Annotated in this window: 91 protein-coding genes, 4 tRNA genes and 4 pseudogenes (1 of these 99 cut by a window edge); 66 read left to right on the forward strand and 33 right to left on the reverse strand. The window is 64.3% G+C overall.

Features of this window, described 5'->3' with window-relative positions:
* Positions 1-189: 189 nt before the first annotated feature.
* The 3 genes from AC1DKN_RS09480 to bcp form a co-directional block, all read right to left on the reverse strand.
* Positions 190-867, reverse strand: a complete 678-nt coding sequence (locus AC1DKN_RS09480; RefSeq protein WP_476857810.1) for a fasciclin domain-containing protein — start codon at positions 865-867, stop codon at positions 190-192.
* 237 nt (positions 868-1,104) lie between these two features.
* A tRNA-Leu gene (locus AC1DKN_RS09485) sits at positions 1,105-1,186 on the reverse strand.
* Positions 1,187-1,304: 118 nt separating this feature from the next.
* Positions 1,305-1,778: a thioredoxin-dependent thiol peroxidase gene (gene bcp / locus AC1DKN_RS09490; RefSeq protein ID WP_476857809.1), complete on the reverse strand. Its 474-nt coding sequence runs from the start codon at positions 1,776-1,778 to the stop codon at positions 1,305-1,307.
* Between the two features lie 109 nt (positions 1,779-1,887).
* On the opposite strand from bcp, the gene AC1DKN_RS09495 reads away from it, so the two are divergent.
* Positions 1,888-2,370: a MarR family winged helix-turn-helix transcriptional regulator gene (locus AC1DKN_RS09495; RefSeq protein ID WP_043433894.1), complete on the forward strand. Its 483-nt coding sequence runs from the start codon at positions 1,888-1,890 to the stop codon at positions 2,368-2,370.
* A gap of 89 nt (positions 2,371-2,459) precedes the next feature.
* On the opposite strand, the gene AC1DKN_RS09500 is transcribed toward AC1DKN_RS09495, so the two are convergent.
* Positions 2,460-2,849: a hypothetical protein gene (locus AC1DKN_RS09500; protein ID WP_476871104.1), complete on the reverse strand. Its 390-nt coding sequence runs from the start codon at positions 2,847-2,849 to the stop codon at positions 2,460-2,462.
* Between the two features lie 366 nt (positions 2,850-3,215).
* Positions 3,216-3,845 (reverse strand): DUF2510 domain-containing protein, encoded by a 630-nt coding sequence (locus tag AC1DKN_RS09505; RefSeq protein ID WP_476857808.1) that lies wholly within the window; start codon positions 3,843-3,845, stop codon positions 3,216-3,218.
* Between the two features lie 288 nt (positions 3,846-4,133).
* On the opposite strand from AC1DKN_RS09505, the gene AC1DKN_RS09510 reads away from it, so the two are divergent.
* Together AC1DKN_RS09510 and AC1DKN_RS09515 are read left to right on the forward strand one after the other, a co-directional pair.
* On the forward strand, positions 4,134-4,322 hold the full coding sequence (locus AC1DKN_RS09510) for a hypothetical protein (protein WP_476848899.1): 189 nt from the start codon (positions 4,134-4,136) through the stop codon (positions 4,320-4,322).
* An 869-nt stretch (positions 4,323-5,191) separates the two neighbouring features.
* A complete protein-coding gene (locus tag AC1DKN_RS09515; RefSeq protein ID WP_476871105.1) occupies positions 5,192-5,446 on the forward strand; it encodes a hypothetical protein in 255 nt (84 codons plus the stop codon).
* Between the two features lie 32 nt (positions 5,447-5,478).
* On the opposite strand, the gene AC1DKN_RS09520 is transcribed toward AC1DKN_RS09515, so the two are convergent.
* Together AC1DKN_RS09520 and AC1DKN_RS09525 are read right to left on the reverse strand one after the other, a co-directional pair.
* Positions 5,479-5,937 (reverse strand): hypothetical protein, encoded by a 459-nt coding sequence (locus tag AC1DKN_RS09520; RefSeq protein WP_476871106.1) that lies wholly within the window; start codon positions 5,935-5,937, stop codon positions 5,479-5,481.
* 189 nt (positions 5,938-6,126) lie between these two features.
* The gene (locus AC1DKN_RS09525; RefSeq protein WP_476871107.1) at positions 6,127-6,672 is read right to left on the reverse strand and encodes a hypothetical protein; all 546 of its coding nucleotides are present in this window, start codon (positions 6,670-6,672) and stop codon (positions 6,127-6,129) included.
* On the opposite strand from AC1DKN_RS09525, the gene AC1DKN_RS09530 reads away from it, so the two are divergent.
* The 5 genes from AC1DKN_RS09530 to AC1DKN_RS09550 all read left to right on the forward strand — a co-directional run bounded on the left by AC1DKN_RS09530 (position 6,627) and on the right by AC1DKN_RS09550 (position 11,902).
* Entirely contained in the window at positions 6,627-7,253 is a 627-nt protein-coding gene (locus tag AC1DKN_RS09530) for a thymidylate synthase (RefSeq protein ID WP_476871108.1), read from the forward strand. The genes AC1DKN_RS09525 and AC1DKN_RS09530 overlap by 46 nt on opposite strands.
* 213 nt (positions 7,254-7,466) lie before the next feature.
* The gene (locus AC1DKN_RS09535; RefSeq protein WP_476871109.1) at positions 7,467-9,122 is read left to right on the forward strand and encodes a hypothetical protein; all 1,656 of its coding nucleotides are present in this window, start codon (positions 7,467-7,469) and stop codon (positions 9,120-9,122) included.
* Complete coding sequence (locus tag AC1DKN_RS09540) at positions 9,115-9,360, forward strand: hypothetical protein (RefSeq protein ID WP_476871110.1); 246 nt, start codon at positions 9,115-9,117, stop codon at positions 9,358-9,360. The genes AC1DKN_RS09535 and AC1DKN_RS09540 overlap by 8 nt, the downstream gene beginning before the upstream one ends.
* A gap of 91 nt (positions 9,361-9,451) precedes the next feature.
* Positions 9,452-10,204 (forward strand): hypothetical protein, encoded by a 753-nt coding sequence (locus AC1DKN_RS09545; RefSeq protein ID WP_476871111.1) that lies wholly within the window; start codon positions 9,452-9,454, stop codon positions 10,202-10,204.
* Positions 10,205-10,639: 435 nt separating this feature from the next.
* Complete coding sequence (locus AC1DKN_RS09550; RefSeq protein WP_476871112.1) at positions 10,640-11,902, forward strand: Fic family protein; 1,263 nt, start codon at positions 10,640-10,642, stop codon at positions 11,900-11,902.
* Positions 11,903-12,548: 646 nt separating this feature from the next.
* Here the strand turns inward: AC1DKN_RS09550 and AC1DKN_RS09555 are convergent.
* The 3 genes from AC1DKN_RS09555 to AC1DKN_RS09565 form a co-directional block, all read right to left on the reverse strand.
* Positions 12,549-12,621, reverse strand: a tRNA-Lys gene (locus tag AC1DKN_RS09555).
* 116 nt (positions 12,622-12,737) lie between these two features.
* Positions 12,738-13,865 carry a PQQ-dependent sugar dehydrogenase gene (locus tag AC1DKN_RS09560; protein WP_476857824.1) on the reverse strand — a complete coding sequence of 376 codons (1,128 nt, stop codon included), beginning with the start codon at positions 13,863-13,865 and terminating at the stop codon, positions 12,738-12,740.
* Between the two features lie 46 nt (positions 13,866-13,911).
* Positions 13,912-14,982 carry a sunset domain-containing protein gene (locus AC1DKN_RS09565; RefSeq protein WP_476871113.1) on the reverse strand — a complete coding sequence of 357 codons (1,071 nt, stop codon included), beginning with the start codon at positions 14,980-14,982 and terminating at the stop codon, positions 13,912-13,914.
* Between the two features lie 185 nt (positions 14,983-15,167).
* Here AC1DKN_RS09565 and AC1DKN_RS09570 point away from each other — a divergent pair, with 185 nt between their 5' ends.
* The 15 genes from AC1DKN_RS09570 to AC1DKN_RS09640 all read left to right on the forward strand — a co-directional run bounded on the left by AC1DKN_RS09570 (position 15,168) and on the right by AC1DKN_RS09640 (position 35,603).
* The gene (locus AC1DKN_RS09570; RefSeq protein ID WP_476871114.1) at positions 15,168-16,100 is read left to right on the forward strand and encodes a LysR family transcriptional regulator; all 933 of its coding nucleotides are present in this window, start codon (positions 15,168-15,170) and stop codon (positions 16,098-16,100) included.
* Between the two features lie 135 nt (positions 16,101-16,235).
* Positions 16,236-17,957, forward strand: coding sequence for a dihydroxy-acid dehydratase (ilvD, locus tag AC1DKN_RS09575; protein WP_476857803.1), 1,722 nt, complete (start codon positions 16,236-16,238; stop codon positions 17,955-17,957).
* 459 nt (positions 17,958-18,416) lie between these two features.
* Positions 18,417-20,315 (forward strand): acetolactate synthase large subunit, encoded by a 1,899-nt coding sequence (locus AC1DKN_RS09580; protein ID WP_028277928.1) that lies wholly within the window; start codon positions 18,417-18,419, stop codon positions 20,313-20,315.
* Between the two features lie 2 nt (positions 20,316-20,317).
* Positions 20,318-20,830, forward strand: a complete 513-nt coding sequence (ilvN, locus tag AC1DKN_RS09585; RefSeq protein WP_018773531.1) for an acetolactate synthase small subunit — start codon at positions 20,318-20,320, stop codon at positions 20,828-20,830.
* A gap of 79 nt (positions 20,831-20,909) precedes the next feature.
* Entirely contained in the window at positions 20,910-21,935 is a 1,026-nt protein-coding gene (gene ilvC, locus AC1DKN_RS09590; protein ID WP_026266449.1) for a ketol-acid reductoisomerase, read from the forward strand.
* A gap of 127 nt (positions 21,936-22,062) precedes the next feature.
* Positions 22,063-23,658, forward strand: coding sequence for a phosphoglycerate dehydrogenase (serA, locus tag AC1DKN_RS09595; protein ID WP_028277927.1), 1,596 nt, complete (start codon positions 22,063-22,065; stop codon positions 23,656-23,658).
* Between the two features lie 205 nt (positions 23,659-23,863).
* The gene (locus AC1DKN_RS09600) at positions 23,864-26,650 is read left to right on the forward strand and encodes an ABC transporter permease (protein ID WP_476848905.1); all 2,787 of its coding nucleotides are present in this window, start codon (positions 23,864-23,866) and stop codon (positions 26,648-26,650) included.
* On the forward strand, positions 26,647-27,414 hold the full coding sequence (locus tag AC1DKN_RS09605) for an ABC transporter ATP-binding protein (protein ID WP_018773527.1): 768 nt from the start codon (positions 26,647-26,649) through the stop codon (positions 27,412-27,414). The genes AC1DKN_RS09600 and AC1DKN_RS09605 overlap by 4 nt, the downstream gene beginning before the upstream one ends.
* A gap of 9 nt (positions 27,415-27,423) precedes the next feature.
* Positions 27,424-28,983 carry a methionine--tRNA ligase gene (gene metG / locus AC1DKN_RS09610; RefSeq protein WP_476871115.1) on the forward strand — a complete coding sequence of 520 codons (1,560 nt, stop codon included), beginning with the start codon at positions 27,424-27,426 and terminating at the stop codon, positions 28,981-28,983.
* A gap of 246 nt (positions 28,984-29,229) precedes the next feature.
* Positions 29,230-30,282 carry a 3-isopropylmalate dehydrogenase gene (locus AC1DKN_RS09615; protein WP_476848907.1) on the forward strand — a complete coding sequence of 351 codons (1,053 nt, stop codon included), beginning with the start codon at positions 29,230-29,232 and terminating at the stop codon, positions 30,280-30,282.
* A gap of 151 nt (positions 30,283-30,433) precedes the next feature.
* On the forward strand, positions 30,434-31,546 hold the full coding sequence (locus AC1DKN_RS09620) for a branched-chain amino acid aminotransferase (protein ID WP_476858782.1): 1,113 nt from the start codon (positions 30,434-30,436) through the stop codon (positions 31,544-31,546).
* A 115-nt stretch (positions 31,547-31,661) separates the two neighbouring features.
* Positions 31,662-32,459 (forward strand): MBL fold metallo-hydrolase, encoded by a 798-nt coding sequence (locus AC1DKN_RS09625; protein WP_476871116.1) that lies wholly within the window; start codon positions 31,662-31,664, stop codon positions 32,457-32,459.
* Positions 32,460-32,464: 5 nt separating this feature from the next.
* Entirely contained in the window at positions 32,465-33,241 is a 777-nt protein-coding gene (locus AC1DKN_RS09630; RefSeq protein ID WP_476871117.1) for a fumarylacetoacetate hydrolase family protein, read from the forward strand.
* Between the two features lie 117 nt (positions 33,242-33,358).
* Entirely contained in the window at positions 33,359-34,876 is a 1,518-nt protein-coding gene (gltX, locus tag AC1DKN_RS09635; RefSeq protein ID WP_476871118.1) for a glutamate--tRNA ligase, read from the forward strand.
* Position 34,877: 1 nt separating this feature from the next.
* Positions 34,878-35,603: an HAD family hydrolase gene (locus AC1DKN_RS09640; RefSeq protein ID WP_476858779.1), complete on the forward strand. Its 726-nt coding sequence runs from the start codon at positions 34,878-34,880 to the stop codon at positions 35,601-35,603.
* A 37-nt stretch (positions 35,604-35,640) separates the two neighbouring features.
* Here the strand turns inward: AC1DKN_RS09640 and AC1DKN_RS09645 are convergent, their stop codons facing one another.
* Positions 35,641-37,026, reverse strand: a complete 1,386-nt coding sequence (locus AC1DKN_RS09645) for a hypothetical protein (protein WP_476871119.1) — start codon at positions 37,024-37,026, stop codon at positions 35,641-35,643.
* 345 nt (positions 37,027-37,371) lie between these two features.
* Between AC1DKN_RS09645 and AC1DKN_RS09650 the strand changes: the two genes are divergently transcribed.
* The 4 genes from AC1DKN_RS09650 to AC1DKN_RS09665 all read left to right on the forward strand — a co-directional run bounded on the left by AC1DKN_RS09650 (position 37,372) and on the right by AC1DKN_RS09665 (position 41,237).
* Positions 37,372-37,443, forward strand: a tRNA-Gln gene (locus AC1DKN_RS09650).
* A gap of 129 nt (positions 37,444-37,572) precedes the next feature.
* Positions 37,573-37,645, forward strand: a tRNA-Glu gene (locus tag AC1DKN_RS09655).
* 170 nt (positions 37,646-37,815) lie between these two features.
* Positions 37,816-39,588, forward strand: a complete 1,773-nt coding sequence (locus AC1DKN_RS09660) for a dynamin family protein (protein ID WP_476871186.1) — start codon at positions 37,816-37,818, stop codon at positions 39,586-39,588.
* Positions 39,585-41,237 carry a GTPase gene (locus tag AC1DKN_RS09665; protein ID WP_476871120.1) on the forward strand — a complete coding sequence of 551 codons (1,653 nt, stop codon included), beginning with the start codon at positions 39,585-39,587 and terminating at the stop codon, positions 41,235-41,237. Before AC1DKN_RS09660 ends, AC1DKN_RS09665 begins: the two co-directional genes overlap by 4 nt.
* Positions 41,238-41,271: 34 nt before the next feature.
* Here AC1DKN_RS09665 and AC1DKN_RS09670 read toward each other — a convergent pair whose 3' ends face one another.
* Complete coding sequence (locus AC1DKN_RS09670) at positions 41,272-41,808, reverse strand: DUF1697 domain-containing protein (protein ID WP_476871121.1); 537 nt, start codon at positions 41,806-41,808, stop codon at positions 41,272-41,274.
* A gap of 13 nt (positions 41,809-41,821) precedes the next feature.
* Entirely contained in the window at positions 41,822-42,541 is a 720-nt protein-coding gene (locus tag AC1DKN_RS09675; RefSeq protein WP_026266447.1) for an IclR family transcriptional regulator, read from the reverse strand.
* Between the two features lie 130 nt (positions 42,542-42,671).
* Between AC1DKN_RS09675 and leuC the strand changes: the two genes are divergently transcribed.
* Together leuC and leuD are read left to right on the forward strand one after the other, a co-directional pair.
* Positions 42,672-44,126 carry a 3-isopropylmalate dehydratase large subunit gene (gene leuC, locus AC1DKN_RS09680; protein ID WP_223916419.1) on the forward strand — a complete coding sequence of 485 codons (1,455 nt, stop codon included), beginning with the start codon at positions 42,672-42,674 and terminating at the stop codon, positions 44,124-44,126.
* 89 nt (positions 44,127-44,215) lie between these two features.
* Entirely contained in the window at positions 44,216-44,818 is a 603-nt protein-coding gene (gene leuD, locus AC1DKN_RS09685; protein ID WP_476871122.1) for a 3-isopropylmalate dehydratase small subunit, read from the forward strand.
* Positions 44,819-45,850: 1,032 nt separating this feature from the next.
* Here leuD and AC1DKN_RS09690 read toward each other — a convergent pair.
* The 3 genes from AC1DKN_RS09690 to AC1DKN_RS09700 form a co-directional block, all read right to left on the reverse strand.
* The gene (locus tag AC1DKN_RS09690) at positions 45,851-46,135 is read right to left on the reverse strand and encodes a transposase family protein (protein ID WP_476871123.1); all 285 of its coding nucleotides are present in this window, start codon (positions 46,133-46,135) and stop codon (positions 45,851-45,853) included.
* Positions 46,132-46,302 carry a hypothetical protein gene (locus tag AC1DKN_RS09695; protein ID WP_476871124.1) on the reverse strand — a complete coding sequence of 57 codons (171 nt, stop codon included), beginning with the start codon at positions 46,300-46,302 and terminating at the stop codon, positions 46,132-46,134. Before AC1DKN_RS09695 ends, AC1DKN_RS09690 begins: the two co-directional genes overlap by 4 nt.
* A 311-nt stretch (positions 46,303-46,613) precedes the next feature.
* Positions 46,614-48,131 carry a polysaccharide pyruvyl transferase family protein gene (locus tag AC1DKN_RS09700; protein WP_476871125.1) on the reverse strand — a complete coding sequence of 506 codons (1,518 nt, stop codon included), beginning with the start codon at positions 48,129-48,131 and terminating at the stop codon, positions 46,614-46,616.
* Between the two features lie 155 nt (positions 48,132-48,286).
* On the opposite strand from AC1DKN_RS09700, the gene AC1DKN_RS09705 reads away from it, so the two are divergent.
* The 6 genes and pseudogenes from AC1DKN_RS09705 (at position 48,287) to AC1DKN_RS09730 (ending at position 53,978) form a co-directional block, all read left to right on the forward strand.
* The gene (locus AC1DKN_RS09705) at positions 48,287-48,670 is read left to right on the forward strand and encodes a hypothetical protein (RefSeq protein WP_476871191.1); all 384 of its coding nucleotides are present in this window, start codon (positions 48,287-48,289) and stop codon (positions 48,668-48,670) included.
* Positions 48,671-48,730: 60 nt separating this feature from the next.
* A pseudogene (locus tag AC1DKN_RS09710) lies at positions 48,731-49,359 on the forward strand (transposase); the annotation flags it as partial.
* A 324-nt stretch (positions 49,360-49,683) separates the two neighbouring features.
* Positions 49,684-51,009: a UDP-N-acetylglucosamine 1-carboxyvinyltransferase gene (gene murA / locus AC1DKN_RS09715; RefSeq protein WP_476871126.1), complete on the forward strand. Its 1,326-nt coding sequence runs from the start codon at positions 49,684-49,686 to the stop codon at positions 51,007-51,009.
* A gap of 10 nt (positions 51,010-51,019) precedes the next feature.
* Positions 51,020-51,766 (forward strand): lysophospholipid acyltransferase family protein, encoded by a 747-nt coding sequence (locus tag AC1DKN_RS09720; RefSeq protein WP_476860328.1) that lies wholly within the window; start codon positions 51,020-51,022, stop codon positions 51,764-51,766.
* 14 nt (positions 51,767-51,780) lie between these two features.
* Positions 51,781-52,830 (forward strand): NAD(P)H-dependent glycerol-3-phosphate dehydrogenase, encoded by a 1,050-nt coding sequence (locus AC1DKN_RS09725; RefSeq protein ID WP_476860336.1) that lies wholly within the window; start codon positions 51,781-51,783, stop codon positions 52,828-52,830.
* Positions 52,831-52,847: 17 nt separating this feature from the next.
* Positions 52,848-53,978: a D-alanine--D-alanine ligase family protein gene (locus AC1DKN_RS09730; RefSeq protein WP_476871187.1), complete on the forward strand. Its 1,131-nt coding sequence runs from the start codon at positions 52,848-52,850 to the stop codon at positions 53,976-53,978.
* A gap of 48 nt (positions 53,979-54,026) precedes the next feature.
* Here the strand turns inward: AC1DKN_RS09730 and AC1DKN_RS09735 are convergent, their stop codons facing one another.
* The gene (locus AC1DKN_RS09735; protein WP_476871127.1) at positions 54,027-54,527 is read right to left on the reverse strand and encodes a DUF3515 family protein; all 501 of its coding nucleotides are present in this window, start codon (positions 54,525-54,527) and stop codon (positions 54,027-54,029) included.
* 356 nt (positions 54,528-54,883) lie between these two features.
* Between AC1DKN_RS09735 and AC1DKN_RS09740 the strand changes: the two genes are divergently transcribed.
* The 13 genes from AC1DKN_RS09740 to AC1DKN_RS09800 are packed head-to-tail and all read left to right on the forward strand — an operon-like array spanning position 54,884 to position 70,868.
* Positions 54,884-55,114 (forward strand): hypothetical protein, encoded by a 231-nt coding sequence (locus AC1DKN_RS09740; protein WP_476871128.1) that lies wholly within the window; start codon positions 54,884-54,886, stop codon positions 55,112-55,114.
* A gap of 35 nt (positions 55,115-55,149) precedes the next feature.
* Positions 55,150-55,440 (forward strand): hypothetical protein, encoded by a 291-nt coding sequence (locus tag AC1DKN_RS09745; RefSeq protein WP_476871129.1) that lies wholly within the window; start codon positions 55,150-55,152, stop codon positions 55,438-55,440.
* A 5-nt stretch (positions 55,441-55,445) separates the two neighbouring features.
* Positions 55,446-56,705 (forward strand): glycosyltransferase family 4 protein, encoded by a 1,260-nt coding sequence (locus AC1DKN_RS09750; protein WP_476871130.1) that lies wholly within the window; start codon positions 55,446-55,448, stop codon positions 56,703-56,705.
* Complete coding sequence (locus tag AC1DKN_RS09755; RefSeq protein WP_476871131.1) at positions 56,702-58,438, forward strand: glycosyltransferase family 4 protein; 1,737 nt, start codon at positions 56,702-56,704, stop codon at positions 58,436-58,438. The genes AC1DKN_RS09750 and AC1DKN_RS09755 overlap by 4 nt, the downstream gene beginning before the upstream one ends.
* The gene (locus AC1DKN_RS09760; RefSeq protein WP_476871132.1) at positions 58,435-59,346 is read left to right on the forward strand and encodes an ABC transporter permease; all 912 of its coding nucleotides are present in this window, start codon (positions 58,435-58,437) and stop codon (positions 59,344-59,346) included. The genes AC1DKN_RS09755 and AC1DKN_RS09760 overlap by 4 nt, the downstream gene beginning before the upstream one ends.
* Positions 59,339-60,223, forward strand: a complete 885-nt coding sequence (locus AC1DKN_RS09765) for an ABC transporter ATP-binding protein (protein WP_476871133.1) — start codon at positions 59,339-59,341, stop codon at positions 60,221-60,223. Before AC1DKN_RS09760 ends, AC1DKN_RS09765 begins: the two co-directional genes overlap by 8 nt.
* 3 nt (positions 60,224-60,226) lie before the next feature.
* The gene (locus AC1DKN_RS09770) at positions 60,227-62,149 is read left to right on the forward strand and encodes a glycosyltransferase family protein (RefSeq protein WP_476871134.1); all 1,923 of its coding nucleotides are present in this window, start codon (positions 60,227-60,229) and stop codon (positions 62,147-62,149) included.
* 7 nt (positions 62,150-62,156) lie between these two features.
* Entirely contained in the window at positions 62,157-63,467 is a 1,311-nt protein-coding gene (wecC, locus tag AC1DKN_RS09775; protein WP_476871135.1) for a UDP-N-acetyl-D-mannosamine dehydrogenase, read from the forward strand.
* A gap of 13 nt (positions 63,468-63,480) precedes the next feature.
* Positions 63,481-64,296 (forward strand): hypothetical protein, encoded by an 816-nt coding sequence (locus tag AC1DKN_RS09780; RefSeq protein ID WP_476871136.1) that lies wholly within the window; start codon positions 63,481-63,483, stop codon positions 64,294-64,296.
* Between the two features lie 4 nt (positions 64,297-64,300).
* A complete protein-coding gene (locus AC1DKN_RS09785; RefSeq protein ID WP_476871137.1) occupies positions 64,301-66,163 on the forward strand; it encodes a glycosyltransferase family 2 protein in 1,863 nt (620 codons plus the stop codon).
* On the forward strand, positions 66,114-68,435 hold the full coding sequence (locus tag AC1DKN_RS09790; protein WP_476871138.1) for a glycosyltransferase family 2 protein: 2,322 nt from the start codon (positions 66,114-66,116) through the stop codon (positions 68,433-68,435). Before AC1DKN_RS09785 ends, AC1DKN_RS09790 begins: the two co-directional genes overlap by 50 nt.
* Positions 68,436-68,448: 13 nt before the next feature.
* Positions 68,449-69,417, forward strand: a complete 969-nt coding sequence (locus tag AC1DKN_RS09795) for an alpha/beta hydrolase family protein (protein ID WP_476871139.1) — start codon at positions 68,449-68,451, stop codon at positions 69,415-69,417.
* Positions 69,414-70,868 (forward strand): hypothetical protein, encoded by a 1,455-nt coding sequence (locus AC1DKN_RS09800; protein ID WP_476871140.1) that lies wholly within the window; start codon positions 69,414-69,416, stop codon positions 70,866-70,868. Before AC1DKN_RS09795 ends, AC1DKN_RS09800 begins: the two co-directional genes overlap by 4 nt.
* 87 nt (positions 70,869-70,955) lie before the next feature.
* Here the strand turns inward: AC1DKN_RS09800 and AC1DKN_RS09805 are convergent, their stop codons facing one another.
* Complete coding sequence (locus AC1DKN_RS09805; protein WP_476871141.1) at positions 70,956-71,903, reverse strand: glycosyl hydrolase; 948 nt, start codon at positions 71,901-71,903, stop codon at positions 70,956-70,958.
* Positions 71,904-72,329: 426 nt separating this feature from the next.
* Between AC1DKN_RS09805 and AC1DKN_RS09810 the strand changes: the two genes are divergently transcribed.
* From AC1DKN_RS09810 to AC1DKN_RS09830, 5 genes are all read left to right on the forward strand, one after another.
* Positions 72,330-76,424, forward strand: a complete 4,095-nt coding sequence (locus tag AC1DKN_RS09810; RefSeq protein WP_476871142.1) for a glycosyltransferase — start codon at positions 72,330-72,332, stop codon at positions 76,422-76,424.
* A complete protein-coding gene (locus AC1DKN_RS09815) occupies positions 76,414-77,238 on the forward strand; it encodes a hypothetical protein (RefSeq protein ID WP_476871143.1) in 825 nt (274 codons plus the stop codon). The genes AC1DKN_RS09810 and AC1DKN_RS09815 overlap by 11 nt, the downstream gene beginning before the upstream one ends.
* A gap of 46 nt (positions 77,239-77,284) precedes the next feature.
* Positions 77,285-78,352 carry a hypothetical protein gene (locus AC1DKN_RS09820; RefSeq protein ID WP_476871144.1) on the forward strand — a complete coding sequence of 356 codons (1,068 nt, stop codon included), beginning with the start codon at positions 77,285-77,287 and terminating at the stop codon, positions 78,350-78,352.
* Positions 78,353-78,681: 329 nt separating this feature from the next.
* A complete protein-coding gene (locus AC1DKN_RS09825) occupies positions 78,682-82,266 on the forward strand; it encodes a glycosyltransferase (protein WP_476871145.1) in 3,585 nt (1,194 codons plus the stop codon).
* Between the two features lie 582 nt (positions 82,267-82,848).
* Positions 82,849-84,240, forward strand: a complete 1,392-nt coding sequence (locus AC1DKN_RS09830) for a hypothetical protein (RefSeq protein WP_476871146.1) — start codon at positions 82,849-82,851, stop codon at positions 84,238-84,240.
* Positions 84,241-84,621: 381 nt separating this feature from the next.
* On the opposite strand, the gene AC1DKN_RS09835 is transcribed toward AC1DKN_RS09830, so the two are convergent.
* From AC1DKN_RS09835 to AC1DKN_RS09845, 3 genes and pseudogenes are all read right to left on the reverse strand, one after another.
* The gene (locus AC1DKN_RS09835; protein ID WP_476871147.1) at positions 84,622-84,843 is read right to left on the reverse strand and encodes a transposase; all 222 of its coding nucleotides are present in this window, start codon (positions 84,841-84,843) and stop codon (positions 84,622-84,624) included.
* A gap of 88 nt (positions 84,844-84,931) precedes the next feature.
* Positions 84,932-85,180, reverse strand: a pseudogene (locus AC1DKN_RS09840) (transposase); the annotation flags it as partial.
* Between the two features lie 96 nt (positions 85,181-85,276).
* On the reverse strand, positions 85,277-85,819 hold the full coding sequence (locus tag AC1DKN_RS09845) for a hypothetical protein (protein WP_476871148.1): 543 nt from the start codon (positions 85,817-85,819) through the stop codon (positions 85,277-85,279).
* Positions 85,820-86,273: 454 nt separating this feature from the next.
* On the opposite strand from AC1DKN_RS09845, the gene AC1DKN_RS09850 reads away from it, so the two are divergent.
* From AC1DKN_RS09850 to AC1DKN_RS09860, 3 genes are all read left to right on the forward strand, one after another.
* The gene (locus AC1DKN_RS09850) at positions 86,274-89,075 is read left to right on the forward strand and encodes a glycosyltransferase family protein (RefSeq protein ID WP_476871149.1); all 2,802 of its coding nucleotides are present in this window, start codon (positions 86,274-86,276) and stop codon (positions 89,073-89,075) included.
* A 1,196-nt stretch (positions 89,076-90,271) separates the two neighbouring features.
* Positions 90,272-90,598 (forward strand): helix-turn-helix domain-containing protein, encoded by a 327-nt coding sequence (locus tag AC1DKN_RS09855; protein WP_476871150.1) that lies wholly within the window; start codon positions 90,272-90,274, stop codon positions 90,596-90,598.
* Positions 90,595-91,449, forward strand: coding sequence for an IS3 family transposase (locus tag AC1DKN_RS09860; protein WP_476871151.1), 855 nt, complete (start codon positions 90,595-90,597; stop codon positions 91,447-91,449). The genes AC1DKN_RS09855 and AC1DKN_RS09860 overlap by 4 nt, the downstream gene beginning before the upstream one ends.
* Before the next feature lie 249 nt (positions 91,450-91,698).
* Here the strand turns inward: AC1DKN_RS09860 and AC1DKN_RS09865 are convergent.
* Positions 91,699-92,091, reverse strand: a pseudogene (locus tag AC1DKN_RS09865) (IS3 family transposase); the annotation flags it as partial.
* Positions 92,092-92,553: 462 nt separating this feature from the next.
* Between AC1DKN_RS09865 and AC1DKN_RS09870 the strand changes: the two are divergent.
* The gene (locus tag AC1DKN_RS09870) at positions 92,554-93,927 is read left to right on the forward strand and encodes a BNR repeat-containing protein (RefSeq protein WP_476871152.1); all 1,374 of its coding nucleotides are present in this window, start codon (positions 92,554-92,556) and stop codon (positions 93,925-93,927) included.
* A 144-nt stretch (positions 93,928-94,071) separates the two neighbouring features.
* Here AC1DKN_RS09870 and AC1DKN_RS09875 read toward each other — a convergent pair.
* A pseudogene (locus AC1DKN_RS09875) lies at positions 94,072-94,194 on the reverse strand (IS3 family transposase); the annotation flags it as partial.
* 401 nt (positions 94,195-94,595) lie between these two features.
* Positions 94,596-95,531 (reverse strand): GT-D fold domain-containing protein, encoded by a 936-nt coding sequence (locus AC1DKN_RS09880; protein ID WP_476871153.1) that lies wholly within the window; start codon positions 95,529-95,531, stop codon positions 94,596-94,598.
* Positions 95,532-96,066: 535 nt separating this feature from the next.
* Here AC1DKN_RS09880 and AC1DKN_RS09885 point away from each other — a divergent pair.
* Positions 96,067-97,389: a BNR repeat-containing protein gene (locus AC1DKN_RS09885; RefSeq protein ID WP_476871188.1), complete on the forward strand. Its 1,323-nt coding sequence runs from the start codon at positions 96,067-96,069 to the stop codon at positions 97,387-97,389.
* A gap of 177 nt (positions 97,390-97,566) precedes the next feature.
* Positions 97,567-98,913, forward strand: coding sequence for a UDP-glucose dehydrogenase family protein (locus tag AC1DKN_RS09890; RefSeq protein ID WP_476871154.1), 1,347 nt, complete (start codon positions 97,567-97,569; stop codon positions 98,911-98,913).
* Between the two features lie 156 nt (positions 98,914-99,069).
* Here the strand turns inward: AC1DKN_RS09890 and AC1DKN_RS09895 are convergent, their stop codons facing one another.
* The 6 genes from AC1DKN_RS09895 to AC1DKN_RS09920 all read right to left on the reverse strand — a co-directional run bounded on the left by AC1DKN_RS09895 (position 99,070) and on the right by AC1DKN_RS09920 (position 103,209).
* On the reverse strand, positions 99,070-99,630 hold the full coding sequence (locus AC1DKN_RS09895) for a glycosyl hydrolase (RefSeq protein WP_476871189.1): 561 nt from the start codon (positions 99,628-99,630) through the stop codon (positions 99,070-99,072).
* A 128-nt stretch (positions 99,631-99,758) separates the two neighbouring features.
* The gene (locus AC1DKN_RS09900) at positions 99,759-99,890 is read right to left on the reverse strand and encodes a hypothetical protein (RefSeq protein WP_476871155.1); all 132 of its coding nucleotides are present in this window, start codon (positions 99,888-99,890) and stop codon (positions 99,759-99,761) included.
* A 24-nt stretch (positions 99,891-99,914) separates the two neighbouring features.
* Positions 99,915-100,637, reverse strand: coding sequence for a glycosyl hydrolase (locus tag AC1DKN_RS09905; protein WP_476871156.1), 723 nt, complete (start codon positions 100,635-100,637; stop codon positions 99,915-99,917).
* A 370-nt stretch (positions 100,638-101,007) separates the two neighbouring features.
* The gene (wecB, locus tag AC1DKN_RS09910) at positions 101,008-102,153 is read right to left on the reverse strand and encodes a non-hydrolyzing UDP-N-acetylglucosamine 2-epimerase (protein ID WP_476871190.1); all 1,146 of its coding nucleotides are present in this window, start codon (positions 102,151-102,153) and stop codon (positions 101,008-101,010) included.
* A 50-nt stretch (positions 102,154-102,203) separates the two neighbouring features.
* Positions 102,204-102,488, reverse strand: coding sequence for a hypothetical protein (locus AC1DKN_RS09915; RefSeq protein WP_476871157.1), 285 nt, complete (start codon positions 102,486-102,488; stop codon positions 102,204-102,206).
* Positions 102,489-102,633: 145 nt separating this feature from the next.
* A complete protein-coding gene (locus tag AC1DKN_RS09920) occupies positions 102,634-103,209 on the reverse strand; it encodes a YdcF family protein (protein WP_476871158.1) in 576 nt (191 codons plus the stop codon).
* A 210-nt stretch (positions 103,210-103,419) separates the two neighbouring features.
* On the opposite strand from AC1DKN_RS09920, the gene AC1DKN_RS09925 reads away from it, so the two are divergent.
* The 5 genes from AC1DKN_RS09925 to rsmD all read left to right on the forward strand — a co-directional run bounded on the left by AC1DKN_RS09925 (position 103,420) and on the right by rsmD (position 111,692).
* Entirely contained in the window at positions 103,420-106,431 is a 3,012-nt protein-coding gene (locus AC1DKN_RS09925; protein ID WP_476871159.1) for a hypothetical protein, read from the forward strand.
* A 207-nt stretch (positions 106,432-106,638) separates the two neighbouring features.
* Entirely contained in the window at positions 106,639-107,664 is a 1,026-nt protein-coding gene (thiL, locus tag AC1DKN_RS09930) for a thiamine-phosphate kinase (protein ID WP_476860334.1), read from the forward strand.
* Positions 107,665-107,686: 22 nt separating this feature from the next.
* Positions 107,687-108,763: a DAK2 domain-containing protein gene (locus tag AC1DKN_RS09935; RefSeq protein WP_476849017.1), complete on the forward strand. Its 1,077-nt coding sequence runs from the start codon at positions 107,687-107,689 to the stop codon at positions 108,761-108,763.
* A complete protein-coding gene (locus tag AC1DKN_RS09940; protein ID WP_476871160.1) occupies positions 108,753-111,005 on the forward strand; it encodes an ATP-dependent DNA helicase RecG in 2,253 nt (750 codons plus the stop codon). The genes AC1DKN_RS09935 and AC1DKN_RS09940 overlap by 11 nt, the downstream gene beginning before the upstream one ends.
* A 39-nt stretch (positions 111,006-111,044) precedes the next feature.
* Positions 111,045-111,692, forward strand: coding sequence for a 16S rRNA (guanine(966)-N(2))-methyltransferase RsmD (gene rsmD / locus AC1DKN_RS09945; protein ID WP_476871161.1), 648 nt, complete (start codon positions 111,045-111,047; stop codon positions 111,690-111,692).
* Here rsmD and AC1DKN_RS09950 read toward each other — a convergent pair.
* From AC1DKN_RS09950 to AC1DKN_RS09960, 3 genes are read right to left on the reverse strand one after another with little or no spacing between them, the layout of a single operon-like run.
* Positions 111,689-112,474 carry a spermidine synthase gene (locus AC1DKN_RS09950; protein ID WP_476848945.1) on the reverse strand — a complete coding sequence of 262 codons (786 nt, stop codon included), beginning with the start codon at positions 112,472-112,474 and terminating at the stop codon, positions 111,689-111,691. The two genes, rsmD and AC1DKN_RS09950, sit on opposite strands and share 4 nt — an antisense overlap.
* Positions 112,475-112,476: 2 nt before the next feature.
* The gene (locus tag AC1DKN_RS09955) at positions 112,477-113,673 is read right to left on the reverse strand and encodes an aminotransferase class I/II-fold pyridoxal phosphate-dependent enzyme (protein ID WP_476860333.1); all 1,197 of its coding nucleotides are present in this window, start codon (positions 113,671-113,673) and stop codon (positions 112,477-112,479) included.
* Between the two features lie 8 nt (positions 113,674-113,681).
* Positions 113,682-114,557, reverse strand: a complete 876-nt coding sequence (locus AC1DKN_RS09960) for an SDR family NAD(P)-dependent oxidoreductase (RefSeq protein WP_476871162.1) — start codon at positions 114,555-114,557, stop codon at positions 113,682-113,684.
* Positions 114,558-114,644: 87 nt separating this feature from the next.
* Between AC1DKN_RS09960 and coaD the strand changes: the two genes are divergently transcribed.
* Both coaD and AC1DKN_RS09970 read left to right on the forward strand, forming a co-directional pair.
* A complete protein-coding gene (gene coaD, locus AC1DKN_RS09965; RefSeq protein ID WP_223916485.1) occupies positions 114,645-115,145 on the forward strand; it encodes a pantetheine-phosphate adenylyltransferase in 501 nt (166 codons plus the stop codon).
* 174 nt (positions 115,146-115,319) lie between these two features.
* Positions 115,320-115,343, forward strand: the start of a protein-coding gene (locus AC1DKN_RS09970; RefSeq protein ID WP_079553424.1) for a YceD family protein. 501 nt of this gene lie beyond the right edge of the window; 24 of the gene's 525 nt are visible here — the first part of the coding sequence; the start codon lies at positions 115,320-115,322; the stop codon falls past the right edge of the window.

Genomic DNA, 115,343 nt, shown 5'->3' on the forward strand with positions numbered 1-115,343 from the left:
TGGATGGTCCGCCGGCTGCGGACCAGCCCCAGTCTAGTTGACGGCCGGGTCCGCCAGCTCTTGTGGCACACCGCCGCAAGGCGCACGGCAACGCAAAAAGCGGAGGCCCGCACCTGGTGGTGCGGGCCTCCGCTTCTCCTAGTGGTCCAGGGAGTCAGGCTGGAGCCGGGCAGGAGTGCAAAGGGCTGACTACTTGGGCATCAGGACTGAGTCGACCATGTAGACAGTGGCGTTGGCGGTCTGGACGCCGCCGCAGACAACGTTGGCGCCGTCAACCTTGAGGGCATCCTTGGTGCCGGTGACCGTCACCGAACCGCCTTCAACCGTCTTGTGGGTGCCGACGATCTGGTCCGGGGTGATCTTGCCGGGGACAACGTGGTAGGTCAGGATCTTGCTCAGCGTGGCGTCGTCCGTCTTCAGGGCCTCGATCGTGGCCGGATCGATCTTCTTGAAGGCGTCATCCGTCGGGGCGAAGACGGTGAATTCGCTGCCGTTGAGCGTGTCCACCAGGTTGACCTTGGGGTTGAGCTTGCCGGACACGGCGGCGGTCAGGGTGGTGAGGATCGGGTTGTTGGACGCCGCGGTGGCTACCGGGTCAAGCGCCATGCCGGAGACGGAGCCGGCACCGCTGGGAACCTGGGCGGCGTAGGCGGCGCAGCCGGAGCCGACGAGGTTGGCGGCCGGATCCATGGCCGCGGCGGAGGCGCTCGTGGAGGGGGAGGCCATGCTGGATTCCGCCGGTGCGGAGGACGGGGCCGAGGAGGCGGGGGCCGACGAGGCGCTGGATCCGCCACAGGCAGTGAGGCTGAGCATGGCGGCAGCTGCGATACCTGCAACGGCGAACGTGGTGCGCTTGATGTTCTGCATTTCGGTTTCTCCTTTGTTGTGCCGATGTTTGCCGGCGGCGAATTTTTGCCGCTGCGGCCCTTTCCCGACTGTTGGGCACCGACCCTTGGTTGGTGTCTCAATGGGTATTCGGCTGCTCGGAGGAAACGGATGGGTGCGGATGTGAAATTCTTTTTGGCGGGGTCAAAACTCCTGAAAAATCCCGGAACAGCGCCGGAAACCACAAGAACCCCGGTCCGAAGACCGGGGTTCTCTCTGTGCGCAAGGGGGGACTTGAACCCCCACGCCCGAAGGCACAGGAACCTAAATCCTGCGTGTCTGCCAATTTCACCACTCGCGCGCGGCGTCGTCGTCGTCCCGGGAAAGAACCCCGGCGGCGGACGCCAGGCTCCATTGTACCTATTGCCGGTTTGCTGGTTGCAACGGCTGCCGCGGGCGGACGGACCGGAGACCGGGGACTAGGCGTCGAGTTTCAGGTCCCGGCGAAGTTTGGCGACATGCCCGGTGGCCCGGACGTTGTACTGTGCGACGGCAACCCGGCCGTCGGCGTCGACGACGATGGTCGAGCGGATCAGGCCCTGGTAGGTCTTGCCGTAGTTTTTCTTTTCGCCCCAGGCCGCGTAGGCCTCGGCGACGGAGTGGTCCTCGTCGGAGAGCAGCGGGAAGTTCAGCCCTTCGGCGGCCGCGAACGCGGCAAGCTTCCCGACGGGGTCGGGGGAGATGCCCACGACGTCATAACCTGCGGCCTGAAGCGCGCCGAGGGAATCCCGGAAATCGCAGGCCTCCTTGGTGCATCCCGGCGTGGCGGCTGCCGGGTAGAAGTAGAGCACGGTCTTCCGGCCCCGGAAATCACGCAGGCTGACGTCCTGTCCTTCGGCGTTCTTGAGGGTGAAATCCGGTGCTGTGGCACCGGCGGTGAGTCGCTCGGACACGGGTGTCTCCTTGGTGAGGTTGGTCATGAAGCGGGGTGATAATCCAGCGTAGTGACGCGATCGGCGCCGGACGAATCCGCTGCTCGCTATACTCTTGGGTATGCCTGATATGGATCGCTGGCCCACGGGCCGCCTATTGTCCACGGCAGCACGTCTTGTAGAACACTCCTGGAACGAAAAATTGGGGGCCATTGGCCTGACCCATGCCGGGGTGATCGCCATGGAGGTGCTCTCGGCGAATGGGCCGATGACGCAAGCCCAATTGGCCCAGCTCGTCCGGGTCCAGGCCCAGACGATGGGCAAGACACTGAGCCGGCTGGAAGCGCACGGCCACATTTCGCGGCACCGCAGCACCTCCGACCGGCGCAGCCATGTGGTGTCGCTGACTGACCAGGGGCGCGAGGCGGTTGCCGCGGCCGCCGACATGGAACGTTCCGTGCTCGCCGCCACGCCCATTGACCCCGACGTGCTGCGGCAGGAGCTCCAGGCCGTGGTCAGGGTGCTGGCAACCAAGTCTTCCTCGCCGGAGGCCAATGCCATCGTCACGGCTGCCGAGCCGGGCGCCATTGCCGGGGCCACCCCGCTGAATTAGCCACGCTGCTGAGGGGGAACGGGAACGGGACGGCAGGGTTTCCCGCCGTCCCAATCAGTTCCGTTCTCGAGGCCTTCAGTGGTGACCGGTCACCAGGTGTTCCTGTGGTGGTTGTGTCTCTTATTGTCGTGCCGGTTTCCGTGATGGTCCCAGAACCCGTCCTTGTCATGCCGGCAGCCGTCCCGGCCCGTCCATGAGCCGCGGTGGTCGTTGTCGTCACGCCAGTTGCCATGATCGTCGCGCCAACCCCATCCGTCGTCCTTGTCATGCCACCGGTTCTCCCCGTCCCACCAGCCATTGCGCGTGTCGTGCCGGTTGTTGTCCCGCATGTGGTGCCGGTTCACAAATGAGGACTGACTCCAGGAGCTGGCGGAGGCGGTCGAAGTGGTAACGGCGGCGCTGGCAGGCACGGCGCTGGCGCCCAGGCCCAGTGCGGCGGTCACCGCGGTTGTTCCAATGATGCGAATAGCCTTGTTCATGAAACTTGGTCCTTACGGAGATCGATTTCCCTGGCCCCGGGGGCGGGCCGTGCAGGCATGCTGCCGGGGGCCCATGATTTCCGTGTCTGCTGACGCGATCCTCAGTGTGGGCACCGGGAGATCTGAATATCATTTTTGGTGGTCGCGTCGGGCCCTCTGGCCGGCGTTGTTGTCGGTCCGGGTCTGCAGGACCGGTCGCTCCAGAACTGTTGCCCGGAGCACCTTTCCAGTCAACGCCCCAGCATTGACTCTCAAAAGGGACTAAAGACCCTGTTTCTGCCGCAATCGGACGGATCGTTTCAGGAGCCAGGAAGCTGGCGGTCGGAGCAGCCCCGGCACGTTGGCCGCTGCCTGGGCTGACGCTGCCTACACCGTTACAGCCTGGTTCGCCAGGGTGGCGACGATGGCTGACATTTTGAGGCCGGTGAGCACCGCCGTGAGCAAGACGACGCTGATCGTGACCCACACCGGGGCGAGCCCACGACGCGGGGCGACCTCGTGGACGATCACGGAGCGGCCAATCACGTAGACCTCCCTGCTGAGGAACACCCACGCCCAGTGGAACGGCCGGACAACGCCGTCCTTGCGCAGCCGGTCCCAGTCCAGGTACGCCAGGAGGGCGGACACACCGTAGGCCACGAAACTGATTGCTATGAAGAGGAAGTAAGGCGCCGTGAAAATCGACGCCGGATCAATTGTCTGGATCTGCCGCGGGCCCACGGTGCGCAGCCGGAGCACAGGGTTCCAGAACATCAGCAGGATGAGCGGCACGAGCGGCAGGGCCACAATTGTCCAGATGTACGCGTTGTAGACCGGTGTCCGGTCGCTGATGCGCCTGCGCTGCGCCACCGGGTGGCGGGGCGGCGTCGCCTGGAACTGGGGTGCGTTGAACTGGCCGGTCCAGGCCGAACCGTTCCACCACTGAAGCCGGCCCGAGCCCGCCGGGTCCGGATACCAGCCAGGGCCAGGGGCGGAGGCGTTGGGTGGGACGGTCATGGCTGTTCATCCTTTGCGGGGCGTGGCGCGCGTTGGTTTCTTCTGTTCCGTGACAGAGCGTACAGGGGGATGGGCAACTCCATGATTCCCCCATTGGTCGCAGTGGTGCACTGGATGGAGTCTAACCGCGGCCCGTGCCGGCGGGAAGGCCGGCCGACGGCGCAGACCCGTCCGCTGGAACCCTTGGGCCAGCCTGCCGCCCAGGCGCAAAAGGGCAGTCCGGAAGTATCGACGCGCCAGCCGATCGGGAGGACGATTAATAGGCAATCACCACGAAGGAGGTCAGTGATGTGCTATTCGTACAACAGGGATTCCTGGCGGGAAACCAGGAAGGATGCCGCAAAGGAATCTGAGGATCGCCCGGAGACGCGGTCGCAGGCGCCGGAATTCAGGTTCTGGGCCTTCCCCCGCCGCAGCAAGGAGTTCACGGTCGAAGAACCGGAGAAGGTGCGCGACCGTTCCCGCGAGAAGGTCTGATAAATCGATGTGCATGAGGCGGCCGCTGAACCACACAGATCACTGTGACGGTTCGGCGGCCGTTTCATGGCCGGGCGGGCCGGCGGAGGCCAATGGCCGCGGAGACGCCTATGAGCAGGCCGCTGAGCGCCAGCAGGAATCCGCCGGCGAGACTGCCTTGCCCGTCCGGTCCGGGACCGACCCTGCCGGCCGCCGCTGCGGAAGGATTCGCCGTTGCGGACTCCGGGCCCTGGCCAGCGTCCGGCGACTGAGGGGCGGACGTTCCCGCCGTGGCCGGGACCGGAACGGAACCCGCCGCCGGTGGGGTGGGGGCTCCCTGGCTGACGGAGGGGGCGGGGCCCGGCGTCGGCGGAGCCGCGTCCTGTCCGGGGACCTGGCTTTGAGACGGCGACTGTGACGGTGGTTGGGGCGGCGCGGGGTCCGACGGCGGCGCTGTGCTGCCCGGGGGAGTCACACTGGGCGCCGGGGAAGCGGACGGTGGGCCCGGCGTCGGCGAGGCGGGGCAGATCTTTACGGGAAGAAGGCCGGCCGGCTTGCAGGGCCCGGCCGTGGCTGGCAGCGCAAGGACCAACGGCGAGACCGCGAGCAGCAGGGCCACGGCGGATGCGGACAAGGCCTTCCGGGTGGAGTTCATCCTCACCATCGTAGGGTTCCACCGCCGGCAGCCAGGGAATCCCGGCCTTTGCGTGTCTCCTTAGCCCGGGCAAGGTCTTCGCTCAGCAAGCCATCGTCACTGTGGACCAAGAATCGGTAGGGTGAGCCATCAGCACTGGGCAGCGACAGCGAACCCCGCTTCAGCCAAAGGCCCCAAGCATCCGGAGATCTGACTCATGCCGACCACTGAGGGCCGCAAGCGAATGGAACCCCGGATGACTCGCGGCTCCTGGAGGTTCAGCGCCTGGTCGGCCGCCGGGCTGGCCCTGTTCGGTGCTCTGCTCGCCCTCAACAAGCTCTGGCCGGAAAGAGGCTTCGACGCCGTCTCCTTCTGGATCTACACGGCCATGTTTGTGATGGGCGCGATCCAACTCCTGCATCTGCTCCGGGTCCGGAGAAACGACGCACCATTCTGGGACGCGGAAGAGGCCCGCCGAGCCGACTGGGACCAACGGGGCCGGCAGCTGTAGGACCGGCTCCGGCCGCACAGCAGACCTGGCACTCAACGCGGCAAGGATCTCCAGCTGCGGCCCTGGAAGGCCAGCACAATGGTCCAGGCGATCGGCACCAGCGGGGAGGCGGACTCACCCAGGAATGCGAGGACCGCAAAAACGATCCAGAGCCCGCCGGTGATGACGGACAGGACGACAAGCGCCTTGCGGGTCATTACGAAGGCGGGCATGTCGACACCTTCGGCTCGCAGGGCACGGGTTTCAGCGGCCGCTCCCCGGATCAGGGGGACGAAGACCGCGGCCAAGGCGGCAGCGAACACCACGGACCGCCACGGCTCGGGTATGCCCACTGCGCTCAGGACGCCCTGCAGGACACCGCTCAAGAGGAAGAGCCACAGCAACCCCCAGACGACCAGCCGGCGGCGCTTCGGCGGCATTCCCTCCAGTGAGTCGGACGGCCACGATTGCCACTCGTACGTTCTACCGCCATCACCGCTTCCCGAGGTCATGGCGACAGACTACGCGCACCCGTCCCTGCCGTAGTCGATGTCCTGGAACAGCCACGCCTCGCGACGCGAAAGGGATCGAGAGCAGCATTTACGGTCGGCATCAGTAGTCCCTCCACCGCGCGAGTCCCTCCACCACATGTTGGGCTGGGTCCGATGCGCCGAGTTGAGTCCGTACCAGGCTCGTTAGCCTCACTGGCCCGTGACTTTGATTCCGGCGACCGCCCCGGTCCAGGCGCCGGTCGGGTCCGGCCGGGTCAACTGGGCACTGACGTAGCCCTTCTGCAGTTGGACGACCTGCGATTGGGTTCGCGAGCAATCGACCTCGAACACCGTGTGCTCTGTTCCGGCCAGCGAGTTCTGGGAGAGGAAGATCTGGGCATGGGGGATGCCCACGCACGCCGCGGTGACTGTGTGCGGACCGGCGGTCGTCACCGTTGCGGCTTTGGTGAAGCCAACCCCTGGCCCGTCCGCCGGACCGGCGTCAGAGAGGAGGACGGACCCTGGCGCCCCGGCCAGACGCTTGTGCAGCTCGGCGTAGTTGCTCGCTTCCACGCCCAGCACCCCCGGATCTTTGGTCGGGGCGGCGGGCGCCGGCCGGTGGCTTTGCCCGGCCGCCGTCGGCCGGGGATCGCCCTCGTCCTCGTAGGCGCAGGAGGCCAAACTACCGGCGAGCAGCAGGCCAACAACATATGCCGCAGCGCAGCGGACTGTTTTCGTTCCCCCAGGACCAGACATGGGCCGAGTCTACGGTCACTGCCCAAAATGGCAAGCTGCGCCGCAAGGCCCCCAAATGGGTCGTCGCCTGGCTGGTCGTGTTCCTGATCGTCGCCGCCGTCGTCTCCGGATTCCCGATCTTCATGTACGCAATGATCCAGTCCGCGCCGGGACTGTACCCCAAGGAGGCCTTCACCCTCGGAAACCTGATGACCGGCGTCGCCATCAACCTGACCTGGTGGTCCTTCGTCGCGCTCCTGCCAATGATGATCGCCAAACGCAAACGACGCCCGCCGGTACCGCTGCCGGTCGCCGAAAATTACATGCCGGCAGAGCCCCTGACCGTCAAAGCTCACGGGGTCCCCGGGCGCACCCAACAGGCCGGGCTCGAGGTCGGAGAGTTCATCCACACCTTCGGCGACGCGCACATCTACGTCAACCACGTCGATCAGGTGAAGGATCAGCTTTCCCGCGAAGCCCGACCGTACCCGGCGCTGAAGATTACCAGGGAGCCTAATTCCATCTTCGACTACCGGCTCGAGGACTTCGAGATCATCGGCTGCGACCCGCACCCGAAGATCCAGGGCGAAGTGGCCGTCTAGCTCCGCACCTCGAATCGAATGACCTCATTCCTGCTTTGACCTGCGAAAACATTCCTGGCGCCCACGGTGTCCACGGGACGAATAGCCGGTACGATGACGATCGACGTCTATTGGGGGCGGCATCAAGCATTGGGGATCCATGATTAACTCAGAGGCCTTCATGGCCGTCACCGCAGACCCGCGCTTCGCCGCCGACCTGGTCGCACAGAACTGATGACCCGGTTCGACGTCTGGGTCCCTGATGAGTCCAGGGGCCAGGTGCTGTCCGCACTCGAGTCCCTGGACGCCCTTGACGAAGCCCTGCTGCAGTTGCCCGTGACGGTGAACGGCCTGGGGTCCGGACCGCTCCTTACGGGGGAGCAGCGGCCGGGCGGGCCCACCGTGATCGGCTTTTCGACCGGCTATGACGTGTTCGACAACGAGGGCTGGACCCCGGAGAAGTTCGCGGAGTTCGTGACCTCACGCAGCCACCTCCATGTCTTCATCGGAGGGAACCCGTGCCCTACCGTGGCGGCGCTTGCCGGCTATTTGCAGTCGCCGCTGCTGGTGGACGAAACCTACCCGACGGGATCCCGGGAGCTCACCCTCATCACCACCGACGGCAACGTCGCCCTCCTCAGGCTCGATGGCGGGCGGGACGACTCCGCCGACCTCATCCGGGAAACGTTCTTCACCGAAGGTCTTGATGCGGCACTGGCCGTTCCCGGATGGTTCCTCGCGAAGTCCGGCCTCGCGCCCTTCAGCGTCAGGAATGCCGCCCTCCACCGGCGGATGGACCTGGCTGTCTGGAAGTCCGGTGACGAGTACGGGAAGGTGGCGGTGCCGAAGGGCGCGGAACTGATCCCACTCAACATGGTGATCACCGATCACGACGACATCGATAGCAGGCGGCCAGTCATCGGCCATGTCCGCAGCTCGAAGCACCTGTACGAGATCGTCGTGCCGCCGCTCGATGAGCTGGGCCCGCTGGAGGTGACATGCGCCGTCGACGGGGTACTGCAACGCTTCATCGACCCGGTAACCGGCGAGGACAAAGGCCTCGGCGCCCACGCTGTCGACTGGGCCAACTGGATCCTCCGGGACTCAGTCCCCGGCTCGCAGCACAACGGGCCCTCATCCGAGGCCGAGCCGTGGCAGGGCGACGGGTTAGACGCCCGGATGTACCGCCTGGCGCACGGCATCGTGAACTATGAGGACCACGACACGGACACGACGTACTTCAGCACCGCGCGGGAGGTGGCAGCCTGGCTGCGGAGGTCGCTCGGCAACCACAGCGCGCCGATCACCGTTGGTGTGCTGGACGACGTGTCGTTCACCCTCGCCGCGGACAGCCCGACGCTGATCCAGAAGCACGTATTCGACCGGGCCGAGGGACTGCAGGCCGGATACCAAGCCAACGCGTTCCGGCCCTGGGCCGGCACCCAGAACTGGTGGCACCCGGAGTCCCGGGCCTACACCCGGAATCCGTCGCTGCAGACCGTCATGGATGGCCAGAAGCTCGAGGCCTACACAGCGGCGAACTGCCTCGACTACGCCGATCTGGAGCCGTACATGCTCCCCGCCGGCGCCCGGGCCAACGAGAACTCCTGGTTCGTCGTTCGGCTCGGCGACACACCGACGTGCATGGCGTTTCCCGCGCAGCGCACCATCCTCACGGTCAGCACAGACCACGACGGGGCTACCGCCGAGATCGCCGCGCACCAGTATTTCCGCTGGGTCAGCCGGAGCAGCCGCAAGCGGGACTTCAAGGAACAGTGGACGCGGTGGCTCGACGAGAGCCAGCCGCTGACCGCCGAAGAAATCCAGGCCGGCCTGAAAACCCTCGAGCAGATTATCGAAAGGAGCGACGATGAACCGGACGATGAATGACACAACCGACGGCATCCTGGTCGCTGGCGGGTTCGGCAACGGCCGGTGCCTGTGGGACGAATCCGTCTGCACGGACACACCGACGCACTTCGTGACGTTTGAGGAGGCCGGCGACGCGTCCGCCGACGTGTTCTGCGTCCGTCACTACGTGCTGACGCTGGCCCGCCTGTGCCAGATTCACCTACCGGACTGTGCCGGCGACTTTGCCGGGCACGTAGCCCGCCACGGCGAGCTCTAACACTCTCGAACCAGTCCGCGCAGGCCTCCCGGAGCCGAGCGGCACCATCCCCTACACACTAGACCGGGCATCAATACGAGGAGTCAGAACAATGGCATTTCCCCACGCAAGCTTCGAAACGTACACAGCACTGCGCGACATGGACATCAGTCATCCCGACATTGATGGTGCATGGCGGCTCGGCCAGATGGCGTCCTGGTCACGGTGGGGAACGACCACCGCCGACTTGGAGCCCATTACGGCCCACAGCAAGGACGGCTTCGACCAGCTCCAGCCGTTCACGACACGTGTCATCCTCTTCGCGATCAACCTGGGCGGTTCGTCAATCACCCCGGACCTGGAGGACTGGCGAAACTTTCACACTGAGGGCCATGGCGGCGACACCAAATTGAATTACAGCATTGCCATGGCAAAGGACCGGACGCCCGGAGGGGATCAGATCCCGGCCCTCTACATGACGGACGTCTTCAAGTTGATCGCCACCAAGGATGGGGAAAAGCTGAACAAACAGATCAAATTGGATCTCACGCAGGGCATCGACCACGTGGAACGTTGCGCCGCGATCCTGAGGGACGAGCTGAAGATCTGCATGGACGGCGCCGGCGGACAGGCTCCCACGCTGGTTGCCATGGGCGGCAAAGCATTCAACTGGCTGACGGGCGCGGAGGCGGATAAGCGGATCGCCGACGTCGTGGACGAGGTACTCGGTGACGGCGCCAGCAAGCGTGTCCGGAGAATGCCGCACTACACCTACGGAGGCAAACACGAGGAACGGGCTGCAGCACTCCACCCGGTGCTGGAGGAAATCCACCTGGAGCAACAGAACATGTCGCCGATGCGCTGACAATCCGTTCCCGAGTCCGCCACGGCGAGCTCTAGGCCCGGGCCTCCAGCAACCAGGAACAAGGGGAGGGTGCGTTACGCCCCTCCCTTTGTACTGCCAGGAGATGCACCTTCCCCATTGAGCGCTTGCGTCCCGCGGCATGCCGGGGGAATCAAACCCCCAGGGCCGTCTAGCCAGGATCTTGCTGGACCCGAGTCCCGGTCCGATACATCAGTTCGGTTGCCAGGCCGGTGACGGGGGAGCCGAGGCCGTCGAATTCGGCCTGGAAGTCCGCACCGCTGTAAGTGAGGCCAGGGATATTCAGGACGTCGGACAAGTGTAAGAATGCCTGCGGCGCTCTGGCACTTCGGCAGCCGAATGAGAAACCGGCCCCGCGATATTCTCATTTTGCATACGTTATGAGAAAATCAGGGCAACGCTTTCTCAGGGGGGGACATGACCGAACAGCCACGCGAGACTACCGGCCGGTATGCAGAGTTCGCCCACCGCGAGCCGTCACTGACGCTGGGCGCCGCCGCGGCCGCCGCGACGTGGCCGGGGATCACGTACGAGGAATATCCCTGGGACGCCGACCCTGACCATGGCGCGTCCCGGCGGCAGCGGCTGCTGGCCCGCGGACCCTACGAGGCTGCCGTCGTGCCCGAGATCGAAAACCTGGACCCGCAGGTGGATTCCCGCACCCAGGCGCTGGTGGAAGCCGCCACCATGGAGATGGTCCGCTTCGACGCTGAGCTGGGCCAGGACACAGCCCCGTTCGCAGCCCTGCTGCTGCGCAGCGAATCAGCGTCCAGCTCCCAGATCGAGAACCTGACCGCCGGCGCCCGGCGCATCGCCCTGGCGCAGCTGGGGGACACCTCGAGTACGAACGCCTCCCTGATCGCCTCCAACGTCAAGGCGATGCAGGCTGCCATCGACCTGTCCGAGGACCTGTCGGTGGAGAACATCGCCGTCATGCACCACGCGCTGCTGAACGCCTCCGACCAGAAGATCGCCGGTGAATACCGCCAGGCGCAGAACTGGATCCGAGGAAACTCACCGCACACCGCCGAGTTCGTCCCGCCGCACCCGGACCGGGTCCTGCCGGCGATGGAGGACCTGGTCGCCTTCATGCGCCGCGACGACATCCCGGCGCTGACCCAGGCGGCCATCGCGCACGCCCAGTTCGAAACCATCCACCCGTTCGCCGACGGCAACGGCCGCACCGGACGCGCCATCGTGTCCGCCCTGCTGCGGGCCAAGGGCGTCACCGAGAAAGTCACCATCCCCGTCTCCTCCGGCCTGCTGACCAACACCGGCCTGTACTTCGACGCGCTCGGCGCCTACCGCGAGGGCAGCATCCAGCCCATCGTGGAGCGCTTCGCAGAATCCGGTGTCGATGCAGTGGGCAACGGCAGGCTGCTGGCGGCCGAGATCCGCGGCGTGGAGGGCGACTACCTCGAACGCTTCACCCGGGCCCCGGCTTCGGTCCGCCGGATCGTAGCGATGCTCCCCGGGGAGCCGGCCGTCACCGCCGAGATGATCAGCGAACATACCCAGGTTCCGCTGGCCACCGTCTATCGTGCGATCGAGCGGATTGAGGGCGCCGGTGTCCTGACGCCGGCCGGCAAGATCCGCGGCACCCGGGTCTGGGTGGCCGGCGACATCATCGCCGCCCTGGACAACTTCGCGGCCCGCACAGGCCGCCGGACCCGGCACTGAAAAGTTTCTTGCCGGGGCGGTGAGAGGGATTCAAAGCTCCGGGCACATTGGTCCTGGCACGCGCTGCCCCGTCCAGAGCCACCTTCAGGGATGTCCGGGGATTTGACCGACATTCGGCGAGGACCTGAAGAGGATCAAACGGTATGCATGTCGCCTCGCCACCCAGCTCCCGTACTTCTGGGTCCTGAGCCCTGACCATCGAGGGCGGGCTAGAGCATCAACGTCACGAAGATGCATCGGGCGACGATTTTTTACCAGGCACGACGGCCAGTCATTCGCAACTGGGGTACGTCGCGCTCTCCATGCAACCTGACTCGCACCGGAAGGTGTCCGCGCCGACTAATCCAAGGGAACTGTCAATGCGACCGACGCGTAGACACAGCTGTCTATGTTAATCATCCAGGTCTGATCCAGATCCATTGGGATCTTTTAACTACAGTGTTCCTACTGGTCAAGTAGCGGCCCATGAGGTCCGAAGCCCACCGTGTACGGACTGCATCCAGGGCGGAATCGAGCCCGAAATGGAGCTCCTTGGGCTTCCCATGCCGGAGGTCAGGCCAGAATAAATATCCCCTCGGAGGGATTATGGCAAAAAGAAACCCCGTCTTACATGGCTGGAAGCCTGTAAGACGGGGTTTCTCGCTTGTGCACCCCCCGGGACTCGAACCCGGAACCCATTGATTAAGAGTCAATTGCTCTGCCAGTTGAGCTAGAGGTGCATCTGTTGTTTTCGTTCACCGGGGCTTTTTATTTCCCGCGTTGTTCTCCGCAACGACATGAAACTCTACACGAGATTGGCTGTCGTGTGAAATCGAGGGGCGCGGGATGGTCCAGGTCAGCCGGGGAGGTTCAAAATCAGCGCGAAATCAGGGTTTTGCCCGTTGCTGAGGAGCCACAGGCGCCCGTCAGGAGCGAGTGAAACGTTGCGCACCCGGCCGTACTTTCCTGTGAAATAGCTCACAGGATCTCCGGCGAATTCGCCGTTGAGGGGAACGACCCAGAGCCTTTGGCCGCGCAGGGCGCCCAGGTAGGCGGTGCCGCCGACAATTTCGAGTCCGCTGGGGGAAGACTCCGCCGTCGACGGCCACACCACCTTGGCGTCCAGGAAGCCGGGGCGGTGCGGGGCGCCCGTCACCTCGGGCCAGCCGTAGTTGCCGCCCGGCACGATCAGGTTGAGCTCGTCGTTGACGTCCGGGCCGAATTCGCTGGCCCAGAGCCGGCCCGCGCTGTCCCAGGCCAGTCCCTGGACGTTCCTGTGGCCAAAGCTGTAGACCGGGTTATCACCAAACGGGTTTCCTGGTGCCGGCCTGCCATCCGGAGTGAGGCGGAGGATCTTCCCGCCCAGCGCCGCGCGGTCCTGCGGCTGCTCCCGGCGCTGCGAATCGCCCGTCCCCACATACAGGAAACCGTCGGGCCCAAAGCGGATCCGGCCGCCGTTGTGCGTGCCGGCCTTGGAAATGCCGGTGAAAACCGGTTCCAAGGCGCCGAGCTCCAGCCTGCCGCCACGTTCCTCCAGCCGCATGCGGGCGATTCTGTTGTCCGCCGCCGCGGTGAAGTAGGCGTAGAGGTAACGGTCCGACGCGAAGTTGGGGGAAAGGGCAAGGCCCAGGAGGCCGCCTTCGCCGCCGGGCACGACGCCGGGCACTTTGCCGACCGTACCGAGCTGTCCGTCTTTGATGGTCCTGAGCAGTGCTGTGTCGCGCTCGGAGATGACCGCGGTGCCGCCGGGTAGATGGACCGTGGACCACGGCAGCTGCAGCCCATTAACCCGGCCCGCAACCGTGGGCTCACCCGCTGCCCCGGCCGTACCCGCTGCGCCGGTGGCAGTGCGGTCTCCCGGCTGAACCACGGGCGAGGTTGAGCCGCCGGTGCAGGCGCTCAAGAAAAACAGGACAACGGCAAGCGCCACGGCCCGGGCCGCTGCCCTGCCAGCGAAGCGCCTGCCGGTAAAACGCGGGAGTATCAAGGGACGCGTTGAGGGGGGATGGGTCGGCCGCCCGGACCGCCGGCTACTGCCGTGTCCGGCGCGGCGGCCGAAACCCGGCTGCTTCGGCGTGGGCCGGGGAGGCAAACCACACCTCAGCCCGGGTTTCTTCATACGCCGGGCTGGTCTCGTCGTGGTAGATCATTGACGAGGCATTGCCCTTGACTGTGAAACCCTCAGGGCCGCTTCCGTCAGCCGCCGGAGCCGCTGAGCCCTCGCCGTAGGGCTGCTCGGTGGCCAAGTGGCCGGTGGGCTCGGCCGTTTGGCTGGCGGAGGCCTCGGCCCCTGCCGGCGAGGCCGCCATCTGCGTCGTTTCCGTGTCAGCGGGACCTGCGGGCTGTGTCCCGGCGTCGGGCACTCCGGGCATCGCCGTGCCGATGCCGGTACCAGCGCCAGTGCTGGTTGAAGTGGCCGTGCCGGTAACGGTGTCCTCGTCGTCGGCCGGTTCCGCGGCTGCCGATTCCGCCCCGGGCAGAGTCGGCGCGTGGGGCTCAGTGTATTCGGGGTGGTGGACGGGCAGGCCTGCCGGTCCAGTCTCCGCAGCAGCGCCAAGCTCGGCGGCCGTCACGGCGTGCGCACCGCGGGCCGGCTCAGCGTGGGCGGCGGTGTGTGTCTCCGCCGGCGGGGCGGTCTCGGACCACTGGGTCTCCCACTCGGCATTGCCCGGGGCTCCCGTTGCTTCCGGGGCGGCCTCGGCGCCCGGCTCGATGGTCGGGGCCGCGGTGGCCGCTGCGGGCTCGGTCGCCTCGGGGGCAGCCGTGGCCTCCCGGGCCGCTGCGTCCGGCTCAGGCGCAGGCGCTGCCTTGGGCGCGGCCATCCCGGCACCGGCGGCACCCGCCGTCGGACCCGCGGCCCCGGCCGCTGCCGGGCCAACCGGACTGGCCGCCGCCGTCGAACTGGCCGCCGAACCGCTCTCCGCGCCAGACACCGGCGTCGAACCGGCGGGGCTGCCAGAAGAAATGCCGGCAGCAGTGCCGGTGCTGGTGCCTGCGGCGGATGAGGAATCTGCGCCCGGGCCGCTCTTGTTGCGGTTCAGCAGCCGCCAGACCACAGCGACCACCACGATGATGACAACGAGCCAGACGATCCAGTCCATAGCAGAGCCTTTCAGTCCGTATTCAGCCCATGAGGCATGGTTGCCGATGCTTGACGTTACGTCCGGGCAAAGCCGGCTGTCCACCCTCCCGGCGGCCAAATGCCGGGCATTCCTGGAGCGGATCCCCGGCCCGGTGAGCAACCCGGAACCGGAATCAAACCCGGCCCGGCGTGTAGCCTCGCCTCATGGATTTCAAGCGACTGCAGATACTGCGTGAACTCGCCGGCCGCGGGACCGTAGGCGCCACGGCCGAGGCCATGAAGGTCACGCCATCTGCAGTGTCGCAGCAACTGAAGACCCTCCAGGAGGAACTGGGCGTCGTCCTGGTGGAGAAGTCCGGCAGGGGAGTGCGCCTTACCGAGGCAGGGCTGGCCATGGCAGGCGCCGCCGCCGACGTGTCGACGGCCATGGCGCGGGCGGAAGCAACCATCGACACGTACCGGCGCGGCTGGCAGACGCGGGTGGTGGCAGCCTTCTTTCCCAGCGCCGCGGAGATGTTCCTGCCGGGCATGCTGCACCGGGTCAAGGCCGTCGAGGGGCTGCGGTTCGAGGCGCATTTCGAGGACCCGGGCGTTGCAGGGTTCGCCGGGCTGACCGCGGACTACGACATCGTCCTGGCGCACAGTGTCGACGGTCCGGAAGTCTTCGGCGGCCAGGGCCTGACAGTGGTGCCGCTGCTGGACGAACCCCTGGACGTGGCTTTGCCGGCCGGGCACGCTTTGGCCGGCAAAGCCACACTGTGCGCCGAGGACGTCGTCGGCTTTCCGTGGATGGGAGTCCCGGAGGGATTCCCCTTCGACACCGTGCTGCGCCAGATCGAGGTGCGGGCCGACTCGCAGGCGGTCCGGGCCCAGCAGTTCCCGGATTTGCGGGTCCTGGAAGCCCTGGTCAGCGCCGGGCACGGGCTGAGCCTGCTGCCGCGGTACACGGCGGTCAGCAACCAGGGCCGGGGGTTCGTCCTGCGCCCGCTCGAGGGTGTGAAGGCCAGCCGGAGCATCGTGGCGCTGGCCCGTCCGGACGTCGCGGCCCGGACCACCATCCAGCAGGTCCTGGCGATGCTCAAGGCCGAGGCCCAAGGTGTCGCCGAGGCCCCGGAACTGCGTGACACGGCTCACTAGGCCTAGGTCAAATCGGGTCCCGGTTTCATGATGTGAGACGAGAGTCCACTATTTGATCGAAATATTCCCGGTTTTCCGCTTAACGCTCCGTTCTTGGGTCGTTGGCGCCTGTAGCAGAGCCCTAGACTTTGAGCCATGAGTCAGGACACCCACACAGCAGCAGACACCAAGCCGGACATCAAGCCCCGCAGCCGGGTCGTTACCGATGGAATCCACGCCGCCCCCGCTCGCGGCATGTTCCGGGCGGTCGGCATGGGCGACGACGACTTCGCCAAGCCGCAGATCGGCGTGGCGAGCTCGTGGAACGAGATCACCCCCTGCAACCTTTCGTTGAACCGGCTCGCCCAGGGCGCCAAGGAAGGCGTCCACGCCGGCGGCGGGTTCCCCATGCAGTTCGGCACCATCTCCGTCTCGGACGGCATCTCCATGGGCCACGAGGGCATGCACTTCTCCCTGGTCTCCCGCGAAGTCATCGCCGACTCCGTCGAGACGGTCATGCAGGCCGAGCGGATCGACGGCTCTGTGCTCCTGGCCGGCTGCGACAAGTCGCTGCCCGGCATGCTGATGGCCGCGGCCCGCCTGGACCTGGCCGCCGTGTTCCTCTACGCCGGCTCCATCATGCCCGGCTGGGTCAAGCTCGAGGACGGCTCCGAAAAGGAAGTCACCCTCATCGACGCGTTCGAGGCCGTCGGCGCGTGCGCCGCCGGCAAGATGAGCCGCGAGGACCTGGACCGCATCGAAAAGGCCATCTGCCCGGGCGAGGGCGCCTGCGGCGGCATGTACACCGCCAACACCATGGCCTGCATCGGCGAGGCCCTGGGCATGTCCCTGCCAGGCTCGGCCGCACCGCCCTCCGCGGACCGCCGCCGCGACGCCTTTGCGCACAAGTCCGGCGAAGCCGTGGTCAACCTCCTGCGCCTGGGCATCACCGCCCGCGACATCATGACGCGCAAGGCGTTCGAGAACGCCATCGCCGTCACGATGGCCTTTGGCGGTTCCACCAACGCCGTGCTGCACCTGCTCGCGATCGCCCGCGAAGCCGAGGTGGAGCTGACGCTGGAGGACTTCAACCGGATTGGCGACAAGATCCCGCACCTGGGCGACCTCAAGCCGTTCGGCCGCTACGTCATGACCGACGTCGACAAGATCGGCGGCGTGCCGGTGATCATGAAGGCACTGCTCGACGCCGGCCTGCTGCACGGTGACTGCCTCACCGTCACCGGCAAGACCGTGGCCGAGAACCTCGCCGCGATCAACCCGCCGGACCTGGACGGCAAGATCCTGCGCGCACTGGACAACCCGATCCACAAGACCGGCGGCATCACCATCCTGCACGGCTCGATGGCCCCGGAAGGAGCTGTCGTCAAGAGCGCCGGCTTCGACGCCGACGTCTTCGAGGGCACGGCCCGCGTGTTCGAACGCGAACAGGGCGCGCTCGATGCCCTGGACAAGGGTGAGATCCACAAGGGCGACGTCGTCGTGATCCGCTACGAAGGCCCCAAGGGCGGCCCCGGCATGCGCGAGATGCTCGCCATCACCGGCGCCATCAAGGGCGCGGGCCTGGGCAAGGACGTCCTGCTGCTGACCGACGGACGGTTCTCCGGCGGAACCACCGGCCTGTGCATCGGCCACGTCGCGCCGGAAGCCGTCGACGGCGGCCCCATCGCGTTCGTCAAGGACGGCGACCGGATCCGCGTGGACATCGCGGCCCGCACCTTCGACCTCCTGGTCGACGGCGCCGAGCTCGAGGCCCGCAAGGTCGGCTGGGAGCCGCTCCCGGCCAAGTTCACGAAGGGTGTGCTCGCCAAGTACGCCAAGCTCGTCCACAGCGCCTCCACGGGCGCGTATTGCGGCTGATCCTCCGGGCCTGGGTGACCAGGCTTAATACGGGAAGCTCCGAGGGGCCCCGAACGCACGGCGTCCGCGCCGGGTGTTCGGGGTAGGAGATTCCCGCCTGCCGCCGATGGCTGCAGGCTCTCCAAGGGAAAACGATGGTCCCAACCAGTGGACACCGTTGTCCAAATAGTGAGACACTGGCCGGGCTCGTTGACACCCGTCTCACTCAGAGGGAAAACTGAACGCATGATCGAGATCGTTACAGCCGGAGTCACTGAATTTGAGTGCACTGCAGTCGAGAGCGCTGCAGGTGTTTCCGTCGTACTTACCAAGCGCGTGGCTCATTAGCCTTCACTGGTAACGAACCGTCACGCGCAACCCCTCGAAGAGCCCGCCGGCTGAGGGGTTTTTTTATTTCCCGCAGCACCAGAACAATCCAGTAGTTCCACGATCACCGAAGATCCACAAAGGAAGAGTCCGATGAGCAAAGGATCGCCGATCAGCCCCTCGCTGATGGCCACCAAGTCCACTGGAGCCCACAAGGCTCCGGAACGCGTCGAACGTCCGGCTGACGCCGGCGTCGACTCTGCTGCCGTCTCTCCTGTCCTCGGACCGAACAACGTCGTACCCCCGACGGTCATGACCGGTTCGCAAGCAATTGTCCGCTCGCTCGAAGAACTCGGCGTCCAGGACATTTTCGGTTTGCCCGGTGGCGCGATCCTGCCCACCTACGACCCCTTGATGGCCTCCAAAATGAACCACGTTCTGGTCCGTCACGAACAGGGAGCCGGCCACGCCGCGCAAGGCTACGCCATGGTTACCGGACGGGTTGGCGTCTGCATCGCCACCTCGGGCCCGGGTGCCACCAACCTCGTTACCGCCATCATGGACGCCCACATGGACTCCGTGCCGATAGTGGCCATTACCGGCCAGGTCTCCAGCGGGGTGATCGGCACCGACGCCTTCCAGGAAGCGGACATCGTCGGGATCACCATGCCGATCACGAAGCACTCCTTCCTGGTCACGGACCCCAACGACATCCCGCACGTGATGGCCGAGGCGTTCCACCTGGCGTCCACCGGACGCCCGGGCCCGGTCCTTGTGGACGTCGCCAAGGATGCCCAGCAGGGCCAGATGACGTTCTCTTGGCCGCCCAAGATCGATCTCCCGGGATACCGGCCGGTGGTGCGCGGCCACAGCAAGCAGGTCCGCGAGGCTGCCCGGCTCATTTCCGGTGCCAGCAAGCCCGTGCTCTACGTCGGCGGCGGAGTGGTCAAGGCCCACGCCTCGGCCGAGCTGCGCGAACTGGCCGAGCTGACCGGCGCCCCCGTGGTCACGACCCTGATGGCCCGGGGCGTGTTCCCGGACTCGCACCCGCAGCACGTTGGCATGCCGGGCATGCACGGCACGGTTTCCGCCGTGACAGCCCTGCAGCAGTCGGACCTGCTGATCACCCTGGGCGCCCGGTTCGATGACCGCGTGACCGGCATCCTGAAGTCCTTCGCCCCGAACGCCAAGGTCATCCACGCCGACATCGATCCGGCGGAAATCTCCAAGAACCGCACGGCCGACGTCCCGATTGTCGGCTCGGTCAAGGAGATCATCCCGGAGCTGACCGAGGCCCTGCGCCTGCAGTTCGAAGCCTTCGGCACCCCGGACCTGACCACCTGGTGGGCCTTCCTTAACAACCTCAAGGAAACCTACCCGCTCGGCTGGACCGAACCCGAGGACGGCCTCAGCGCCCCGCAGCGCGTCATCGAACGCATCGGCGCCCTGACCGGTCCCGAGGGCGTCTATGTCGCCGGCGTCGGACAGCACCAGATGTGGGCCTCGCAGTTCATCAAGTACGAACGCCCGCACGCCTGGCTCAACTCCGGCGGCGCCGGCACCATGGGCTACGCCGTGCCGGCGGCCATGGGCGCCAAGGTGGGCGAACCGGACCGCGTGGTGTGGGCGATCGACGGCGACGGCTGCTTCCAGATGACCAACCAGGAACTGGCCACCTGCGCGATCAACAAGATCCCCATCAAGGTCGCCATCATCAACAACTCCTCCCTGGGCATGGTCCGGCAGTGGCAGACCCTCTTCTACGAGGGCCGCTACTCCAACACCGACCTGAACACGGGACATGACACGGTCCGTATCCCGGACTTCGTCAAGCTGGCGGACGCCTACGGCTGCGCTGCCTTCCGGTGCGAACGCGACGAGGACATCGACGCCACCATCCAGAAGGCGCTGGAGATCAATGACCGCCCGGTGGTCATCGACTTCGTCGTGAGCCCCAACTCGATGGTGTGGCCGATGGTCCCCGCGGGGGTCAGCAACGACCAGATCCAGGTTGCCCGCAACATGACCCCGGAATGGGAAGAGGAGGACTGAACATGACCCGCCACACATTGTCCGTTCTGGTCGAAGACAAGCCCGGTGTGCTGACCCGCGTCGCCAGCCTCTTCGCCCGCCGGGCCTTCAACATCAATTCCCTGGCCGTCGGCCCCACCGAGGTCCCGGGCATGTCCCGGATGACCGTGGTGGTCGACGCCGATGGCGAGCTGATCGAACAGGTCACGAAGCAGCTGAACAAGCTGGTCAACGTGATCAAGATCGTCGAGCTCACCTCCGAATCTTCCGTACAGCGTGACCACATCCTGGTCAAGGTACGTGCGGATGCCGCAACACGCCTGCAGGTCACCCAGGCTGCAGACCTGTTCCGCGCTTCAGTGGTCGACGTCTCCACAGAGTCGGTGGTCATTGAGGCAACGGGCCACCCCGAGAAGCTCACGGCACTCTTGTCAGTGCTGGAGCCTTTCGGCATCCGCGAAATCGTGCAGTCCGGCACCCTGGCCGTTGGGCGGGGATCCCGCTCCATGAGTGACAGGGCCCTCCGCAGCGCGTAACACCGCCGGAGCCGCCCCCGTTGTACCGCAGCACCACAGACAATATCTACGAAGAATCCACTCAAAAGGAGACACCCCAGTGACTGAAATGTTTTACGACGACGACGCCGACCTGTCGATCATCCAGGGCCGCACCGTCGCCGTCATCGGTTACGGCTCCCAGGGCCACGCCCACGCCCTCAGCCTCCGCGATTCCGGCGTTGACGTCCGCGTCGGCCTGAAGGAAGGCTCGAAGTCCCGCGCCAAGGCCGAGGCCGAGGGCCTGCGGGTCCTGAACGTTGCCGACGCCGTCGCCGAGGCCGACCTCATCATGGTCCTGACCCCGGACCAGGTCCAGCGCCACGTGTACGCCGAGGACATCGCCCCGAACCTGCAGCCGGGCGACGCCCTGTTCTTCGGCCACGGCTTCAACATCCGCTACGGCTACATCCAGCCCCCGGCCGACGTCGACGTCGCCCTCGTCGCCCCCAAGGGCCCGGGCCACATCGTGCGCCGCGAGTTCGAAGCCGGCCGCGGCGTGCCGGACCTGATCGCCGTCGAACAGAACCCGTCCGGCAAGGCCAAGGAACTGGCCCTGTCCTACGCCAAGGCGATCGGCGGCACCCGTGCGGGCGTCATCGAGACCACCTTCACCGAAGAGACCGAAACCGACCTCTTCGGCGAGCAGGCTGTCCTCTGCGGCGGCGCCTCGCAGCTGATCCAGTACGGCTTCGAAACCCTCACCGAGGCTGGCTACAAGCCCGAGGTCGCCTACTTCGAGGTGCTGCACGAGCTCAAGCTGATCGTCGATCTCATGGTCGAGGGCGGCATCGCCAAGCAGCGCTGGAGCGTCTCGGACACCGCGGAATACGGCGACTACGTCTCCGGCCCCCGCGTCATCACCCCGCAGGTGAAGGAAAACATGAAGGCTGTCCTCGCGGACATCCAGGACGGCACCTTCGCCAAGCGCTTCATCGACGACCAGGACGCCGGCGCGCCGGAGTTCAAGGCGCTGCGCAAGAAGGGTGAGGACCACCCGATCGAGGCCACCGGCCGCGAACTGCGCAAGCTGTTCTCCTGGATCAAGAACGAAGACGACTACACCGAAGGAACAGTGGCGCGCTAGGCATTGCCCGGCAGGGGAGCCGGACACCACATCCTGGGGTCCGGCTTCCCTGCTGTCCAGCACCACCCGCACCACCCGATTCACCAAAATCCCCACCAGATACCCAAGAGAGCTAAAGAGGTCACCGGTGACAAGCACCAAACCTGTCGTACTCCTCGCTGAGGAACTTTCGCCCGCCACAGTCGAGGCCCTCGGCCCGGACTTTGAAATCCGCCAGACTGACGGCTCCGACCGTTCCCAGCTGCTCTCCGCGATCGCCGACGTCGACGCGATCCTGGTCCGCTCCGCCACCCAGCTGGACGCCGAGGCCATCGCCGCCGCCAAGAACCTCAAGGTCATCGCCCGCGCCGGCGTCGGCCTGGACAACGTGGACATCAAGGCGGCCACCCAGGCCGGGGTCATGGTGGTCAACGCGCCGACCTCCAACATCGTCTCCGCCGCCGAACTGACCGTCGGGCACATCCTGAGCCTCGCCCGCCACATCCCTCAGGCCAGCTCCGCCCTCAAGGACGGGGAGTGGAAGCGCTCCAAGTACACCGGCATCGAGCTATTCGAGAAGAAGATCGGCATCATCGGCCTGGGCCGGATCGGCGCCCTGGTCGCCGCCCGCCTGAAGGGCTTCGACACCAAGATCCTCGCATACGACCCCTACATCACCTCCGCCCGGGCCGCCCAGCTCGGCGTGCAGCTGGTGACGCTCGACGAGCTCCTGGCCCAGTCGGACTTCATCACCATCCACATGCCCAAGACCCCGGAAACCGTCGGCATGCTCGGCGCCGAGGCGTTCAAGAAGATGAAGAGCACGGCGTACGTCGTCAACGTCGCCCGCGGCGGCCTGGTGGACGAGGAAGCCCTCTACACCGCACTGCAGGCCGGTGACATCGCCGGCGCCGGCGTCGACGTCTTCTCCAAGGAACCCAGCACCGACCTGCCGTTCTTCAAACTCGACAACGTCGTGGTGACCCCGCACCTGGGCGCCTCCACCGACGAGGCCCAGGAGAAGGCCGGCGTCTCCGTCGCCAAGTCCGTCCGCCTGGCCCTGGCCGGCGAACTGGTCCCCGACGCCGTCAACGTCGCCGGCGGTGTCATCGCACCGGACGTCCGCCCCGGCATCCCGCTGATGGAAAAGCTGGGCCGCATCTTCACCGCGCTGACCCATGCCTCCCTCACCCAGTTCGACGTCGAGGTGGCCGGCGAAATCTCCTCGCTCGATGTCAAGGTCCTGGAACTCGCGGCGCTCAAGGGCATCTTCGCCGACGTCGTGACCGAGCAGGTCTCCTACGTCAACGCACCCGTCATCGCCGAGCAGCGCGGCATCAACGTCCGCCTCATCACCACGCCGGACACCGAGTCGTACCGCAACGTCCTGACCCTGCGCGGCGCCCTCAGCGACGGCAGCCAGATCTCCGTCGCCGGAACCCTGACGGGCCCGAAGCAGATCCAGAAACTGGTCGGCGTCAACGGCTACGAGGTGGAAATCCCGATCAGCGAACACCTCGTGGTGGTTGCCTACTCGGACCGCCCTGGCGTGATCGGCACGATCGGCCACATCCTGGGCATGAACAACATCAACATCGCCGGCATGCAGGTGGCACGCCAGACGGAAGGCGGCCAGGTGCTGGCCCTGCTGACCATCGACAGCTCCGTTCCCCAGCAGGTCCTTGACGCGATCAAGGCCGGGATCGGCGCTGACATGGTCCGCGAGGTTGACCTCGAGGACTGAAATCCTCCCCGCGTGGCCCCGGCGGCGGCATGACCGCCGCCGGCGGCCACGAGAGGCCGGCCGGTCTGCGTACAATGGCTAGGACCGAATTTCGGGTCTTGGCCGGCAGACCGGCCTTTACTTTTGCACGCCCGGCACGGGACGCCTTCACTTCCTCAGGAAATGAACTGCGGCGTGCGCACGCAATCCAGCTTTCAGGAGCCCAATGAACGCCGTCCAGAGGTTCATCAGAAGCAGAGTGCTTTTGCTGACCGCGTCCATTTTGATCGTGGCCATGTGCCTGTCCGTGCTCGTCCAGGGTCAGTCCCAGGCGGCGCTGAGCAGGACCGTGGACCAAAACTCCCGGGGGCTCTATGACGTCCTGGTGCAGGCCAAGGCGAAGGATAACGGCGGCCTGATGCAGCCGGACATCGCCACCGGCCAGGGCGGCATCAGCTTCGAGCAGCTGGATTCGATCCGCAAGCTCTCCGGCACCTCTGTGGCCGCCCCCATCAGCCTGGTCTCGCGTGTGACGCAGAACCTGGAGTCGCCGCGGCTGGACGCCACCGACTACCTGGGCTTCAACGCGGGCCTCGCGGGCACCTCCGGCGACCCGACCGCCACGGATCCGAGCAAGTGGCCGGCCGCGGAATCGGTACTGAGCGACACGCCAAAGAAATACCGCCTCACGGCAAGCGCCGTCAGCTCCGACGGCCACTCCGACCAGACCCTGTTCAAGACCACGGCCGAGGGCTCCCTCGGCAAGGCGAAGCTGGTCGAGGAACAGGTTGAGGGCGGCAAGAACGTCCGCATCCAGGGCCCGGAGGGCGAGACCGGCATCAAGTTCCCCACCCCGGCCGGTGGCTCCGAGCACAACCTCTTCAACCTCTCCGTTTCCCTGCCGATGGCTCCGCAGGTGACCGAGTCCGTCGTCGCCGTCGACCCCGTCTCCGAACGGGCGCTGCTTGGCACGGCCGGTGACTTCCTGTCCCCGCTGGAGAAGGCCCCGCCCGCGGACGCCCGCAACGCCGGCGCGATCGGCCGGCACTTCGAGAGCCTCTTCACCAACGGCATCAGCATGGACGAACTCAAGGAAGGCCCGGACTTCCTCGGCGTCAAGCTCAAGTACTGGGCACCGCTGATGACCCAGTACCAGCAGGCCAAGCGCGACGGCCAGCTCACCGACGATTCCCAGGCCATCCCGCTGATCGTGCGCTCGGGCACCGCCCTGGACCTGAAGTACTCGGTCAAAATCGAGGAAATCGACGACTCCGGGAACGTCACCAAGGACGTCGGCACCGTGACCCGCTCGCTGGACAAGGACTACCTGCCGTTCGTTTCCAAGTCCCCGTTCGCCCTCGCCTGGCCCGGGTCCAAGGACCTCTCCCAGCTCATGGGCGACACCGGATCCTTCAGCCAGGGCCTCTACAACCCGGCCACCTGGACCACCAACTTCGCCGCCGCCCCGACATACAAGGACGGCGAAACCGCCGCCAACGGCGCCGTTGACAAGAGCGCCACGCCCGGAGACTGGGTCACCGTGAACCGGCTGCCGGACAAGGCCGCCAACGGCGAAGCCGTCGACCAGACCCAGCGCGAACCTGTAGACGAGCGCTCGTACCGCCAGAACCTCGAAACCGGCAAGAAGCTGGCCACGCCGCTGGCCATGGTCTACGGCACCTTCGACGCCGCGAACGTCAAGGAAGCTGCCGGCGACGTCAACCGGCTGCCCCTGGGCGGCTATGACCCCGCGCCGTTCACCCTGACCAAAGACGCGTCGGGCAAGGACGTCAACACCGAACTCAAGCCGTCGCTGAGCGCCACGGGCCTGGTCAGCCAGTCCGCCGGAGCCATCACCGACTACTACGGCCTCGCCGCCGCCCGCGGCTACGATGCGAACGCCAACGTGATCGACGCCGTCCGGGTCCGCGCCAAGGTCCCGGGCAGCTGGAAGCAGGCGCAGCCCGAGGTGGAGAAGCTCGCCAACGAGATCCGCGACATGGGCCTGCAGGCCACCGTGGTGGCCGGTTCGGCCCGCGAAGACGCCAGCATCGCCGTTCCCGGCTACTCCAAGGACGACGCCGGCAAGGAATCGCCGCTGGGCACCGTGCAGCAATCGTGGGTCCGCCAGGACGCCGCGGACGCCGTGTCCGGCTCGCTGACCGCCACGAACCTGACCCTGCTGTTCCTGACCCTCTGCGGTGCTGCCCTCCTGACCGGTGCCTCCACCGTCAGCTACATCCGCAAACGGCGCAGCGAGGCCGGTACCCTGCGCGCCATGGGCTGGACCCAGCGCAAGATCCGTTCCTGGGTGCTGGCCGAATTCGGCGTCGGCGCCGCGCTGCTGGCCGTCGTCGGAATCGTCCTGAGCCTGATCAGCTGGAGCACCGCCACCGCGGTGGTCTCGGCGTCGGTCCTGGTGCTGTACGCCGGTGCCGCGTTCATCGCGGCGCAGCAGCTGCGCCACCGCGACGTCGTGGACCAGGAGCCGCAACACGATGAACGGCTCATCGCGGTCGATTCCCCGCTGACCTTCGCCAACCGGCAGCTGAGCACCAACAAGTTCAACACCATCTCGCTGGCCGTTGCCGTCGGTGTCTTCGCCGCGGCCGTCGGCGGACTCGTCGCCCTGCTGATCGACATTCCGCGGGCCGCCGGCGCCAGCGCCCTCAGCGGGCTGGCCGCGGCCAGCATCGCCCTGCCCAGCATCATCCTGGGCGTGTCCGGTGTTGCCGTCGGGCTGCTGCTGACCATGGTCACCGGCCGCTTCGAGCTGCAGGCCAAGCGCCAGTACCTGGGCACGCTGCGGGCCATGGGCTGGAACCCTGACATGCTGGGCCAGGTCCGCTTCTTTGAAAACGCCATGGTGGGAACCGTCGCGCTGCCGCTGGGTGTTGTGGGCGCCCTCGGCATCGGCCTCCTCCTGGCCCCCTACGCCGCGCTGTGGGCCGCAATTGCCGGTCTCGTAGCTGTACTTTGCTGGATTCCGATTGCAACGAAAGTGGTCCAATGACTAACGAGCTGAACCTTGACCGGGAGGCACACGACCGGATGACCGCCAGCACCCGTCGCGGTGCGCACAAGACCCGCGCCAACACGATCGTGAAGGCCACGGACCACGCCACCCCGCTGGAACTGAGCAACATCACCATCCACTACGGCGGCGGCAAGGGCGGTGCCGAGGCCGTCAACGTCGTGGACGACTTCAACATGACCCTGCACGCCGGCGAAATGCACTGCGTCGCGGGCCGCTCCGGCTCGGGCAAGACCAGCATCCTGACCGTCGGCGCGGGACTGACCCTGCCGACGTCGGGCCGGGTGTTCTGGGAAGGCGACTCGCTCGAGACCATGGGCGACGACGAGATCGCCGACCGCCGCCGGGCCCTGATCGGCTACGTCGACCAAGGCGGTGCGCTGATCGACGGGATGAGCGCGCTCGAGAACGTTCTGTTGCCGGCCGTGCCGGACGGCGAGGTCGAGAAGCGCCGCGACATGGCCAAGGACCTCCTGGACCTCGTGGGCCTGGGCCGGCGCATGCGTCACCGTCCGGCGCAGCTTTCCGGCGGTGAACGCCAGCGCGTCGCGATCGCCCGGGCGCTCATCCTCGGCACCCGCGTCCTGGTGGTCGACGAGCCCACGGCCAGCCTGGACCGGGCCGCGGCCAACCGCATCATCAGCATCCTCAAGGACACCACCTCGGACGGCATTGCCGTGCTGGTGGCTTCACATGACCACGAACTGGTCCGCCAGAGCGATACCCTCACAGAACTGATCTAGATTTAGACCGTGACTTCAACTGACAAGACCCCGTTCTACATCACCACGGCCATCACGTACCCCAACGGGGTACCGCACATCGGCCATGCGTACGAGTACATCGCCACCGATGCGATGGCCCGCTTCAAGCGTCTGGACGGGTACGACGTCTTCTTCCTCACCGGAACCGACGAGCACGGCATGAAGATCGCCCAGGCCGCCGAGAAGGAGGGCGTCACGCCCAAGGAGCTGGTGGACCGGAACGCCGAGATCTACAAGGCGGCGCACGCGGCCCTGGGGGTCTCGTACGACCGTTTCATCCGCACCACGGACGCCGACCACTACGCAGCGTCGCAGGCCATCTGGAAGAAGATGGAAGCCAACGGGGACATCTATCTGTCCAAGTACGAAGGCTGGTACTCGGTCCGCGACGAGGCGTTCTACGTCGAGGACGAGACCGTGGTCAAGGACGACGGGATCCGCTACTCACGCGAATCCGACACCGAGGTCACCTGGACGGCCGAGGAGAGCTACTTCTTCCGGCTCTCCTCCTATCAGGACAAACTGCTGGCGCTCTACGAGGCCCACCCGGAATTCGGGGCCCCGCAGTCCCGGTTCAACGAGGTCATCAGCTTCGTCCGGCGCGGTCTGGAGGATCTGTCCATCAGCCGCACCACGTTCGACTGGGGCGTTCCCGTACCCGGCAACGACAAGCACGTCATGTACGTGTGGGTCGATGCGCTGACCAACTACCTGACCGGCGTCGGCTACCCGGACGTCGACTCGGACTCCTTCAAGAAGTTCTGGCCGGCCGACGTCCACGTGATCGGCAAGGACATCTCCCGCTTCCACGCCATCTACTGGCCGGCGTTCCTCATGAGCGCCGGACTGGAGCTGCCGAAGCGCATCATGATCCACGGCTTCCTGCAGAACAACGGCGTCAAGATGTCCAAGTCGCTCGGAAACGTGGTGGCCCCCGCGGACTTCGTGGCCCAGTACGGCCTGGACCAGGTGCGCTACTTCTTCCTGCGCGAGGTCCCCTTCGGCGCGGACGGCAACTACAACCACGAGGCAATCGTGGGCCGGATGAATTCGGACCTCGCCAACAACTTCGGCAACCTGGCCCAGCGGTCGCTGTCCATGGTGGCCAAGAACTGCGAGGGCCGCGTGCCCGCGCCCGGCGCATTTTCCGCCGAGGACACCGCGATTCTGGCCCAGGCCAACGGACTGCTTGACGCCGCCCGGGCCGCGTTCGAGAAGCAGGAGTTCAGCCGCGCACTGGAGGCCATCTGGGCTGTCCTGGGGGACACCAACGCCTACTTCGCCGAGCAAGCCCCGTGGGTGCTGCGCAAGACCGACGTCGAACGCATGAACACTGTGCTCTACGTGACGCTCGAGGTGCTGCGGATCGTCGCGATCCTGGCCCAGCCGGTCATGCCGGTGGCGACGGCGGCGATCCTGCACACGCTCGGCCAGCCCGAGGGCGCGGCGCGCCAGTTCTCGGCCCTGGGCACGCCGATCGCCGCCGGCACGGAACTGCCCGCCCCGGCCCCGGTGTTCCCGAAGTACGAGGAACCCGCCGACGCCTGAGCCCCTGCGGCCCTGACGCCCCCGCAGATCCGGCGATGGTTGCGGTGACGCTCCCGCAGATCCGGCGGCGTTTCGGGTGACGCTCCCGCACTTCCGTTACGGAAGTGCGGGAGCGTTTCGCTTTTTGCCGCAGGAAGTGGGGGAGCGTTTCGTCTTTTCCTACCGAAAGTGAGGGAGCGTCCGTAGGGGTGATCGAATAGTGAGACAACTTGACCAGAATGTGGATCACTTGGCTACGCTGAAAATATGAGCGCATCCACGATTGATCTGGCAGTCATCCCGGGCGACGGCATCGGCCCGGAGGTCACCGCCGAAGCCCTGAAGGTCCTTGAAAAGGCCGCGGCCGCAGAAGGGATCGTGCTCCAGCAGACCCACTACAAGCTGGGGGCGGAGCACTGGCTCGCGACGGGGGAGACCCTCCCCGCGGCCACCCTCGCCGACCTCCGCACCCGCGACGCCATCTTGTTCGGCGCCGTCGGCGCGGCCCCCGGCGACACCCGGATCCCCTCCGGCATCATCGAGCGCGAGCTCTTGCTGAAGCTGCGCTTCAGCCTGGACCACTTCGTCAACCTGCGGCCCTCCCGCCTGTACGCCGGCGTCGGCAGCCCGCTCGCGAACCCCGGCGAGATCGACTTCATCGTGGTCCGCGAAGGCACCGAGGGCCCCTACGTGGGCAACGGCGGCACACTGCGCGCCGGCACCCCCCACGAGGTGGCCACCGAGGTGTCCCTGAACACCGCCCATGGCGTGGAGCGCGTGGTCCGCGACGCGTTCCGCCGGGCCAACGACCGCCCCCGCAAGAAGCTCACCCTCGTGCACAAGCACAACGTCCTGGTCTTCGCCGGCCAGCTGTGGAAGCGCACGGTCGAGGCCGTGGCCCAGGAGTTCCCCGACGTCACGCACGACTACCTCCACGTCGACGCCGCCACGATTTTCATGGTCACCGATCCGGCCCGCTTCGACGTGATCGTCACCGACAACCTGTTCGGCGACATCATCACCGACCTCGCGGCGGCCGTGACCGGCGGGATCGGCCTCGCCGCCTCCGGCAACCTCAACATGGACCGCACCGCGCCGTCCATGTTCGAACCGGTCCACGGGTCCGCCCCGGACATCGCCGGTCAGCAGAAGGCCGACCCCACCGCCGCCATCCTCTCCGCGGCGCTCCTGCTCGACCACCTCGGCTTCGCCGCCGCCGCCCGGAAGATCGAGGCGGCCGTCACGGCCGACGTCGAAGCCCGCGACGGCGCCGTCCGCACCACCAGCGCGATCGGCGACGCCATCGCGGCGGCGCTGTAGGCCCCGCCTGCATTTCCTGCACGGCAGGCGACTGCAGACACCGCAAAACCGTGCTGCCAACGGGCGTAAGCTTGTTTCGAATCACCAATATGCTGCCGTGGTCCGAGGGTGAACCACGTTCCCACACCAGGCAGCCGATCGTGGAGGAACCATGACTCAGACTGCCCATGGCGTCGAATTCACCCAGCACCTGTCGGAGACCCCGAAGTCTGCTGAAGAGCGTGCCGCCATCCTGGCAAACCCGGGATTCGGCGACTATTTCACCGACCACACCGCGATTGTGGACTACAGCGTCGACGCCGCCGGCAACGGCGGCTGGCACGACGCGCGCGTTGAGCCCTACGGCCCGATTTCCCTCGACCCGTCCGCCGCCGTGCTGCACTATGGCCAGGAGATCTTCGAGGGCCTCAAGGCCTACCGCCACGCCGACGGCTCGGTCTGGACGTTCCGGCCCGAGGCCAACGCCGCACGGCTGAACAAGTCCGCCCGGCGCCTGGCCCTGCCCGAACTCCCGGAAGAGTACTTCCTCGGCGCCATCCGCGAGCTCGTCGCGGCAGACAAGGACTGGGTCCCCGCCGGCGACGGCGAAGCCCTGTACCTGCGGCCCTTCATGATCGCCACCGAGGCGTTCCTGGGCGTGCGGGCAGCGCGCGAGGTCTCCTTCCGCGTGATCGCCTCCCCGGCCGGCAACTACTTCGGCGGCGAACTCAAGCCCGTCTCCATCTGGATCTCGCGCGAATACGCCCGCGCCGGCCGCGGCGGAACAGGCGCCGCCAAGTGCGGCGGCAACTACGCTGCCTCGCTGATCGCCCAGCAGGAGGCCGAGGCCAACGGCTGCAAGCAGGTCCTCTTCCTGGACCAGTTCAACGACAACGCTGTCGAGGAACTCGGCGGCATGAACGTTTTCTTCGTCATGAAGGACGGCTCGCTCGTCACCCCGGCGCTCTCCGGCACCATCCTGGAGGGGATCACCCGGATGTCCGTGATCCAGGTGGCCCGGGACATGGGCCGGGAAGTCACCGAACGCAAGATCACCCTGGATGAGTGGCGCGACGGTGTTGCCTCGGGAGACATTGCCGAGGTCTTCGCCTGCGGCACCGCCGCGGTCATCACCCCCATCGGCGTGCTCAAGGACACCACCGAGTTCATCGGTTCCGAGGACGCGACGGCGGGGGAGACCACCCTGGCCATCCGCGCCCAGCTGCTCGGGATCCAGACCGGCACCGTGGAGGACACCCACGGCTGGCTGACCCGGCTGGCCTAGCCACAGAACGTCTTAGTGCACGACGGCGGTCCCCACCTTCGGGTGAGGGCCGCCGTCGGCGTCTGTGGTCCCGGGCTGGGGCCAACGGCGCCCGATTCAATGCAAGGATGGGTCCGTGACCTCCGAGACATCCCGCGGCATTGTCCGCAGCAGTGAGCTGACCCGGTTCCGCCTCGCCCCGAATCCGGGCCCCATGAGCCTGGATGGAACCAACTCCTATCTCATTGGCGCCCCGGGGGCGGCGGCAAGGGTCGCCGTCGACCCCGGGCCCCTCGACGGGCCGCACCTTCAGGCGCTGGCCGGCGAGGGGCCGGTCGAACTCATCCTAATCACGCACCGGCACGCAGACCACACCGCGGCCGCCGAGAGGTTTTCGGCCTTGACGGGCGCACCGGTCCGGGCCGCGGACCCCGCCCACTGCCACGGTGCACCCCCGCTGCAGGACGGCGAAACCATCCGGGCGGCCGGAACTGACATCCGGGTTCTGGCGACGCCGGGCCACACTTCGGATTCGCTGTGCTTCCACCTGCCGCAGGACGGCCCGCACGGCTCGGTGCTGACCGGGGACACGATTCTGGGCTCCGGAACCACGGTGCTGGACTACCCCGACGGCACCCTCCGGGACTACCTCGACTCGCTGGACCGGCTCGAAAGCCTTGGGCCAGCCACGGTGCTGCCGGCCCACGGCCCGGTGCTGCCGGCCCTGGACGCCGTCGCCCGCGCCTACCGGGACCACCGGCGGGGCCGGCTCGAACAGGTCCGGGCAGCCCTCGCGGCACTGAGCGCCGCCGCCGATGTCCGCGCCGTCACGGACGCCGTGTACGCCGACGTCGACCCCTCCGTCCGCCGCGCCGCGGAACTCTCCGTCGCCGCGCAGCTGGACTACCTGCGCACTGAGGGGACGGTAGGGTAGGAACCATGCGTATCGCCCGGTTTGTAGTCGATTCTGATCCCCTCTACGGCATCGTGGAAGGTGAGCCCGGCAGTGAGGAAGTCACTGTCATCAAGGGCGACCCCTTCTTCCACGGCGTGGAACGAACCCCTACGAAGCACAAGCTGGAGGACGTCCGCCTGCTGGCGCCGATCATCCCGCGCAGCAAGGTGATCGGGGTTGGCCGCAACTTCGCGGAGCACGCCCGGGAACTCGGCAACGAGGTCCCGGCGCAGCCCCTGCTGTTCCTCAAGCCCAACACCTCCGTGATCGGGCCGAACGATCCCATTGTCCTGCCGGAGTTCTCAGAGGACGTCTCCTTCGAGGCCGAACTGTGCGTCGTCATCGGCCGGATCTGCAAGGATGTGCCCGAGGACCGGGTCGATGATGTGATCTTCGGCTACACCTGCGGCAATGACCTCACCGCCCGCGACGTCCAGAAGACGGACCTGCAGTGGGCCCGGGCCAAGGGCTTCGACACCTCGGCCCCGCTCGGGCCGTGGATCGAGACCGAGCTCGACACCGAGGACCTGCAGATCCAGGGCCGGCTCAATGGCGAACTGCGCCAGGACGGCAGCACCAACCAGATGATCCGCGGCGTCCGGGAGCTCGTCTCCATCGTCTCGCAGGCCTTCACCCTGCTGCCCGGCGACGTCATCATGACCGGTACCCCGGCCGGCGTCGGCTCCGTGCAGGCAGGCGACCGCTACGAGGTCGAGATCGAGGGCATCGGAAGGCTCTCCAACCCGGTGGTCCGCCGCTAACGGTTCTTCGCGCCGATTTCAGACAGCCGCCCCGTGGATCCACGGGGCGGCTGTCCGTTTCCGCAGCGGAAATCCGGACAAGTGGCGGTTGTAGAGATTGGTAATGTTGGTACCACTATGACTACTGCTCCCAGCTCCGCCCTTGCTGCCTCCACCGGTGAAGTCACCGCTGACACCCCGGTCCGTGTCCGGTTCTGCCCGTCACCCACGGGGACCCCGCACGTCGGCCTGATCCGCACCGCCCTGTTCAACTGGGCCCACGCCCGGCACACGAAGGGCACCTTTGTGTTCCGGATCGAGGACACGGACGCGGCCCGCGACTCGGAGGAGAGCTACCAGCAGCTGCTCGAGGCCCTCAAATGGCTCGGCATCACCTGGGAAGAGGGCGTGGAAGTCGGCGGCCCGCACGAGCCCTACCGCCAGTCGCAGCGCCTGGACCTCTACAAGGACGTCGTGGCCAAGCTGATCGACGCCGGTTACGCCTACGAGTGCTACTCCTCGCCGGAAGAAGTTGAAGCCCGCCACCGCGCCGCCGGCCGCGACCCGAAGCTCGGCTACGACAACTTCGACCGCGAACTCTCCGAGGACCAGCTCGCCGCGTTCAAGGCCGAGGGCCGCCAGCCTGTGCTGCGCGTGCGGATGCCCGACGAGGACGTCACGTTCACGGACATGGTCCGCGGCGAGATCACCTTCAAGGCCGGCAGCATCCCGGACTACGTCATTGTCCGCGCCGACGGCTCCCCGCTCTACACCCTGGTCAACCCGGTGGACGACGCCCTCATGGGCATCACCCACGTGCTCCGCGGCGAGGACCTGCTCTCCTCCACGCCCCGTCAGGTGGTGCTGATCCAGGCGCTGATGGACATCGGCGTCGCCAGCTACATGCCGGTCTTCGGCCACCTGCCGTACGTCATGGGCGAGGGCAACAAGAAGCTCTCCAAGCGCGACCCCCAGTCCAACCTGTTCCTGCTCCGGGACCGTGGCTTCATCCCCGAGGGCCTGCTGAACTACCTGTCCCTGCTCGGCTGGAGCCTCTCCGCCGACGAGGACATCTTCACCGTGGACCAGCTGATCGAGCACTTCGACGTCAACGACGTGCTGGCCAACCCGGCCCGCTTCGACATCAAGAAGGCCGAAGCCATCAACGGCACCCACATCCGCATGCTCGGCGCCGAGGACTTCCGCGGCCGCCTGGTGCCCTACCTGCAGGCCGCCGGCTTCGTGGGGGAGAGCCTCACGGACCGCGATGAGGAGATCCTGGCCGAGGCCGCACCGCTGATCCAGGAGCGCATCTCGCTGCTGGGCGAGGCCCCCGAAATGATCGCGTTCCTGTTCAAGGCCGACGACGCCATCGACGTCGCCGATGACGCCCGCAAGGGCCTGCCGGAGAACCTCACCGAGGTGCTCGACGCCGCCCTGGCCGCCCTGGAGCCCGTTGCCCACTGGACGGCCGAGAACATCCAGGCCGCCCTGAAGGAAGCCCTCGTGGAAGGCCTCGGCGTCAAGCCGCGCCTGGCGTTCGGCCCGGTCCGCACGGCTGTCTCGGGCCGGCGGATCTCCCCGCCGCTGTTCGAGTCCATGGTCATCCTGGGCAAGGATTCCTCCCTGGCCCGCCTGCGCGCTTTCCGCGGCTGACATGCTGGCAGCGGGCCTGGACGGCGGCGCTGTCCAGGGGGTTCTGTTCGACATCGATGACACCCTCGTGGACCTCGAATTCGCCATGACGGCGGCCCTCCGCGACGTCAGCGAGCACCTTCTGCCCGGCCTGGACGAGGCCGGGTGGGAGAGGTTCGGGCGGATCTTCACCCGCGAGACCACCCATTTCTACGACCGCTACCTGGCCGGCGAGATCACGTTCAATGAACAGCGCCTGCTCCGCGGCCGGGCGGCGCTGGGGTACTTCGGCGTCGAACTTGCCGACGGCGAACAGGCCCACCACTGGGTGAGTTCCTACGCGAGCCGCCAGCACGGCTACATCCGGGCGTTCGACGACGTCGGGCCCCTGCTGGACGCCCTGGACGCGGCCGGCATTCCCTACGGCGCCGTGAGCAACAACGTCCACGACTATCAGCGCGTGAAGCTGGATGCGGCCGGGCTGGAACGGATTACCGTTCTGGTTGGCACCGACACCGTTGGCGCCGCAAAGCCGGACCCGGCGATCTACCTCGAGGGTGTCCGGCGGATCGGTACGGGTCCCGGCCAAACGCTGTACGTCGGTGACAACCGGCTGCTCGATGCGGAAGGTTCGACGGCGGCCGGCCTCCTCGGCGTCTGGCTGAACCGCGGCGGGGAACCGGCCCCGGGCTTCCTGGGCCGCGAGGTCGGCTCCCTGCTGGACCTGCTGGCGCAACCCCCGCTGTAACGGGCGCCGCAACCGGCGCTGCAACCGGCACCGGAAGTTACCGTGGTCCGGCCTGCCTCTTCCGCAGCGCCAAAAAGGCGCCAACGGCGCCAAGGGCCAGCACCGCGACGAGTCCCAGTGCCGTGGCGGCGTCGGACTGCCGGAGCAAGCTGGTGGGCGACACCGCGGCAGCTCCGGAATACAGCGTGCCGGTGCCATCGGCAATCCGGGCGTTGCCGTCCGCGAGCTTATCCGCCCCCGTGGCCAGCTTCGAGGAGCCGGACGCCAGCTTGGTGCTGCCGGCCGAGAGTTCTGAGGCCCCGGAAGCCAGGGCCTGGGAGCCGCCCAGCAGGCCGGGGTTGGCAGGATCGGCCGGATTGCCCTTGATCCCGGCGTTCAGGGCCACGGTTCCGTCGGCCAGGCGAGAGCTGCCCTCGGTCATCCGGGCGGCGGCCTTGAGCAGGCCCGGGTGCTCGGGGTCGCCGGGGACCCCGTCCATCCCGACCCGGATCTTGGACGTGCCGTCGGCCAGAAGCCGGGTGCCAAGCACCACGCCCGGGCTGCCGGGGTCCTGGCTGTTGAGCTTCCCGGCCAGCGTCGCGAATCCGGCCCTGAGCTTGCCCGTTCCTGCGTTCAGCTGGCCCGCGCCGTCCTGCAGCCGCTGCGCCCCGGCCTGCAGCTGGCTGGCACCGACGTCGAGCTTGCGCGCGCCCGCGGTGATCTTGGCGATCTTGTCCTTCACCACCGAAAGCGGAACGAGCCCCTTGACCGGGTCATCCGCCGCCGCCTCCAGCAGTTCCAGCGCCTGAGCCAGGGCCGCGGTCCCGGTTCCGGCCTCCGGATTGCCGTTGGCGCCGCGGTAGCCCTTGAGCTGGTCCGTGCCGCCTGCCAGCGCTGCGGTGCCGCCGGCCAGCCGGGCCGCGCCGCCGTCGAGCCGGGTGGCCCCGTCGGCGAGGTTGTTCTCTGCGTTGCCCGCCGGCGTCGGCGTCAGCGCGGCCGAAAGCTGCACGGCCCCCGCCGCGAGCTTCTGCGCACCGTCGTCGACTTTGTAGACGCCGGGGGCCAGCTTGCTGGTGACATCGGCTTCGATCTTGACGGCACCTTCGGCCAACTGGCCGGCACCGGCCTGGAGCTTGTCCGCCCCGGGTGCCAGCTTGGTGCTGATGCCCGAGGAGATCTTTTCCGCCCCCGCGGAAAGTTTTCCAGCCCCGGTATCGGCCAGGCTGGCGCCGTTGGCGAGTTTCCCGGCGCCGTCGTCCAGCTTGCCGGCTCCGGCGGACGCCTGGGCGGCCCCGTCCTTGAGCTTGGCCGAACCGTCCGTGATGCGGCCCGTGACGAGGGTATAGAACCCCAGCAGGGCCATGAGCAGCAACGCCAGGGTGGCGATGGCGATTTGCTGCGCACGGGTCCGGGTCTTGCTGATAGCGGCACGACTCTGTGGCACATGATTCCTCTCGACGTTCCCGCCGGCAGCGGCTCTGCTGTCGGCCACCCCAGCAGCTGTGACGCAGCTAACACCGGAAAATGAGCGCAAAGCTGCCCGCGACGGAGTGGGGGAGGGGTGGTTACTCGTTGGTAACTTACCGAGCGTAAACGTGTTTCCGCCGGATTGGCAAGGGCTGGCGCGGGTATTGCGGCCATCGACGCCGCGCGCGGCCCGCCCCGGCGGCCCGATCCCGCCGCCGTACGCCCGATTTGTGGAAGTGAAAACTCTCAGGTAAAGTAATTACTCGTGCTGAGGCGCCGGGAGCGAGGGTTTAGGCCCAAACATCCGGAGCGAAAGTGCCTTTGGGATATGGTGTAATTGGCAACACTACGGTTTCTGGTACCGTCATTCTAGGTTCGAGTCCTGGTATCCCAGCTCTGAAGTTCCGCGGGTTTCCGCTGAAATTCGGAAGTTTTGAATCGGCTGGTCCGATTTGAAACGGCGGCCAAATGTATGAAACAATCATTTGGCTTGAATGGCAGAAATGCTGTTCAGGAAGTACGCGGCCCCATCGTATAGCGGCCTAGTACGCTGCCCTCTCACGGCGGTAACGCGGGTTCGAATCCCGCTGGGGTCACAATGAAAACGGTCCCGGGCATCAGCCCGGGGCCGTTTTTCGTTTCCCCCGATGGCTGGGCTTCCAGGCGAGACTCGTCCGCCGGCGTATTGCCGGGCGCTCCGAGTCCCGCTAGGCGCTGCGCATGGCGCTTTGGTTCCGCGCAGCGGCGCCCCCGCAGGAACCACGTTCTGAACTGGCATGATGATGCAGTGAGCTCCCATGAAACCGGCCCCGGGGCCGCAACCGGCGTGGCCCTCCTGGAGGCAGTGCGGCAGGACCTCGCGGCCCTCCGGCTGCCGCTCGCCCTCCCCGGGACGGACCAAACGCGCCTGGACCTTCGAAGGGCCGTGGCTCAACTCGATGACTACATCCTGCCCCGGTACCGCAGCCTCGACGCGCCCCTGCTGGCCGTGGTGGGCGGTTCCACCGGGGCCGGAAAATCCACCCTGGTCAACGCCCTGGTGGGCCACCCCGTCACGCGGGCCGGTGCGATCCGCCCCACCACCCGCCAGCCCATCCTGCTGCACCATCCCGCCGACGCCGCTTGGTTTGAGGGCCAGCGGGTGCTGCCGGCCCTGGGCCGCATCCGGGGTGCCCTCGTGGACGGCCGGGCGCCGGCCCCGGCTGATGCGGCGTTGGATCCCGGCCCGGTGACCTCCCTGGTCCTTGTCTCCGACTCCGCGGTCCCGCCCGGAATCGCCCTGGTCGACGCGCCCGACGTCGACTCCATTTCCGAGAACAACCGGCAGCTGGCCGGGCAGTTGCTTGCCGCCGCAGACCTCTGGGTGTTTGTCACCACAGCCAACCGGTATGCCGACGCCGTGCCCTGGCGCCTGCTCCTGGATGCGGCCTCCCGCGACATCATGGTGGCCGTGGTCCTGGACCGGGTGCCGCCAGCGGCGGAAGCGGAGGTTAGCGCGGATCTGCAGGCCATGCTCAGCCGGGAAGGGCTGGGGGCCGCCAAACTGTTTGTGGTGCCGGAGCTGCCGCTGGGTGCCGCGGGGATGCTTCCTGCAGGGGCCGTCGAGCCGCTGCGCGTTTGGCTCGGGAAGCTGGCCGGGGACGCTGCGGGACGGGCCGGAATCGCCCGGCGCACCCTCAACGGCACCCTCCTCGCGCTCGCCCACCGCGTCGACGCGGCGGAGCGGGCGCTGTCCGAACAGCAGCACGCAGCCGATGTTCTCGCAGCCGACGCCCGCAACGCTTATGACGACGCCGTAGCCAGGATCCTCGAGGCCACCCGCGACGGCGCACTGCTGCGCGGCGAAGTGCTGGCGCGCTGGCAGGACTTCGTCGGGACCGGGGAGTTCTTCCGCGCCATGGAACAGAGCATCGGACGCTTCCGTGACCGCGTGGGCGCGTTCGTCCGGGGTGAACCGGCGCCTGCGGTCAGGGTGGAAACCGCGATCGAAACGGGACTGCAGGCGGTCATTGTCGATCAAGCCGCTAAGGCCGCCGAGCACACCGACCAGCGGTGGCGTTCAGACCCCGCCGGAAGGCAGGTGCTGGGCACCGACGATCTTTCCGGTGCCTCCGAGGGCTTCGCGGATGCTGTGGCGGCCGAAATCCGCGCTTGGCAGGGGAGCCTGATGGAACTCATCCGCACCGAAGGCCAGGGCAAGCGCACCCAGGCCCGCTGGTTGTCCTTCGGAATCAACGGCCTCGGCGCTGCCTTGATGATTGTGGTGTTCTCCATGACCGCGGGCCTGACCGGGCTTGAGATCGGAGTTGCCGGCGGCACCGCCGTCGTGGGTCAGCGCCTCCTGGAGGCAGTATTCGGGGAGGACGCCGTCCGCCGGCTGGCCCGGACCGCGCGCGAAGACCTGCATCTGCGGTGCCAGGGCCTGCTGGCTGCGGAGTGTCGGCGGTTCTTGACCCGGCTGGAGGTCGACGGCGGCGTGCCGCCCTCAGCCATTGCCGGGCATGCGGCGGCACTGCGCCGGCTGGCGGCCACGTCATGAGCCGTCATGCGGCCGCCCGCGAGACGTCCCAGCTCGATCGCAGGCTGGAAGCGCTCAACAGCGCCACGGAGCTCTCATCCGGAGTCCTCCCGGAGGAGATCCTGGCCGGTGTCCTGCAGGTGCTCGACCGCGCGAGTTCGCGGCGGTCGCTGTCCGGAGACCACACGGTGGTCGGGTTTTTTGGAGCCACCGGCAGCGGCAAGTCATCGCTTTTCAATGCCGTAAGCGGCGAGGAGATCGCGACGGCGGCCGTGCGCAGGCCGACCACCACCGAGCCGCTGGCGGGCATTTGGGGCGTCCAGGGCAGCGATGCGCTGCTGGATTGGCTGGAGGTCCGAAAGCGCCACGCTGCGGCACCGATCAAAGGGTTCGCCGACGACGACACCGGGCTGATCCTTCTGGACCTGCCGGACTTTGACTCGACCAGGGCCGCCAACCGTGAGATTGTGCAGCGGATGGTGGGCATCGTGGACGTCCTCGTCTGGGTCCTCGATCCGCAGAAATATGCCGACGCCGCCGTGCACAACGATTTCCTGGCCCCGCTGTCCTCGCACGGGGCCGTGACGATCGTGGTGCTCAACCAGATCGACAGGCTCCCGGAGCACGAGGTCCGGCCGGTCCTGGAATCCCTCACAGCTATCCTGGCGCGGGACGGGCTGGGCAAAGTTCAGGTCCTCGGGGCTTCCGCTGTGCTGGGGACGGGGGTGGACAAGGTGCGGGCCGCGATCCGGCAGGTGGCGATGCAGCGGAAGGCAATGTCACAGCGACTTGCGGCAGATGTCTCGCAGGCCGCCGCCCGGCTGGCCGAGGCGTCCGGCCTGCCCACGGGTGGCACGACGGCCGCCGGTGGCGGGACGGCCGCAGGTGCGACGGCCGCGGCCAAGGCCCGGCTGGCGGGGGAGTTGGCTGTGGCCGCCAATGTGCCGTTGGTGGTCGATGCCGTCGCCCGGTCCTACCGGCTGGAGGCAACCCGGCACACGGGCTGGCCGGTGACCCGCTGGCTGGCCAGGTTCCGGCCGGATCCGCTGCGGCGTCTGAACCTGCGCCGCGAGGGCGCCAAGCCTGAGCTGAACCGGACCTCGCTGCCTCCTGCCGGGGCGCCGGAACAGGCGCGGGCCGATGCCGCCGTCCGGGAATTCGCTGAGGCGGCGTCCGCCGGTGCCCCTGGCCCGTGGCGGGCGGCCATCCGCGGCGCCGCCCGGGAAGGAAACGACCGGCTGCCGGATGCACTGGACCAGGCAATTGTCTCCACAGAGTTGTCCGCTGGCAGGAAGTCCTGGTGGTGGGGTGGGTTCAATGCGGTTCAGTGGCTCGCCTTGGTAACGGCCCTGGCCGGATTCGCGTGGCTGGGAGTCCTGGCTGCGCTCGGTTACCTGCAACTGCCGGTGCCAGAGGTCCCACGGGTCCAGGGCTGGCCGGTTCCTACGGTGATGATCGCCGGGGGAGTGCTGCTGGGCATCGTCCTGGCGATTGGGGCGCGGTTCATCTCCGGAGCGGCGGCAGCGTCACGCAGTGCCGTGGCACGAAAGCGACTGACAGCCTCCGTCGCCGCCGTCGCGGGGGAACTAGTCGTGGCGCCAGTGGAACGTGAGGTCAGCCGCCTGGCGAAGTTCACGGCCGCGCTGAAGGCCGCCGCGGGTCGGCAGTGAGCCGTCCGTGCAGGGCCGGCCGGATGCGGCCTGCCTAAATCCCGGCCGCGGCGTCGCGGACCTTGATCATGGTGCGGAGGTTGCGTGTGGTGGTGGCAGCCTTGTACTTCGCCTTCGAGGAGAGCTTGCTGAAAGGGCTGTCCAGAGTGCCGCCGGCGGGGGCGAGCCAGGCCAGGGCTTCCGGACCCAGCCGGGTGAGCTCGGCCCCGTCCAAGGCCCTGCCTGCCTCGAGCAGCTCCGAGAGGACCTCTTCGTCAGAGGCGAGCGTCAGGTACGTATGGGTGGACGCGTCGTCGGCCGGGTAGGGGCACGCGTCGACCAGGGCTGCCACACGGCCCGCGGTGAGCACCACCACCCAGGCGTCGTAGCCGAAGGTTTCCCGCAGGCACGCCTCGAATTCCTTTTTGACGCCGGCCGGATCCAGCTCGCTGGCCAGCACGACGTTGCCGCTGGCCAACAGGGTCACGACACCCGAAAATGGCCGGGACTTCAGGGCGTTCTTGAGATCGGCCATCTTGATATTGATGCCGCCCACGTTGATGCCCCGCAGGAAGACCGCATAGCTGTTCATGGGCACAGCATACTTAGTCGTTGGTCTTGCGCAGCGCTTCCGTCAGGACACGGCCGGCGTTGCAGACCACTTCGGCGTGCAGGCGCCCCGGTTGGCGGGTCAGGCGCTCGATCGGGCCGGAGATGGACACCGCGGCAATCACGCGGCCGGACGGCCCGCGGACGGGGGCCGAAACGGAGGCGACACCGGGCTCGCGTTCGCCGAGGCTCTGGCCCCAGCCCCGGCGTCGTACTCCGGCCAGGACGGTGGGGGTGAAGCGGGCGGACTGGAGGCCTTCCAGGAGGCGGTCGTGGTCCTCCCACGCCAGCAGCACCTGGGCGGCGGAGCCGGCCTTCATGGACAGCTGGGTGCCGACGGGGATGGTGTCGCGCAGCCCGATCGGGCGTTCGGCGGAGGCCACGCAGACGCGCCAGTCACCCTGGCGGCGGAAGATCTGGGCGCTTTCGCCGGTGGCGTCGCGCAGCTGCATGAGCACGGGGCCGGCGGAGGCGATGAGGCGGTCCTCGCCGGCGGCGGAGGCCAGTTCCACCAGACGGCTCCCGAGCACGAAGCGGCCCTGGATATCGCGGCTCACGAGCCTGTGGTGCACCAGCGCGAGAGCCAGCCGGTGCACGGTGGGCCGGGCCAGTCCCGTGGCCGCCACGAGCTGCGCCAGGGTGGTGGGGCCGGCCTCAAGTGCGTCAAGCACATGGGCCGCTTTATCGATGACACCGACTCCACTAGAATTGTCCATGTAATGATATTGACGTCTCATTATCTGAGATGCAAGTCAACGCGCTGGCGTATTACTTGGCTGTGCTGGTTCAGTGGAGGAGATAGTCCGTCGGAACGCACAATACTTACCGCAGTGAAGGGAGCAGGCCGTGGCAAAGACACTGGCCGAGAAGGTCTGGGACGCGCACGTTGTGCGCAAGGGGGACGGCGAAGGAGCCAACGCCCAGCCGGATCTCCTCTTCATTGACCTCCACCTGGTGCACGAGGTGACGTCGCCGCAGGCCTTTGAAGGTCTGCGGCTCGCCGGCCGCAAGCTGCGCCGCCCGGACCTCACCATCGCCACCGAGGACCACAACACTCCCACGCTGGATATCGACAAGCCAATTGCCGATCTCACCAGCCGGACCCAGATCCAGACCCTGCGCAACAACTGCCAGGAGTTTGGCGTCCGCCTGCACTCCCTCGGCGACGCCGAACAGGGAATCGTGCACGTGGTGGGCCCCCAGCTGGGCCTCACACAGCCCGGCATGACCGTGGTCTGCGGTGACTCGCACACCTCAACCCACGGCGCCTTCGGAGCGCTCGCCATGGGCATCGGCACCTCCGAGGTGGAGCACGTCATGGCCACCCAGACGCTGTCCCTGAAGCCGTTCAAGACCATGGCGATCAATGTTGAGGGCACGCTGCGCCCCGGCGTGAGCGCCAAGGACATCATCCTGGCCGTCATCGCCAAGATCGGCACCGGCGGCGGGCAGGGCTACGTGCTGGAATACCGCGGCTCCGCCATCCGTGCGCTGTCCATGGAAGCCCGGATGACCATCTGCAACATGTCCATCGAGGCCGGCGCCCGCGCCGGGCTGGTGGCTCCGGACCAGACCACGTACGACTACATGCACGGCCGCCCGCATGCGCCCGAGGGCGCCGACTGGGATGCCGCCGTCGAATACTGGAACACGCTGCACACCGACGACGACGCAGCGTTCGACGTCGAGGTGGACCTCGACGCCGACACCCTGGAACCGTTCGTGACGTGGGGAACCAACCCGGGCCAGGGCGTGTCGCTGTCCGCAAAGGTGCCCTCGCCCGATGACTTCGGCGATGAGAACGCCAAGGCCGCCGCCGAACGCGCCCTGCAGTACATGGGGCTCGAGGCCGGCACCCCGATGAAGGACATCCGGGTGGACACGGTGTTCCTGGGCTCCTGCACGAACTCCCGGATGGAGGACCTCCGGGCCGCCGCCGACATCATCCGGGGCCGGACCAAGGACCCGGCCGTGCGCATGCTGGTGGTGCCCGGCTCCGCCCGCGTCCGGCTCGAGGCTGAAGCCGAGGGCCTGGACAAGGTCTTCAAGGACTTCGGGGCCGAGTGGCGCTTCGCCGGCTGCTCCATGTGCCTGGGCATGAACCCGGACCAGCTGGAGGTGGGGGAGCGCTGCGCCTCCACGTCCAACCGCAACTTCGAGGGGCGCCAGGGCAAGGGCGGCCGCACTCACCTCGTCTCGCCCGTGGTCGCTGCGGCGACGGCAGTCCGAGGCACCCTGAGTTCGCCGTCGGATCTGGACCCTGCTCCGGAGTCCGCGGCGGTCCGAGTCGGCGCCGCGTAGTCTCCGCCTTTCCCGCCCAGATCCGAAGCCTCGATCCATACAGTTTCGATCCATACAGTTTCGATCCACACAGTCCCGAAGGATCCGCCATGGAAAAGTTCACCACTCACACCGGAATCGGTGTCCCGCTGCGCCAGAGCAACGTCGACACGGACCAGATCATCCCCGCCGTGTACCTCAAGCGCATCACGCGCACCGGCTTTGAGGACGCGCTCTTCGCCGCGTGGCGCAAGGACCCGTCCTTCATCCTGAACCAGGCGCCGTTCAATGCAGGATCCGTTCTGGTGGCCGGTCCCGACTTCGGCACCGGCTCCTCCCGCGAGCACGCCGTCTGGGCGCTGAAGGACTTCGGCTTCAAGACGGTCCTGTCCTCCCGCTTTGCCGACATCTTCCGCGGCAACTCCGGCAAGCAGGGCCTGCTTGCCGCCGAAGTCGCCCAGGATGACATCGAGCTCATTTGGAAAGAACTTGAAAACGCCCCGGGTACCGAGGTGACGGTGGACCTCGTGTCCAAGACCGTGCAGTGCGGCAACATTGTGGCGCCGTTCGAGATTGATGACTACACGCGGTGGCGCCTCCTCGAGGGCCTGGACGACATCGGGCTGACCCTGAAGCACGAACCCGACATCACCGCGTACGAGGCCACCCGGCCTTCCTTCAAGCCAAAGACGCTGCCCGCCCGTACATCCTGAGGGCAACAGTTCCAAGGGTTCCGGGCTCCCCGCAATTGCCTGGCCAGTGCCGCCGTCGAGTCGCCGAACTCGACGGCGGCACTTGTGTGTGGCGGCCCTCGTTTAGCCGCCCGCGTTCGGCTTCCCGTGCGACGCCGGAGGACCAGTCATGCGAACTTTTGGACGCCGCCGGCGGGGCTTTTGTTACGCCGTTTTCGTTTCCCTGGCTCTGCCGCGTTTCCAGTAGGGCCTGCGATTGCTGTGGCTGTAGAAGGCTCAAGCGGGGATCGACGATTCAGTGGACGGCGACTTGCGGCCGGAAACCTTGAACACGGCAAACGATTCAGCATGTCCAGAAATAGCAAAGATGACTAATTTGACGCGGGCCGCTGATTGCTTGCTGGGGCATTGAGTGTTCCGCCTGGGGGTGATCAGGATGCTGTTCTGGCGGCGCTTCTGAACGTAATGGGCTCTGTGTAATTCCCGCTATCGACGACCCCTCTGCCAGTGCGTTTCAAATGCCTGATGGTCGTATGGTTCGCTTGCACTTTCGCGGTTGTTGTACAGGTAACGATGAGGACTTCTTTTCCTTCCACCACCTGCAGACCGCGCGCCGGAGCCTCTTCGTCTCGGGCTGGGCGACTATTTCGACGTGTTCCCCTACCATCCTCTTCGCAGCGGCGGCCTGGAGTGAACCGGCGCGCAGCTGTTCCTTGACATTAAACGCCGCCTGCAGCTGACCGCTTGGGTCATTTAAGCCGCAGATCCGGCTAAACCTAGCCCGGCGCAGTCCGAGCCGGTCTCACCGGCCCGGAGCAGCAGCCGCCGGTTGGCCGAGACCGGATCGGTACCGCGTCCGCGCCTGCCCTTGGTTTCCTGGGTCCGGCGCTGGCGGACGTCGGTAAGTATGTTGTCGCTGAGCAGGACCAGGTGGAAGGCATCGGTCGAGACGGCGGTCCTGGAAGAACCGGACGGACCGGAAGCGGTGTTCGTCGATGCCCGGCATCCGTGGCCGCAGCGTGTCCACGTCCAAAAGCCTGGTTGGGGTCCGGGTCAGGGCCCGCTGGACCGGCCACCAGGAGAGCCCGTACGCAGTCGCGGTCTCTCCGTGGCGGCGCGGCGGGAATCAACGACGGCGGAGACGAGCGTACTCCGCAGCCGGCCGGTGGGGCGGGCCAGGCGCGGAACCCCGACGGTGGCTTTGCGGATGGTCCCGCGCGGACACACTGATTCATCGCAGAAGAACCGACGCATGGACCAGGTGAGTTCAAACGGGCCAGCGACAGGAATATCACGGATCCGCTGGCGGCGGCGTGAATGTCGGCGGGTTCCGATCACACCGCAGTCCGGGCAGTCGGATTCAGCGTGCTCTCGACGTGGATCGTGCGTGGACCGAAACCCAGGGTCTCTGTTTCAAGAACGCGGTAGTCTGCCAGGTTGAAGATGGCGGTGGCAGCGTCCGTGCGCGGAGACGTCGACTCGGTCAAGGCTCGTAGCACTGTCATCGACAAACGTCCATCGCCACACGGCTGCGAGCACCCTCGCGACTAAGAGACGAGCCCGTATTCACAACGGAAGGCCCTACGGAGGTATTCAGCGCCGATGAGTCACCCCAGCCTCTGGCGCCTAACCGATGTCGAACGCCGCTATCCTGGCCGTGCGTTTTTACTCGAACAGCGAGCTGAGGTCATGCATAGGCCTGATTCTCGAGATTTAAAAATGAGAATCCGGTCCGAGTTCGGCGGCGCATTCACTACGGGGTGTGACTGTAGCTCACGTTACCCTGCCTAACAACGACAACGGGAACGGACAGAGTTCAGTTCCTTAGTGATTCAATTACCCGCCGCTGGGTTTCTAGCTCCCGTAGGACCGAAAGAAGCATACGCTCGATGTCGTCAGTCGCCACAGAATTCGACAGACCAGTTCTTGTGCGGCCAACTCTTTTTGAACGCAGAACAAAAAAATCCCGTACTTTTGCGGCTAAAGCAGCCACCCCTGGATAACTCAGGTTGCGGAAAATCGCGCGCTTGTCGGCGGTATTCCTCGCATTGAGAACTTCCTTCCTTTCGCTGAAAGCTCGTCCCTGTTCGTCTCTGCCCGCGCGTGGCGCTGTAAACAGTGGGGCAGGCTCGTGCGCTGCCGGAATTGGGAAAGAATTCAACAATAAATCCAACGATATCGTCAGTCGCGGAAGCGATGCACTATGACTGAGCAATGCAAGATCAAGTGCGCGAACTGCAGATTTTTTCGCATTGACGGTGGCAATCTCCGATGCGTCCAGCGTCGTAAAGAAATCATTGAATTTAAAATCACCGCCAGCGAGCAAGTGATCGTCAAGTCGCAACCAAACCCAAGGCACGCCATACGCTTGGGCGACGATTATGCCGTGTAGGGACGTCGACACGCAGGCCCGGGCACCGGCGATCTCTTGGACTACCCTCTCGAGTCCTTGCTCGACGTCCACAAAGTGGATTTCCGATCCCGCGTCTTGATTGAAGTACCTTACGTGGCTGAAGTGAGGAACGATCGCGACTTTGCCCTTCGAAGCCGGGGTGCCATGCCGCGGCAGAAAGCGCGGTAGCAGCAAGGCAGGGTCACCGTAAACTTCTGGAACATCCCAGCCGAGTCTGTCCATCAATTCTTTTCGGGTATCTGCGCCGCGAACAGCAAGGATTGAAATGTCTCGCAGAGATCGGAGGCGCCGCGCTTCGTCTTCAGTTAGTCGATTCATGAGACCCGATCCCCAGACGGTCGTGCCGTCTTGCTCTAGCCAACTCGCGATCGAGCCTACGGTCGCTAGCGGTGGAGTTGTGAGCGAGTTGCCACGGCCATTTACGGGCGAAAGCCCCGTGAGACGCTCCACTAGCCATGGTCCGACCGCATCACCGAAATTCGGTCGCTTGTCCCACCAGAGAAGGCTGACACAATCCCGCGGAACGGCGGAACCCTGGGTTTTCACATGGACGGTCTTGTTCACAGCCTCCATTAGCCATGAAATCCAGTCGATAGTTCTACGTACGAGAGTCGTGCTCGAAGCATTCGGAGGCTGAATCTCCAAAATGTGCCTCTCGCCGTTGTCCTTGACCATCGACGCTTTGCCGATGAGCGCATTCCGGAGAATCGTCCTTCCGTCCTCCGAACGGCCGACGACAGAGAATTCGAGTCCCGTTTCCAAATCCCGGATATCCAAACCAAAGTCGAAGTTTTGCAGCGAAAATGCAAACACGAGAATGCGTTCGTTCGATCGCCACGATTTATCAGAGAGTTTGCGGAGGGTAGCCGAGCGCTCCGCTTCCTCTTGCACTTCATCGAGGGAGGTTCTATCTTGAGACACAGTGCTGGGCCCTTAATCACGTAGTAGAAGGCTCGCCGCGAGCCGACGGGTAGCCGCGGCGTTTCGGACACTAGGCTATCAGCACACTTAGCCATGTCCGCTCGCCGAGAGACGGCACCGCTCGGCCTGACCATCCAAGGAAACGCGGCCCGTGATTGGCGGATGTCGTTGAGCAGCCGGGCGAGCCGGGACAGTATGATCGTGGCCGCCTCCGTGCCCATGACGGCTACTGTTTGCTGTGCTGGGCGTGGACTATTTCGAAAGCCTTGTCAAAGATTTCCTTCCCGAACCAGTCCATGGGCGGTGGCGTGGTGCTCGCCTTTGCCGACGTCCAGACCGATGTAGACATCCATGCTTTCGTGGCTTCCGTGACTGCGGCCGTGTTGTGGTGCGAAGGAGCGCCAGTCTTGGGGGAGGGATTCGATATTTACTGCGGACTCGATTTCGGCAAGAGCGAACACCACGCCACCGTCCTGAGCCCCGCCGGCGAACGTTTTTTGGATAAAACGCTGAGGAAGGACTATGCCCGGCTGCAGTAGCTTTTCACGACGCTGTAGCAGCACGGGACCGTGCTGCTGGTCGTGGACCAGGCCAATACCGTGCTGCGCTGGGCCCGCAACCACAGCCGAATGGACCATCCAGCTCGTGACGCAGTCTTCAGGGCGCTCGGAGAGCAGACCGTGACCGTCGCCGGAACCGAAGCCGTCGAACTCGTCATCCCGCGCATGGCTGCCCAGATCAAGGAACTCAAACACCAGCGCACCATCGCCGACGAAGCCGAAGCGCTCATCAACGCCGTCCCTCTTTCCGGGGTCTTGATGTCCATGCCGGGAGTCGGCATTAAGACCGCAGCGACGATACTTCCGACCACCGGGGAAGCGAGCAGCTTCAAGACCGCCGGGCACCTCGCGGCCTACGCCGGCACCGCACCCATCACCCGCCGCTCCGGCACGTCCATCCGCGGCGAATTCCCTATCCCCTCCGGCAACCAAAAAACTTAAGAACGTGCTGTCCAAGATCCGACTGGATAGCGTCGTGCCATGATCCGATCTTCAAGGCCCGCTACGACCGGAAGCGCGTCCAAGGCGGCAGACACCACGCCGCCATAATCTGCCTCGCCCGGCGCCGCTGCGAGGTCATCTTCGCCATGTTCAAAAACGGAACGCTCTATCAGGGAAAAACCCCAGGCCGCGTGACAGAAAGCATAAGGACGCCCCCGTGTCATTGACGACTGGCGGGGCGGCATTCATGCCGGAGCCGGCAGGCCATCACACTCTCATCCTGCAGCAGGAACGGGCTATGAAGAAAGTAACAGGGCTGAACGATCAGGATCGCCGGACTTCGGCAGTCACTCGCTTCCGGACCCAGCGTGTCAGTGCAGCAAGTGCGTTTTCGCCGCCGTCTTCGCCAGTAGAACAGATTCTGCGGATCAGTGGTCCAGATCCGGGGCCCTTGGAACCGCTCCGTATTTCAGATCGGTAACGGATGCTCCTATGCTTAGCTGGAGCCTTTGTAAGGATTTGGGGGCGAGTAGTCGTGAGGAAACCGGTATATGAGTAGTGTTCTGACAATCCGCGGAGGCGTCCCGCTAACTGGCCGCGTCACCGTTCGCGGGGCCAAGAATCTTGTCCCCAAGGCCATGGTTGCCGCCCTTTTGGGCAATGAGCCATCGGTGTTGCGCAACGTGCCTGAAATTAAGGACGTCGAGGTTGTCACAAGCCTGCTCCAGCTCCACGGCGTCAGGGTCGACAAGGATCCCGTGACCGGCGATCTGACGCTTGACCCGAAGGGCGCCAAGACCGCGTCCAGTACGGCCATCGACGCCCACGCCGGCGATTCGCGCATCCCGATCCTGTTGTGCGGGCCGCTGATCCACGCCATCGGTGAGGCCTTTATCCCGGACCTGGGTGGCTGCAAGATCGGCGACCGTCCGATCGATTACCACCTCAATGTCCTGCGCCAGTTCGGCGCCGTCGTGGAAAAGCGTCCCGGCGGCATCCACATCTCCGCGCCCAACGGGCTTAAGGGCGCCAAGATTGCGCTGCCCTACCCGTCCGTGGGCGCCACCGAGCAGGTCCTGCTGAGCGCCACGCGCGCCGAAGGCATCACCGAACTCTCCGGGGCGGCCACCGAACCGGAAATCGTGGACCTGATCGCGGTGCTGCAGAAGATGGGCGCCATCATCAGCGTCCAGACTGACCGCACCATCCGCATCGAAGGCGTCCGGGACCTCGGCGGCTACAACCACCGCGCCCTCTCGGACCGCAACGAGTCCGCCTCATGGGCTTCCGCGGCCTTGGTCACCCGCGGCGACATCTTTGTCGAAGGCGCCACCCAGCGCGACATGATGACCTTCCTGAACACGTACCGCAAGGTCGGCGGCGGCATGGAAATCGGCGACGACGGCATCCGCTTCTACCACCGCGGCGGCAAGCTCAACCCCCTGGTCCTCGAAACAGACGTTCACCCCGGATTCATGACGGACTGGCAGCAGCCGCTCATCGTCGCACTGACCCAGGCCGAGGGCGTTTCGATTGTCCACGAGACCGTCTACGAGAACCGGTTCGGCTTCACCGATGCACTGATCCGCATGGGCGCCAATATCCAGGTCCACCGCGAGTGCCTCGGCAGCGTGCCGTGCCGCTTCGGCCAGCGCAACTTCCTGCACTCCGCCGTCATCTCCGGTCCGGCGCAGCTCAAGGGCACCGACATCGACGTCCCGGACCTGCGCGGCGGATTCAGCCACCTCATTGCCGCCCTGGCCGCCACCGGCACCTCCCGCGTCACGGGAATCGACATCATCAACCGCGGCTACGAGCGCTTTACCGAGAAGCTCGCGGGCCTCGGCGCCGATTTCGACATCACCTCGGCCAAGTAGCGGGGGACCCGTGAAGGAATCGGCCAAGAGCCACGTCACGTTCGTGACAGTCGCCGGGATCATCCGGCCCGTGATGAACCTCCTCATGGGAAAGAAGTGGGAAGGCCTCGAAAAGCTCCCCGCCGGGGGCTTCATCGCCGCGCCCAACCACTGCACGGAAATCGACCCGCTGGTGGTGGGGCACATGCTCTACAACCAGAAACGGATGCCGCATTTCCTCGCCAAGGCCGGCCTCTTCAAGGTGCCGGTCCTTGGCGCCGTCCTGCGCTCCACCAAGCAAATCCCGGTGGAACGTTCGACGACGGGGGCGAACCGTTCGCTGCAACTCGCCAAAGAGATCGTGAACGAAGGCGGGGCGATCATCATCTACCCGGAGGGAACCCTGACCCGGGACCCGGCACTCTGGCCGATGAAAGGGCACACCGGTGCCGCGCGGATGGCACTGGAGAGCGGTATTCCCGTGGTGCCCATCGCCCACTGGGGTGCCCAAGAGGTCTTCCCGCGGTATGCGAAACGTTTCTACATTTTCCCCCGCAAGACCTCCCGCCTGGTGGTCGGGGATCCCGTGGACCTGAGCGCGTTTGAGGGCCACCCGCTGGACAAGGCGACGCTCGACGCAGCCACGAATGCCATCATGGACGCCATCACCGGCCTCCTGGCGGGACTGCGTGGAGAACAACCGCCCGCGCAACGCTGGAACCCGGCGGCGCACAACCAGCCAACGCACGGCCGTATAGACCCGGACGTCACAGAGTGACGGCGGATTTGGCGATGTCGGCCGCCCGCGAATCCGGGTCCGCCGCCACAGTGGCCGTCCTGGGGGCAGGCTCCTGGGGCACGACCTTCGCCAAGGTCGTGGCCGACGCCGCCACAGCCTCCGGCGTCGAACGAAATATCCGCCTCTGGGGCCGGCGGCCCGAAGTCGTGGACCAGATCAATACCATGCACCGCAACGAGCAGTATCTGAAGGGCATCACGCTGCCGGCCAGCATCACGGCGTCGAAGGACGTTTCCGAGGTCCTGGCGGGCGCGGAGCTGGTCATTCTGGCCGTGCCGGCACAAACCCTGCGGCCGCAACTGAAGGCCTGGAAGGAGCATCTGGCGCCTGGGGCCGTCGTGGTGTCCCTGATGAAGGGCCTCGAGCTCCACACGGATGCCCGCATGAGCGAGGTCATCAGTGCGGAGCTGGACCTGCCTGCCGACCGGGTCGCCGTGGTTTCCGGCCCCAACCTGGCCATGGAGATCGCACGGGAGGAGCCAACAGCATCGGTGGTGGCCTGCACGGACCCGATCACGGCAGGCTGGATCGCCCGCAGCTGCACTGCCCCCTACTTCCGCCCCTACACCACAAGCGACGTGATCGGCGTCGAAATCGGCGGCATCGTCAAGAACGTGATCGCACTGGCCGTGGGAATCTGCGAAGGAAAGAAGATGGGGGACAACACCAAAGCCTCCGTCATCACGCGCGGCTTGGCCGAAACCTCACGGCTGACCCTCGCCCTTGGCGGCGAAGCCCGGACCATGGCGGGGCTCGCAGGCCTGGGCGATCTCGTGGCGACCTGCTCCTCCCCGCTGTCCCGAAACCACACGGCCGGCAGGCTGCTGGGCAAGGGGCTGACCCTCGAGCAGGTCACCGCCGAAATGAAGCAAACGGCCGAAGGCATCAAGTCCAGCCAGGCGGTCCACGAACTTGCCGGAAAGCTCGGCGTCGATATGCCGATCACGGCCGCCGTCGTCGCGGTCCTTGCCGGAAAACTGTCCGTAGACGAACTGGGGCCGCTGCTGCTGTCCCGGGACCTGAAACCCGAAGGCGATCACTGAGAGTGTCAGAGAACAATATGACCACAGAAGGCCGTACGGGCCAGCCCAAGCCCCGGGTGGCGGTGCTGTTCGGCGGCCGCTCCAGCGAGCACGCCGTCAGTTGCGTGACAGCCGCCGGCGTCCTGGGCGCCATCGACAAGGACAAGTACGACGTCATCCCGATCGGGATCGCCAAAACCGGCCAGTGGGTTTTGGCCTCCGGCGGAACCGACGAGTGGTCGCTCTCCGCCTCGTCGCTGCCCGAGGTGGCCCCCTCGGCGCAGACCGTCACCCTGGCCGAAATCGGCGGCGAGCACCAGCTGATCGTCGCAGCCCCGAACACCGTCCCGCAGGAGCTGGGCGCCGTCGACGTCGTCTTCCCGCTGCTGCACGGGCCCTTCGGCGAAGACGGCACCATCCAGGGCCTCCTGGAACTGTCCGACACCCGCTACGTGGGAGCGGGCGTGCTCGCGTCCGCCGTCGGCATGGACAAGCACTTCATGAAGGTGGTCTTTGAATCGGCCGGGCTCCACGTGGGACCCTACATTGCCGTGACTGACCGGCAGTGGCGCAACGATCCCGAGACCGTCCGCAAACGCGTGGACCAGCTCGGCTTCCCGGTATTCGTCAAGCCGGCCCGGGCAGGGTCTTCCATGGGAATCTCCAAGGTGGACTCCCTCGAGGGCCTCGACGCCGCCATAGAGATCGCCCGCGAGCACGACCCCAAGCTGGTCATCGAGGCCGGCATCACGGGCCGCGAGATCGAATGTGCCGTGCTGGAGGGCCGGGGGACCGATGCTCCCCGGACGTCGATGCCGGGTGAGATCTCCGTCGCTGGCGGCGGCCATGAATTCTATGACTTCAACGCCAAATATGTGGACGACGCCGCTGCCCTCAGCTGCCCGGCCGACCTCCCCGAAGAAGCGATCACCCGTGTCCGGGAACTGGCCGCGGTCGCCTTTGACGCCGTCGGCGGCGAGGGACTGAGCCGGGTTGACTTCTTCTACACCCCTGATGGCGAACTGATCATCAACGAGATCAACACCATGCCCGGGTTTACGCCCAAGAGCATGTACCCGCAGATGTGGAACGCCTCAGGACTGGGCTACGCCGACCTGATTGACGAGCTGATCCACCTGGCCCTGCACCGCAAGACCGGCCTGCGCTAGAACCGCGCTGCGCTGGAACCGGGCGGGCGCGGACGCGCCTGCCCGGGCCTACTTGCTGGTGGGGAGGGTCTGCAGATCCTCTTGACCCACACATTTCCGGGTTGCCGGGATCTTCAGCGCGGCGGCGGAGAGGTCCGCCAGCACGGTGGCCGAACTGATCTTGTCCGGGTCCATCAGGATCTCCGTGGCCGGTTCGCGGCCGAACGTGGTCAGCGTCCACACGGGGTCGCCTTCCTTGATGACCCAGTCGACGTCGTTGACGCTGACACAGCGGTCGGTCGTGGGTCCGGGAACGTTGACGCCGCAGCGCAGAATCACTTGGGACGGATCGCCCCAGGCCGCAGTGGCCTGTGCGTTGGTCTTCCGCAGCGTGGCATCGCCGATCGCGTCCGGCAGGGCCAGCATCATCGGCGCGCAGGCCGCGTTCGCGGCATCCTTGGCGGGCGTGACGTCGACAACCGGGGAACACGAGGTCAAGGCCAGGCCGGCTGCGGCGGCCGCCACAGTCAAGGACAGGCGCGCGGAAACCAGACGGCTGAAAGGGAGCATTGATCCAGCTTATCCCGGTCCGCGTGGCGCTATGGTCCCGGTTTGGAGAGTAAAGGTAGCATCTCTAGGAACAGCCTGACTCTTACCATCGAGTAGACTGGGACCTCGTGCATCAGTGGGGCTCTGCCGACAATGACGTTAGTGTTGGCCGCATAACGCACACCTGATTCAATCTCGCACTGTGGGGGAGGGACTGTCGATGACGTCGTGCAGCCGAAAAAAGTCTATACGAGTGGGGCTGGGAGCTTTGATCCTCGCCGGCTCAGTCATGGGCACGGCGACAGCGGCAAACGCTGCGGTAGCCGTTCCCCACCCTCTCATCCGATTCCTGACCACGACGCCGGATCCTTCGCCCGGTGGTGGCTCCGGTGATCCTCTGCAGCCAGCGGACCCCGCTCCTGAGCCTGCACCTGCTCCCGACCCTGTTCCGGTCCCTCCGGCACCTCTTCCGGAGCCAGCCCCGGCTCCTGCGCCCGCACCAGCCCCGGCTCCTGCGCCCGCACCGGCGCCTGCGCCAGCCCCCGCACCGGCGCCTGCGCCTGCCCCCGCACCGGCGCCTGCGCCCGTGCCTGCTCCGGTGCCAGTAACCGCTCCTGCGGTGGTAATTCCCGCTCCTGTTCCGGTGCCCCCGCCCGTCGTGGTCCCGGTCCCCGAGGAAACCCCCTCGGAAACCCCGACCCCAACACGTACGCCCACACCGGCGCAGTCCACGGCTCCCGCTGTCATCGCGACGCCCACTCAGCCGCCGGTCATGGTGAAGTCCGAAGTTCAGGCCGCCGTGGCCGTTGCTACCGGCAGCCCTCTGGCCGTCCAGGCCATCACTGTGCTGGTCCTGCTGGGCCTTGGCTTTGCCTACTTCCGGTTCATCGGTTCGAAGAAGGCCACCGGCGTTCCCCGCACCGGTAAGTCCTGAGCTCCATGCAGGATGAAGTCCTCGTGGAGTCAACTGGGCCGAAGTCCGTGAGAGACAACCTGCAGATCACGCTGATCACACACTCCTATTGGCCGGAGCAGAGCCCGCCGCAGCGGCGCTGGACTGCCATGATCAAGGAGTTCACGCACTCCGGCTGGGATGTCGACGTCGTGACTCCGGTGGCGCACTATCCCTTCGGCCGGCGGGCCCTCCCGCGCTGGATGGCCGGAAGGCCGTTCCGGCTGCGCAACGGCCAGTTCACCGAAAAAATCCTCCACGTTCCCTACCTGCGCCACGGCAACTCCCGCGCCGCGCGCCTGCTGGACCAGTGCTACTCAGCCCTCATGTCCGTCCCCGCCGGGATGATGGTCCGCAAGCCCGACGTCGTCATTGTCACCGCTCCGGGGCTGCCTTCGCTGGCTGCCGGCTACGCCCTGGCCAAAATGCGCCGCGTCCCGCTGATCGTGGAAATGCGCGATGCGTGGCCGGACCTGGCCCGCGACGCCCGCCTGGTCCAAGGCAGTGTCAAAAGCGTTGTGGAGCACGTGGTGGACTTTGTCCAGCACCGGGCAGACCTCGTGGTCACAGTGACCGAAGGATTCGCGGCCACGCTGCGTTCGCGCGGAGTCCGCAATGTCGCCACCGTCAGCAACGGCGTGCACCTGGACGCTATTCCGGTCGTAGGGCCGCCTGAACCGGATCGGGACGTCTTCGAGGCCCTGTACCTGGGGAACCACGGCGAGAGTCAAAAACTCGATGTCGCCATCCGTGCCAGTGCACTGGTGGGGGACTCGATGCACCTGCACATGGTGGGCCATGGAACGCAGAGGCCGGCGCTGGAGAAGCTGGCGCGTGAGCTGAAGGCTCCGGTCACCTTCCACCCACCCCTGACCGGCGACGACATGCTGGCACGCTACTCCTCGGCTGACACCTGCATCGTCTCCTTGCGGGATGACTGGAAATCCTTCGAAACCACCGTGCCGTCCAAGACATACGAGGTTCTCGCAATTGGCCGGCATGTCACGGCTGTAGTCAAGGGGGAAGCTGCCCGAATCGTCTCGGACGCCGAGGCCGGGGACATCGTGGCCAGCGATCCGGAAGAGCTGGCGGCACTGTGGCGTGAGCTGGCTGCGGACCGCGGCCGCCTGGTCCGTAATGGCGACAGCCGACAGTGGGTCAAAGCCAACGCCGAGTACGAGCAACTCGCCGGCCGCTACATGGAACTCATCAGCGAACTACTCGCGGAAACCGGCCTTCGTCGATGATGCAATTGATCAACAACGTCCGGCTGGCCCAAAGTGTCGTGCGCCAGCACTTGACGGACGATCCCGTCATCCTGTTCCTGCAGCTTTCGCGCAGACTGCCCTCGGCGGTGCTTCCGCTTGCCAAGCGACTGTGCCGGCTGGCTCCGAAGAACTCCACTTCCGCGGCCGTGGTGTTCGCGGCACTCGCCGCCGGTGACGACGCCGACGTCGAACGTCGCCTCCGTCTCGCTACCGACGGACCCGCCGAGGGTGACAGGGCGCGGCGCCTGGCCGACGTCGCCCTCGCTGCGAATCTCCCCGCGGTCTCTGATGTCTTCCTTGCCAAGGCGGGCACGGCACGACACGCGAAGCAGGCCCGGGCACGGCGCCTGTGGTACGACGGCGACGTCAGCGAAGCCGTTGCGGCTCTCGACGGTTCGGGCGCTGAGGGACTGCGGCAGCAAGCCCGTTTCGCTGCCGAGGCAGCGATCCTGACCGACGCGTCGCCGTCGCTGGAGCGCCGACCCTATACGGCGGTTCCCGGCCGGATCCTTCATCTGCTGACGAACTCCCTGCCTCACACCGCCAGCGGCTACGCCCAGCGCTCCCACTCCACGCTTCTGGCACAGCAGGCGGCCGGGTGGGATGTGCTGGCGGTCACGAGAATGGGCTACCCCGTGCAAGTCGGGAAGCTCCTCGCCAAGACCACCGACAGCGTGGACGGGATCCGGTACCAGCGGCTCCTGCCCGTCAAGATGGCGCAGACCATTGATGCCCGGCTGCAGCAGCAAGCGGAGGAACTGCTCGCCGTGGCCCTGGACTTCAAGCCCAGCGTGCTGCACACCACCACGCACTACGTCAACGGACTCGTGGTGCGGGCCGTGGCCGAGGCCCTAGGGATTCCGTGGGTCTACGAGGTCCGCGGCCAGCTGGCTGACACTTGGGCCTCCACCCGCGGACCCGAGGCGCGCAACAGCGAAAAGTACCGGCTTTTTCAGAACCGGGAAACGGAAGCCATGCAGGCCGCCGACCTGGTGCTGACCCTCGGGACGGCCATGAAGGCCAACATCGTCGCGGCCGGAATTCCAGCCAATAAAGTTCTGATTGCGCCGAATGCAGTTGGCGGAAACTTGCTCGCAGATCCCTTGGATAAGCGCACTGCCCGTCGTGAGCTCGGTCTCGTAGAAGACGCGCAATTTATCGGCACCGTGAGCAGCTTGGTACCCTATGAAGGCATCGAGGACCTCTTGGCCGCATTTACGCGGCTCGCCGCGGACCTTCCAAGGCTACATCTCCTGATCGTAGGGGACGGTTCTTCCTTGCCGTCGCTGCAGATTCAGGCGCAGCGGAGCGGGTACTCAGACCGCATAATCTTCACAGGCCGGGTGCCTCGGAGCCGAACGGCCCTGTACCATCAAGCGCTGGATGTTTTCGTTGTGCCGCGCAAGGACCTGGAGGTAACGCGTTCCGTGACACCCCTCAAGCCCGTTGAAGCCATGGCGTGCGCGCGGCCCGTAGTGGCGAGCGACTTGCCGGCTCTGGCCGAAATTGTAGAGGACCGGGTGTCCGGTCTCCTGGCGGAGGCGGGGGATCCTGACGCGGTCGCCGTCGCGGTCCGGGAGCTGCTCGAGGACCCAAAACTCGCAGCGGAGTTCGGCGCTGCAGGCAGGGAACGTGTGTTGCAGGACAGAACGTGGGCCGCCAACGCGGTTGCCCTGGCACGAGAGTTGGAAATGCTGGGAGTAACTAGATGAGCGTCCAGGAAAAAACGGAAGCGGCACAAAGCGGTTCCGCGCAGACGGAGACACCCGCCACGGTCTCGGTGCCAGTCAACCTTGCCCGCCTGACCAAGGTGGGGCAGAGGCCTGACTTCTTGGACTACTTGGTCCAACTGTGGGACCGGAGGAGTTTCATTTTCTTCGACGCCCGCGCACGAGTTCAGAGCGGCAACGACAAGAACCATCTCGGAAGCGCTTGGCTAGTCCTGAATCCTATCCTCAGCGGCCTCAGCTTCTACCTGATTTTTGGCCTTTTTCTGGGCACCAGCAAGGGCATCGAGAACTTCCTCGGTTACCTGATCATCGGAGTCTTTACCTTCTCCATGTCCACGCGCTCCATCGTGGGTGGGGCCAGGTCTCTGACCAGCAACACCTCCATGATCCGGGCTTTCCAATTTCCTAGGGCAGCCCTGCCCATCTCGCTGAATGTGCGGGAACTCTTGTCCAACGTGCCCGTGACGATCGTCATGTTGCTATTCGTGATTTTTACGGCACCCGTCGAGGAAATCACCTGGCGGTGGTTGCTGATCATTCCGGCGATCCTGCTCCAGTTCCTGTTCAATCTGGGAATCGGTATGTTGCTTGCACCGCTCGTTATGAAAATCCCCGACTTCAGCATGCTGCTTTCGTTTTTCATGCGATTCTGGATGTACACTTCGGCAGTCTTTTTTGCCGAAGATCGGTTCGGCAAGTACCCGGTCATGCGTACGATCATGGACTTCAATCCTGGGTTTCAGGTGATCAAGATCATCCGCGACGCGGTACTATACAACACCACACCGTCTTGGCGGGCGTGGGCAGTCTTGGGCTTATGGGCCTTGGGATCGGTAGGCGCCGGGCTCTTTGTCTTCTGGCGCGGAGAGGAAAGCTACGGACGTGTCTGACATATCTATAGGCCCGCTTTCGGAGCCAACAGTGGTGGTGGACGACATTTCGGTGGTCTACCGGACCAAGAACCAGACTCCCGGGCGGACCAACACCCGGACCTCTATGCTAAAGAAACTTCGTACGCCGCGCCGTGGCGACACCGTGGTGCGTACCACCGCGTTGAGCAAGATTTCCTTCGTGGCCAACCAGAGCGACTCAATTGGCGTCATTGGCCGCAACGGCTCGGGCAAGAGCACACTGATGAAGGTGCTTGCCGGTCTGATCATTCCCGACTCCGGCACTGTTTATTCCGCGAGCAATCCCATCCTCCTGGGCGTCAACGCGGCGCTGATCAGCTCCATCTCCGGTGCGCAGAACATTCGGCTCGGCTGCCTCGCCATGGGCATGAGCCACGCCGAGATCGATGCCAAGTTCGATGACATTGTGGAGATGTCCGGCCTGGAGCACGAGGTCTACCACCCGATGAAATCCTACTCCTCGGGCATGGGCGCGCGCCTCCGCTTTGCCATCGCGGCAGCAGTGGACCCCGAAATTCTGCTCATCGACGAAGCTCTCAACACAGGGGATGCACAGTTCAAGGACCGCTCCAAGGCGCGGATGGAACACGTAACCAACCAGGCTGGAACCGTGTTTGTGGTCAGCCACAGCCTCGGCACCATCACCTCCATGTGCAACCGCGCCATCTGGATCGACAAGGGCGATTTCATCATGGATGGAACGCCCGACGAGGTAGCCAAGGAATACCGGAACTTCATCTGGCGCATCAACGAGGGCAACGCAGACTACGGCCGCAAGATCCGGGCTGAGTTGATGGCGAGCCTCCCCGAAATGCGTACCACGCTGCTGCCCAACGGCTGGAAGCGGTCCAGGTAGGGAATGAGTTTTCGAGACAAGACGGCCTATTGGCGCCGCGCGCTCTGGCACGCCCGCCAGGGCGGCATGGGGCAGGTCAGAAGCTACCTTCACCGCAGCATGGCCGAGCGTGACGAGGCCAGCCTGTCCGGCGTCCGCGGCGCAGAAGGTGCCTGGCGCGGAATTGGACGAGGCCGGCACCTGATCTTTCGGGAAGCGGCTGTTGGCGTTGCGCAGCCGCGGGACCCGCAGCTGCGCGTCGGAATCATCATGGACGACTTTTCCGCGGCGGCGTTCTCCGCCGAGTGGACCAACGTGGCGCTGAGGCCTGACAGCTGGGAACAGCAGTTGCGCGACGAGGCGCTGGACTTCGTCGTCGTCGAATCCGCTTGGGCAGGCAACGCTGGCCTCTGGCGCGGCAAGATCACCGGCCCGGCGGGTCCTTCGGCCGTGTTCCGTGAATTGGTTGCGGGATGCCGGGCGGCTGGACTTCCGGCGGTCTTCTGGAACAAGGAAGACCCGCCTCACTACGAGGACTTCCTGCCCGCCGCGAAGCTCTTCGACCAAGTCTTCACCACTGACTCAAACATGCTTCCGCGGTACCGCGTGGACCTGGGCCACGACCGGATTTCCGTGCTGCCGTTCGCCGCGCAGCCCCGCATCCACAACCCGGCCAGGCCCCGGCACGGTTGGCACGCCCGCGAGATCGCCTTCGCCGGAATGTATTTCGCGCACAAGTACGAGGACCGCCGGCGCCAGATGGAGTTCCTCCTCGGAGCAGCCGTGGACGCGACTGCGGGCAAGCGCCCCGGATTCGAAATCTTTTCGCGCCAGCTCGGCCGGCAGCCGCAGTATCAGTTCCCCGGCATCCTCAAGAAGCACGTTGTGGGCTCTCTCTCCTACAAGCAGATGCTAACCGCCTACAAGGCGTACAAGGTCTTCCTCAACGTCAACTCCGTCACGGACTCGCCGTCGATGTGCGCCCGGCGGATTTTCGAGATCACCGCGGCCGGCTCCTGCGTTGTGTCCACGCCCAGTGCGGCCATTACGGAGTTCTTCCCGGGCAATGAAATTCCCACCGCCGACAACCGGAACGACGCGGCGCACCTGCTGAAGGCGCTGACCGCCAACCCGGACTATGCCCAGCGCCTCGTCCACAAGGCCCAGCGCAGAATCTGGGCCGAGCACACCTTCAGCCACCGGGCACAGACCATCGCGGCCGCGGCCCGGCCCGCGCTGGCCGTATCAGGCCCCCGGGCCCAGGTGTCGGTCCTCGTGTCCAGCTTCCGGCCGCAGCAGCTGGACCACGTCATTGCCGGCGTGGCTGCCCAGCGGGACGTGGATGTCCAGTTGGTCTACCTTGCGCACGGGTTTGAGATCGACCAGGCCGCGTTCCGCCGGAAATGCATGGAAGCCGGGATCCTCGACGTCGTCGTTCTCCAGGAGCCGCAGCAGACGCTGCTCGGTGAGTGCCTGAATTCCCTCGTGGCGCACGCCGACGGCCGGTTCGCTACCAAATGGGACGACGACGACATCTACAGCCCCCTGTACCTGGGCGACCAGGTCCACGCCATGATGTATTCCGAGGCCGAAGTTGTGGGAAAGCGGGCGCACTACATGCATCTTGCCGGGGCGGGGGCTACCATCCTGCGCAACCCGCAATTGGAACACCGCTACGTCGAAGCAGTCTCCGGACCTACCATTTTCGGCGCCACCGACACCTTCCGGCGCTTTCCGTTTGAGCGGCTGCAACGTGGCGAGGACTCTCGCTTCCTCAGCGACGTCATCGAGTCGGGCGCCCGGATCTATTCGGCGGACCGCTTCAATTATTGCCAGATGCGGGGCGCCGATGTGTCCTCGCACACCTGGCCCATCACCAATGAAGAGCTTCTGGCTTCTTCAAAGATTCAGTTCTTCGGCTCGCCCGAAGACCACATTTTAGTTTAGGGGAGACATGGACGAGACGATTTTTGATGTTGCCGTCATCGGGCTCGGCTACATCGGCCTGCCCACCGCGGCCAGCTTCGCCGCCAAAGGCAAGCTTGTAGCCGGCGTCGACGTTAAACAGTCCACCGTTGACGCCGTCAACCGTGGAGAGGTTCCCTTCGTGGAACCCGACATGGGCGTGGTGGTCTCGGGTGCGGTCAGCTTGGGCAACCTCGTGGCCATGACCAGCGTGCCTGCAGCCGACGCCTACATCATTGCCGTGCCCACACCGCTGGCCGAGGGCAACGGCGCCGACCTGTCCTACCTTCGTAGCGCGGTCGAGGCCCTCGCGCCGAAGCTCCGAGGTGGAGAATTGGTGGTCCTGGAATCGACGTCGCCTCCCGGCACCACCGAACGCCTGGGCGCTCACCTCATGGACTTGCGACCCGACCTGTCGCTGGATGCAGCTCCCGGAAAGGAGCAGGTCCACGTTGTGCACTCCCCGGAGCGCGTTCTGCCGGGCCGGATCATGATCGAAATCGTCACCAACGACCGTGTGATCGGTGGCCTCACAGAGGAAGGCGCTCAGCTGGCCAAGCGGCTGTACGAGGTCATCTGCCAGGGTGAAATCCTGCTGACGGATGCCACCACCGCCGAGATGACCAAGCTGGTTGAAAACACGTTCCGTGACGTCAACATCGCCTTCGCCAACGAGCTCTCCCTGATTTGCGACAGCCTCGGCATTGACGTCTGGAGGCTGATCGAGCTCGCGAACCACCACCCGCGCGTGAACGTCCTGCGCCCCGGCCCCGGAGTCGGCGGCCACTGCATCGCCGTCGACCCATGGTTCATTGTGGACGCCGTCCCGGAGCACTCCGGGCTGATCCGGACGGCGCGTGAAGTCAACGACTCCAAGCCGCATCACGTGGTCCGGCAGGCGGTTCAATCCCTGGCCGATCAGCCTGGCGCCACGGTGGCTGTCCTGGGTTTGGCTTTCAAGGCCAACATCGACGACGTCCGCGAGTCGCCATCGGTGACGATCGTCCAGGAGTTGGTCCGGCAGCTGCCGGGCTGCACCATCCTGGTGGTGGACCCGAACGTTGAGGAACTCCCCGCCGCCCTGGCAGCCTCCGGACTCTCACGCCTACACGGCATGGAAGAGGCCGTAGCCGAGGCAGATCTCGTGATGCTGCTGGTGGACCACGATGACTTCTTGGCTATCGACCCGCTGTCCCTCGAAGGCAAGCAGCTCATCGATACCAAGGGCATCTGGAACCAGCAACACCCTGTGGAGCCCGGCCTGCTGCATACGCCCGTAGGGGCCTCGGTCGGTGGATAAGGGAAGCCAGGCTGTGTCAGCGTCCATTAATGAAGAGCTGCGGCATGCCGGCTTTGCTCTCAAGGCCCTGCACACGCCGCGGCAAGAGACCCCCCTAGTTCGGATCCTGGTCCGGGCCGCGAAAGCCACGGATCTGGAGATTGCAGGGACCGTCGCCTCGCTTTTCGGCTCCGCCTGCCAGGACTTCGCCGTCGACATCCTCGTGGCGGACGGCGGGCGGCCAAAGCTGGAAGAATGGCTCGCCACTGACCGCCGCTTTTCGTTCCTCGGGGGCGACGGGGAACAACCGGCCGAGGCGGCCTACACGCTGGTCCTCAACGCTGGCACGGCCTTGGGCATGCACTCGCTCGAGGCGATGATGGAGACCCTGCGTCACACGCAGGCACTGGTCCTCAGGGCGCTGGTGGACGGGCAGCCCGGTGCAATAGAACTGTGGCAGACGGCCACCCTCCGGGAGCTGTCAGAATCCGGTGATCCCGAGAAGTCAGCGCGCAGCGCCGGCGGCGAACGCTGGGTCTCCGGCAACGCCCTGGGCCTGCACGACTTCCGGCGGCCCAAACCCAAGCTGCACCTACGCAAGGGGGCCGCGGCAACCCTGGACGTCAACATCGTGGTCCGGGACCTGGCTGACGCCGCCACGCGCGTGGACTACGAGCAGAAGATCCGGCACCTCGAAGCCCGGCTCAGGAAGTCCGAGATCGAGCGCCGCCGCCTGGAACAGGGCCTTGCCCCGAACCGCGGCCTCTCGCGCGTCCGTGCGATTGCCCGCAAGGGCCCGGCTTACATCCTCGGCCGGCTTAAGGCACGCGCAGGCCGGGCGGGGAGCTAGCAGCATGCAGATCAAGAGCGTTGTCGTCGGCTCGGCAGAGCACTCCATGGCGCAGCTGGCGTTGGACCTTGGACTGGACTACGCCCGCACTGACTGGGAGCACCGCGACCCAAGGGCACGGTCCGGCTGGGAGCACGCCGTCCCTGCAGACCAACTGTGGTGGCACCACTACGTTGTGCAGACGGAGTCGCTCGCCGAGGCCCGGTCGCTGCTTCCCCTGTTCCGCAGCGAGGGACGGGCGCAGCACTTTGTGCTTGTCATCCGCGGGCTCTTCCCGGCCGCCGGTCTGCCGGTCTGGACTCCACGCAGCCTTCAGGTCAAGGCTGGCACATCAGCCATGACAGTGCCGGGACTCGGGTTCGCCGTGGTGGTTGATGGCGGCAAATGGGTGAACGTGCATGCCGCAGCCCTCGCCGCATTGGGCTGCTGTTCGCCTGCCCCGCTGCGTCCGGCGCTGGGGGGACTGCGGGTCGGCATCACCGAGCCCGCCGACTGCGCGTGGCTCGCGGGGGACGCGCTGGGCAGCTTCATGACGGAACAGCTCCTCCAGCCGGAACCGGATGACATCTATTCCGTCGATGTGCTGGTTGGCCCCGTCGACGTCGCACAAATGGCAGTACAGCCGCGACGGGTAACCCCGCCGGTCTGGACTCCGCCGGCGACGGCGCTGCCTCCCGTTGACACCGCCGTCGTTTCGCCCATGGGGTTCCTCCCGTATCCGGACAAGCCGGCGCGTGCCCTCGAACCAGCGGAGCTTGGCCGCGGGGGAGACCTCAGCGAAGCGGATCTTGCCGCCCTGCGGCCGCACGGCTACCTTGACGTTGATGGCGGCCGCTTCGATGGCCTGGACCGGCAACTGGCGCGACGCCTGAGCCAGCTCGCCGTCGCCGGCGTGCCGATGTTGACGCGCGCCTTGCAGTCCCCGGTACGGTCCCTGCTCGGTGATCGGCTGGTGGACTGCATCGAGGCCTTCGACGCCGGCGATCCCGCTGTGCTGCGGGAATCGAAGTCGATCGACCTGCGCCGGACAGCGCTGGACCTCTGCAGCCCGCGCGCCGTCTGGAACACCGTGCTGGGCCAGCTCGGCAAGCCGCTGCTTCCCTTGCCTTCCGTGAGCGTGGTTTTGGCCACCCGGCGGCCCGAGAAGCTGGCGTCCGCACTGGAGCAGCTGGCGCGCCAAAGCTGGGACGCACTGGAGGTGGTCGTGGTACTGCACGGATTCGCCGCCGATCTGCCCGAAGTCCGGCGCGCCGTCGAGGCCTATCCCGGCGAGCTGCAGCTGCGCTCCGTTCCGGCCGACATGATATTTGGCGACGTGCTGAACGCCGGTGTCCGCGCCGCCAGCGGCGATCTTGTCTGCAAGATGGACGACGACGACTGGTACGGCCCGCACCACCTGCGGGACCTCGTTCATGCCAAAGACTTCAGCGGTGCCGTCGTCGTGGGAGCGCAAGTTGAATTCGTGTACTTGGAAAGCCTGGACATCACTACTCGGAGGCCTCCGCTCGGCGAGCAGTACTCGGACCACGTTGCGGGCGGCACCATGATGCTCGGCAGGGACGAGCTGCGTCAGCTGGGAGGATGGCGGCCCGTCCATCGTGCGGTGGACCGTTGCCTCCTGCAGGCGGTCCAGGCCGCGGGCGGGCTCATCTATCGCTCCCACGGCCAGAACTATATGATGCAACGCCACTCCGACGCGGATTCGCACGGCGGTCACACGTGGAATCCGGAGGACAGCATTTTCCTGCAGAGCGTGGCGGAGCAGTGGGACGGCTTCCGGCCGCCGCCACAGCTCGGCGAGGAGAAGGAGGCCAAAGGTGCCCGCGGCCAAGCCTTCCGCAGCCATTTTTCGGATGTCTCCCGCTAGAAGTCACTGCCAAGTCAATCAACAACTCGATGCCACCTGGGGAAATAATTTGAACGTCAAACAGCTCATCCGCAGAGCAGGGAAGCTCACCCTGAGGAAGAAGGCCGCTGCGGCGGGGCTGGCTGCACTGTTCTTCACGGTTCTTGCGGGCGCCTACTTCCGCTCCGGATTCATCCTCCTCCCGGCTCTGGTGCTGATGCTTGTGGCCGTGGTGGCTGGAGTGGCGAAGATGGACACTGCGTTACGGCAGGCACGTCGAGCAGCAAAAGTGTCCGCTCTGCTACCGGTCCCCGCCCCGCAGCCGGCAGCCGAGGGTGTGGGACCTGCCCATTGGTGGGGAACGAAATCAAACATCCCGCCCGCCAAACTGTCTCAGCGGCTGACGAAACTCCGCTCCTTCGACGGCCGGGACGTGCTTGCCCGAAGGGTGACATCAGGCCGCTGGGACTGGCAACAGATGGAACATGCCCTTGAGCTGTTCCGGATAGGAGGGCTGGCACAGGACTCGGTCCTCAACGTGCTCGACTCGACTGCCAAGGGCGGGCTCCTCGTTTTGGCAGACACCTGCTACCGGCAAAACCTCCGCCAAGACGACATTCTCAACGCCGCCACGATTTATCAGTATGTCTATGGCAAGCTGGGTCCGAAGCACTTCCGGGGCAAACGCCGGGCGGAGTTCTTCCTTGACGCACTGGCGCAGACGGGACGCGGCGACCAGACGCTGGAACTCGAGGACCTCTTTGACACCGACACCAAGAATCCCAACGATCTCCATCTCTACAGGGCGAACGCAAAAAATCCTTTCCGCGACTCAACCCGCGCGGTAGAGGAATGGATGGCGGAGATCAACGCCATGTATATGGCCGCTGGCCTTGCACCGATTCGGCTCAAAGACGGCACCGAACCGGCCTTCCTCCGGCTGTCCACGGATCCTGTGCCAGCTGTGACCGAAGGGCCGCTCGTAACGATCGTGATGCCGGTCTTCCGCCCTGACGCGTTTACCGATCTCGCGATCGAGTCCGCGCTTTCCCAAAGCTACCGGAATATCGAGGTCATCGTCGTAGACGACGGTTCCGGGGACGCTTTTGCGGACCGGCTTGAGAAGTGGGAACTTGCCGACCCGCGCGTAAAAGTGCTGCGCAACACGCCAAACGCGGGAGCATATACCTCCCGTAATATCGGATATTCAATGGCCACCGGTGAATTCATCACCATCTTCGATGGGGATGACTGGCAGCACCCCCAAAAAATCGAAATGCTGGTGGCGGTGGCCGTCCGGCAGGAGGACCGCAGGCTGGTTTCGGCACCGTGGTCACGCGTGGGCGAAGACTTGATGTTCCATTACCGAGGCTGGAGGGGAGCCTATGTGACTCCCGCCCACGTCTCAGCGATGTTTCCTGTCAGAGTCATCAAGGAGCGATTGGGCTACTGGGACGCCGTTCGAAAGGCGGCAGACACGGAGTTCATACTTAGGTACCAGCTCCTGGTGAACGACAAGGAAGTCCTGGAAGTCACCCAAGCACCCCTGACGCTTTCGCTGGTGGGCTCCACCAACCTGTCAATGGACGACTTTCGGATGGGCTACCGCTCACCCGATCGGGTGGCTTACCGGGCAGCATACGAACACTGGCACCGCCAAATCCGCCAAGGCCATCACAGCGGCTACCTGGACGTTCCCCCTGGTCGGCGTGCCTTTCCTGCGCCTGCCAGATTCCTCCCCGCCCGGCCAGAGCGGGTTGAACTCGATGAGCTCTTCGTCGGCGATTTTGGCGCGCCAAGGGAGAGAGCGCGGAATATGTGGCGCGACATTGATGACGCTCGATCGGCGGGACGCCGGCTCGGGATGATGCATGTTCCCAGCATCCTGAACACCGTCTCGTTTGACGCATCGTTCAGCGAAGAAATGTTGGACGAGTTCACTGCGCAACGGATCACGCGGGTGGAACTGACGGACGATCTCCATTCCCGGATAGTCAACGTCTACGACCCCACAAGCTTCCAGTTCACGCGCGAATTGCGGGGCGGCCACACAGCGGACACTATAATGGTTCGAGCTTCCGAACCTCCCTTCAACCCGCATACTGGAGTTCACACATATGCCGTCACGACCGTCGCCCGCAACCTTGGCACGATCTTTGGCGGAGCTGTTCAGTGGACCTCCGAGGACCCTGACGTGGCTGCCGTCCTGGAGCGGACCATTGGCAACCCGGCTCCGACGGAAGTTCCGGTCAGCGAGGTTCCGAAGTTCCTGGCGACTGTCAACCAAGGCTAGGACCGGGCCGCTGGTGGTTCCAGCCCCTGGCACAACGGCCGCGCGAGCCAACCCGATCGACTGGAACCATGTCGATGATTGGGATTCGGACAATCACGTCGCCAAGCTCACTGCGGCGCCCGGGGCATCCATCACTTCACTTCCGGTGCAGGATACACACATCGTCTTTGAGCCGGCACTTCGCGATGGACTGCCACTTAGGATGCTCTTCGAGCCGGCGAACAGCGAGACGCTGGTGATTTCACTGCACGGGGCCATGAACCGTGGTCGGTTCAGGATTCCCCGGTTCGAATGGCGGCGTACGCTTAACCGTCTCGACTCGGCCAGGCTTTACCTCTCCGACAGTACGCTCGAGATCAACGGCTCCCTGGAAATCGGCTGGTACATCGGCACGGAAGGCCAGGATCTCATTGCCGACTATGCGGCAGTGGTAAACCAGATTATTGCCGCCGGCGGCTACTCAAGGGTGGTTTGCGTCGGCAGCAGTGCGGGCGGATATGGCGCACTTGCCCTGTCCCGCCGGATCCCCAACTCGGTAGCCGTAGCATTCTCGCCCCAGACAACCATTGGCGGCTATCACCTGGCTCAACGAAAGGCGTTAGCATCAGCCGCCTTTCCCCGGCACAAGACCTATGAGCAGGTTGAGAACGATTTCGGAACCAGAGTCAATTTGCGCAAATTGTACCAAGAATTGCGCCCGGTTAATTTTGTGCATTTTGTTCAAAACACCGGTGACCAGTTTCATTTTGAGGCCCATTATGTGCCGTTCGCCTTGGCGAACGGCGTCATTCCGGACAAGGGCGGCTTCAACCCGCGACGGCGAGTAAATTTTGTGGCTGAGCGCTACGAAAACGAGCATGCACCTCCCGCCCGGGGGTACTTCCTCGACCATATCCAGCAGGCGTATTTGAACTTCTACGGCCGAGAGCTTCCTCTCATGCCCCCCGATCCGGTACGCGACGCAGAACTAGGACCACGATGAAATTACTGCCTGCCCCTCCCGCGCACGCGGATCTGGACCGCCTGATGTACAGGTACGGCTTCGTGGTGTCCAAGTCCCCGGCTGAAGCTCCTTCGCTGGCCGGCTGGAAGACCGTGCCCGTGGGAGATGTATACCTGACGGTGCATCCGGAGACCCGGTTTGTCACCGCCGTCGCGGATGGGCGGCATCTCGCGCTGGTGGGACAGGCTTTTGACCCGGAAAAAGGAATCTATCTGGAGGGCGATGTCCTGGCAGCTCTGTTGGACGCCGTAGCCAGCGACGAAGATTTTTACGCCGTTCTCGACCGGCTGGCGGGTAGGTTCGCGCTGATTGTCCAGACGGACGGCAGGACCGAAATCTATCAAGACGCCATGGGATCCAGATCGGTCTTTTACTCCACAGCCGGGGCGCCCATTGCGGCGTCACACGCCGAGATCGTGGCCGATTTGATCGGCGCGCGCTTCGCGGACTTCTTCGTGCCTTTTCTTACCTCGCGAAATTACCAGCAGCGGGATGTGAAGTACCTGCCCGGCGTCGCGACGCCTTACGAGCACGTGGTTCAGCTGACACCGAACACCAAGCTGATCATGCCGCACCAAACAGTCGAGCGCTTCTGGCCGCGGGAAAACATCGGAATGCAGACGACAAATGAGGAAGCAGTTGCAGCCTTAGTGGCGCACCTGCACGGTCTTCGCTGGTACTTGGCGATCAACGGACTGCGCCCTGTGCTGGGTTTGACGGCAGGCACGGACAGCAGGGGGGTCTTTGCTGCCACGAAGGACAGCAATCCGGTCATCTTCACCTACGTACGCAGCGAAGCGGCCACCATGACAGGCTCACCGGACGCCCGTATGGCGTCGGAGATCGCTGGAGCCTATGGGTTGGAAGCGCAGGTCTGGCCCATCCACAACCGCCTCACACTCAATCAGACGGACGACGCGCTATCCGAGGCGTTCCGCCGGGCCACCGCCTATTATCGAGGGCCCGGTTCGCCCTGGCTCGGGCGCTTGGCGGCGACAGGGGAAAAGGTGCGGGACGGGCTCTTTATCCGCGGCTTCGGCGGGGAGGTGATGCGTGGCTTCTACCAAAGCCAGGACAAGCGCATTACCAAAGTCAACGTCCGTCAACTTTCAAATGCCTATGATGTCAACGCCGGTTCGCGCATCACACGGGGCTTTTTTGAGGACATGATGAGCCGGGTGTCGTTCACAGCGGACTCGCTCAAAGGTTACGACCCGAACGACATTTTCTATTGGGAGCACAGGATGGGAACCTGGGGGAGTGTGTCCATGTCTGAGGCCGATCTGGCGATGCCATCGATGGTGGCGTACAACTCCCGTAATCTCTTCAAGACCTTTATGGCGCTGCCGGAGACGGTGAGGGCCAGCAGGTCGGCCTTCGAGGTGGCCACCCTCGAGTTGGCCCCAGCCTTGAAGGATATTTGTTCCTAGGCCGGAAATGTCCGTTTCGAGACGCAGCGGCGTCTCGAAACGGACATGACTAGCGGTGACTGGGATACCGTCGCAGTCCGCTTTGACTCAGAGTGAGGCGTAGAGCCGGCCGGTGCTAGTTAGGCTGCCGTCCGTGTTGTACAGGGCAGAAGACCCCATTACCGGGTCACTGATGGACCGCGTCTTCCACGCGAATCGCTCAACGAACGGCAGCTGTCGCATTCCGGCTACGGTTGCCCGCATGAAGTCGTTGGTCTGGGTCCTGCTGTAGCGGCTGGGGCGGGTTGACGTGGCGCTCCAGTCCGCTACCGCATACTCGGTCACCCACACAGGCTTGCCGTATTTTTCATGCAATGCGGTGACCTTGTTCAGGAAGTCCTGAGCGTTGGGCCACGCATAGCAATGCATGGTCACAAAATCGACGCGGAGTCCACGTTTCTTGGCCTTGGACATAAATTCCTCAAGCCACAGGCTCGAGGGCTTAGCTGTCGCTGGCGACCCCAGCCTTAGACCGGTTGCCTGAAGTTTGGGCCACAAGCTGATCGCCTGGTCTACAGTCATGTTCGCCTGGGACCGGACGTCCGGCTCATTAAACCCCAGAAGATGCTTGGACTTGGTGAGCGGCAACTGGCTGGTGGCGTACTTGATGGCTCCCTGATCCAGGGCTTTGGCGCTCCGGATCATAGGCACAAAGCCTGGCGTGGTCGTCACGGTGTATTTGGAGCCCCAGGAGTAATACCAGCTGAGATTTAGGCTCCTAATCTGCCGGAGTGCCAAAGCATCAGTACCGGCGTGGCTAACGCCCTTCAGCGCTTTGACGGCCGGGAGCACCGTTGGGGACATTGCCATGCCGGGCTGTAGAAGGGCCGCCTGCGCTGGGACGGCGTTGGCCGCGAGGAGTGCGCCGGGAGCCGCCATTGCGGCGAGGGGGATCGTGAGAAACTTACGGCGCTCCATAACGACCTTTCTGAAATAGTTGGCTGACGCTTTTAGTGCGGCGGAGGCTGCGCCGGTGGATCTCCGGATTTGCGTCACGCACAAAGGGTATGGCGAGAAAAAAATAGCACGGTTGGCTCAGCCAAAAGTGCGATTCGAACGCAGGATTGGCGCAGTTTTTGGCCTGGCCATTATGTGTCCGATCCAGCCCCGGGGGTTTTCATCGTTTTGGCTTCGCGGGGGTTTGTTCAAAAGCTCAATTTTGCTCTGGCGAGGAAGATCTGGTATTAAGTCTCAATTTGTCCCGGTCGTGATGGGCTACGACTTTTGATGCTTATCCGGATGTCAGGAGTATGTCGACACTTCCCCGTGGCCGCGAATACTCTCGGGCAGCGCCGGCTTTGGTAGCATTGCCTGTGGCTCCCTCGCCCCATGGCACCTCACGCTTGTGGTTCCCGCGCCCCCGATGGCACCTCACGCCTGTGGTTCCGCGCCCCCGATGGCACCTCACGAGATCGCAGGTTCATGAAGTTCAAGATTGTCAATTACCAGGCCCACCGGATCAGCGGTTGGGTGTACGAGCCCGACGCCGATCAGGGAACGACGGTGCTGGACCTCGTGGTCAACGGGGAGACAGTCTCCTCGTTCACTTGCAACATCTTCCGGGACGAACTCTCGGCTGAGGAGTTCAGCACCCGAAACGTTGGTTTCCTTGGCAATTTGCCTCCGCATTTCTGGACCGGTGATGAGCACGACGTCGCCCTTATCCACCGGGGGACAGGCAATATCCTCAGGCAAAAGGGGATCAGTACATCTGATTCCAGGATCGCGGGCACGGAGCTCAGCGCCGACTTCATGGTTACTCCGCAGGGCCAAGTGGCCGGATGGGCAAGCGCTGAAAATCGTCCGGCATACGCCAGAGTGACCGTGGACGGAACTGTCATTCACCAAGGGAAAACCGACCGGCGTGTCCTCCCCTGGAAGCGCGACACGGTGCAATTCGACGCCCCCTTCGGCTATATGCACGGCATCCAGATTCCTGCGGATTTCTTCGACGGGCAGGCCCATCGGGTCCAGATATACGCCGGTGGCGAGCCGCACACGCCGGTGCTGGTGTTGGACCAGACGCTGGAGCTCGCGGCAGAGCACAGTGACGCCGCAGCTCGCGAAGCACAGCGGCTGCAGCATGGTGCACCCGGAATTTCCTCCGCGTGGCTCAAGCCCGCGCGGGTTCGCTCCGAGATGCGCGTGGCTCGCGTGGCACTGACGGAATGCTATGTCTCGATTGCTTTGTCGGGGGAGTCCCGGTACCGGCGGCTGGTCCTGCGACTGGGTGAGGCGGAAGTGACCCTCACGGCACTGACTGAGCCTTACGAGAACACCCCCGAGGCCGGCGAGATCCAACGGTATGCCGGTGAAGTCCCACTTCAAGGCAGAATCGCCGACTCCATTCCGCTGTACACCCCGGGTGCCGAAGTTGGCGGCACCTATGATCTCCGTCTGGGAGATGTCACGGGCCGCAGGCCCGCGGGACTTCCCGAGGCAATCATTCAGGACGCAGGCGGCGAGTTCGTGCTCTCAGAGACTGTTCTCGACGGTGGGATGTTCACCGGGTGGGCATTTCACACGGCCGATCTCGATCTTCCCGTAGAGCTCGTCTTGCGTGAAGTAACCGAGACGGAAGAGACGGATCTCAACCGGTCCTCGGCGGTCTTGAAGAACAAGGACGCCAAGCTGCAGCATGGCATCCGCCGAGCGGGGTACGCGCTGGCGCTGCCTTCCTCGGTTCTTGGGCTCCGTGCTGCCCATCTACGCCTTGTTGCCGTTCACCCGCAGGGGGAGTGGGTGCTCTGGGAGGACCCCGCCTTCTTGGCAACCGACAGCTTCTTGCTGGCTCAGGCGCTGCAGGCGTCATCCTCAATGTACGCAACTGAGCTTCTTCGCAATGCTAGGCGGGCTGGCCGCCGGGAATTTGTTGAGACTTTTCTGGGGACGTACCAGCAAGCCCGGACGGACATCAGCCTGGAAGCGCTCGAAGCAGCGATTTTCTCCCAAAAGCAGGGCGCCGGCGCTGTGCTGGAGCCGGCGCGAGGGGCGATCTGGTATTGGGTCGAGGAGCTTCGCGTCAATCCCGGCCGGCTCCAGTGGTTCACCGCTAACGCAATCCGCAATCGCAATGGTGGAGCCCGCGATGTCCTCGCTTACGCTGCCTCCAAAGGCCGCTACGACTTTGGCCAGCTTCATGGGGTCCTGGAGTCCTGCCGCGCACAACTTTTCCGGGAGTCCGCTGCCGGGATGTTGCGCGATGATCATTGGAAATCCGGTGTGCTCGCCATGGCCCGGTTCCTTTATGCCGCTCCTCGAGATGAGACGGACCAGCTCGATGCGCTCACGCTGTACTCCATGCTCGAAGAGTGGCGGGGCCTGAAGGACATTGCCGGCGTCGACCGCGCCTTTTATGGTGACCTCCTTCGGTGGCGTGGCGATTTCGCAGAGTCGTGGAGGGTGCTCACAGCAGAAGATCCCGATGTCGAGCACGACTACTCGCAGAACCTCTTGGCGCTCAACGCGCTCAATCCTCGCGTGAATCGGGTGCCCGGTAACGCCGACGCCTGGCTGGCCGGCTTGAACGAGCTGCTCGAAGAGGGCGGGGCCGCCCCGATCTCGATGCAGGACGGCGGCGTTAGCTTTTACAACGTCACCACGGACCTGCCCCCAGCGCCTGAGGACCCGGACGCCCCGCTGGTGACCGTCATCATGCCAATCTACGAACCCAGCGCCGCGACCAACATCGCGGTGGATTCACTCTTGCGGCAGACCTGGCGCAAGCTCGAGATCATCATGATTGACGACTGCTCACCCGAGCAGGACGCCGACGGCCGGCCCACTCCTTACCGGCAGCAGCTGCAGGACCTTGCCGCCCGCGACCCCCGCATTCGTCTGGTGCCCAATGACGTGAACCGTGGCTCCTATTCCGTGCGCAATGATGCACTCGACCTGGCCACCGGCGAGCTGATCACTGTGGCGGATAAGGACGACTGGCACCACCCGCAGCAGATCGAGCTGCAGGTTCGCGACTTCTTGGCGGCCCCCGAACGCGTGGCGAATATGACCAATTGGGTGCGCGTGGACGAGCACCTTACTCTGGTGCTGCGCTCCGCCACGGGACGGGTGGTGTACCCTTCCATGGCCTCATTGATGTTCCGTCGCGACCCAGTGCTGACGGACCTCGGCTACTGGGACACCGTCCGTAAATCCGGGGACTCAGAGTTCAAGAGCCGGATCGAGAACTACTACGGCACCGCCGTGCAACCGATTACCACAGCGCCCTTGGCTTTCGCTCTCATGGACGGCGCGAACCTGACCCGTGACGACATGGGTGTGGGTTACCTTGCTCCGGAACGCCGGGCCTACCTTCGTGGCTATAAGAGCTGGCATCGCGAGATTCGGGAATCTGGCGAATCACCGTACATGCCGAAGTCGCCAGACGCGCGGCGCTTCGTCGCCCCGGCCGCTTACCTGCCAGGGACTCGCCCGGAAGGGCCGGCACAGTACGATGTGGTCTTCGCGTCGGAGTTCGGCTTCCTCGCCGGCAACTCCACTTCGCTCTTCAATGAGATCTCGGTCTGTCTCAACGCTGGCCTCCGGGTCGGTGTGATCCCGATCCAGAACGGCCTGATCCCGTCCGCTTCCAGGCGGCAGTTCAGCCGCAAGATCGATGACCTGGTCCTGACGGGCCAGGTGGACCGGCTGTCCCTGGGCACCGCAGCTGAGACTGATCTTCTTATCGTGCGGTGGCCCACCGCGCTGCAGGTGGCGCCGGACGTGCCCGCCAGGCTGAAACCCAAGAAGGCCGTCATCGTCTCCAATCACCCGCCGTTCGAACCGAGTGGGGAGCGGCGCAGCTATGACATCGGCGTTGTGACCCGCAACGTCGAAGCGCTTTTCGGCGTCCGGCCGCTCTGGGCTCCGCAGAGTGAGCAGATCGGCGCCATGATCGCGCCGCTCATGCCGGCCTCGGACCTGACAAGCTTCTCCTGGAAGGGCATTATCGAGCTTAAAGAGCAGGCGACCCACAACCGCTACCGGGCGGCCCGGCCCACCATTGGACGGCATGCGCGCGATGACGCCGCAAAGTGGCCATCTAACCGGCAGGTCTTTAAGCAGGTCTACCCGGCTGACGGCTCCGCGGATGTCTGCATACTTGGCGGCGCCAAGGTGCCTGTGCGGAAGGGCTTCCTCCCGCGGAACCCTGCCTCTTGGGAGATCTTTGTCTTCAACGAGATCAGTGTTGAAGAATATCTGTCCGAGAAGATCGACTTCTTCGTCTACTTCCACAGCGACGGCTGGCTTGAAGCCTTCGGCATGGCAATCCTTGAAGCCATGAGCTACGGGGTGGTGTGTGTCCTGCCACGCCACTTTGAACCAGTGTTCAAAGATGCAGCAGTCTATGCTGAGCCGGACCAGGTCAAGAATGTCATCAACGAGTTGTGGGATTCGCAGCGCTATGCGCAACAGCAGCAGCGCGCAGTCCGTTTTATCGAGCAGGAATGTACTCCGGAGGCCTATCTGAGGCGCTTGTCCGGTCTGGGCGTGGAAGTAGAGCAGAATGAAAGCTAAGAAGACATCAATCAAGCATCTGGACAGCGTCCCGCGCCATGACTGGGAGGGCCCGGCCGGCCTCGACGTCCAGGAGCGCGGCCTCTACACAGAGCGCTTCGAGGGTGAGCAGTTCGATTTCATCTTCGACCCCAAACCTGAGACGGGGCGCCTCATTGTGTTCTTCTCGGGAGATGCCCGACGAAGCACGTTCGAGCCGCCCGTATTCCAGCGCTGGAGCTGGGCCTCCAAGTTCCCTGCGAGCTGCCTGTACTTCTCAGACCCAGCGCTCTACCACCATAGCAATCTCGGGCTCGCCTGGTATGCCGGCAACAGCCGGGGCGATTACCTGGAGCACATAGCCGAGATCGTGTCCTCAATCGCGAACACTCTTGGCGTTGGCGAGGACCAGGTCTTCTCCTATGGGTCCAGCGGCGGAGGGTTCGCTGCGCTGCGCTTCGCCCGCCACTACCAGGGACTCCGAGTGATCGCGATCAACCCGCAGACAGATCTATGGAAGTACCCCGTCAAGTGGACCAACCGCATGTCAAAGGTTTGCTATGGCGCAGATGAACTCGGGGGAGTCCCGCAGGACCAACAGTATAAGTTCACAGCCCTGGATTCGGACGTGACGGCGGGAGCCCGCAGTATCTTCCTCGCTCAGAACGTGCAAGATACTGACCACCATGAGAACCACTTCACGCCCTTTAGAAATTTCATGGAGTCCTCGGTCCACGCAGAGAAGCTCACGATCTGCGAATTCTCCGACGATTCCGGTCACGCCGGGGCAGAGAACCAAGAGACCTTTGACAAGATCCTGACCCACCTGAAGTAGAGGCCTCTGTCTGGGTGCTTTCACTAGTGATATCGAGGGAATGACAATGTCTAACCGAATAATTGAGAGGGCGTCAGTGCGCTTGATCCTGGCCGACCTAACGGAATCGCCCGACGATGGCTGGATATCTGCGCTCAAAAAGACCTCCCATATGTGGGCCGAGCAGGACATGCCGGGTCTCGAACGTATTCAGATGGCCCTCGAAGAGGAGCCATCTAGCTACGCAGTCGTTGTATACCAAGACCCCGTAGAGCAGTTGGTTGGTGCCCTCTTGAAAGGGGAGGATCCGGACGAGGCCCTGGCCGAGTGGCAGAGCTTCGCTGGTTCGCTTCTGGAGTTGCACGAAAGGTTCCTGCACCGGATGTCACTCGGCCCTCGTCCTTTAGCACGTGTAGGCCTTGAAGACCTCCTCGATCACGTCGCCAGATCAACAGGCCTTCCGCTGAAACTTTCGGCCGACACCAAACCCAGAGTGTTGACCACGGCCGAGGACCGAGATACAGAAATCTATGGTGTGCAGCTGGCAGCAATTCACCTCTTGGATCTCCCTGGGCCGAAAGTTCTTGTTGATCAACTTGAAGTTGCAAGTGTCGGAGCTATAGAAAAGCCATCCCACCCGGATCTAATTGCAAAATTTTTGACCTCTCGCAGTAGATTGATAAAGGATCGCGCAGAATACGTAAAATTGAGGGCAAATAATCGAGATCAGAAGAAAGAGCTAGACCGCATCAAAAAAGAGAACGCCCTCCTAATCCCTCAGCTTCACCGCACGCAGGAAGAGCTTGAGAGGGCGCTTCTGGAAAAACGGTCACTGATGGCCAAGATCCATGAAATGCGCAAGGGCCGGGACTACCGCAAAACCAAAATCCAACAACTCGAACGCGAACTAGAAGAGCAAGCTGGAAAGCTCGAATGGCTTCGCGCCGTCCGGGATCAGCATCGTAGCGCGGCTAGGGAACTGCGGGTCGAACAGAAACAGTCGAAGACCCATCTACGCACTCTGGAAAAACAAGTTGAAACTCTGGGTGCAGAGCTGAAATCCATCAAGAGCTCGCGGTCTTGGCGGTACACGAGAGTACTTCGTCAGGTCAACGGCGCAGCAGACCGAGTTTGACAAGGATCTGGCGACAAGTCCTCACATTGACCGACATTGTTCGCCCGCGCGAACTCTGTGCTGCAGGGCACCCGTGATGAGTTCCTCGATAGGTTGTCTACCCGTAAGACCTGGGTTCCTCTGAGGCCCTTCGGTTTCATTCGTTGGGTGCAGGACGGAATATCGAGAGCCTTCACGTTGGCCTGGGTGTAGTCTGACGGCGGCTCGGATGTCGATTGCAAATGTAAGAGCCAGGCCAGGATTATTGACCTCGAGATCTAAACGCCCTGGCGCGCCGTGCACTGTTGGTTTGAGACTAATTTTCCTACAAGTACAGGACAAACGATTTGATGAGTGATTTCGCAGATAACGACGGACTAGAAGCTGCAAACATTGCCCACCGTCAAGGTCACTTGGATCACGCCGGAGTGCTGTACGCAGAGGCAATGCGCCGGCTCCCCGCCCTCCGCGATGCTGTGGAGTTCAATTTGAAACTTATGGCGGCTAGGGGATGGCGGGGTCCGGGCCTAGATAGGTTCGAGCAGTCAGTGCAGCAGTCTGGAGTCTACTGGCAGCGTCTCGCACTCTTGATGGACGCAGTCAACTTTCGGGCTGAGCACCGCAAGGCGGTCGATCGCAGTGAGACGACCATCGACAAGATTCTCGGGCAGTCTCAACTCAATAGAGAAGTCTCGGGGAACCAGAAAGTGTCTGTGATTATGCCGACCTATAATAGGGCCGACATAATTGCAGACAGCATTGAATCCGTCCTGAACCAAGATTACAGGCACATTGAACTGATAATTGTTGACGACGGTAGCACCGATGCTACTCGCTCGGTGGTTGAGAGTTTTAGTGACGATCGAATCCACTATGTCTATCAAGACAATTCGGGGGCCGGAGCAGCGCGCAATGTCGGACTAGCTGTCTCGACGGGTGCCATAATCGCGTATCTGGATACCGACAACCTCTGGAATCCGCGTTATCTGAGTGTTGTGGTCAAGACTTTTGCGATGAACCCAGGGCGCTCAGCAGTGTATATGGACTTCGTCGATTATCACGTCCGTGCCGATGAAACGATCAAATTGCGATCATATCGCCGCCCCGAGTTTGATCACGAGTCGCTTCTTCTAAAACCCTACATTGACCTGAATACTTTTGCTCACCGTCGTGAACTATATAAAGTTTTCGGAGGTTTTGATGAATCGCTGCGACGTCGTCAGGACTACGACTTGGTATTGAAGTACACGTGGCTGCGGGATCCATTGCATGTGCCTGTAATCGCCGCTCTTTACTTACGGGATGCCAAGCTAAATCAGATTACGAGTATGAATAGAGAGGATGCTCTTAGCCCGGCTCGGATTAAACAAACGGTCCAATCTTATTTTAAGACGGGACTTCCACTGGTTCCCCGGAAAAAGAAAATTTCTGTGATCGTCTGGGACCGCTGCAGGAACCACTTTTCCAAGCCTTATGCTGTGGCGGAGGCTCTATCCAAAACCCATGAAGTTGAGCTTATTGCTTTTGATTTCTTTGGCGAAGGCGTTTTTGGGCCGCTGAAGGGAGCCAATCCGCCCTTTGTCACGAAATACTTTATGGGGAGTGACTTTCCTAGTTTCTTCCATGCTATGGAAGCTGCAATGGAAGCAGTTACTGGCGATCTGATGTATGTGGTAAAACCAAGACTCCCTAGTTTCGGTCTTGCGATGCTAATTAACGAGAAGAAAAACATTCCGTTTATTCTCGAAATCAATGACCTCGAGACCGTGGTTGGCTCACCACGAATAGGTGACACGCATGCCGAGATGGATTTCCAAGATTTCAATCTCGCTGATAATGAATTACTCAATCCGTATTCATTAGCATGGTCCCGCCTGCTTGATCCCCTTGCCAAACGTGCGCCGGTCCTCATGACCCATAACCGTGGCCTCGATGACCACTATGGCAATTCTTCAATGTACATGCGGAACTTGAAGGACGAGGAAGTCTACGATCCTGATCGATTCGATCGCGAGGAGGTACGTCGCGAGCTTGGGTTCGCCAAGGAAGACCGGGTCATCCTATTCGGCGGCCTCATTCGTAAACATAAGGGCATATATGAGTTAGTCGAACTTATCGAGCGACTCGCGGACCCTCGGTATAAGTTGCTGTTCATAGGATCGCGGGTCACGCCTGATCAGAAGGCGCTCATCAGTAGGTTCGGCGATAGAATAGTCAGCCTACCTTCACAAGACCGTGAAGGAATGGCGAGGGTCAACCTGGCAGCAGACTTAGTCATTCTATGGCTGAACCCGGCTGTGCCCGCCAGTCACTACCAGTTCCCCTACAAGGCCACTGACGCTTTCGCAATGCGCACGCCAGTCATCGCTAATAACATCTCCGACTTGGGAGATCTTGGTCGCCAGAATTATCTTTCCCTGGTTGATTTTGGCGACTGGGACGGAATGCTCGCGGCCGTAAGGAATGTTTTCGACGATCCCACGGCCACAAGAATCATGACAGAGGCCGCACGCCGACTCTACCTGCGGCAATTCTCATACGCGGCTGCAAGGGCCAACGTGGAGATCGCGAAAGTCCGGCTGGAGGACCAAAGGGACGCTCCCTATCCCATATCAGTCGAGTTCGGTGAGGCATATAAGCGAATGCGCAATGTGGTTGAACCGCTCTCACCAGGACCAGGGAGTTCTCAGAACGAATCCAGTCAGGTTATGGCGGTTTACACGGATGCCTTGCCGACTCGTGAACAAGTGCCTCATGGAGACGTCGTCGCATTCGTACTAGCGCATTCGGCCGAAGAGGGGGCCGCAACGTCGCGTCTCATTGAGCAGCGCGCAGATTTTCCCGTGGCGACTATCCTCATTGTGGAGGAGGACGGGAGAGCGCCGGCCAAAATGGCGCTAAGCCGAATCCTTTCGCAGTCCAAGGCGAAGTACGTACTTGTCACGTCTAGCGATGCGCTTCCCAGCCGGGAATGGGTTCGGAAAGCCTACGCGTCCGTCGTGAATCAGGGGGTGACGCTTGTGCGGGCTCAAACCGGCCTCAAAGTCCAGAGCCGCGAGCGTTGGATGCATGTCTTTGGCGCACGTCTGGACTATGAACGGTATTTGAACCAAGATCCGGTGCTGAAAGAGGACTTACCGGTTGCGCGTGACCTGCTAATGGTGGAGGGCGTCCTGGCTCACTCTCCGGACGCAGATGGGCGGGACGGTGACACTGAGGATAGCGAGATACATGTGGTCGACGTTCGGGACCTAGAAGGACCCGGGGATCCGCGTTTTCATCGTCGGATTAGCGTGATAATGCCTTGCATTGACCGTGAGGCCGGAATTCGGGCCGCAAAACTGCTCCAGTCTCGAGCTGGTGTAGAGGCGGATTTTGTCGTCGCTATCGACTCCCGCCGGAAAGGATTTATTCGGACTCTAAACGTTGCGGCTCGTCGCACGGAGGCCGACTATGTTGTATATCTGGCCGAAGACGCATTCCCCGGCGAAGACTGGCTAGTAGCCGCTTCCTCCGCCTTGAGCGATAGCGGGTCCAAGCTATTGGCATTCAATTGCGGTAAGTGGCACGGGCGAGTTGCCGCCTTCGGAATGGTCGATAGGAGCTGGACGTACTCATTGTACGGTGACCAGATATTGTTCGAAGGTTACAGGTCGCACCGGGCAGATAACGAGATCACCGTCATTGCGCGAGCGAGGAAAGTTTATGTTTATTGCCCCGCCGCCGTGCTTATTGAGAATGATGCTAAAAAAGATTTCCACCGTGCTGAGAACGACGCCGCGAACTTCACGGAAGTCGACAAGAAATTGTTTAAAAAACGATTCAAAGAGGGTTTCGAAGGCCTAGTAGAACAGCATGACCTAGATCCTCTGTACGCTGAGTACTTTGAGCAGAGAAGACTTCGTGACGAAGCGCCCCCGTTGGTTATCGAGTAGGCGCGCATCACGTCCATCCAGACTTATGTTGCCGTAAGCAGAATCGGAGCCCTGGCACTAGGGCGTTCCTGCACGTGTACAGAGCTTGGCGCATAGACATACGGTCGTTCGGCCTCGCTCCAAGGGCGTCTACAGTCATTGACGTATTTTGCCATTATGGGCCAGATCGCGAGCCTGATTGTCAACTCGGGGTCGTGGGCTCCGGCGCTCGCGCCGGTTCCTTGCCCGATCGGACAGGGGGCGAAGGTGCCCTCTCTGGGTTTGTTGTCAGGGCCGGTGGCGAACCTATCGGTGGCCCATCCTGTTCAACGAACGGAAGTGGCAGATGCTGACAGCGGCACGGGGGAGCCACATGCGAGTTCCCTCGCCGAAGGCCGTAGCAGGGTCCGCAGCCACGAGTTGGACGCTGAAGTGCCAGATGCTATCTCTGCATCCATCGATGGCTGGAACTTTTAGCCTCGTTTGCACCGCCTGCCCGCGCTTCGACGCCGAGAACCATGATCTTCCGCAGTCTTGCTTGTGTCACCACGTCCGGTGGAGAAGAATACCGACGCCGGCGGCCGGTGTGAGATCATCTCCGGTATGAAAGATCCAACGTCATCGTTCGCTTTAGCTAACCTTGCCCTGCAGGAGGGACGCCGAGAGGATGCCGTTCTGCTATACGCTGCAGCCAGGGAATCTACACCTGAACTCGGGACGCACATCGATTTCAACCTGGGCTGTTTTGGTCGTCAGCTCCAGGGGGAGGAGAAATCACCAATAGTCGTTGCCTCCACCGAATCTGAGCTTCCGAGGGAACGCATTCCTGCTGAGACGGTACTCGTTATTGTTGTGGCGGAGTCGCTAGAAGAAGCTGGTCAGACCGCTCGGTTGTTATCCAGAAGAGCAAGCGTTGCCATCGGTATTGTGGTGTTGATTAAGGGTAATGAAGCGTCTTCAATGGAAACATCTATTGGCGAGATACTCGGTGCCACCAAAGCTAAATATTCACTTATTGTGAAAGCTGGAACATTTCCCGGGGCCAAGTGGCTCGAGAGTGCATATACAGGCTTGGCCGACGGGGTTGCCGAAGCGGTGTATGCAAACGCTGGTTGCCTATCTGGAGAGCGCCCTTTGGGTCGGAGCTGGCTAAATTTGTTTGCTTTGACCTCAGCCTTAAGAAAAGAAGTGCTCGGGCAAAATAGAGCTCTTGAATACAGGGTTGAAATTGACTTCCTGCTGGTTGACGTTAGCAGTACAGCCTCCAGCGCTACACAACTCGATCCGTCCAATGAGTCGCTACATATCCTTTCTACCCCCGATCTACATCGTGGTGACTCGTTTCTTTTCACTAAAGACGTATGTGTGGTTATGCCTTGTATAGATCTTGACGCCGGACGCCGGGCGGCGAGGCTGCTCATAGAAAGGTCCGGCTTGCCCGCTGATTTTGTACTGGCGGTCGACACCGGTCGACAAGGTTTTATCCCCACGCTCAACCAGGTTGCACGGCGGAGTTCTGCACAATATATTGTGTACTTAGCGCAAGATGCGTGGCCTGGAGACGGCTGGTTGCTTAGCGCTTATGACCGAATCCGTCAGGAGAAGAAGTCTTTGCTGGCTTTCAACTGTGGCAAGTGGCATGGCAGGGTTGCGGCCTTTGGGATGGTGGAAAAATCCTGGGCCTACAGCCTCTACGGTGACGAAATTCTCTACGGAGGCTACCAATCCCACCGGGCTGACAACGAGCTTACCGTAATCGCTCGTGCGCAGGATAGGTTCGTTTATGCACCTGAATGCGTTCTCGTCGAGAATGACTCCGAAAAGGTTTTCCGCCGTTCCGAGCGTGAGGCGAGCCATTTCAGACGGGAGGATGCCCGGTTATTTCGACAGCGGTTCCGTGACGGGTTCTGCGGCCTGGCGGACCGAGCTTATTTGAAGGAGCTTCACGACGAGTACCTAAACTTGTCGGCGCACTACGCTACGGGCGCAAGGTAGAGATCAGCTAGGCCGGCGCGCCGGGCATGACGTTTGCGGCCAGGACGGACATCACCGTTCGCATCCATTTGGGTGTGACGGAGGGGAGATCGGCGGCGACATCGGGCGGACCACCCCATCACCTGACGGGAGCGCCGGCGGCATTCGACGGAGACCGCGGCTGCCGTCCGGTCACCGCCGAGGCGAGTGCCAACGACAACGTCCTTAGGCCTGTAAAGTCGATGTCCATCTAATGCTGGAGGCTACGAGGCGCATGATCTCAAGGTCTGTGCCCCGGCTGAGGGTGCGTCGGCGAAGGACGGCATTCTGCTGTAATCCACGAGAACCCGCAGTAGACCGGCTCTTCAAGGTTTGTTGGGGAACGGGATTCCCGGATGAGTGTCATGCCGCCGTCCGGGCGGCAGTTCTCATGAGGATAATCGTTTTGTAGTTCCCCGCGTTTCGGTAGCCGCAGGCGGTGCGTTTGATGTGCTTGATGCCGGTGTTGTTGGCCTCGCTCTTGCTTCTGGTGGCGCCGGTGACGATGAGGACTTCGATCTCGTTCCACCATCGGCAGATCGTGCGGTAGAGATTGTTGGTTTCCGGCCGTCCTGCGGCGTCCACGAGCACCTTGAGGTCCTCTTTTCGCGGCTGCGGCGTCGGCCAGGGAGTTGGTGCGCAGTAGCGGCCTGAGCTGTTCTTTGGCTTTCCACACGGCCTGGAGCTTGCCGGTCTGGTCGTCTGCGGCGAAGACCTCCTCCAGCCGGTGCGCCGCCTTGTCGGTGAGCGTGTCGCCGACGCGCAGGAGCAGTATCCGGTGGGCCCATGCCTTGTCGACGCCGCGGCCGCGGCGGCCCTCGACCTGCTGGGACAGGTTCTGGCGGGTGTCGGTCATTGCCTCGTTGGCCAGGGAGATGAGGTGGAAGTGATCGACTGCGACAGCGGTACGTGGGAGCCGCATCCTCAACGCTTTTCGGAACGCTGCCGTCGGGTCGATCGCGACGACCTGCCCCCCCGCCCCCCCCGCCGCCAGGCCAGCGGGCAGGCGAAGAGCCAGTCACCGGCGCCCCTGTGGTCCCGGCCGTCGACTACGCCCAGGACCTGGCCGGTGTCCGGGTCCACGATGGTCGTCATCCACGTCCGGTAGCGTGAGAAGGCAGGCTTCGGTCAGCGCGGCACGGACCATCCACCAGGACACCGCGAACGCCGCGGCGGTCTCGGACACGGCCCGGCCGGAACTGATGACCGCATCGACGACGTGGTCCCGGAGCCGTCCGGTGGAACGGGCACGGCGCGGGACCTGGGCGGTGGATTCAAAGAACGAGAGCCGCGGGCAGGCCCGTTCCTCGCAATGCCAGCGGCACTTAGACCAGAGCACCTCTAAGGCGCCGGCGACAGGGATGTCCCGGATCCGCTGGAAGCGACGTTCCTTCCGCCGCGTCGCGACAACACCGCAGCTCGGGCGGCCCGGTGGCTGGTCTGTTTCAACGATGATCTGGCGCCGGCCATCAGCCACCACGGTGGCGGAGATGACGCGGTAGTCGGGCAGGTTGAAGATGCTGGTGGCAGCGTCGAACGCCACAACGGTAGGCTCAGTCAAGGCTCGTGGTCCTGTTCCTGGTCGAATGCTAGACACACTCATCCCAGCAGGGCCACGGGCCCCTTTTTTAGCTACGACACGGAATCATTTCCCCACGAACCACGAAGAGCCCGTAAACCGTGCACGGTCCCGGTGATCGCAATGCGCTTATCACGTGCCGGTCAGAATCGATAACCGGCCAGAAGAATCATCGGACCACCAGATTCCCGGTATCTGGGAAGGGAACCTGGCAATCTGCGCGGCCTGCCTGAACCCTGACGCCGGTGGGACATTATCTGGGGGGCGCCCGGTTGGCGCTGTTCCGCCGACGTGCGGGCCGGCTGGGTACGGCGCTTAACTGAAGTGACGAGACCGTTGTGTGTCAACGCACATGTCAGGAACGTGGGGCGGACCGCGCATCTTGTTATCATGGGGCGGTTCGTTAACGTCCAAAGAACAGGGAACGCCACCAAACATGTCGTCGGCAAGAAACGACCCGCGCGCGGTCAAAACATCAAAGCCACTCACGGATCTAGGCATCGCCCACGGCCGCATCAACAAGGTTGAGGGGCGACGCGTTACCGGCTGGCTCTACTCGCCGACTCGGGATGTCACGCCTGTTCTCGTGGTGGACGGCCGTCCCGCCACCCTCGTTGAATGGCCCACTCAGCGGCCGGACGTTGAAGTTGCCCTGGGGGTGACCGGGAAGACAGGATTTCAGTTCCAGATTGATGGTGCGGCGGTAGGCGCCAAGGTCGAGTTGTTTGCCCTTAGCGGCCAGAAACTTCATAAGATTCATCACGAATACGCCGAACACCCGGTCTCGGATCTCAGCGTCTTCCGCCAACTTGATCGTATTGCCAAAATTTCCCAACAAAGTGACGCAGTCGCGATCACATCCTGGGACGGCGCCCATAATCCGATCGGACGAGCTAAAGTGCTCTACGATATTGCCCATACCACTCGACCTGCGGCCGTTGTAACGTATTTGTTCGGGGAGTTCGGTGGTCGCCTTTGGAAACCTCTGGCTGAGAATGATGTCCCCCTTCTGACTATTCCCTGGGGTGACCGAGCACGCTATCACCGAATGCTTCGCGCGATGGGTGTTAGTTTTCCGACAGTGTGGATCTGCAAGCCGCGTCTCCCGAATTTTGAATTAGCATCACAGATTGCGGCCGACGACGCAAAGCTGATTCTTGACTTGGACGACAACGACGACCATTTTTCAGAATCCACTCCGTCGCGAATGAAAATTTATGGCGCATCCGGACTGGGACAAAGCAAGTACTATCAAAACCGCGTTCAGGCTCGAACCGTGGCAAGTATTACGCTCCAGGAGTCGTACGGCGGCAAAATTGTGCGCCACGCTCGGACTGAAGCCCCTGCAACGCCGCCTGCGGAAGCGCCCGAGATAGATTTGTCAGCGGAATCCTCAGATATTTCCGCAAAGCATATTGGCTTCATCGGAACAGTGAGATCTCACAAAAATATACTTGCGGCAGCCAAGTCGATTGCCGTAATTAACTGGCGCTATAAGCAGAACCTTAAGTTCCACGTTTACGGGGACGTGCAGCCTGAAACTCTGAAGAAAGAGCTACTAGCGCACGGCGTCGAACTAAAGGGAATCGTCCCGGCGGCTCAACTGTATTCCGAGCTGTCACGTATGGATCTAGTGCTCACGGGCTTCCCTTCCCTCGACGGCCAGGATGAGGAAGTGACAAGGTATCAGATTACTTCCAAGATCGGGGACGGACTGGCAGTCAAGCGCCCGGTGCTGGTACCGAACGGCCCGAGCGTGGCGGACCTAGTGGACACGCCTGGTGTCTTCGCCTTCGATGAGGTCAGTTTCCCGCAGAAGGTCGTTGATGCTCTGGCCTTTAGGGGCGAGATCGCCCTGCCCTCGCAGTTTACGCTGGCTGGTGCGTATGGAGGCTTTGCCTCGGCCGAGGTTGAGGCGTCAAAGCAGCCGCGTGCGGCCGAGGTATTCGCCAATTCCGTCCTCTGGAAAGAACGCGACGCTGACACCGCCACTCGCCCCACGATCCTTCTTCTTTGGAAACAACACGACGCCGGTATATATGGCCGGCGCATCGACCAGGTCGCGCGGTCGTATAAGAACCGCTATCCGGGCCATGATGTTCGCGTCTTAGAATTGTGGCATGAAAGGAATGGCGAGGAATACGCAAAGCGCTCCTCCAGCCACATGTCCGATGCAGGAAATGTACTGGCGGCTGCAAGTCGCAAGATTGATAATGTGTATGTTGACGCAGATGGGGTCAGCTATGACATGATCGACTTTAGTTCTAGTGCGGATTTGGAGCGCCGGGTGTTCCAGTACCTGACTAATCGATCGATGTTGCCGGTTAATACGGTGGTTATCCTTTTCCCGTTTATTAGATTCTACGAAAAGCTTCAGGATCTTTTGTCGCCGTATACTAAGATTGTTGATGTTGTTGACAATCAGCTTTCCTGGAGCAACCTCAATACTGATCGCGGCCGCCAGATTGCGCTGCAGTACAACACTATGCTGACCAATGTGGACGCTGCAGTATTCAACTCGGCCGTGAATATGGAATATTTCACGGGCGCAGATATCATTCCGAGTGATGTCACCACGCGCATTATTCCCAACTGGTACGCTCCTCCGGCTGGAATGAAGAGCATCGCTGGCGGTCAGGGAGGAATTGGCGAGTTCAACGTCGTGTACAGCGGCAATATGAACGACCGAATCGATTGGGACGCGATTCGCTCCACTGCGGAGATAAGCGAGAAAATTGTCGTACACTTGGTCGGGGCGGCAGATAGAGCGCCGGCTGGATTTTTCGAAATTTTGAAGCTCAATAATGTCTTGTATCACGGACCGCAGACAGAGCGATTCTCGCTTTCCTTGCTCGCCTCTGCACAGGTGGCGATAATGCCACATGTGCCGGACCACGTTTCCAACTTCATGAACCCCATGAAGTTGCACATGTATCGGGCCGTGGGTGTTCCCACCATTGCTACTCAGGTCGAAGGAATCGACCCGGATATGGATTCTGTGACAGTGTGCTCGTCGAAGACAGATTTTGTCGATGCGGTCAGCTTGAAGTTCGCCCAGTGGTCTGACTTCAAGGGGCAGCCGGCGCAGGTTGAACTGCGACGTCCAGTTTCCGCGCACCAGGAAGAGTATCTTAGGCTCATCCAGTCAATTGCGCCCTGGGCGGCGCGGACCGACTCACGGGGCAAGGACTCTTCTGACGACGAGATCGGTGGGGGTCTGGTCAGTGCGCCCAGATAGTGTTGACCCGACGATCTGACACTGCAGTGCAATAGCCGTTTCATGTCGGCACCCACTGGGTTTGCCGTTGGGCGTCAGCTGTGCGGTGGACGTTCAGTCTCTGCAGGCGTCCCTTCTGAGCACAGCGCGGATCGTATAGTTCCGGCTATCTACGGATCCCCGTCCTGTTCGTTCCAGGTGTTTTATGGCGGTATTGACCGCGTTTGCCTTCGCCGTTATTGTGCCGGTGCCAGAGCCTAGTTCGTTTCGCGCGGGGCGAAGAGTTCCCCAGCCTGGTATTCGCGGCCCTGGCGGCATGGAGCGAACCGGTGCGCAGGAGGGTCCGCGCCGGTCCTTGGTCTTCCACACCGGCCTGCAACTTGTGGGCCGGGTCGTCGAGTTCAAGTCGCTGGCTGAGCATAAGTGACGCGGTCGGAGAGTGTCTCACCGCCCCGGCGCAGCAGCCTTCGGTTGGCCCGGACCGGGTTGGAAGTGTGTCCGGGCCGGCTTTTGGCTTCCTGGGTCAGGCGCTGGCGGACTCCCGTGAGCACATTGTCGCCAATTTGGGCCGGGTCGTGGGCGTCGCCCTACACGGCGGTGCTGGACACCTCATTCCGCAGGGCCTCCCGGAAAGCGACCGACGGGTCGATCGCCAATACCTGCGCGCCGAGGCGCCATTCCAGCGGGCGTTTGACGAGCCACTCGCCGACGTGCCTGTGGTAGCGGCCGTCGACCCCGCCCGAGAATCTGGCCGGTGTCCAGATCGACGATGGTGGTCATCCATGGTCGGAAGCGTGTTTACGTCCGGACGTCTGATTGCAACCAGGGGCAGGACGCGCTGGACTAGCCACCACGAGACTTCTGAGCGGCGGCGGTCTCCGTTGGGGCGCGGCCGGAAGAAATGACAGCGAAGACGAGCATGTTCCGCAGCCGGCGGGTGGAGCAGGCCACGCACGGGACCTTCATGGCTTCGAAAAAAATGTCCCTCGGGGTACTGAACTGCTCCCCGGAAGTTGGACTGAGAAATTCAGTTCCGATTCCCGGGGAGCAGTTTTATGTGTGTGCGTAGTCCGTTATCCGAAGAGCAGCGCGAGGCCGCTGTAGCGTGGTTTGAGAAGGGCATCGCGGATAAAGCGGTTGCGCGGCTCCTGGGTGTGTCTCATTCGCCGGTGCAGCTTCTCTATCTGCGGTGGAGAATCCATGGTCGAGGAGCGCTGGTGGCCAAGCCGACGAAACCGGTGTACTCGTTCGAATTCAAGCTCGCCTTGGTCGAACGGTTCATCGCGGGCGAGACTGCCCAGGATCTCGCGGCGGAGGCTGGCTTGTCCTCGTCCGGCTTACTGAAAAACTGGGCAGCTGCCTATCGTCGTGAGGGCGCGGATGCCTTGCGCCCGAAGCCTAAAGGCAGACCCAGGAAGCCCGATGCCCCGCCGCCGGCGGAGCTGCCCGAGCTGGAACGGCTGCGCCGGGAGAACGAACGGTTGCGGGCGGAAGTGGCCTACCTGGGAAAATTACGGGCCTTGAGGGCACAAGAACGACGGTGAAGGTCCAGGCCCTCATCGCCCTCAAGGCTGACTTCCGCCTCCCGGTTCTGCTGCAGGTCGCCGGTCTGGCCCGGTCCACGTTCTTCTATCACCAGGCCCGCCTTCAGGCCCCCGATCCGCAGGCGGCACTCAAGGACGCAGTCACGGAGATCTTTGAGCAGAACCATGGCCGCTACGGGCACCGCCGCATCCATACCGAGCTGGCCAAGCAGGGGTGGACGATCGCGAAGAAGACCGTACTGAAACTCATGCGTGCGCTGCGGCTGGTCTGCAAGGTCCGGCGGAGGAAGCGGTACAACTCCTACCAGGGCGAGCAGGGCAGGATTGCCCCGAACCTGCTGAACCGCGAGTTCGATGCTGCTGCACCGAACCAGAAATGGGTGACGGATGTGACCGAGTTCAGCGTCGGCGACCGGAAGCTCTACCTCTCACCGGTCATGGACCTCTTCGACCGGCAGATCATCTCCCACACCATCAGTTCAACCCCGAACCTGGTACTGACCAACACGTCGCTGCGCGCGGCCCTGACCACGCTCAAGGACGGACAGCAACCGCTGGTGCATTCTGATCAGGGCTTTCAGTACCGGCACGTCTCCTGGCGCGTCCTTCTGGAGGATGCCGGTGCGGTTCAATCGATGTCCCGCAAGGGCAACTGCTACGACAACGCGGTGATGGAGAACTTCTTCGGCCACCTCAAGGAAGAGCTCTTCCACCATGTCCGGTTCATCAGCACCGACGCACTGGCAGAGCCACTGCACGAATACATCCGCTGGTACAACACCGAAAGAATCTCAACAAAGCTCAAGGGCCTGAGCCCGGCGCAATACCGTGCTCAGGCCCTCGCAGCCTAGGCTCTTACCAACCAGTCCAACTTTCGGGGACCAGTTCATACTCTCATTCATCGCAGAAACGCCGAGGGCTTCGACCAGACAAGCTTCAGCGGTCCGGCGACATGAATATCACTGTCGGGACTGCCCTGGCTCCTGTTGGGTCTTAGGCCGCTGTGAGCGCCCTCCGGTTGAATGTTTGGCAATCGATCGGCGTGAGTTTCCTAGCCGTCTTTGCCGTCGCCTGTGGTGGTAGCTCCGCTAGATCGAGGCCCCCGCTTCTTCGAAAAAACGATGGACCCTGTGCTCACCCGCCGGGATGCCCTTCTTAGGGAGCTCGTCGGCGATGAACCGGTACGCGAAGGCGCGATCGTCGGCGTGAATGTCCATGGCGGCGTTGACCAGGTGCGCATCGACCCAGTCCCATTCTGTCACTGGGCTGGCCCTCAACAGGTTGCAGCCTTACTTGCTGAACTTCAAAACCTTGCAGGTCACCGCAATGGGACATCGTCGGCGGCACGATCCGGGACCAGTGGGTAGATCATTTCGGTTTGGTGTCCCTAGCCAATTAGGCGGCAGCTCGGCTCAGAATCTCATTTTCCTGCTCCAACTACCGGTGCGCTTCTTCAGCTCCCCCATCTCCGCTGACTCTACTGCCGCTGGGACCGCGGTCAGCTGGGTCTTCGGCGGCAGCGGCGCCTAGCCCTTGCGGGCCAAATCAATAGCATCCTGCCAGAACTCCGCCCCATGTCAGCCGTGGGCATGGTCAGCATCCTGCAACGAGCACTCGCTCGCTAGGTCAAGGATTCAACGGAACCGGGGGCAGTCCCACACACAGATATATGGGTCCCGCACTGGTTCGAGCTTTAGGCGAAACGACAACTGAACCGCGCCCTGGACTTCATCGGTCTGGACCTGAAGCCTCACGGAACCGCGGCCCGCAGCGACATCGACCGCCGCAATGGCGAAGGCACGAGCCCCGGGAATCTGCCGCGGCCTCTTTATCGCGAGACTACCTTCTCGCCAACACCAGACGCTCATGATTCGACTCGCCGCCGCAGAAAGATCGCTAAGTCGACAGGGGCAGGCGTCTGTGCATCAGTCACACGCCCATGCGATACTGAGTCCATGGCAATTGGCCGCCGCTCCGTCCTGATTATCACGGCCGCTGGGATTGTTTCGCTCGGCGCCGCATGCGCCTCTAAGGAGACGGTAGCCCCCGACGCGCGGGCGGCTACGGTGGGTTCGCCAATCATGCGGTTCAACCAGTTCCCAATCCCGCTAACCGATATGGTCCCGATCAATGGGTCCCCGACGGCTCAGTACTCCATCGTCTGCGCACCCGGCGGCTGGATCTATGCCGTCTTCTGGGGTGCGGATATGAACCCCTACGTTGCCAAAATGCAAGATGGGGACGCAGTCTGGGAAGTCTTCAACTTAGGGTCTTTGCCCGGAAACCCGCTCAGGGCCCCGGCCCCGAGGGACGAGCACAACCAGCTGGCGATGGTGGTGGACGGCCAGGGGTATGTGCACATCTCGGGCAATCACCATCGGGTGCCGCTGAACTACATCCGGACCACCGTTCCCAAGGATATTGCAGCCTGGGAAGCCCCGGGCATGGTCGGGTCCGACGAAACCGAGGTCACATACCCGCGGTTTGTGAAAACCGTCGACGGCAACCTGCTTTTCTTCTACCGTGCCGGGACAAGCTCGGACGGCGACCTCATACTCAATCGGTATTCCGCGGGCACCAAAACATGGACGCGGGTGGGCGTGATCCTAAAAGGTCACGATTGGTCCGGTAGGGAAGATATGTCGGCCTATCCGTCGCGGATTGTCCATGACGAATCGACCGGTCGCATACATTTGTGGTGGACTTGGCGCAGCACTATCCACCTTGAGTCTAACCACGACCTCTGTTATCTTTACAGCGACGACAAAGGTGGGACTTGGCGAGACGGCACCGGAACCCCAGTCGCTCTCCCAGTAACGCCCGCCAATGCCGCGGTGAAAGTGCTCACGGGCGGGGTCGGGATAGGCGTCGCGGGCGCATGCGTGGATACGGCTGGCAATTCCTACGGCGCAGTACGATTCCCCGCGCCTGACAGTGAGGTCCGGCTGTACAAGAGGACCGGTTCAACGTTCAGCTACACAGTCATAGGCGCAAACTCGATCGGGCACTCAGCGGTCTTTGGGACACCTGATGGGAGGGTATACGCGATTTATGCCGAAGCGGACACCCCCTACATCCAGCAGGTAGCGCCCACGGTGGACACCAGGGTGCAGCTCCTTCCGTGGGCTATGCCGAACTGGACGCCGAGCACGGCGACTGTGCTCAACGGCTCCTACACAATGCGGCTACTTGTCGCGCCCTGCCGCAAGAGGTCGGTCAGCAACTACGGCGGCGTCCTTACGATGACCGTGAATCCGAGCACGCTGGCGGCGATCGCATCAGGGCATATGGTGCTACCAAAACCGAGGCCGGTCGATTCCACATCTTAGGTGGGCATCTAGGTCATCAGTTACCACTGCAGGTCAACATCAACGTCCCGCCGCGGAGAAAGAGGCCGCAGATCAGCTCTGTGATGAACGCCATCGAAGTTCTGAAATCACGGTGTTCTGACGAAGAAAACGAGTCAGCAGGTTCCATGTCGTGATCGCCAGCCTGAGATCGTGGCGGCTGAACCACCGGTGACGGTCCCGGTCGTTCTTCTGCAGCAGCGAGAAGAACGATCCCATCGTAGCGTTGTCCGCGCACGCGGCCATCCTCCAGCACGGTTTCGGAGATGACGTGGTAGTCGGGCGGGTTGAAGATGCTGGTGGCGGCGTCGAACGCCATAACGGTAGGCTCAGTCAAGGCGCGTGGCCCTGTTCCTGGTTGAATGCTTGGACACACTCATCCCAGCAGGATCACGGGCCCCATTTTTTTAGCTGGGACACGAAATCAATTCCCCACGAACCACGAGAAGCCATCAACCGCCAGATCCGCAGGAACCGCCGGAACCGCAAACGCTAGGTCTGCCGTTCAATCTTCCGCCAGCTCTAAACCATCACGGCTTGACAGAACCCATAGGCACCTTGTCCACCTATACACGACAATGAATGGCAAGAGCCTTCAAACTGGCTTTCCCCGCGGTGCTGAAGAGTCCGCATGTTGTAGGCTAAATGATTTAGACCAACTTCCAACGTTTAATAAAGTCCGAAGAGAGACCACGATTCGGGATGCCGAGCCAAATTTCAGGGACGGACCCCGCATCGATGGCGACGCCACCTCGTTGCTTGATGATGTGACAATAATATTTGGCGAGAAGTCCAGCCGAGACCAGATAGGGCATACCGGGCTGAGGGTCCAAACTCTGGACAATTTGGTCGAATTCTTCAGGATAATGACGAGAATTCTTTCGGTCCGCGGCGTTTACGAAAACGGCCTGACGTGGTATCTGATGCTGTACCACGTCTTGGATCCCGAAATTCTGGCGCATCAATTCGCCCAATTCAGGATAGCTTGAGATCACACCAACTCTTTGCTGACCGGAAAAAATCTTTCCATAGTGTCCAAGTAAGTGGCGATTGGTCCAAGCAGAGGCCGTGGTCTGATCATTTGTGTGCAGTGCGGCCACGCTTAATGCTGCAGCGCGGTTCCCAACGACGGCGCGGACGTCTAGGTTTTCCTCGGGGGTTTGATATCCCCGCAAAATTGCCCCGTCCTCCGGAACGCCGATGACGTCAGCCGACTGAATAGCGGTTTGCATATAGTTGAGAAATGCATCTCTATTTTCATCGACGACGGCCTCATCTCCGAAGTGCATATAAGAAATGCGGCGGAGCGCGTATTTCTGAAGTGCCGGGTATTTATCAAGGTTGAACAGGCAGTTTCCTTCGCCATCACTCATGCGAACCAGGCTAAAACTCGAGCCATTTTGAACAGCGTTCAATATCGCGGAAGCGACAGGGCCGGATTTATCAGAGGAGTCCAGCGTTCCGTTCTCGCATCGTGCCGAATAGAGGTTTAAAATATCATCGCATGACTTTTTCGCCGTGAATTCGCGATATTCATTGGCAGCCTCCTGCGAAGGCGGTGACCAAATATTTCCACCTAATACCATCGGTAATTGTCTTCTTTCATACTTCGAGGCAAGCGTAAGGAACGGATTTGCGCTGGCTTGGACGATTGTTACTGAGCCAATATGCCCCGTGACCGTGAGTCAGTAGGTCCTGGCCGGGATCTATTGTTGGGTATTGCCCTGGAACTGTGGCGTCTTTGGATGTGCAATTACCCGACGGCGTGCCGTGGCGGTCGCCATGAACGCTCAGTGTCTTGGTCTTCGACGCGTCCGAGTGACATGCACGTGCTTCTTTGCACTTAGATTCCGTTCAAGTTCATGGGGTGGTCGGCGCGGGATGCCCAAGCAGGGTCTGGCCAATGCGGAGCGTTATCCAATCCAATTTTCACGAATGACACTAACATGGACAATGCTAGTGGCTCGCTCGAGTTCTAAGATCGCCGTCGTCTCCCGCGGCGCATCACCGCCGTGGACGGGCCGGCTCGCCCCGCCGGAGGCTCAGCAAGTTCCCAAGCCACGACCCGGGCGGCCTTGCCGGGGTTCGGGGCAGCAAGCGTGTAGAACTGTATGCGTGGAGATGTATCTATACCCTGGGCGCCAAGAGCGGTTCACCATCGGAGACGAGTGGCAGGGCCAGGCCGTCGAGTCCGTCGAGGACGTCAGTCCAGCTGTGGCTGACGTAGCAATTCGTCCTACGCTCGTGCGCCACGGCGACACTCTTGTCCTTGCCTACTATGACGATTCAAGGCGCCTCGCAATCGCCCACAGAACCATTGGGGGCTCGGACTGGAGTTTCCAGTCGATCGATTCAAGCGTCGGCTGGGACAGCCACAACTATATTGACCTGGGTTTTGACAAATCCGGGCGGCTTCATGTCGCGGGCAACATGCACGCATCTCCGCTTCAATACTGGATCGTTGAACTCCACAATTCATCGCGGGAGACGCGTCGGCTCGACGTATTATCGCAAGCCGAGAAGGAACAGAGAGTCACTTACCCCAGGTTTCTTCGGGACAATGTCGGAGATTTGCTCTTCACGTACCGTGACGGAACCAGCGGCGACGGAGACTTTGTCTGCCTTCGTTGGGAGGACGAAGCCGCCAAGTACGAGTCTGTATCTGATCGCCCCCTCATCGAGGGTAAGGGAAAGCGAAATGCCTATATAGACACCAACGCACCGATTCTGGGGCCGGATGGTGGCTGGCACTTGCTTTGGGTGTGGCGTGACTCTCCGGATGCTGAGACTACGCACACGGTCAACTATGCGCGCAGCGCGGATCTTGTGAACTGGAGCGATGCTGGTGGAAAGCCGCTAGACCACCCCCTGGTCGATGATGCCCGCATCGTGGTGGACCCGGTGGGTCCCGGCTGTGGGCTTATCAACAACAACGTTCGTTTGGGATTCCTCCCCGATGGGCGGCCGATGGCCGTCTACCACAAGCGTGACGGTCGTGGCTCACAGCAGATATGGGGAGCAGTTTTCGACGGTAATGAGTGGATCAGGCGACAGGTCACTGAGTGGGACTACCGATGGGATTTTTCCGGACTTGGTTCTCTGGATTTCAAGCTCGAAATTGGTACCCCGGTCACGACAGCTTCGGGTGTCGTGGTCGACGTGCGCCGGGACGAAGAGGTGCAAACTTTGGCCCTGAGTGAGTCGTTGTCGGTAACTTCACAGGACTCGGCCTCACCGTGGAACCCGCTCCGCCGGTTCTATCGCGACGGCGGACTTTACGACAGGATGACGCCGGGGCGCGGCTGGGCGCCGGAAGACTCCGGCGCTGAATGGTTCGTGGTGCACACCTCGGTACCTGAACAGCGGGACCAACAGCCAGTTGGTCGGGCTCCCGCCGCCCAACCATTGGTTCTGGTGGAAACGTCACGGTCAGCCAGCGGTTAGCGCGCAGAAATGGGAGAGTCTGTTGCTGCTGCACGACCTTGGCGCGGCCAAGGGTGTTGTGCGTCACTCCGGGCGTTACACGGGCGGTGGTGGTGCACCTGCGTTGTATAGTGGACCCGTTTGGTTGCGCCATCTGCGCCCAAGACAACAAAATTTACTGCGGCTACTGGGGGACTAGTGACATTACGACTAACCGTGATCGGTACGGGATACCTCGGCGCGACCCATGCGGCATGCATGGCGGAACTCGGATTCGAGGTCCTGGGCGTCGACGTCGACAAGGAAAAGATCGACAGCCTCAGCCGAGGCGAACTGCCCATCCACGAGCCCGGCCTGCCGGAGCTCCTGCGCAAGCACACTGCATCCGGCCGCCTGCGCTTCACCACTTCGTTCGAAGAAGCCGGCGCCTTCGGTGATGTCCACTTCATCGCAGTCGGCACCCCGCAGCGCGCCGGTGAGCACGCTGCCGATATGACCTACGTTGACGCGTCCGTGGCCGCCATTGCCCGTGCGGCCACGAAGGACTCCCTGATCGTCGGAAAGTCAACCGTTCCGGTCGGCTCCGCACGCCGCCTCAAGGGCGTCGTCGCCGAAGAAGCGCGGGACGGCGTCACCGTCAACTTCGCATGGAACCCCGAGTTCCTGCGCGAGGGCTTCGCCGTGGAGGACACCCTGCGCCCCGACCGCCTGGTCATCGGCGTGGATTCCGCCTCAGCTGAAGCGACTTTGCGCGAGGTCTACGCCGACGCCATCAGCCGGGGAACCCCGTTCATCTCGACGGACTTCGAAACTGCGGAACTGGTCAAGGTAGCCGCGAACGCCTTCCTGGCGACCAAGATCTCCTTCATCAACGCCTTCTCCGAGGTCACCGAGACCGTCGGCGGCAACATCCGCACCCTGGCCGACGCAATCGGCCTCGACGCCAGGATCGGCCGCCGCTTCCTCAACGCCGGCATCGGCTTCGGCGGTGGCTGCCTGCCCAAGGACATCCGGGCGCTCCAGGCACGGGTATCTGAGCTCGGTCTGGACAGCACCATGCGCTTCCTGAACGAAGTCGACGAAGTGAACCTCCGCCGTCGTGACCGCGCCGTCCACGTCGCCGAGACGTTGCTGGGCGCGCTGGAAGGCAAGCGCGTCGCCGTCCTCGGCGTCGCGTTCAAGCCCAACAGCGATGACGTCCGCGACTCACCGGCACTGGACGTAGCCGCCAGGCTCTTCAACAGCGGAGCCGACGTCAGCGTCTACGACCCCGCCGCTAACGCCAACGCTGCCAAGCGCTACCCCCGCCTGAACTACGTTGACTCCCTAGCGACGGCCGTGGCGGAGGCCGACATGGTCATGCTGCTGACGGAATGGAACGAATTCGTAAACGTCGATCCCGCGGAGCTTGCTGCCGCTGTGTCTCACAAGCGCATGTTTGACGGACGCAACGTCCTTGACCACCAGAAGTGGACTGCGGCAGGCTGGGACATCGTCTCGCTTGGCCACAAGAGCGAACTGCTGGAGCTCGCCGCCGCCAACTAGCGGCGCATCGGCCTCACAGCTGATACAACAGGTTCAACAGGGAAGGATCCCGCCGGAGCAGACGCTCTGGCGGGATCCTTCCCTTGATTAAAGGACGCTTAGCGGACTGTGGCCGGACACCTGGGTGTCCGGCCAGAGTAGGAGGCGCTCAGCGGCTCACAGGGACGCGGAGAGCTTGCCTGTGGTGGTGAGGGAGCCGTTCGTGTGGAAAAGGGCCGAGCAACCCATTTTGGGATCCAGGGCCGGACGGGTTTTCCAGGCAAAGCGCTCAACGAACGGCCTGGCCCGCAGGCCGGCCACGGTGGCGCGCATGAAGCCCTCGGTCTGGGCCCGGGAGTAAACGCTTGGCTGGGTGGAAGTGGCGTTCCAGTCAGTCACCGCATACTGGGTCACCCAGATCGGCTTGCCATACCGCTCATGCAGTTCCGTGACCTTCCTCAAAAACTCGTCCGCTTGGGGCCAGGCGTAGGGGTGCGTGGTCATGAAGTCGACGCGCAGTCCCTTGTTCTTCGCCTTGGTCATGAAGTCCCCGAGCCAGGGGCTGGCGGGCCCTGTGGTAGCCGGTGACCCAAGCCGTAGCCCGGTTGTCTGCAGTCTGGGCCACAGGCTAATGGCGTGGTCCACGGACATATTGGCTTCGGCATCGTGGTCGGGTTCATTGAAGCCGAGGAGGTGCTGGGTCTTTGTCTCGGCCAGGTAGCGGGTGACGTAGCCGATGGCATCCTGCTACAGCAAGGTCCGGGCACTCTTGATAATGGGGACAAAGGGCGTGGCCGTAGCGACGTTGGGGTGTGAGTCCCACGTGTAGTGCCACTTCAGTTTGAGGCTATTGATTTGCGTTAGCGCTAGGGCGTCTTTCCCGCCCAGCCAAAGCCCTTGAGCGTGTCAGCGGGCAGGGTGACAGCCGGGACTCCGGCGGGGGCCGTGGCAGCCTGCGCCGTTCCGGCGCCGGCGGCCAGCAGGGCACCCGGCGGCACGGGCAGCCTGGTTGGAGACAGGTCCTAGAGGGACCGGTACAGCTCGCCGGTGGGGGTCAGTGACCCATTGCTCCGGAACAGGGCGGAGGCTCCCATGATGGGGTCGCCGTGGGCGCGTGTTTTCCAGGCGAAACGCTCCACGTATGGCATCTTCCGGAGTCCGGCGGCGGTGTCTTTTATGAACGCCAGGATCTCCTTCTCCGTGAATCGGGAGGGCGAGGATCCGGTGGCTTTCCAGTCGGCGACGGCGTACTCGGTGATCCAGACTGGTTTTCCGTAGCGTTCGTGCAGTTTTTGCACCGTGTTGAGGAACGAGTCCGTGCGGGGCGGCGCATACCAGTGCATGGCGACAAAATCCACGCGAAGGTTCTTCTTGTCGGCCTTGTCCATAAATTCTTCGAGCCAGTCACCCAGCGCCTGCACAGGCGCCGGAGACCCCAGCCTGAGGCCCGTCTGCTCAAGCTGGGGCCAGAGGCTGATGGCCGTGTCCACGGACAAGTCAGCCTGGCCCTCGTGATCGGGCTCGTTGAAGCCGAGAAGATTCCGGGCGCCCGTCCACGGGACCTCGGACTGCACCTGCTGAATGGCTTTCCGTTCCAGGGAGCCCCGTCCCCAGACCATGGGTACAAATTCGGCGGCCTGGGTCGAAGCCACTCGGAGGGGCGGGTAATCCGGGCCCCAGTCGTAGAACCAGTCGAGATTCAGGGAATCCAGTTCTTTGAAGCCGAACCCGTCGAACCGGGGCATGCCGATGCCCTTGCTCGCGTACGGAGGGATGGGCCGGCGCGGCAGTGGCGATTTCCGCGGGGACGGGGCAAGCTTCGGTTTCGGCGTGCCGGACGGCGGCCGCGGGCCGGGGGTCGTATCCGGAGTGCACGCCGCCAGAGCGGCGGCGCCGATGGCAAGAGGGATCGTGAGGAAGGTCCGGCGGTCCACTTGCACCCCCCTGGCGTCGCCGTCGGTTCAGGGTCGAATCCGGGGTACCAGATCCGCTGTCGAACAACGTCATGCTGGCAACCCGCGTCCTTGCCTGCTGAACATCTATTGTTTCACGAAAGGCCTCCCTGACTCACATCGAAGGCCGGACGCCGGCGGCTCGGCCGCCGACGCGCGATGCCTACGCCCCGCTGAACTCCGCCGTCCGGTAGCCGACGCCCAGCAACTCCTCGATGGCCGCCACCGTGCGGGCTGCGGCCTTGCCATCGCCGTAGGGGTTCACTGCGTTTGCCATGGCGGCAAAGTGCGCGGAATCGTGCAGGAGGCGGGTCACCTCGGCAACAATCCGCTCCTCGTCCGTGCCGATCAGCTTGACGGTCCCGGCCTCCAGGGCCTCGGGCCGCTCCGTGTTTTCCCGCATCACCAAGACGGGCTTGCCGAGGCTGGGCGCTTCCTCCTGCACTCCGCCGGAGTCGGTGAGGACGATGTGCGCCCGGGACAGGAGGCGGGTGAATTCGCCGTAGGCCAGCGGCTCCGTCACCAGGACGTTGGCCTTGCCTTCCAGCGCGGGAAGCACGGCCTCGCGCACCACCGGGTTCTTGTGGGCGGGGAGCACAATGACAAGGTCCGGCTCGGCGTCGGCGATCCGGGCCAGCGCCCGGCCCACGTTGCGCATGGATTCGCCCTGGTTTTCGCGCCGGTGCGTGGTGACCAGCAGGATCCGGCAGCCGCTCGCGTCCAGGTCTTCGAGCCGGGGGTCCGTGAAGGGGAGCTGCTTGTCCACCGTGGTGAGCAGGGCATCGATCACGGTGTTGCCAGTCACCACGATGTCCTCCGGACTGATGCCTTCCCTCTCCAGGTTTTCCCGGCTAGTGGAGGTGGGTGCCAGGTGCAGGCGGGTGATCTGGCTTGTGACCTTGCGGTTGGCCTCCTCCGGAAACGGCGAGAGCAGGTCGCCGCTGCGCAGCCCGGCCTCGACATGGATCACAGGGATGCCGTGGTAGAACGCTGCGATGGCCGCGGCGGTGGAGGTGGTGGTGTCGCCCTGGACGACGACGGCGTCCGGCCGGGTGCCGGCGAAGAGCTTCTCCAGACCGTCGATGGTCCGCGTCATGATGGCCGAGAGGGATTGCCCCTGCTGCAAGATGTTGAGGTCGTGGTCCGGAACGATGCCGAAAAGTTCATTGACCTGGTCCAGCATCTCGCGGTGCTGCCCGGTGACCGTCACGATGCAGCGGAAGAGTGGAGACTCCTGGAGCGCGCTGACGATCGGTGCCATCTTGATGGCTTCCGGCCTGGTTCCGAAGATCGGCATGATGCTGTGCATGGTCATTCCCCAAGGGTGTGCGAGTGGTTGGTAAGGTCTTTGGCCCGGGTTCAGCCGAAGAAAAGGGCAAGCGCGATGGCCGGCACCGCGATGACAACGAAGAGCATGGCCAAGAACGCCACACGCCGCTTGCGCCGATATGATGCGGCCCGGATGAGCTGCTGGGCTTCTTTTTCCCGGATAGCGGCAGCCTGGGCCGCAGCTTCAGCGGCCGGGCCTGTAGGCTCCCGCTCCGGGGCGTCTTGTGTTCTGGCATCCTGCTCGGCCGACGGTTCCTTATACGGTACTGGCTCCGCCCCGGGCACTAGGAGGGTGTCTGCGATCTCGGCGTGCATGCGCCGCCTGCGCAGGTGACGTGGCGCGGCGACCAGAGGGGGACGGCCGTCAGGAGAGTGTTCCAGCGTGTCCTCCTCGCCTGGGTCAGATGCCCGAACCGGCTGACCAGTTCAGCCGGTTGAGGTTCAATTGTTACATTTCCGCTCACTGATTGGCGCATTCCGGCCGCAAGGAAGCATCGATCAATCCTCCGGTTTCGACCACAAACCGCCGCAACCATTGGCCCAAATCCAGGTCCGGATGAGAGGCAACCATCTGTACGTCCGCCGTCGTGCACTGGCCAATCAGGCGCCCCGCACGGGTGAGGTGATAGCTGGATGTCACTACGGTGACGGACTTCCAGCCGTTGGCCTTGACCAGGTTGGAGATTGCCAGTGCTTCGCCGCGGGTGTCCAGGTCCGGGGGCCGGAAGCAAATGACGGCCGCGTTGGGGAAGGCGGCTGAATTGCACGCCTCATCCGCCTCTCGATTGCCGAACGTGTCCGTGTGTGAGATCACGAGGACCGGAACGTGGAATTCGGCCTGGAACTGGCGGGCCACCGGCAGTCGTTCGGACGCCGCGCCGCCGAGCATGATGACGGCGTCCGTCCGGTGCGTGCTGAGCGGTTCCACGTTGACGAACAGTTGAAGGGCGATGAGCAGCCACAGCAGGAGGCCCCCGACGGCGACGGCGAGCACCCTGCGGGTGGCGGTATTCACCGCGGCGACGGAAGGAAGCACGGCTAAGAGTTTGGCACGCGGTCTTCAGGTGGCGAAATGGTGCGCCGGTACTGCGCCAAAACTTGGACAAAAGAATGCGTGATGCAGTTGTGATTTTGGAGATCAAAGTTACTGGGGTGACAGATGTGGATTGCCGTTTATGCTGTAGGCAACTTACGTCGCTCCCACCAACAGGTCTCCACCTGCGGTCTCACCCTTAAGCGAGCAATCTTGCGAAAACTAAACATAGCGGCAACCGTGATTGCCGCCGTGATGCTGGCAGCAACCTTGCCGCAGGCCGCCGTGGCCGCCGTCGAGGTGCCGGCCGCCGGACAGGTGTCCGCCGGAGCGCTGGCGCCGGGCGCTGCCGTGCCGACAGGTGCCGTGCCGACAGGTGCTGTTCCGGCGGTGTCGGACCCGAGCCCGCAGCCGCAGGTGGATGACTTTGTGCGTCCGGAACCGCCCGCAGGCAGGGCCAAGTCCGAGTACACCTACGTCAGCGCGCCGCTGGCCGGTACGTTGAAAACCACATTGGTGACGGTGCAGCTGGCCGACAAGTCTGCCGCCGAAACGGACGCGGCCGTCCCCATGGCGGCGGCGAAGGCCTCGCTCAGCGCCGCCAACCGCTACTGGGCCTACGCCACCGCGGGCCGGGTGGACATTGCGCTGACTTCCTCGCGCCAGCTGCACAAGTCCGCCGCGACCTCCAAGCAGTCGCCGGCGCAGATTGTGGACATCGTCTCCCAGGAGCTGGGCTGGACGCAGAGTTCTTACACGGCACTGGTCATGTTCATCCCCGGCGCCTACCTCACAAACGGCGCCGCGGGCATGACCTACAGCAACGGCAACATCGGCGGCCGCATCCTGATGCCAAAAAACAGCCAGCTCTCCACGCCTGTCCTGGCACATGAGTTCGGGCACGCCCTTGGCATGGACCATGCCAACAGCCTGCTGTGCGGCAGCGGGGCCATGGACGTGGCCTCCGGGCCATTCGCCGGGTTTGCGGATGCCACCTGCAGCATCAAGACCTACGGCGACAACCTGGACCTGATGGGCATCTCGCACTTCGACATCATGCCGGAAATCAGCGCCAGCTTCTGGGAAATGGGCCGGTTCGGCAACGGTAACGAGATCGCCAACCTGGGCACGTTGTCCGCCCCCCGCACGGTGAACCTCAAGCCTTGGGCCGGAACGGGTGCCAACCGCGCAGCGAAGTTCACGGACCCGAAATCCGGCGAGGTCTATTTCCTGGAACTCCGCACCCCGGTCGGTTACGACTCCGTCATTGCGCAAGACGGAAACCGCGGCGTGAAGATCACTCAGCAAGGCGGAGGCAACACCTCGATCCTGCTTCCGCCCAATACCCGGGCAACTGCCTTCAACGGCTACTACAGCAACACCCAGGCCTGGCAGGCCGGCCAGACTTTCACGACGCACGCCGGCACGAAGGTCTCCATTGGCGCTGTCAGCGATACCGCGGCTACCGTGACGATCCGTCCGCCGGGTGCGCCCGCGAAGGGCTCCTTCGACAGCGCAGCCCTCGCGGTCACCTCGTCCGGCGCCACCATCAACGTCCGCGGATGGTCGGTGGATCCGGCCGCGGCCTCCACCTCCACCCAGACGCACATCTATGTCACAGCACCTAACGGCACGACGACTGGCCATGCCTTCACCGCGAACAAACCGCGCGCCGACGTCAACGCGGCGCTGGGCATCAGCGGAAACCACGGCTTCCAGGAGTCGATCACCGTCAAAGCGGCCGGACAGTATGAAGCCTGCGCCTATGCAATCGGCATCTTCAACAACACAGCACTGGGCTGCCGGACCCTCACCCTGGCCGGCACTCCCGCACCCGAGGGATCCCTCGATGAGGTCAGCACCGCAATGGTGTCTGGCAAACCGTCCATCAAGCTGCGGGGCTGGGCCGTGGACCGCGGTCAGGCAGGCGCGTCCATCCCGGTCCACATCTACGTGACCACCCCCGCAGGGACCACCACCGGCCAGGCCTTCACCGCCAACGTGCAGCGCCCGGACGTCAACCAGGCCTTGGGGGTCAGCGGCACGCACGGGTTTGCGGTCACCGTCCCGGCGACCGAGACCGGCACGTATCGGGTCTGTGCCTACGCCGTCCCCGTCGCCCCGTTTGCCGCCGGTAACTCCACCCTGGGCTGCCGCAACGTCCCCGTGGCTGTCAGTGACCCGCCCACCGGATACCTGGATTCCGTGTCCTTCATCAACGCCGGGTCCTCGGCGCGGCTGGACGTCGCAGGCTGGTCCTTCGACGCCGGCGTCCCGTCGGCCTCGATCCCCGTCCAGTTGAGTGTCACGGCGCCCGACGGCAGCACCAAGTCAGTGACCACCACCGCCAATGCTGCCCGGAGCGACGTCAATGCCGCCATGGGGATCGCCGGTTCGCACGGGTACCAGACATCCGTGACCGTGACGAAGGCCGGTACGTACCGCGTCTGCGCCACCGGAATCGCGGTCGCGACCCTGACCAAGGGCAACGGTTTCCTGGGCTGCGTGAACGCTACGGCGGCGCCTGCTGCGCGGCCGGTCGGCTACGTGGACTCCATTGTGGTGCAGACCAGGACGCCGTCGGCGGTTATCACGGCGTCCGGCTGGACCTACGAACCCGGTACACCGGCGGCCTCCAACGCCGTACATATCTACGTCACAGGCCCGGACGGCAAGACCAAGGGCTACCCCTTCACCGCGAACGGGACCCGGCCGGACGTCAATGCCGCGTTTTCGCTGACCGGAAGCCACGGATTCCAGAACAGCATCCCGATCACCCTGTCCGGCCGCTACCACGTGTGCGCTTACGGCATCGCCGTGAGCCCGCTGAGTGCGGGCAACACACTGCTCGGCTGCCGGGATGTGGTTGCGCAGCCTGCCGCCCCGGTGCGGGGCTACCTCGACACCGCCCGCCTGTCCGGGACCAGCACCAATAAATCGATCGTGGCGACCGGCTGGGCCATGGATCCGGGGTTCACGAGCCAGAGTGTTCCGGTCCGCGTCACCGTGAAGTCACCGGATTCGAGCTCCAAGAGCTACAGCGTCACGGCCAACATCTACCGGCTGGATGTGAACCGGGCACTGAACGTGAGAGGTAACCACGGATACCGGGCCGCGCTCCCCATCAAGGCCCGGGGCAAGTACACGGTCTGTGTCTCCAGCGCCGGCGCCGGGGTCCTTCGGACCGGGGTTTCCGCGCTGGGATGCCAGACCCTGACCTACTGACGGACCGGAGGGTTCCTTCGAACCCTCCGGCCCGGCACGGTCAGTCCCTCGCGGTAGCGTAGGGCTGTGCCTGAAACTGTGCCCGAACCTGTGCCCGAAACCGCTGTCCCCGAAACGGCTGTGCCCGAACCTGTGCCCGAAACCGCTGTCCCCGAAACCGCTGTGCCCGAAACCGCTGTGCCCGATGCCCTGCCCGCGGACGCCGCACTGACCGTTGCCGGCCTCTCGGAGTCCCAGCTGCTGGGTCGCATCTTTCCGCGGCTCACGATCCCGCAGCCCAATGGCGGACCGGCGGCGGCGTCGTACTTGCTGCTGGGGCCGGGGGACGACGCCGCGATTGTCGCCGCGCCGGACGGGCGGACCGTGCTGAGCATCGACACCCAGGTGGCGGACCAGGATTTCCGGCTCGAATGGAACAACGGCTACCGGACCACCGGGTACGACGTCGGCTGGAAGGCCGCGGCGCAAAACCTCAGCGACATCAACGCCATGGGCGCCCGGGCCACGTCCGTTGTGGTCAGCCTGACCATGCCGCCGGAGACCCTCGTCTCCTGGGTGGAGGATTTCGCGGACGGCCTCGTGGCCGGCATCAGGGGTCTGGGGGCTCCGGCCTGCGCGGTGGCGGGCGGCGACCTCGGCCGCGGCCGCGAACTGGCGGTCAGCGTGGCGATCCTGGGGACCCTTGACGGCAAGGAACCCGTCCTGCGCTCCGGGGCCCGGCCGGGGGACACCGTGGCCCTGGCGGGAACAGTGGGCCGGGCCGCCGCCGGGCTGGCGCTGCTGGAGTCGAACGTCCCGGTGGGCGCCCTGACCGCCGGGCAGCGTTCCCTCCTGGACACCCAGTGCAGGCCGCAGCCGCCGCTCGCCGCCGGACCGCTGGCCCGTGAGGCGGGGGCGTCCGCCATGATGGACATCTCGGACGGCCTGGTCCGGGACGGAAACCGCATGGCGGCCGCCAGCCGCGCGGTGCTGAACCTGGACGCCGCCGCCCTGAAGGAGCTGGCCGCCCCGCTGCTGCCGGCGTCGGAGCTGTTGGGGGCAGACCCGATGGCCTGGGTCCTCGGCGGCGGTGAAGACCATGGGCTGCTCGCCACTTTCCCGGCAGGGGTTCCGCTCCCTCCCGGGTTCACTGCGATAGGCTCGGTAGAGGCCCCTGCACCAACCGAAAGCACGGGAGTAACGATCGCGGGCAGGCCCGCTGACGCTGTGGGATGGGATCACTTTGCAGACTAAGATTGCCGCCAACGCGCAAGCGATGAAGCGGTGGTTGGGCAAGGCGGAAACCACGCTCGGCAACCACAGCGACCGCCTGAACGCCATCAACATCTTTCCGGTAGCCGACGGCGACACCGGCACCAACCTCTACCTGACTGTCCGCGCCGCGGCCCACGCCGCGGACGCCGCCGTGCCGGGACACCCGGACGGGGCGGCGCACGCGGCGCCGGACCCGACCCTGCATGACGTTGGCGCCGTCCTGGCGCAGGCCGGCCAGGTTGCCATGGAGCAGGCCCGCGGCAACTCGGGAACCCTGTTCGCCGTCTTCCTCTGCGCTGCCGCTGAACCCCTGGCCGGGCACACCCGGATCAGCTCACCCCTGCTGGCTGCGGCCCTGAACCGGGCCCAGATCCGGGCCTGGTCCGCGCTGAGTGATCCCGTGCCCGGCACCATGCTCTCCGTCATGGAGGCTGCCGCCCGGGCCGCGGCCGCCGTGGACTCCGCACACGACGGCGATGACAGCAACCAGACCCTGGGCCTGGCCCTGGACGCCGCCGTCGAGGCGGCCCTGGCCGCCGTGGTCCGCACGGAGGAGCAGCTCGCTGCCCTGCAGGCCGCCCACGTGGTGGACGCCGGCGGCGTGGGCATGCTGCTCATCCTGGACTGCCTCCGCTCGGCCGTGCTGGGCGAGGAGCTCCAGAGCGAACTGCTGGACGGACTGCACGGCTACGACGTCCAGGATCCGCATATCCACGTCGGCATGCCGCGCGACGAAGGTGTCGAAGTCATGTGCACCATTTCCCTGTCCCCGCTGGACGCCGCCATGATGCGCCAACGGCTCGACGAAATGGGCGACTCGGTGATCATGAGCCAGGTCGGCGGCGGCGCCGACGCCGCCGGGCTCTACCGCTGGCGCGTCCACGTCCACGTCCTGGATGCGGACCTCGCCGTCGCGCTGATCCGTTCCCTGGGCGAGCCCACGGACATTTCCGTGAGCGAGCTCGCAGTCCCGCGCGACCCGGAGGCACCGGCCGCCACAGTTGCCGCCACCGCAGCCCCTACAGTTGCCACTGCGCGTGCCGCCGAAACCCGAAACCCCGACGGACATGCACGCTGAACTTGAACTGGGCCTGGAGCGCCGCATCGGCAAGCGCTCCGCGGCTGTCATCGAAAAACACCTTGGCATCACCACTGTCGGCGGGCTCCTGAACTATTTTCCCCGCCGCTACCTCAGCCGCGGCGAGCTCACACCCATCAGCGAGGTCCCGCTGGACGAGGAAGTGACCCTGATCGCCCGGGTGGTCTCCAACAGCACCCGGCCCATGCGCGCCCGGCGCGGTTCCCTCACCGACGTCGTGATCTCCGACGACGCCGGCGGTGCCGCTTCCACGCGGGCCGCCGGCGCGCTGCCGGGCACGCTCAAGGTCAGTTTCTTCAACGGGTTCCGGGCCAAGGCCGAGCTGCAGCCGGGCCGGCGCGCCATGTTTTCCGGCAAAGTCACGCGCTACGCCGGATCCCTCGGCCTGACCAACCCGGATTTCCTGCTGCTGGACGAGGACCCCGAAACGCCGGGCATTGACCCCGAGAAGCTCGCCGCCATGCCGATCCCGGTGTACCCGGCCACGGCGAAACTGACCAGCTGGTCCATCCAGAAGGTCATCTCGACGCTGCTGGACACCGTGGAACTGGAAACCCTCGGCGACCCGCTGCCCGCCGAGATCGCGGCGCGGGAGAAGTTCCTGCCGGTCGCGGACGCCTACCGGCTGATCCACGCCCCGCAAACCCCGGCAGACTACCAGCGGGCCCGCGACCGGTTCCGCTACCAGGAAGCCCTGGTGCTCCAGTCGGCCCTGGCCCGCCGCCGCGCCCAACTCGCCGCCGAGGAAGCGACCGCCCGCCGCCCGGCACCGGACGGGCTGCTGCCCGCCTTCGACCGCCAGCTCCCGTTTACGCTGACCGCCGGCCAGGCCGCCGTCGGCAAGACGCTCTCCGATGAGCTCGCCCAGGACTCGCCCATGAACCGGCTGCTGCAGGGCGAGGTGGGCTCCGGCAAGACGATCGTGGCACTGCGCGCCATGCTGCAGGTGGTGGACGCCGGGGGACAGGCTGCCCTGCTGGCGCCCACCGAAGTCCTCGCCGCCCAGCACTATGAATCCATCCGGCGCACGCTCGGACCGCTCTCCCGGGACGGGATGCTCGGCGGGTTCGGCCCGGACGCCGTCCAGGTCACCCTGCTCACCGGCTCCATGCCCACCGCGGCGCGGAAGCAGGCCATGCTCGACGCCGCCTCCGGAACGGCCGGAATCGTGATCGGCACCCACGCCCTGCTCAGCGACAACGTCTCCTTCTACGACCTTGGCCTGATCGTGGTGGACGAACAGCACCGCTTCGGCGTGGAGCAGCGCGACGCCCTCCGGGCCAAGGCCAGCAAACCGCCGCACCTGCTGGTCATGACCGCCACCCCGATTCCCCGGACCGTGGCCATGACCGTGTTCGGCGACCTCGAAACCTCCGTGCTCGATGAGCTCCCCGCCGGCCGCGCCCCCATCTCCACCCACGTGGTGGGGCTCGCGGAACACCCGGGGTGGGCCACCCGGATCTGGTCCCGTTCGCGGGAGGAGATCGACGCCGGCCACCAGGTCTACGTCGTTTGCCCCAAGATCGGCACGGACGACGACGGCGACTTCACCCCGGGCGAGGCCGCACCGTCCGCCGCGGACCTCGAAGGCGAGAACGGTTCCCGGGAACTCGCCTCGGTCACCGGCGTCGTGGAACATCTCCAGGACGAACCGGCCTTGGCCGGGGTGGCTGTGGCGCCCCTGCACGGCCGGCAGGACCCCGTCCTGAAGTCCGAAACCATGGCCTCCTTCACGGCCAACGAAACCAAGCTGCTGGTCTCCACCACCGTGATCGAAGTCGGCGTGGACGTCCACAACGCCACGCTCATGGTGATCCTGGACGCTGACCGTTTTGGCATCTCCCAGCTCCACCAGCTGCGCGGCAGGGTGGGCCGCGGCGGGCTGCCCGGAACCTGCCTGCTGGTCACCACCCTGGAGCCGGGCCATCCGAGCCGGCGCCGCCTGGATGCCGTAGCCGCCACCACCGACGGCTTCGAACTGTCCCAGGAAGACCTCAAGCTCCGCAGGGAAGGCGACATCCTGGGCGCCTCGCAGTCCGGCGGGCGCTCCACGCTGAAGCTGCTGCGCGTCCTCGAACACGAGGACGTGATCGCCCGGGCCCGGCAGGACGCCCAGCGGATCGTGGCCGCCGATCCCGCGCTGGCGGGCCAGCCCCGGCTTGCGGCCGCGATCGATGAATACCTGAACCCCGAGAAGGAGGCGTTCCTTGAACGCGGCTAGGACCACGAGCCAGGCAAACACGTCCGCGGGGGTCCGCGCATGAGCCGGATCATTGCCGGGGCGGCCGGCGGCAGCACGCTGAACAGCGTGCCCGGGAACCTGACACGGCCCACCACCGACCGTGTCAAGGAGGCCCTGTTCTCCAGGCTGGACGCCTTCAACGTCATCGCCGGCGCCCGCGTGCTCGATCTGTACGCGGGATCCGGCTCGCTGGGGGTGGAGAGCGGCAGCCGCGGCGCGGACTCCGTGGACCTGGTCGAATTCGACGCCAAGGCAAGCGCCGTCTGCCAGCGGAACGCCGATCTTGTCAACACCGTCACGGGCCGCAAGGTGGTCTCCGTGCACCGCTCCAAGGTCGAATCGTTCCTCGACCGGGCCGCCGGCTCCGCGATCTGGGACCTGGTGTTCCTGGACCCGCCCTACCCCCTGGACGAGCCGGCCCTCGCTGCCGTGCTGGCCAAGCTGGTGCCGCACCTGGGCGAGGGAGCGGTCGTGGTGGTGGAACGGTCGTCCCGGAGCCCCGAACCGGCATGGCCCCAGGGCATGGAACGGTTTGCCGAGAAGAAGTACGGCGAAACCCGGCTGTGGTTCACCGAGCCCGGCGTGGAAGCCGCGGACGCTGTGGAAGCCGTGGACCTGGAGGCAGTGGACGCTGTGGACGCAGCGGGCCTGGAAGCCGGGGACTAGCCGGCCAGCGCGTCCAAATCGACGCCGGCGAGCAGCCGGGCCGGATGCGGACCGCGCGCCGTGAGCGCCGCCGTCCAGACCTCCGGCCACGGCCCCTGCGTCCCGGTCAGGATGATGTTCCCGGGGAACCGGCCAGTGAACATTCCGGCCTCCGCGAAGGCCGAGACGTCGGCCATGGCCCGGCGCATGGCCGCGATCTGGCTCCGGACCAGGGTCAGTCCGGGTTCGTCGCCCACGTTGACGATCAACACGCCGCGCGGCGTCAGCCGGGCCGCCGCCTCCTGGTAGAACCCGGTACACGCGATGTGTTCCGGCGCCTCCGGCCCGGAGAAGATGTCCAGGATCACGACGTCGAAGCGCAGGTCCGCCGGAAGCCCGGCGAGAGCGTCGCGGGCATCGCCGATCACCGTGTGCAGCTCGGTTCCCTCCGGCAGGGGCAGCTGCGCGAGCACGAAGTCCAGCAGTTCCCGCTCCAGCTCCACGGCGTACTGAACCGAGCCGGGCCGGGTGGCCTGGATGTAGCGGGCCAGCGTCAGGGCCCCGGCGCCCAGGTGCAGCGCCGTGATCGGCTCGCCCCACGGGGCGGCGAGGTCCACCACGTGCCCGATCCTGCGCAGGTATTCGTAGAAGATGTCCGCGGGGTCGGCCAGGTTGACGTGGGACTGCTCGGCGCCGCCGATGCTCAGCACGAAGCCGCCGTCGGTAAAGGGATCCGGTTCGATTACGGCGTGCTGCCCGGTGGTCCGCAGGAACCGCGAGGCCCCGGGTTGCTGCCCGGCCATGTTCACAGCCTGTCGCGCAAGGTCGCCAGCCGCTCGGCGGCCTCCTCCAGAACGTGCAGCTGCTTGCAGAACGCGAAGCGGAGCAGGCTGCGGGTGCGTTCGGCGCCGTCGGCGTGGCAGAAGACGGGCACCGGGATCGCGGCGACGCCCACGAGGGCCGGCAGCCTGCGGGCCAGCTCCACGGAATCGGTGATCCCCAGCGGTGAGGTGTCCACGTTGACGAAGTAGGTCCCCTGCGGGGTCAGCACGTCGAGGCCGGCCGCGCGCAGTCCCTCGCTGAGGATGTCGCGCTTGTACCGGAGGGTGTCGGCGATGCCGGCGTAAAACTCGTCCGGAAGCCCCAGGCCCACCGCGATCGCGGCCTGGAAGGGCGTGCCGGAACTGTAGCTCAGGAACTGCTTGACCGTCCGGGCGGCGGCCACGAGCTCCTCCGGCCCGGAGAGCCAGCCGATCTTCCAGCCGGTGAAGGAGAACGTCTTGCCGGCCGAGGAAATGGTCAGCGTGCGCTCCGCCGCCCCGGGCAGCGTCGCGATCGGGATGTGCCGCACACCGAACGTCAGGTGCTCGTACACTTCGTCGGTGACGATGACGGCGTCGTATTTCGCGGCCAGTTCGACGACGCGCTCGAGCACCTCGCGGGGGAACACCGCTCCGGTCGGGTTGTGCGGATTGTTGATCAGCACCACCTTGGTGCGGTTGCTGAATGCGGCCTCGAGTGCGGCCAGGTCCGGCATGAAATCCGGGGCCAGGAGCGGGGCGGTGACGTGCGTGGCGCCGGAGAGCCCGATGATGGCGCCGTAGGAGTCGTAGAACGGCTCGAAGGTGAGCACTTCATCTCCCGGACCTACCAGCGCGAGCAGGGCGGCGGCGATGGCCTCCGTGGCGCCGGTCGTGACGATGATTTCGGTCTGCGGATCCGGGTCCAGCCCGTAGAACCGCTGCTGGTGCACCGAGATCGCCTCCCGCAGCGGCAGGATGCCCTTGCCGGGCGCATACTGGTTGGCTCCGGCGGCGATCGCGGCCTGGGCGGCCTCCTTGATCTCCACGGGGCCGTCCTCGTCCGGGAAGCCCTGGCCAAGGTTGATGGCGCCCGTGCTCAGGGCCAGGGTGGTCATCTCCTCGAAGATCGTCACGCCCAGCGAGCCATCGGGGGAGAGCAGGTTGGCGCCGGTTGCGGCGCGCTGCCACGGCAACGGCATGAGGGGGCTCACCGGGTGCCCGCCTTCTCGTCCCGGCCGGTGAAGCTGTCCATGGTGGTGTAGATCCCAAAGACCTTTCCGCCCACGAAGTCCCACGCCCGCACCGGCAGTATGCCCTTGAGTACTTTCCCCAGCGTGGCCATGGCGGGGGCGATCAGCAGCGGCCGCCCGGCGGCCGTAGCACGCCATGCCCTGTCCACAGCGTCCTCGGGCGTCATGAGCGGGGTCAGCAGGGGACCGCGGGCTCCCTCGAACATGCCGGTGGAAATGTAGCTGGGGCAGAAGGTGGTGACTTTCAGGTGGCCGTAGCCCTGCTGCTCAAGCTCGAGCCGGAGCGAGTCGCTCCAGCCGATGACGGCCCATTTCGAAGCCGCGTACACGCTCATCCGCGGATTCGAGACCGTGCCGGCGGCGGAGGCAACGTTGAGGATCCGGCGCGGGCGGCCGGCGGCGGCCATCATGTCCGGCAGGAACTCCAGGGTGGCGTACATGGGGGCGAGGGCGTTGATGTCCATGGTCAGGGCGATGTCACGGTCCGGGGCGTGGTCCCAGAAGTACGCGCCGCGGACAATCCCGGCGTTGTTCACCAGCAGCGCCAGCGGCCCCTCGGCCCTGGCCTCCCGGGCGGCGCCGGCAATCGCGGCGCGATCCGCCAGGTCCACCGTGCGGGGGACGGCGCGGGCGCCCAGGGCGGCAACTTCAGCGGCGGTGCCGGCCAGGGCATCGGCGTCGACGTCCCAGAGGATCACCACCCCGGCGCCTTCCCGGGCGGCGCGGAGGGCGTAGAGCCGGCCCATGCCGCTGGCGGCACCGGTGACCAGGACCACGCCGCCGTCCACGGTGAAAGGCGGCGCAGCGACAGGCCGCACAGTGACAGGCCGCACAGTGAAAGGAGAAGTCGCGCGATTGTTCGATGCTGACATTCAGCCATGTTATCCCGGGCTGCGGCGCGGATACGGTAGGTTCGGAGCATGAGACGCGCTGTTTGCCCTGGCTCTTTTGACCCCATCCACAATGGACACCTGGAAGTCATTGCGCGTGCCGCGGGCCTCTTCGACGAGGTGATCGTGGCCGTGTCCACGAACTATTCCAAGAAGTACCGCTTCAGCCTGGAGGAGCGGATCGACATGGCCAGGGAAACGTTCGCATCCTTGCGCGGGATTGTGGTTGAACCCGTGGGGGAGGGTCTCCTGGCCGAGTACTGCCGGCAGCGCGGTGTATCGGCGATCGTCAAGGGCCTGCGTTCGTCCTCGGACTTCGACTACGAGCTGCCGATGGCCACGATGAACCGGCAGCTGACCGGTGTCGAGACGGTGTTCCTGCCGGCGGAAAGCCACTACCTGCACCTGTCCTCCACCCTCATCAAAGAGGTCTTCGCCCTCGGCGGGGACGTCTCGGACTTTGTTCCCCGCTCCGTGCTGAAACGGCTGGCCCCGGGCGAGCCGGTCCCGAACCGGGCGCGCAAAGTGTAAGCTTGACCGGTACTCGGCGGCCTGCTGCCGGTTGCGGGGCCCGAATCCGAGGCCGCTTGTGGTGTGAACCGCCGGCGTGCCCCCGGTTTGAGTCCGTCCGGAAGTTCAGGCTAAGATAGTACGTCGGTCATATGTTCAACAGGAGTTCTCATTAAACGAGATGCTAGTTCGCCCTTGGCGTTCGACGTCAAGGACCTC

It is taken from the genome of Arthrobacter sp. 01N444 (assembly GCF_056399305.1).

What these genes read in the sequence shown, in the direction of transcription:
- AC1DKN_RS09480 (WP_476857810.1), bottom strand. Translation starts at nt 867, where the DNA reads ATGCAGAACATCAAGCGCACCACGTTCGCCGTTGCAGGTATCGCAGCT.
- AC1DKN_RS09495 (WP_043433894.1), top strand. Translation starts at nt 1,888, where the DNA reads ATGGATCGCTGGCCCACGGGCCGCCTATTGTCCACGGCAGCACGTCTT.
- AC1DKN_RS09500 (WP_476871104.1), bottom strand. Translation starts at nt 2,849, where the DNA reads ATGAACAAGGCTATTCGCATCATTGGAACAACCGCGGTGACCGCCGCA.
- AC1DKN_RS09505 (WP_476857808.1), bottom strand. Translation starts at nt 3,845, where the DNA reads ATGACCGTCCCACCCAACGCCTCCGCCCCTGGCCCTGGCTGGTATCCG.
- AC1DKN_RS09510 (WP_476848899.1), top strand. Translation starts at nt 4,134, where the DNA reads ATGTGCTATTCGTACAACAGGGATTCCTGGCGGGAAACCAGGAAGGAT.
- AC1DKN_RS09515 (WP_476871105.1), top strand. Translation starts at nt 5,192, where the DNA reads ATGACTCGCGGCTCCTGGAGGTTCAGCGCCTGGTCGGCCGCCGGGCTG.
- AC1DKN_RS09520 (WP_476871106.1), bottom strand. Translation starts at nt 5,937, where the DNA reads ATGACCTCGGGAAGCGGTGATGGCGGTAGAACGTACGAGTGGCAATCG.
- AC1DKN_RS09530 (WP_476871108.1), top strand. Translation starts at nt 6,627, where the DNA reads ATGCCGCAGCGCAGCGGACTGTTTTCGTTCCCCCAGGACCAGACATGG.
- AC1DKN_RS09525 (WP_476871107.1), bottom strand. Translation starts at nt 6,672, where the DNA reads ATGTCTGGTCCTGGGGGAACGAAAACAGTCCGCTGCGCTGCGGCATAT.
- AC1DKN_RS09535 (WP_476871109.1), top strand. Translation starts at nt 7,467, where the DNA reads ATGACCCGGTTCGACGTCTGGGTCCCTGATGAGTCCAGGGGCCAGGTG.
- AC1DKN_RS09540 (WP_476871110.1), top strand. Translation starts at nt 9,115, where the DNA reads ATGAATGACACAACCGACGGCATCCTGGTCGCTGGCGGGTTCGGCAAC.
- AC1DKN_RS09545 (WP_476871111.1), top strand. Translation starts at nt 9,452, where the DNA reads ATGGCATTTCCCCACGCAAGCTTCGAAACGTACACAGCACTGCGCGAC.
- AC1DKN_RS09550 (WP_476871112.1), top strand. Translation starts at nt 10,640, where the DNA reads ATGACCGAACAGCCACGCGAGACTACCGGCCGGTATGCAGAGTTCGCC.
- AC1DKN_RS09565 (WP_476871113.1), bottom strand. Translation starts at nt 14,982, where the DNA reads ATGGACTGGATCGTCTGGCTCGTTGTCATCATCGTGGTGGTCGCTGTG.
- AC1DKN_RS09570 (WP_476871114.1), top strand. Translation starts at nt 15,168, where the DNA reads ATGGATTTCAAGCGACTGCAGATACTGCGTGAACTCGCCGGCCGCGGG.
- ilvD (WP_476857803.1), top strand. Translation starts at nt 16,236, where the DNA reads ATGAGTCAGGACACCCACACAGCAGCAGACACCAAGCCGGACATCAAG.
- AC1DKN_RS09580 (WP_028277928.1), top strand. Translation starts at nt 18,417, where the DNA reads ATGAGCAAAGGATCGCCGATCAGCCCCTCGCTGATGGCCACCAAGTCC.
- ilvN (WP_018773531.1), top strand. Translation starts at nt 20,318, where the DNA reads ATGACCCGCCACACATTGTCCGTTCTGGTCGAAGACAAGCCCGGTGTG.
- AC1DKN_RS09600 (WP_476848905.1), top strand. Translation starts at nt 23,864, where the DNA reads ATGAACGCCGTCCAGAGGTTCATCAGAAGCAGAGTGCTTTTGCTGACC.
- AC1DKN_RS09605 (WP_018773527.1), top strand. Translation starts at nt 26,647, where the DNA reads ATGACTAACGAGCTGAACCTTGACCGGGAGGCACACGACCGGATGACC.
- AC1DKN_RS09615 (WP_476848907.1), top strand. Translation starts at nt 29,230, where the DNA reads ATGAGCGCATCCACGATTGATCTGGCAGTCATCCCGGGCGACGGCATC.
- AC1DKN_RS09620 (WP_476858782.1), top strand. Translation starts at nt 30,434, where the DNA reads ATGACTCAGACTGCCCATGGCGTCGAATTCACCCAGCACCTGTCGGAG.
- AC1DKN_RS09630 (WP_476871117.1), top strand. Translation starts at nt 32,465, where the DNA reads ATGCGTATCGCCCGGTTTGTAGTCGATTCTGATCCCCTCTACGGCATC.
- gltX (WP_476871118.1), top strand. Translation starts at nt 33,359, where the DNA reads ATGACTACTGCTCCCAGCTCCGCCCTTGCTGCCTCCACCGGTGAAGTC.
- AC1DKN_RS09640 (WP_476858779.1), top strand. Translation starts at nt 34,878, where the DNA reads ATGCTGGCAGCGGGCCTGGACGGCGGCGCTGTCCAGGGGGTTCTGTTC.
- AC1DKN_RS09665 (WP_476871120.1), top strand. Translation starts at nt 39,585, where the DNA reads ATGAGCCGTCATGCGGCCGCCCGCGAGACGTCCCAGCTCGATCGCAGG.
- AC1DKN_RS09670 (WP_476871121.1), bottom strand. Translation starts at nt 41,808, where the DNA reads ATGAACAGCTATGCGGTCTTCCTGCGGGGCATCAACGTGGGCGGCATC.
- AC1DKN_RS09675 (WP_026266447.1), bottom strand. Translation starts at nt 42,541, where the DNA reads ATGGACAATTCTAGTGGAGTCGGTGTCATCGATAAAGCGGCCCATGTG.
- leuD (WP_476871122.1), top strand. Translation starts at nt 44,216, where the DNA reads ATGGAAAAGTTCACCACTCACACCGGAATCGGTGTCCCGCTGCGCCAG.
- AC1DKN_RS09695 (WP_476871124.1), bottom strand. Translation starts at nt 46,302, where the DNA reads ATGACAGTGCTACGAGCCTTGACCGAGTCGACGTCTCCGCGCACGGAC.
- murA (WP_476871126.1), top strand. Translation starts at nt 49,684, where the DNA reads ATGAGTAGTGTTCTGACAATCCGCGGAGGCGTCCCGCTAACTGGCCGC.
- AC1DKN_RS09725 (WP_476860336.1), top strand. Translation starts at nt 51,781, where the DNA reads ATGTCGGCCGCCCGCGAATCCGGGTCCGCCGCCACAGTGGCCGTCCTG.
- AC1DKN_RS09730 (WP_476871187.1), top strand. Translation starts at nt 52,848, where the DNA reads ATGACCACAGAAGGCCGTACGGGCCAGCCCAAGCCCCGGGTGGCGGTG.
- AC1DKN_RS09735 (WP_476871127.1), bottom strand. Translation starts at nt 54,527, where the DNA reads ATGCTCCCTTTCAGCCGTCTGGTTTCCGCGCGCCTGTCCTTGACTGTG.
- AC1DKN_RS09750 (WP_476871130.1), top strand. Translation starts at nt 55,446, where the DNA reads ATGCAGGATGAAGTCCTCGTGGAGTCAACTGGGCCGAAGTCCGTGAGA.
- AC1DKN_RS09755 (WP_476871131.1), top strand. Translation starts at nt 56,702, where the DNA reads ATGATGCAATTGATCAACAACGTCCGGCTGGCCCAAAGTGTCGTGCGC.
- AC1DKN_RS09760 (WP_476871132.1), top strand. Translation starts at nt 58,435, where the DNA reads ATGAGCGTCCAGGAAAAAACGGAAGCGGCACAAAGCGGTTCCGCGCAG.
- AC1DKN_RS09770 (WP_476871134.1), top strand. Translation starts at nt 60,227, where the DNA reads ATGAGTTTTCGAGACAAGACGGCCTATTGGCGCCGCGCGCTCTGGCAC.
- wecC (WP_476871135.1), top strand. Translation starts at nt 62,157, where the DNA reads ATGGACGAGACGATTTTTGATGTTGCCGTCATCGGGCTCGGCTACATC.
- AC1DKN_RS09785 (WP_476871137.1), top strand. Translation starts at nt 64,301, where the DNA reads ATGCAGATCAAGAGCGTTGTCGTCGGCTCGGCAGAGCACTCCATGGCG.
- AC1DKN_RS09800 (WP_476871140.1), top strand. Translation starts at nt 69,414, where the DNA reads ATGAAATTACTGCCTGCCCCTCCCGCGCACGCGGATCTGGACCGCCTG.
- AC1DKN_RS09810 (WP_476871142.1), top strand. Translation starts at nt 72,330, where the DNA reads ATGAAGTTCAAGATTGTCAATTACCAGGCCCACCGGATCAGCGGTTGG.
- AC1DKN_RS09815 (WP_476871143.1), top strand. Translation starts at nt 76,414, where the DNA reads ATGAAAGCTAAGAAGACATCAATCAAGCATCTGGACAGCGTCCCGCGC.
- AC1DKN_RS09820 (WP_476871144.1), top strand. Translation starts at nt 77,285, where the DNA reads ATGTCTAACCGAATAATTGAGAGGGCGTCAGTGCGCTTGATCCTGGCC.
- AC1DKN_RS09825 (WP_476871145.1), top strand. Translation starts at nt 78,682, where the DNA reads ATGAGTGATTTCGCAGATAACGACGGACTAGAAGCTGCAAACATTGCC.
- AC1DKN_RS09830 (WP_476871146.1), top strand. Translation starts at nt 82,849, where the DNA reads ATGAAAGATCCAACGTCATCGTTCGCTTTAGCTAACCTTGCCCTGCAG.
- AC1DKN_RS09850 (WP_476871149.1), top strand. Translation starts at nt 86,274, where the DNA reads ATGTCGTCGGCAAGAAACGACCCGCGCGCGGTCAAAACATCAAAGCCA.
- AC1DKN_RS09870 (WP_476871152.1), top strand. Translation starts at nt 92,554, where the DNA reads ATGGCAATTGGCCGCCGCTCCGTCCTGATTATCACGGCCGCTGGGATT.
- AC1DKN_RS09880 (WP_476871153.1), bottom strand. Translation starts at nt 95,531, where the DNA reads ATGGTATTAGGTGGAAATATTTGGTCACCGCCTTCGCAGGAGGCTGCC.
- AC1DKN_RS09885 (WP_476871188.1), top strand. Translation starts at nt 96,067, where the DNA reads ATGTATCTATACCCTGGGCGCCAAGAGCGGTTCACCATCGGAGACGAG.
- AC1DKN_RS09905 (WP_476871156.1), bottom strand. Translation starts at nt 100,637, where the DNA reads ATGCCCCGGTTCGACGGGTTCGGCTTCAAAGAACTGGATTCCCTGAAT.
- wecB (WP_476871190.1), bottom strand. Translation starts at nt 102,153, where the DNA reads ATGCACAGCATCATGCCGATCTTCGGAACCAGGCCGGAAGCCATCAAG.
- AC1DKN_RS09915 (WP_476871157.1), bottom strand. Translation starts at nt 102,488, where the DNA reads ATGCACGCCGAGATCGCAGACACCCTCCTAGTGCCCGGGGCGGAGCCA.
- AC1DKN_RS09935 (WP_476849017.1), top strand. Translation starts at nt 107,687, where the DNA reads ATGAAGCGGTGGTTGGGCAAGGCGGAAACCACGCTCGGCAACCACAGC.
- AC1DKN_RS09940 (WP_476871160.1), top strand. Translation starts at nt 108,753, where the DNA reads ATGCACGCTGAACTTGAACTGGGCCTGGAGCGCCGCATCGGCAAGCGC.
- rsmD (WP_476871161.1), top strand. Translation starts at nt 111,045, where the DNA reads ATGAGCCGGATCATTGCCGGGGCGGCCGGCGGCAGCACGCTGAACAGC.
- AC1DKN_RS09950 (WP_476848945.1), bottom strand. Translation starts at nt 112,474, where the DNA reads ATGGCCGGGCAGCAACCCGGGGCCTCGCGGTTCCTGCGGACCACCGGG.
- AC1DKN_RS09955 (WP_476860333.1), bottom strand. Translation starts at nt 113,673, where the DNA reads ATGCCGTTGCCGTGGCAGCGCGCCGCAACCGGCGCCAACCTGCTCTCC.
- coaD (WP_223916485.1), top strand. Translation starts at nt 114,645, where the DNA reads ATGAGACGCGCTGTTTGCCCTGGCTCTTTTGACCCCATCCACAATGGA.